At 67.2% G+C, this 98,483-nt stretch carries 91 protein-coding genes, 2 pseudogenes and 1 riboswitch (1 of these 94 cut by a window edge); of the genes and pseudogenes, 38 read left to right on the top strand and 55 right to left on the bottom strand.

Features of this window, described 5'->3' with window-relative positions; genetic code table 11:
* Positions 1 to 163 precede the first annotated feature (163 nt).
* From AU187_RS25495 to AU187_RS16355, 3 genes are all read right to left on the bottom strand, one after another.
* Entirely contained in the window at positions 164 to 325 is a 162-nt protein-coding gene (locus tag AU187_RS25495) for a hypothetical protein (protein ID WP_156425475.1), read from the bottom strand.
* Between the two features lie 121 nt (positions 326 to 446).
* Positions 447 to 806 carry a DUF732 domain-containing protein gene (locus tag AU187_RS16360; RefSeq protein WP_059097781.1) on the bottom strand — a complete coding sequence of 120 codons (360 nt, stop codon included), beginning with the start codon at positions 804 to 806 and terminating at the stop codon, positions 447 to 449.
* A gap of 443 nt (positions 807 to 1,249) precedes the next feature.
* On the bottom strand, positions 1,250 to 1,660 hold the full coding sequence (locus AU187_RS16355) for a DUF732 domain-containing protein (RefSeq protein ID WP_059097782.1): 411 nt from the start codon (positions 1,658 to 1,660) through the stop codon (positions 1,250 to 1,252).
* Between the two features lie 184 nt (positions 1,661 to 1,844).
* On the opposite strand from AU187_RS16355, the gene AU187_RS16350 reads away from it, so the two are divergent.
* Positions 1,845 to 2,249, top strand: coding sequence for a hypothetical protein (locus tag AU187_RS16350; protein ID WP_059097783.1), 405 nt, complete (start codon positions 1,845 to 1,847; stop codon positions 2,247 to 2,249).
* 60 nt (positions 2,250 to 2,309) lie between these two features.
* On the opposite strand, the gene AU187_RS16345 is transcribed toward AU187_RS16350, so the two are convergent.
* The 8 genes from AU187_RS16345 to AU187_RS16315 form a co-directional block, all read right to left on the bottom strand.
* Entirely contained in the window at positions 2,310 to 2,540 is a 231-nt protein-coding gene (locus tag AU187_RS16345; RefSeq protein WP_156425476.1) for a hypothetical protein, read from the bottom strand.
* Between the two features lie 276 nt (positions 2,541 to 2,816).
* A riboswitch (SAM riboswitch) is annotated at positions 2,817 to 2,928 on the top strand.
* 1,536 nt (positions 2,929 to 4,464) lie between these two features.
* Entirely contained in the window at positions 4,465 to 6,018 is a 1,554-nt protein-coding gene (locus AU187_RS16340) for a DUF3631 domain-containing protein (protein ID WP_059166919.1), read from the bottom strand.
* Positions 6,015 to 7,037 carry a bifunctional DNA primase/polymerase gene (locus AU187_RS16335; RefSeq protein ID WP_059097786.1) on the bottom strand — a complete coding sequence of 341 codons (1,023 nt, stop codon included), beginning with the start codon at positions 7,035 to 7,037 and terminating at the stop codon, positions 6,015 to 6,017. Before AU187_RS16335 ends, AU187_RS16340 begins: the two co-directional genes overlap by 4 nt.
* Position 7,038: 1 nt before the next feature.
* On the bottom strand, positions 7,039 to 7,377 hold the full coding sequence (locus tag AU187_RS16330; protein WP_059097787.1) for a hypothetical protein: 339 nt from the start codon (positions 7,375 to 7,377) through the stop codon (positions 7,039 to 7,041).
* Complete coding sequence (locus AU187_RS25125) at positions 7,377 to 7,544, bottom strand: helix-turn-helix domain-containing protein (protein WP_082683836.1); 168 nt, start codon at positions 7,542 to 7,544, stop codon at positions 7,377 to 7,379. The genes AU187_RS16330 and AU187_RS25125 overlap by 1 nt, the downstream gene beginning before the upstream one ends.
* Positions 7,541 to 7,783, bottom strand: coding sequence for a hypothetical protein (locus AU187_RS16325; RefSeq protein WP_059097788.1), 243 nt, complete (start codon positions 7,781 to 7,783; stop codon positions 7,541 to 7,543). Before AU187_RS16325 ends, AU187_RS25125 begins: the two co-directional genes overlap by 4 nt.
* A 294-nt stretch (positions 7,784 to 8,077) precedes the next feature.
* Positions 8,078 to 9,199, bottom strand: a complete 1,122-nt coding sequence (locus AU187_RS16320) for a tyrosine-type recombinase/integrase (RefSeq protein WP_059097789.1) — start codon at positions 9,197 to 9,199, stop codon at positions 8,078 to 8,080.
* Positions 9,200 to 9,439: 240 nt separating this feature from the next.
* Positions 9,440 to 10,666 carry a cytochrome P450 gene (locus AU187_RS16315; RefSeq protein WP_059097790.1) on the bottom strand — a complete coding sequence of 409 codons (1,227 nt, stop codon included), beginning with the start codon at positions 10,664 to 10,666 and terminating at the stop codon, positions 9,440 to 9,442.
* A 188-nt stretch (positions 10,667 to 10,854) separates the two neighbouring features.
* Here AU187_RS16315 and AU187_RS16310 point away from each other — a divergent pair, with 188 nt between their 5' ends.
* Positions 10,855 to 11,400 carry a TetR/AcrR family transcriptional regulator gene (locus AU187_RS16310; protein ID WP_059097791.1) on the top strand — a complete coding sequence of 182 codons (546 nt, stop codon included), beginning with the start codon at positions 10,855 to 10,857 and terminating at the stop codon, positions 11,398 to 11,400.
* An 18-nt stretch (positions 11,401 to 11,418) separates the two neighbouring features.
* Here AU187_RS16310 and AU187_RS16305 read toward each other — a convergent pair whose 3' ends face one another.
* Entirely contained in the window at positions 11,419 to 11,661 is a 243-nt protein-coding gene (locus AU187_RS16305; RefSeq protein WP_059097792.1) for a hypothetical protein, read from the bottom strand.
* A gap of 153 nt (positions 11,662 to 11,814) precedes the next feature.
* Complete coding sequence (locus AU187_RS16300) at positions 11,815 to 12,705, bottom strand: SDR family NAD(P)-dependent oxidoreductase (RefSeq protein WP_059097793.1); 891 nt, start codon at positions 12,703 to 12,705, stop codon at positions 11,815 to 11,817.
* 74 nt (positions 12,706 to 12,779) lie between these two features.
* Between AU187_RS16300 and AU187_RS16295 the strand changes: the two genes are divergently transcribed.
* From AU187_RS16295 to AU187_RS16280, 4 genes are read left to right on the top strand one after another with little or no spacing between them, the layout of a single operon-like run.
* On the top strand, positions 12,780 to 13,223 hold the full coding sequence (locus AU187_RS16295) for a nuclear transport factor 2 family protein (protein WP_059097794.1): 444 nt from the start codon (positions 12,780 to 12,782) through the stop codon (positions 13,221 to 13,223).
* A gap of 34 nt (positions 13,224 to 13,257) precedes the next feature.
* Positions 13,258 to 14,415 (top strand): sulfotransferase family protein, encoded by a 1,158-nt coding sequence (locus AU187_RS16290; RefSeq protein ID WP_059097795.1) that lies wholly within the window; start codon positions 13,258 to 13,260, stop codon positions 14,413 to 14,415.
* Positions 14,412 to 15,674: a hypothetical protein gene (locus AU187_RS16285; RefSeq protein ID WP_059098373.1), complete on the top strand. Its 1,263-nt coding sequence runs from the start codon at positions 14,412 to 14,414 to the stop codon at positions 15,672 to 15,674. The genes AU187_RS16290 and AU187_RS16285 overlap by 4 nt, the downstream gene beginning before the upstream one ends.
* Positions 15,675 to 16,523, top strand: a complete 849-nt coding sequence (locus AU187_RS16280) for an oxidoreductase (protein ID WP_059097796.1) — start codon at positions 15,675 to 15,677, stop codon at positions 16,521 to 16,523.
* A 15-nt stretch (positions 16,524 to 16,538) separates the two neighbouring features.
* Here the strand turns inward: AU187_RS16280 and AU187_RS25120 are convergent, their stop codons facing one another.
* Entirely contained in the window at positions 16,539 to 16,766 is a 228-nt protein-coding gene (locus tag AU187_RS25120) for a hypothetical protein (protein WP_231740216.1), read from the bottom strand.
* Between the two features lie 138 nt (positions 16,767 to 16,904).
* Positions 16,905 to 17,789, bottom strand: a complete 885-nt coding sequence (locus AU187_RS16275) for an LLM class flavin-dependent oxidoreductase (protein WP_059098374.1) — start codon at positions 17,787 to 17,789, stop codon at positions 16,905 to 16,907.
* Positions 17,790 to 17,837: 48 nt separating this feature from the next.
* Here AU187_RS16275 and AU187_RS16270 point away from each other — a divergent pair, with 48 nt between their 5' ends.
* On the top strand, positions 17,838 to 18,251 hold the full coding sequence (locus AU187_RS16270; protein ID WP_059097797.1) for a VOC family protein: 414 nt from the start codon (positions 17,838 to 17,840) through the stop codon (positions 18,249 to 18,251).
* Positions 18,252 to 18,253: 2 nt separating this feature from the next.
* Here AU187_RS16270 and AU187_RS16265 read toward each other — a convergent pair whose 3' ends face one another.
* Positions 18,254 to 19,267, bottom strand: a complete 1,014-nt coding sequence (locus tag AU187_RS16265; protein WP_059098375.1) for a nitronate monooxygenase — start codon at positions 19,265 to 19,267, stop codon at positions 18,254 to 18,256.
* A 55-nt stretch (positions 19,268 to 19,322) separates the two neighbouring features.
* Here AU187_RS16265 and AU187_RS16260 point away from each other — a divergent pair, with 55 nt between their 5' ends.
* The gene (locus AU187_RS16260; RefSeq protein ID WP_059097798.1) at positions 19,323 to 19,715 is read left to right on the top strand and encodes a VOC family protein; all 393 of its coding nucleotides are present in this window, start codon (positions 19,323 to 19,325) and stop codon (positions 19,713 to 19,715) included.
* Between the two features lie 9 nt (positions 19,716 to 19,724).
* Here AU187_RS16260 and AU187_RS16255 read toward each other — a convergent pair whose 3' ends face one another.
* From AU187_RS16255 to AU187_RS16210, 10 genes and pseudogenes are all read right to left on the bottom strand, one after another.
* Entirely contained in the window at positions 19,725 to 20,201 is a 477-nt protein-coding gene (locus AU187_RS16255; RefSeq protein WP_059097799.1) for an Rrf2 family transcriptional regulator, read from the bottom strand.
* Between the two features lie 8 nt (positions 20,202 to 20,209).
* The gene (locus AU187_RS16250; RefSeq protein ID WP_059097800.1) at positions 20,210 to 20,941 is read right to left on the bottom strand and encodes a 3'(2'),5'-bisphosphate nucleotidase CysQ; all 732 of its coding nucleotides are present in this window, start codon (positions 20,939 to 20,941) and stop codon (positions 20,210 to 20,212) included.
* The gene (cysN, locus tag AU187_RS16245; protein ID WP_059097801.1) at positions 20,938 to 22,824 is read right to left on the bottom strand and encodes a sulfate adenylyltransferase subunit CysN; all 1,887 of its coding nucleotides are present in this window, start codon (positions 22,822 to 22,824) and stop codon (positions 20,938 to 20,940) included. The genes AU187_RS16250 and cysN overlap by 4 nt, the downstream gene beginning before the upstream one ends.
* Positions 22,824 to 23,800: pseudogene (gene cysD, locus AU187_RS16240) on the bottom strand (sulfate adenylyltransferase subunit CysD). Before cysD ends, cysN begins: the two are co-directional and overlap by 1 nt.
* Before the next feature lie 78 nt (positions 23,801 to 23,878).
* Complete coding sequence (locus AU187_RS16235) at positions 23,879 to 24,370, bottom strand: beta-class carbonic anhydrase (protein WP_059098376.1); 492 nt, start codon at positions 24,368 to 24,370, stop codon at positions 23,879 to 23,881.
* Positions 24,371 to 24,414: 44 nt separating this feature from the next.
* Positions 24,415 to 26,322, bottom strand: a complete 1,908-nt coding sequence (locus AU187_RS16230; protein ID WP_172800272.1) for an ArnT family glycosyltransferase — start codon at positions 26,320 to 26,322, stop codon at positions 24,415 to 24,417.
* Between the two features lie 28 nt (positions 26,323 to 26,350).
* A complete protein-coding gene (locus AU187_RS16225; protein WP_059166918.1) occupies positions 26,351 to 27,616 on the bottom strand; it encodes a bifunctional glycosyltransferase family 2/GtrA family protein in 1,266 nt (421 codons plus the stop codon).
* A 47-nt stretch (positions 27,617 to 27,663) separates the two neighbouring features.
* Positions 27,664 to 29,205, bottom strand: coding sequence for a sensor histidine kinase (locus tag AU187_RS16220; protein WP_059098378.1), 1,542 nt, complete (start codon positions 29,203 to 29,205; stop codon positions 27,664 to 27,666).
* Positions 29,183 to 29,887, bottom strand: a complete 705-nt coding sequence (locus tag AU187_RS16215; protein ID WP_059098379.1) for a response regulator transcription factor — start codon at positions 29,885 to 29,887, stop codon at positions 29,183 to 29,185. Before AU187_RS16215 ends, AU187_RS16220 begins: the two co-directional genes overlap by 23 nt.
* A 138-nt stretch (positions 29,888 to 30,025) precedes the next feature.
* Positions 30,026 to 30,274, bottom strand: coding sequence for a hypothetical protein (locus AU187_RS16210; protein WP_059097804.1), 249 nt, complete (start codon positions 30,272 to 30,274; stop codon positions 30,026 to 30,028).
* A gap of 208 nt (positions 30,275 to 30,482) precedes the next feature.
* Here AU187_RS16210 and AU187_RS16205 point away from each other — a divergent pair, with 208 nt between their 5' ends.
* The 4 genes from AU187_RS16205 to AU187_RS16190 are packed head-to-tail and all read left to right on the top strand — an operon-like array spanning position 30,483 to position 35,927.
* Positions 30,483 to 31,460 (top strand): ABC transporter permease, encoded by a 978-nt coding sequence (locus tag AU187_RS16205; protein ID WP_059097805.1) that lies wholly within the window; start codon positions 30,483 to 30,485, stop codon positions 31,458 to 31,460.
* The gene (locus AU187_RS16200) at positions 31,457 to 32,404 is read left to right on the top strand and encodes an ABC transporter permease (protein WP_059097806.1); all 948 of its coding nucleotides are present in this window, start codon (positions 31,457 to 31,459) and stop codon (positions 32,402 to 32,404) included. The genes AU187_RS16205 and AU187_RS16200 overlap by 4 nt, the downstream gene beginning before the upstream one ends.
* The gene (locus tag AU187_RS16195) at positions 32,401 to 34,245 is read left to right on the top strand and encodes a dipeptide ABC transporter ATP-binding protein (RefSeq protein ID WP_059166917.1); all 1,845 of its coding nucleotides are present in this window, start codon (positions 32,401 to 32,403) and stop codon (positions 34,243 to 34,245) included. Before AU187_RS16200 ends, AU187_RS16195 begins: the two co-directional genes overlap by 4 nt.
* An 11-nt stretch (positions 34,246 to 34,256) precedes the next feature.
* Positions 34,257 to 35,927, top strand: coding sequence for an ABC transporter family substrate-binding protein (locus AU187_RS16190; protein ID WP_059097808.1), 1,671 nt, complete (start codon positions 34,257 to 34,259; stop codon positions 35,925 to 35,927).
* A 29-nt stretch (positions 35,928 to 35,956) separates the two neighbouring features.
* On the opposite strand, the gene AU187_RS16185 is transcribed toward AU187_RS16190, so the two are convergent.
* The 4 genes from AU187_RS16185 to AU187_RS16170 form a co-directional block, all read right to left on the bottom strand.
* Entirely contained in the window at positions 35,957 to 36,427 is a 471-nt protein-coding gene (locus AU187_RS16185) for a DUF309 domain-containing protein (RefSeq protein WP_059097809.1), read from the bottom strand.
* A 36-nt stretch (positions 36,428 to 36,463) separates the two neighbouring features.
* On the bottom strand, positions 36,464 to 38,002 hold the full coding sequence (locus AU187_RS16180; RefSeq protein ID WP_059097810.1) for a GMC family oxidoreductase: 1,539 nt from the start codon (positions 38,000 to 38,002) through the stop codon (positions 36,464 to 36,466).
* A gap of 115 nt (positions 38,003 to 38,117) precedes the next feature.
* Entirely contained in the window at positions 38,118 to 40,739 is a 2,622-nt protein-coding gene (locus tag AU187_RS16175; RefSeq protein WP_059097811.1) for an AAA family ATPase, read from the bottom strand.
* The gene (locus AU187_RS16170; RefSeq protein ID WP_059166924.1) at positions 40,736 to 41,884 is read right to left on the bottom strand and encodes a metallophosphoesterase family protein; all 1,149 of its coding nucleotides are present in this window, start codon (positions 41,882 to 41,884) and stop codon (positions 40,736 to 40,738) included. The genes AU187_RS16175 and AU187_RS16170 overlap by 4 nt, the downstream gene beginning before the upstream one ends.
* 131 nt (positions 41,885 to 42,015) lie before the next feature.
* Here AU187_RS16170 and AU187_RS16165 point away from each other — a divergent pair, with 131 nt between their 5' ends.
* Positions 42,016 to 42,531, top strand: a complete 516-nt coding sequence (locus tag AU187_RS16165; protein WP_197413426.1) for a SixA phosphatase family protein — start codon at positions 42,016 to 42,018, stop codon at positions 42,529 to 42,531.
* A gap of 28 nt (positions 42,532 to 42,559) precedes the next feature.
* Here the strand turns inward: AU187_RS16165 and AU187_RS16160 are convergent, their stop codons facing one another.
* The gene (locus AU187_RS16160) at positions 42,560 to 43,090 is read right to left on the bottom strand and encodes a DUF3558 domain-containing protein (protein WP_156442360.1); all 531 of its coding nucleotides are present in this window, start codon (positions 43,088 to 43,090) and stop codon (positions 42,560 to 42,562) included.
* Positions 43,091 to 43,122: 32 nt separating this feature from the next.
* Entirely contained in the window at positions 43,123 to 43,689 is a 567-nt protein-coding gene (locus AU187_RS16155) for a DUF3558 domain-containing protein (protein WP_059097813.1), read from the bottom strand.
* Positions 43,690 to 43,766: 77 nt separating this feature from the next.
* Here AU187_RS16155 and AU187_RS16150 point away from each other — a divergent pair, with 77 nt between their 5' ends.
* From AU187_RS16150 to AU187_RS16140, 3 genes are read left to right on the top strand one after another with little or no spacing between them, the layout of a single operon-like run.
* Positions 43,767 to 45,515 (top strand): ABC transporter ATP-binding protein, encoded by a 1,749-nt coding sequence (locus AU187_RS16150; RefSeq protein WP_082683859.1) that lies wholly within the window; start codon positions 43,767 to 43,769, stop codon positions 45,513 to 45,515.
* Positions 45,512 to 47,419 (top strand): ABC transporter ATP-binding protein, encoded by a 1,908-nt coding sequence (locus AU187_RS16145; RefSeq protein ID WP_059097815.1) that lies wholly within the window; start codon positions 45,512 to 45,514, stop codon positions 47,417 to 47,419. The genes AU187_RS16150 and AU187_RS16145 overlap by 4 nt, the downstream gene beginning before the upstream one ends.
* Positions 47,420 to 47,438: 19 nt before the next feature.
* Positions 47,439 to 49,607, top strand: coding sequence for a molybdopterin-containing oxidoreductase family protein (locus AU187_RS16140; protein ID WP_082683860.1), 2,169 nt, complete (start codon positions 47,439 to 47,441; stop codon positions 49,605 to 49,607).
* Here the strand turns inward: AU187_RS16140 and abmR are convergent.
* Positions 49,604 to 50,164, bottom strand: coding sequence for an ATP-binding transcription factor AbmR (gene abmR, locus AU187_RS16135; protein ID WP_059097817.1), 561 nt, complete (start codon positions 50,162 to 50,164; stop codon positions 49,604 to 49,606). The genes AU187_RS16140 and abmR overlap by 4 nt on opposite strands.
* A 103-nt stretch (positions 50,165 to 50,267) precedes the next feature.
* Here abmR and AU187_RS16130 point away from each other — a divergent pair, with 103 nt between their 5' ends.
* On the top strand, positions 50,268 to 50,729 hold the full coding sequence (locus AU187_RS16130) for an SgcJ/EcaC family oxidoreductase (RefSeq protein WP_059097818.1): 462 nt from the start codon (positions 50,268 to 50,270) through the stop codon (positions 50,727 to 50,729).
* Here AU187_RS16130 and AU187_RS16125 read toward each other — a convergent pair.
* The gene (locus AU187_RS16125) at positions 50,726 to 50,929 is read right to left on the bottom strand and encodes a hypothetical protein (protein WP_059097819.1); all 204 of its coding nucleotides are present in this window, start codon (positions 50,927 to 50,929) and stop codon (positions 50,726 to 50,728) included. The genes AU187_RS16130 and AU187_RS16125 overlap by 4 nt on opposite strands.
* A 38-nt stretch (positions 50,930 to 50,967) precedes the next feature.
* Between AU187_RS16125 and AU187_RS16120 the strand changes: the two genes are divergently transcribed.
* Positions 50,968 to 51,855, top strand: a complete 888-nt coding sequence (locus AU187_RS16120) for an AIM24 family protein (protein ID WP_059097820.1) — start codon at positions 50,968 to 50,970, stop codon at positions 51,853 to 51,855.
* Position 51,856: 1 nt separating this feature from the next.
* Here AU187_RS16120 and dtd read toward each other — a convergent pair whose 3' ends face one another.
* Positions 51,857 to 52,288 carry a D-aminoacyl-tRNA deacylase gene (dtd, locus tag AU187_RS16115; RefSeq protein ID WP_059097821.1) on the bottom strand — a complete coding sequence of 144 codons (432 nt, stop codon included), beginning with the start codon at positions 52,286 to 52,288 and terminating at the stop codon, positions 51,857 to 51,859.
* 74 nt (positions 52,289 to 52,362) lie between these two features.
* On the opposite strand from dtd, the gene AU187_RS16110 reads away from it, so the two are divergent.
* The 4 genes from AU187_RS16110 to AU187_RS16095 are packed head-to-tail and all read left to right on the top strand — an operon-like array spanning position 52,363 to position 56,326.
* Positions 52,363 to 52,959: a class I SAM-dependent methyltransferase gene (locus AU187_RS16110; protein WP_059097822.1), complete on the top strand. Its 597-nt coding sequence runs from the start codon at positions 52,363 to 52,365 to the stop codon at positions 52,957 to 52,959.
* Between the two features lie 37 nt (positions 52,960 to 52,996).
* Complete coding sequence (locus tag AU187_RS16105; RefSeq protein WP_059098382.1) at positions 52,997 to 53,206, top strand: heavy-metal-associated domain-containing protein; 210 nt, start codon at positions 52,997 to 52,999, stop codon at positions 53,204 to 53,206.
* Positions 53,206 to 54,123, top strand: coding sequence for a DUF8832 domain-containing protein (locus tag AU187_RS16100; RefSeq protein ID WP_059166915.1), 918 nt, complete (start codon positions 53,206 to 53,208; stop codon positions 54,121 to 54,123). Before AU187_RS16105 ends, AU187_RS16100 begins: the two co-directional genes overlap by 1 nt.
* On the top strand, positions 54,113 to 56,326 hold the full coding sequence (locus tag AU187_RS16095; protein WP_059097824.1) for a heavy metal translocating P-type ATPase: 2,214 nt from the start codon (positions 54,113 to 54,115) through the stop codon (positions 56,324 to 56,326). The genes AU187_RS16100 and AU187_RS16095 overlap by 11 nt, the downstream gene beginning before the upstream one ends.
* Here the strand turns inward: AU187_RS16095 and AU187_RS16090 are convergent.
* From AU187_RS16090 to AU187_RS16080, 3 genes and pseudogenes are all read right to left on the bottom strand, one after another.
* Positions 56,310 to 56,720 (bottom strand): hypothetical protein, encoded by a 411-nt coding sequence (locus tag AU187_RS16090; RefSeq protein WP_059097825.1) that lies wholly within the window; start codon positions 56,718 to 56,720, stop codon positions 56,310 to 56,312. The genes AU187_RS16095 and AU187_RS16090 overlap by 17 nt on opposite strands.
* Positions 56,721 to 56,776: 56 nt before the next feature.
* Positions 56,777 to 58,192, bottom strand: a pseudogene (locus AU187_RS16085) (HNH endonuclease signature motif containing protein).
* A 37-nt stretch (positions 58,193 to 58,229) separates the two neighbouring features.
* Positions 58,230 to 59,348, bottom strand: coding sequence for an adenylate/guanylate cyclase domain-containing protein (locus AU187_RS16080; protein WP_059097826.1), 1,119 nt, complete (start codon positions 59,346 to 59,348; stop codon positions 58,230 to 58,232).
* Positions 59,349 to 59,382: 34 nt separating this feature from the next.
* Between AU187_RS16080 and AU187_RS16075 the strand changes: the two genes are divergently transcribed.
* From AU187_RS16075 to AU187_RS16065, 3 genes are read left to right on the top strand one after another with little or no spacing between them, the layout of a single operon-like run.
* The gene (locus AU187_RS16075; protein WP_059097827.1) at positions 59,383 to 59,883 is read left to right on the top strand and encodes a DNA-deoxyinosine glycosylase; all 501 of its coding nucleotides are present in this window, start codon (positions 59,383 to 59,385) and stop codon (positions 59,881 to 59,883) included.
* 52 nt (positions 59,884 to 59,935) lie between these two features.
* Entirely contained in the window at positions 59,936 to 60,373 is a 438-nt protein-coding gene (locus AU187_RS16070) for an HIT family protein (RefSeq protein WP_059097828.1), read from the top strand.
* Positions 60,374 to 60,383: 10 nt separating this feature from the next.
* Positions 60,384 to 60,827, top strand: coding sequence for a nitroreductase family deazaflavin-dependent oxidoreductase (locus AU187_RS16065; protein WP_082683861.1), 444 nt, complete (start codon positions 60,384 to 60,386; stop codon positions 60,825 to 60,827).
* Here the strand turns inward: AU187_RS16065 and AU187_RS16060 are convergent.
* The gene (locus AU187_RS16060; protein ID WP_059097830.1) at positions 60,824 to 61,861 is read right to left on the bottom strand and encodes an LLM class flavin-dependent oxidoreductase; all 1,038 of its coding nucleotides are present in this window, start codon (positions 61,859 to 61,861) and stop codon (positions 60,824 to 60,826) included. The genes AU187_RS16065 and AU187_RS16060 overlap by 4 nt on opposite strands.
* A gap of 7 nt (positions 61,862 to 61,868) precedes the next feature.
* Positions 61,869 to 63,095 (bottom strand): FAD-dependent oxidoreductase, encoded by a 1,227-nt coding sequence (locus AU187_RS16055; protein ID WP_059097831.1) that lies wholly within the window; start codon positions 63,093 to 63,095, stop codon positions 61,869 to 61,871.
* Between the two features lie 78 nt (positions 63,096 to 63,173).
* Between AU187_RS16055 and AU187_RS16050 the strand changes: the two genes are divergently transcribed.
* A complete protein-coding gene (locus AU187_RS16050) occupies positions 63,174 to 63,767 on the top strand; it encodes a TetR/AcrR family transcriptional regulator (protein ID WP_059097832.1) in 594 nt (197 codons plus the stop codon).
* On the opposite strand, the gene AU187_RS16045 is transcribed toward AU187_RS16050, so the two are convergent.
* Positions 63,742 to 64,566, bottom strand: coding sequence for a uracil-DNA glycosylase (locus AU187_RS16045; protein ID WP_156425478.1), 825 nt, complete (start codon positions 64,564 to 64,566; stop codon positions 63,742 to 63,744). The two genes, AU187_RS16050 and AU187_RS16045, sit on opposite strands and share 26 nt — an antisense overlap.
* 75 nt (positions 64,567 to 64,641) lie before the next feature.
* On the opposite strand from AU187_RS16045, the gene tap reads away from it, so the two are divergent.
* The 4 genes from tap (at position 64,642) to AU187_RS16025 (ending at position 69,282) form a co-directional block, all read left to right on the top strand.
* Complete coding sequence (tap, locus tag AU187_RS16040; protein ID WP_059097834.1) at positions 64,642 to 65,871, top strand: multidrug efflux MFS transporter Tap; 1,230 nt, start codon at positions 64,642 to 64,644, stop codon at positions 65,869 to 65,871.
* A gap of 61 nt (positions 65,872 to 65,932) precedes the next feature.
* Entirely contained in the window at positions 65,933 to 67,297 is a 1,365-nt protein-coding gene (locus tag AU187_RS16035) for an FAD-binding oxidoreductase (protein WP_059097835.1), read from the top strand.
* Between the two features lie 123 nt (positions 67,298 to 67,420).
* Entirely contained in the window at positions 67,421 to 68,662 is a 1,242-nt protein-coding gene (locus AU187_RS16030) for a cytochrome P450 (RefSeq protein WP_059097836.1), read from the top strand.
* Positions 68,662 to 69,282: a TetR/AcrR family transcriptional regulator gene (locus AU187_RS16025; RefSeq protein WP_059097837.1), complete on the top strand. Its 621-nt coding sequence runs from the start codon at positions 68,662 to 68,664 to the stop codon at positions 69,280 to 69,282. The genes AU187_RS16030 and AU187_RS16025 overlap by 1 nt, the downstream gene beginning before the upstream one ends.
* Here AU187_RS16025 and AU187_RS16020 read toward each other — a convergent pair.
* From AU187_RS16020 to AU187_RS16010, 3 genes are all read right to left on the bottom strand, one after another.
* A complete protein-coding gene (locus AU187_RS16020; protein ID WP_059097838.1) occupies positions 69,254 to 69,970 on the bottom strand; it encodes a siderophore-interacting protein in 717 nt (238 codons plus the stop codon). The two genes, AU187_RS16025 and AU187_RS16020, sit on opposite strands and share 29 nt — an antisense overlap.
* Positions 69,971 to 70,031: 61 nt before the next feature.
* Positions 70,032 to 71,174, bottom strand: a complete 1,143-nt coding sequence (locus AU187_RS16015) for an acyltransferase family protein (protein WP_059097839.1) — start codon at positions 71,172 to 71,174, stop codon at positions 70,032 to 70,034.
* Entirely contained in the window at positions 71,171 to 72,844 is a 1,674-nt protein-coding gene (locus AU187_RS16010; RefSeq protein ID WP_059166914.1) for a DEAD/DEAH box helicase, read from the bottom strand. The genes AU187_RS16015 and AU187_RS16010 overlap by 4 nt, the downstream gene beginning before the upstream one ends.
* A gap of 91 nt (positions 72,845 to 72,935) precedes the next feature.
* Between AU187_RS16010 and AU187_RS16005 the strand changes: the two genes are divergently transcribed.
* From AU187_RS16005 to AU187_RS15990, 4 genes are all read left to right on the top strand, one after another.
* On the top strand, positions 72,936 to 73,499 hold the full coding sequence (locus AU187_RS16005) for an LppP/LprE family lipoprotein (protein WP_059097841.1): 564 nt from the start codon (positions 72,936 to 72,938) through the stop codon (positions 73,497 to 73,499).
* A gap of 102 nt (positions 73,500 to 73,601) precedes the next feature.
* Entirely contained in the window at positions 73,602 to 74,393 is a 792-nt protein-coding gene (locus AU187_RS16000) for a mechanosensitive ion channel family protein (RefSeq protein WP_082691829.1), read from the top strand.
* 67 nt (positions 74,394 to 74,460) lie between these two features.
* The gene (locus AU187_RS15995) at positions 74,461 to 77,889 is read left to right on the top strand and encodes a TM0106 family RecB-like putative nuclease (RefSeq protein ID WP_059097842.1); all 3,429 of its coding nucleotides are present in this window, start codon (positions 74,461 to 74,463) and stop codon (positions 77,887 to 77,889) included.
* Complete coding sequence (locus tag AU187_RS15990; RefSeq protein WP_059097843.1) at positions 77,886 to 79,238, top strand: FAD-binding oxidoreductase; 1,353 nt, start codon at positions 77,886 to 77,888, stop codon at positions 79,236 to 79,238. Before AU187_RS15995 ends, AU187_RS15990 begins: the two co-directional genes overlap by 4 nt.
* Here the strand turns inward: AU187_RS15990 and AU187_RS15985 are convergent.
* Both AU187_RS15985 and AU187_RS15980 read right to left on the bottom strand, forming a co-directional pair.
* On the bottom strand, positions 79,235 to 81,136 hold the full coding sequence (locus AU187_RS15985) for an MFS transporter (RefSeq protein ID WP_059097844.1): 1,902 nt from the start codon (positions 81,134 to 81,136) through the stop codon (positions 79,235 to 79,237). The genes AU187_RS15990 and AU187_RS15985 overlap by 4 nt on opposite strands.
* Before the next feature lie 87 nt (positions 81,137 to 81,223).
* Entirely contained in the window at positions 81,224 to 82,516 is a 1,293-nt protein-coding gene (locus AU187_RS15980) for a multidrug effflux MFS transporter (protein ID WP_059097845.1), read from the bottom strand.
* A 141-nt stretch (positions 82,517 to 82,657) separates the two neighbouring features.
* Between AU187_RS15980 and AU187_RS15975 the strand changes: the two genes are divergently transcribed.
* The 3 genes from AU187_RS15975 to AU187_RS15965 all read left to right on the top strand — a co-directional run bounded on the left by AU187_RS15975 (position 82,658) and on the right by AU187_RS15965 (position 88,485).
* Positions 82,658 to 83,410: a hypothetical protein gene (locus AU187_RS15975; RefSeq protein ID WP_059098383.1), complete on the top strand. Its 753-nt coding sequence runs from the start codon at positions 82,658 to 82,660 to the stop codon at positions 83,408 to 83,410.
* Positions 83,411 to 83,610: 200 nt separating this feature from the next.
* On the top strand, positions 83,611 to 87,381 hold the full coding sequence (locus tag AU187_RS15970) for a multifunctional oxoglutarate decarboxylase/oxoglutarate dehydrogenase thiamine pyrophosphate-binding subunit/dihydrolipoyllysine-residue succinyltransferase subunit (RefSeq protein ID WP_231740244.1): 3,771 nt from the start codon (positions 83,611 to 83,613) through the stop codon (positions 87,379 to 87,381).
* Positions 87,382 to 87,654: 273 nt separating this feature from the next.
* Positions 87,655 to 88,485, top strand: a complete 831-nt coding sequence (locus AU187_RS15965) for an SDR family NAD(P)-dependent oxidoreductase (RefSeq protein WP_059097847.1) — start codon at positions 87,655 to 87,657, stop codon at positions 88,483 to 88,485.
* A 33-nt stretch (positions 88,486 to 88,518) separates the two neighbouring features.
* On the opposite strand, the gene AU187_RS15960 is transcribed toward AU187_RS15965, so the two are convergent.
* The 3 genes from AU187_RS15960 to AU187_RS15950 all read right to left on the bottom strand — a co-directional run bounded on the left by AU187_RS15960 (position 88,519) and on the right by AU187_RS15950 (position 91,615).
* The gene (locus tag AU187_RS15960) at positions 88,519 to 89,358 is read right to left on the bottom strand and encodes a glycine betaine ABC transporter substrate-binding protein (RefSeq protein WP_059097848.1); all 840 of its coding nucleotides are present in this window, start codon (positions 89,356 to 89,358) and stop codon (positions 88,519 to 88,521) included.
* Positions 89,359 to 89,365: 7 nt separating this feature from the next.
* Positions 89,366 to 90,562, bottom strand: coding sequence for an NAD(P)-dependent malic enzyme (locus tag AU187_RS15955; RefSeq protein WP_172800271.1), 1,197 nt, complete (start codon positions 90,560 to 90,562; stop codon positions 89,366 to 89,368).
* Between the two features lie 63 nt (positions 90,563 to 90,625).
* A complete protein-coding gene (locus AU187_RS15950) occupies positions 90,626 to 91,615 on the bottom strand; it encodes a malate dehydrogenase (protein WP_059097849.1) in 990 nt (329 codons plus the stop codon).
* 149 nt (positions 91,616 to 91,764) lie between these two features.
* Here AU187_RS15950 and corA point away from each other — a divergent pair, with 149 nt between their 5' ends.
* Positions 91,765 to 92,868, top strand: coding sequence for a magnesium/cobalt transporter CorA (corA, locus tag AU187_RS15945; protein ID WP_059097850.1), 1,104 nt, complete (start codon positions 91,765 to 91,767; stop codon positions 92,866 to 92,868).
* Positions 92,869 to 92,901: 33 nt separating this feature from the next.
* On the opposite strand, the gene AU187_RS15940 is transcribed toward corA, so the two are convergent.
* The 6 genes from AU187_RS15940 to AU187_RS15915 all read right to left on the bottom strand — a co-directional run.
* The gene (locus AU187_RS15940; protein ID WP_059097851.1) at positions 92,902 to 93,516 is read right to left on the bottom strand and encodes a suppressor of fused domain protein; all 615 of its coding nucleotides are present in this window, start codon (positions 93,514 to 93,516) and stop codon (positions 92,902 to 92,904) included.
* Positions 93,513 to 94,709, bottom strand: coding sequence for an ABC transporter ATP-binding protein (locus AU187_RS15935; RefSeq protein ID WP_059097852.1), 1,197 nt, complete (start codon positions 94,707 to 94,709; stop codon positions 93,513 to 93,515). The genes AU187_RS15940 and AU187_RS15935 overlap by 4 nt, the downstream gene beginning before the upstream one ends.
* A gap of 4 nt (positions 94,710 to 94,713) precedes the next feature.
* A complete protein-coding gene (locus tag AU187_RS15930) occupies positions 94,714 to 95,559 on the bottom strand; it encodes a carbohydrate ABC transporter permease (protein WP_059097853.1) in 846 nt (281 codons plus the stop codon).
* Complete coding sequence (locus AU187_RS15925) at positions 95,559 to 96,461, bottom strand: carbohydrate ABC transporter permease (protein ID WP_172800283.1); 903 nt, start codon at positions 96,459 to 96,461, stop codon at positions 95,559 to 95,561. Before AU187_RS15925 ends, AU187_RS15930 begins: the two co-directional genes overlap by 1 nt.
* Before the next feature lie 41 nt (positions 96,462 to 96,502).
* A complete protein-coding gene (locus tag AU187_RS15920) occupies positions 96,503 to 97,900 on the bottom strand; it encodes an ABC transporter substrate-binding protein (protein ID WP_059098385.1) in 1,398 nt (465 codons plus the stop codon).
* Between the two features lie 232 nt (positions 97,901 to 98,132).
* On the bottom strand, positions 98,133 to 98,483 hold the 3' portion of the coding sequence (locus AU187_RS15915; RefSeq protein ID WP_059097855.1) for a YflT domain-containing protein. It continues 174 nt past the right edge of the window; 351 of the gene's 525 nt are visible here — the last part of the coding sequence; the start codon falls outside the window, past its right edge; the stop codon is at positions 98,133 to 98,135.

The following is a 98,483-nucleotide window of genomic DNA, read 5'->3' as shown; positions in this document are numbered from 1 at the left end:
CCCGCCCTTCTCGGCGGAGCCACACGGGTGGGGAATTTCGATGAGCGTCAGTGGGGAATTTCAGCGAGCGCGGTCAATGACGCTGCGAAGCCTTCTGAAAGACGATCTGAGCGCGAATGGATGGTTGTCGAGTCTAAATATGCCCGAGTGCCATCTCTGCTACCTAGGCCTGGTCAAGGCGCTCGCAGACCTGAGCGTCGAACTGGGGATCGAGCGCTTCACGCATGCAGCTAACGACGGGCGAACCGCCGAGGCGACCGAAGCAATAGCTCACCGGCTCGACCGCAAATTCCGAGATGCTGTCGCTGAGCTTGACCCGGAGCACAGACACTATCGTCCTTCCGGACCGATCAGAACTCACTGGGGCACGCTGCGATGACCCGTGTAGACGGTGAGACCCTGCATCCATGGGCGCGATGCCGCCCTTAGCGCAGGAATTGACGCCCTTAGCACAGGTATTGAGTAGCCGCGTCGTAGATGATGGGCGCGTTGTACGACGAGGGCATCAACCCTTCACCGTGGCTGAGTTCGTAGACGACCGAGTCACGGGCGCGGCCCCGGTCGATTTGGCGACATACCCACGTGCCGGTCGTGACGGACGCTCGTCCGTCTCGGAACTGACCGTGACATACGCCGTCGATGATGTTGCAGGGATCGCCGTCGTGATCAATTAGTCCAGCCTCGTCTAGGGCGTGTATATAACCAGCGGTGTCGTTCTGCGCTAAGGCGAGACCTGATGCGCCAAGCCCGATGGCGCCGAGCATCAACCCTGCAACAGTGATGACGCCGATCTTGGCCGTTAACATCTCGGCCTAGCCCTCGCCGCCAGATGGAACAGGGAGCACCGCCCAAATTCCATTCGGCTTCGTGGGGTCGCCCGACGCCTGATAAGGCCCCGTCGAGAAACAGCGGAGAGGTCCGCCGTCAGGAGCTTGTGCCACTTGCCAGCTCGAGCACGGCGAGCCAATTTGTCTGACCCCCACGAGATTCGGAGTGGCCGACCACTGGCCCGACACGCCGCCGTCATACGAGAAGCACTGCATTGTCAGGCCAGCCGGCCCGTACCCGTAAGTGTTCAGCGTCCAATTCGAGCATGGACCCCCGGGCACGCCGTCGCGCATTCCGGGCACGACTTGGCACTGTGGTTCGGATGCGCTGCAGCCCTTCGGGTCCGACATTGCTGGCGGAGCGCAAATCACCGATGATGCAGCGACGAATGCGATGGCGCAAGGCATCCAGGCCCAGGCCATCAGCTCGGCCTCGCGACGCTGTCCGGGCCGACCACTAGCCCCGGACACGCGGTGTCCATCGCAACGTTCACAACTTGGTCGGCGGTGGCTTCACTAACCCCGAGTTGCTCCGACACGTCGTCCACGATGAACCACGTCGCGCTGCCACCCACGAGCATCTGACAGGTGCCCCGAGCGATCTGCAGAAGCCGGGTGTCGTCGCCGGGAATCTGGCCGCGCATCCGGTCGATGAACGCTTCCTCGCCGGCAGTGACAGGTCCTGTGTCGGCCCAGCAGTCGAGCGGGTCGGTATGAGCCCCGCAATAACCGGCGTCGTCCGGCCCCGGCGGGGCAGCAGAGGCCGCACCTAAGTTGGCGAAAACGGTGAGTGCGGCAGCAACGCCGACTACGTAGATAGTCCTGTTGATCATTGTTCTCCTTGAGGCGCATACAGAAACACACACCGCGGCGTAATAGCAGCCACGATATGTCCGATCCGAACGGCAGGAATCAGGTTTTTCCCTATGAATGAGTCTTTAGGCGGCCGGAAAGTCGCTATCGGCCAGCGCAAGGTCTGACCATGTGGTGGAGTAGCGACATGGGGGAGGATCAGTAATGAAACGTCAGATCGTCGCCGTCCTGGCTCTGCCAATCTTGGCGGCTCTCGCGCAACCCGCAGTGTCTAGCGCCCAGGATTCCGTGGGAGTAGTCACCAAGAGCGGCAAGATGCAGTGCGGTATTCAGACCAATGATTCGCTGAACCGCGGAAATCTGGTGGTATGTCAGGGATACCTGCCGCATCCGCCGGAAGGGAATCTCGCAGTGATAAGAGCGGACGGCGTCTTCAAATTCTCCAATGGAGACCTCGGGTCGCGGCAATACTCGACCGTCCTCGAATACGGCGAGGTATACCACTTCCTCGGCTGGACGGTAGAGCCCGATGAGTCGGGAACCCGGTTTACGAACGACACAACCGGGCACGGTATGCGGATCAGCACCGACTTCATTCAAACCTTCTAATACGCCGCAACGTGCAGCGATCGCGAAGCTGGCGGCGTTCGTGGCTGAGGCCGCTCCGTCCTAGAGTCCGACCTCCGCGTCCGCCTCGGCTACAGCCTGGGCCTCGCTGAGCGTCTTCGCCGGCGCACCGAGAATCAGCAATCCCGCGCCAGCCACCTTCCGAGAAAGCAGCCAGCCATCCTGTTGACGCACAACTCGATACGTCAACTGGTCATCACCCACCCATGTGGTGAAGGTGTAGTCGCCTGGCCGAAGCTTGTACCACTTGTTGCACTTCATCGCGTAGTCCACGTGCTTCGCGCCTTTCAGCCTCACGCTGCCTAGAACGCCACACTAGTCGGGTCCTTCGTTGGCGCTTACAAACAACTGGAGTCACCTGGTCACGACGGCCCCTATCCCGTCGGGTCGGTTCTTGATCCCCGCGTACTAGCGTCCAACAGCTTTCGGAGGTCCACCTCCCAACCTCCGCTCATTCAACCGTAGACCTGAGTCATGAAGGCGAGATCGCCCCGCTCGTTTCGACTGAGCGTTCGTGCCTGTCGGGGAGCCGATGTAGATTTGAGACTGCTTCATGAGATGTCGTCGCCAAGCTCCGACTGGACGGCACGCCAACCCCACGCTCGTGGGTGGCTCGGATGACGAAGCGGCTGGCACCAACCGGTGACAGCAAGAGCGCCTCCCTCGCGGAGGCTCGGAAATCTGGGAGTCCACATGTCCGGGTATGTCTGGGAACTTTCGGGCACAGATGGCAGATGCCACTCTTATGCCCTGGCCATCTCATCCACTGGATTCATTTCAACCACTCCATGCGGGAGCCATCGGCCGTTATCCCTGTTACCGCAGGCGTAGACGAGGACGGGCTTGTTCACATCGAGGGCGAGGAAGTGTCTCTAGTGCGATGGAACCACCGTCCGGCGCTGTTGCACGAGGCGCTTCGCCGGTACGGCGGGAGAGCGGTGTGGAAGCCACGCTGGCACCTCTTGGCGGTCCCAGAGGAGGCGTTCTTCGGCGGTGCGCGAAGCGTGTTCAGCTTGGCGGCGCCGGACGAACGGCGAGAATGCTACGTCCATCGCGCGACCAATGCCGATCACCTAATCCCCAGCGCAGGGATACCGACGAATGTGCCGCCCCTGCGACTCGCGCCCCCGTATGCCGCTGGAAGGTCGCAGCGACTACGGAAATTGCGGACCAGCAGCAACGAGTAGACGGCAGCCCAAGCCAACGGGGGAAGGGGGTAGAAGGGAGGCCGGAGTCAGACACCCTAGGACTAGGCTGAGCGTAGGGCGCGGCCATACTGATCTCCTGTTTGACGGACATAATGGCATGAGATTTTGCTTTACCCATAGGTTGCTCCGCCGTTCCGCCTGGTACGAGTTCGGCTGTGGCAGATTTCGGTCGGCCCCCCATTTCGGACCTGGCTACGGGCTCGATGAGCAATAAGCGGCGTTTCGCGCATCGTCGATCGAACACGCCTTTACGAGGCCCAAAGCCCTGGCTCACGCAGTAGCGGTTGGTTACGCGACGGCCATTGGCTGCGGAGTTCAGTCGGCGGCCGGGCTCCTGCGCAACGTGGTCACCGCAAAGAGAATATCGGGGCAATCTGGCCGGCTGCGGCGCGCTTGGCGGCAGATTGCCGACGCACTCCCGTATGTACGAGTTGAATCAGGGTGTGACCAAGCGACTGAGATGGACAGATGGCCTCCACGAAGAGGACGAATCTCCGACATGGGCGCGGGCCGACGGCGACCATCTCCGCTACTACGAAGTAAATACGGCCGGTGCGGATGCGTGGATCGTGGCGTTTTCTGTCGATGATGTTGATGGAAGGCGCGTACAAGTCGCTCGGGGCTGGGCACATTCGCGCGACGAGGCCAAGCAGATAGCAGAAGAGTGGGAAACCGGGATGTCGGTATTCGAGAAAAGCAAATACGATCTATCCCCGCTACATCAGCCACATGGTTCGACTCACGTCCCTTCGCCGACACGGCCCGAACCTGGCCATTGATACAAGCGACTGGTTCATAGATCGTTTCGGCGGGCCGCCTGCGCCCGGGGACGGCTTCTGACCCACAACGGGCTCCTGGCCCCAATCGCCGAGCTGGCAGCGCAGGCAGCGTCCGCCGGGCTGGGGCGCGCCCACGTAGAGGCCGCCGCGCCCGCGGTCGCGGCAGGGCGGCTTGGCGAGCAGCGGCGGTCGCTCCCGTCAGGTGGCAGGTCAGCCGTGGGCCCCCGACGGCGGGGTTGTGCCAGTCTGGGGGCGCTGGGCCTGGTTGGCCTTGAGTTGGCAGCGTAGGCACGGACCGCCGAGGGCACTGGGCAGGCCGGTCCGTCTGCACTCGGGGCACGGTCGTTTGCCGGACGTATCGACGCCCTTGTCCCTTAGCCCGCCCCCTTTGGGATCGGTGTCAGAAGCCGTCAAGCCGTCAGAGGTAATCGTGTGACCAGCAAGTACGCCACACTGCGCGGTATTTTCCCGGTAGTCAGAGCGTGTCAAACGGGTGTCAGATTTGACGGGTTCTGACGGGTTCTGACGAGTGGCGGTTTTCCCGTCGTCTTCCACTTTGCCCTTGTCAGAAGGCATCGTCTGACGGTCTGGCGGGTTCTGACGGAGGTACCTGCGGAAGGCGTCCGTCAGCTCGTCCACGCGGTAACCCCGGACTTTGCCGGAGGTGTCGCGTCCGGGCTTGACGCCGAAGGGCCGCAGCCGTTGCGCGAGTCCGTTCTCGTTCAGCTCGAACTTCTGCCACGGCGACTCGGCCCGTGCGCGCAGCAATTGGGCTAGCGCCGCGGAGGCGATGAAGCTGCTCTTATGCTCGTCGACGATGTCGCGGATGTCGGATAGCAGCTTGGTATCGAGCTTGCACTCCTCGTCGTCCTCGGCCGCCGCCCCGGTGAGCGCCGCGCAGGCGTCGCGAACCCGTTGCGGCCAGTCGCCGCCGGCCTCCTCGGCGATGGTGAACAGCGGCTCCCAGGCGTCCTGCGCCCTGTCCTCGACGGCGTCGGGCATCGTCGGCTCGGCGGCGCGCAGCCGGTCGAGGCGGGTCGTGCCCTCGTCGTCCTTGACGGGGCTGCGCACCCACGCCTTGATTTTGTTGCGTAGTTCCTCGAGTGCCGGACCGTCGCGGCGGCTCCGGTACCGGGCGACGGTTTCTCCGGGAGCTCTCCGCCGAAGTGCGATGTTTACGGCACGGTCTGAGATCGTGTCGGGGATGTGCTTTATTGCGGCAAGCATCGACATGGAGAAGACATCGAAAGGTACGGACTCCTGATTGGTCCCCACGCCGACGCACCGCCAAACGGGCCAGTCGCGCTGGTAGCTGCTGTTGTATAGACCCCGAAGGTCATCATTCTGCTCGGCGGCCTTCCTGGTCCCGAACACGGCATCTACCTCATCATGGAAGATCGTCGGGCGGTCATGTTCATTGCTGTCGGACACCAGACGAAACAGCGCGGCGACTGAGGTGTTGGCCACCAGCACCGAGTTGAAACTGAGGGCTGCGGAGACCTCCATCAACCGGGTCTTGCCACAACGCTTCATCGGGCTGGTGATGCATAGCTTGGTCGCGTGGTGCCACGCTGGGAGCGCGTGGGTGGTTGCGGTCCAGAGTGCGACCGCGACTGGCTGGTGCTCATCGGCGAAGGCGACGAAGCGGGTGAGCGTCGCGTAGACCTCGTCGAGGAGGTCGGCTCCGTTCTCCTCGGGCACCAACTCCGCCTGGTTGGCGTTGACGGCGGCGGTCATCGGAGGCACCTGGTCGGCGTCGTTCATGCTGCCCCTTTCCGCCATTGCCGCCGGCGCAGCGACCGGGCGGCGGCCTTCATGTCGCCCCCGTGATTGAGGACCGCGTAGGCGGCGAACCGGCTGTAGCCCTGCGGCTCACCGGGCCGCGTCGTGTCGAAGTCGGTGCTCGTCGAGTAGACGTAGAGCGAGCCGTTGCTGACCGTCGCCGACCATTCCGCGGTGGCGGCGGGGTGGCGCCAACGCGCCCCCTCCTCGTCGCCGCCGGCATCGACACAGTCCCAGCCGTGCGGCTCGAGGACCTCGTGCCAGCTCGTCGACCCGTTGTAGGCGTCGACCACTGACGGGCTACTGCCCGTCCACCGCCGGCGCTCTGGGCCGGCATGCCTCGGCGGCTCGGTGACCAAAGCGACAAACCACCGCGGCGGCTCGGGGATTGGCCCGTCCACGTAGCGGTAGCCGCGCCCGGTCTCGGGGTGGACCGACGGTGGCAGCACCACGTAGCCGCCCTCGTGCTTGAGGTCAATGCCCTTGGGCAGGCGCCGGGCGCTGATCCTGCCCTGCGGGCGGCGCACGAACAGGTGCGCTCCCCCGCCGTCGCGCCCAGAGAGGCTCATCTGGCAGCGCGGCCAGGGGCCGTGGGCGGCGAGCAGCGAGTCGAAGGCGTCGATGTCGTCCACATCGACGACGAGGACGCGGTCGGGGACACGCCCGCCGATATTGGCCGTGCCGAAGTGGTGGTCGGCCCACAGCGCGCCGATCAGGGCGCGGTCGGTCGTGGCGTCCCACACGCCGTGCCCGAGGCGGCCGCACTCGCCGCGGCACCGGCGCCTGCCGCAGTGCGCGGAGGGGATGCATGGCACCTTGCCCCGCAGCGGGAATACCGGCCAGCCGTTGGCGGCCCATTCCAGCGCCGCGTTGACCATCCCGCCCTCAGCGACGAGTGTCCTCAGCCGCAGATCGTCGGCGTCCTGGGTTATGATCGAGTCGTCCTGAGGGGGACTGGTCGCCTCTGCGGTTTCGCGGGGGCGATCTTTGTCGTCTGTCACGTCACCGCACCCCCAAGTGGGAGGCTGCGGCCTCTGGTGCCACGCTGGCCTGGCGACCCGAGACACGCCCAGCGGGGCGCTCAGGGGTTACCCGCCGCATCTCGTAGTCCTTGAACCACGCAACCGACTTGGCGTCGTAGTTGAAACCCCCTCGCCCGTCGTTGCGGGGGGTCACCTTGCCCAGCGCCACCGCATACTCGATCAGATGAGGGCGCTTGCGGTCGCGGTTGGCCTCGACCACGGTCCCGACCTTCCCCCGGAACTGCGGCCAGGTGCCCTTCGACGGCCAGCGGGTCTCGTCGCGTTCGATGCGGACCCGGTCGCCCACGCGGGTGTTCATTAGTCACCCCCGATGGGCCGGGACAGGGCGTCGAGGTCGGCGGTGTCGATCCTGATGGCGCGGGCGCCGACGCGGTAGGCCCGCAAACGACCATCGCTGACGTACCGCCGTAGTGTCTTCTCGCTCAGACCGACACGCTCAGCGGCCTGGTGAAGGGTGAGCCTCATGCGCCGGCGTCCGACAGCAGCGACGCCGCATAGGCGTGCTCATCGGCGTTCATCGGCGGGTTCTGCGCGATTAGCTTCTCGAGGGCGCTGAGCCAGTTACCGACGACCATGAGGCGCTTGGCCTCGAGCAGTTCGGCGTCGTCCGGCGCGCGATCGCGGATCAGGCCGGCGTAGCGGCCCTGGTGGACCCGCCTAGTGGCGGAGAGAGATTCAGGGCGTATTGGAAGGAAGGGGGCCATCAGAAGGACTCCTCGGCAGCGTTGGACAACAACTGCCCGGTCCTTAGTCCGTGAACGCCGAACCTCGCGGGGTGCTCGAGCTCAGGCTCCTCCGTCGAGCGGCCCGTTCATAAGCCTCCGGGGAGCTGAGTCGATATTAGCAGTCGGAGGTAGCTCCGGCCCAACGCTTGCCTGAGCGTGTCACCTACGGATGTCAACTGTCCGTTGACAATTCGACAGCCTCACCCTCGTCGGACAGCGCGACGAACACGTCGATGGCGTCGAGCGCGACGAAAAAGGCGTCGAGGGGTCGGCTCACTCCTCCTCCTCGGCCAGCGCGGACAGCGCCTCGGCGATCTGCGCATCGCGCCCACTCACGATGCCCTGGTAGATCAGGCTCGCGGCCACCGTGGAGTGGCCAAGTCTGTCCATGGACTCGCGCAACGTGCCGACACGGGCGACCTGGGTGCCCTGGAAGTGGCGTAAGTCGTGAACCCGGACATCCTCGCGCTCAATGGCTTTCAGCGCTTTGGCAAAGTACTCCCGGCTGAATACACGGTCGTTAAGGTGCCCACCACGTGCTGCCGGGAACAGTAGGGCCTCGGGGCCGTCGCCGACGAACTCGTCCAAATGTTGAACGAGGTCGGCGCGGACATGGGGAGGGACGACGACGTTGCGTACCCGGCCGCTTTTGGGGCGATCCACGCGGTACGCGCCGTCGCGGCGGGTGACGGCGCGGGACACCGTGAGCACGGCGCCGTCGGCGCTGATGTCCTTGCGGCGCAGCTCGGATACCTCCCCCCACCGAAGCCCGCACCACGCCATAACCTGCACCATGGCTCGCAGTCGTTCGGGGCGTATCGCCTCGGCGAGTGCGGCGACCTCGGCGACGCCCAGGATGACGGGCTCGCGGCGGCGCGGTGCCCGCATGGCACGCGGAACCGAGCATGGGTTGGTGGTGATCAGTCCGTCGGTTACGGCGGTGGCCAGGACCGCGTGCAGCAGGGAGTAGGCGTGCGCACGGGTCGTCGGGTGGCCAGGGGCCAATGCGGCGTGCCAGGCGCGCACCTCCCGGGCATTCAGCCCGCTCAGGGGCAGGTGCCCCAGCATCGGCTCGATGTGGTTGGCCAGCAGGGACTCGTAGTGACGGCGCGTGCGGTATTTCAAGCCGCGCTCCGCGACCCAGGTGGCCGCGTATCGCCCGACGGTGAGAACCTCACCCCGGCGTGCGGCCCTGCGCTGCGCCGGCGGCGTCCACTGATCCAGCTCGATGAGGCGGCGCTCCGCGGATAGCCAGCCCTCGGCGTCGAGCTTGGCCGTGAAAGTGTGCGGGGCGTTGTGGCGCCGTAGGTCAGGGCCGACGTAGGACGCTTGCCACCTCCGCGAGGGCAACCGGCGAATCCAGCCCCACCCCCGCCGATTGGACCGCCCGACCATACCTCACCGTGCTATCTCCGTGTTATCTACGTGCCTACAACAGGATACGGATGTCTATTGCTGTCCACACATTGTTCTGGTGATCAGCGCAGTTCAAACTTGGTTTGTGCTGGCCGAGGGCGGTCAAGACGCTTTGCTCAGCCGCAGGTTCGAATCCTGCCGAGGGCACCCTCAAAATCACCCGCTGACTGGCCTTTGGCTATCCGTCTCGGCGCCCACCGCACCAGTGTCAGCTACGAACTAAGCCGATTTGCACGCCAGTTGCAGCCGTTCGAGGCGCCGCACCAGGAGGCTCGGCAGCCACCGGCCCACCTCAGCCGCTTCGATCGTCGACGTGTGCTCCAGGAGTTGACCGAGCACGATCCGAGCCTCCAACCGGGCGAGCGCCGCTCCGACGCAGAAGTGCGCGCCCTTGCCGAATGAGATGTGGCTCTTTCCGGCCGGCCGGTCCAGTCGAAACTCGTCGGGATTGTCGAACTGCGCCGGATCGCGGTTGGCCGCTCCCCATAACAGCAGAAGGCGCGAATCCGCTGGAAGATCCACACCACACAGCGTGGTGTTCCTGACGACGTGACGGTAGTGGCCCCGAAACGGCGGCTCGTATCTCAATACCTCTTCGAGGAACGCGCCGAGCAGCTCCGGTTGCTCGCGCACGCGCTCTTGGACATCCGGTCGAGTCGCCAAAACCCAAGCTGCAGAACCGATCAACGACGCCGTGGATTCGCCACCCGCGCTGAACAAGATGATCATCATCGCCTGCGCGGTCAGCTCTTCGAACTCACCCGATGCGCACGCCATAGCCAAATCGCCCAGCAAGTTGTCCTGCGGGTCGGCGGCAGCTTGCCGGAACTGATCGGTGATGTAGGCCGCGAGTTCCATCACGGCGTTGCCCGCAGCGGTGAGTTGGTCTTGGCTGACAAGTCCCTCGACCACCTGGGTCGCCGAATATCCCCACCGCACGAGCTTGTCGATGTCGGTATCCGGGACACCGATGATCCGCCCCACGACCATCATGGGCAGCCGGTTCGCCATGGCGCTCATCCATTCGATGCGCCCGTCTCGCATGCTGGCATTCCCGAGCCGCTCGGCGGTTTCGGCGATGAACGGCTCGAAGGCCCGGATACGTTTGGCTGCCAGCTGCGGAAGCAACGCCTTCCTGTGCACCGCATGCGCGGGCTCGTCGGCGGTGGCCAGCACGTGGCTTTTTCCGCCCAAACCTTCCATCTCGAAGGCGCCCACTTCGCCGCCGGGCTGATACGTCATCGTCGCGGTGAGGTTCGACGAGAAGTCGTCGGGTCGAGCGACGGCGTCGTTGACGGCATCCCAGCTGCACACCGCATAGAACCCGGAATCGCCGATCCGATGCACCGGTGCTGTGGCCAACATTCGCCGGTAGAGAGGGTAGGGATCTTGGATGTACTCATCATCGAACAACCCGATGCCAAGCTGACCATCGCGCGACGTCATTTCTCCACGCTGATCGGCGTCGACAACGCGCGTCAACCAGCTCCGGGAAAGTTGAAACGCCTGCTACGCCCATCGCGCGGCGGCCGTCTCACGGTACACGCTGGACCGGCGTCGACGCTGAAATCTGCGGACGAATTTGTCTCAACCCTGAGACGATATGACTTTGGGGATTCGAGAGGACGATCAGCGTGATCCGAGACGATTGGCTCCTTGGCGGCGAGCGCCGTACGGCTGCCGCAGACCGCATCTATGCCGCAGCCACCGACCTCGTGCTGCGCGACGGTCTACAAGCCTTCGACATGGACGCCCTGGCCGCACGAGTGCACTGTTCGCGGGCGACTATCTATCGCTACGCCGGGGGCAAAGCCCAGATCCGCGACGCCGTTCTACTCCGCCTGGCGGCCCGCATCGTCGACTCGGTCCGACGCGCCGTAGAAAACTTGAGTGGCGCGGAGCGAGTGGTAACGGCAATCACGGTCGCACTCGAACACATCCGATCGGACCCGATACGGCAAATGATGATCGGGTTGAGTGCCGGTCGTGATCTGACCGAGCTTCCGTCGTCGCCAGTGCTGGGCCGTCTCGCCGCCGACCTCACCGGCATAACCGACGACGACCCGCAGGCGGCCCAATGGATCGTTCGCGTCGTCATGTCGCTGGCGGTCTGGCCGATCGGCGACAACGACGTGGAACAGCAAGTGGTGCGGCGCTTCATTGCGCCGGCATTCAACTGACGGATCGCTTCGTGCCCGCTACTCGGACGTGCGTGAATACTGACAGCCTGCAGACTCGGGGTCTCCGACCTCGAACGGGGTGGGCGGTGAGGAAAGCTCGCCCCAGCACTCCTCCTGTTCGAGATCCATGTTGTCGTCGTACGTTCCAGTGTCAGGGACTAGATCAGCGGCGGCGACAGACGTGAACCCACCGAGAACGAAGCTGACTGACAATCCACAGACAGCGCCGATTTTCTTGATATCGAAAATTTGCTCGGTCACGGGACATCCCTCCCCGAATGGAACACCGAGAGACCTGGAAGTCTAGTTCAGCCACCCGTGTGTCGCACGCCGAAGGAAATAGATACGCGCTCTGAGCCGTTTGCTGACGTCCCAAACGGAGCCTCGCCGCTGAGATCGCGGCGAACCGTGCGGTTACACCGGCAGACTCGTCCCGGTCTCCTTTTCGGCGAATTCCCACAGCCTTCGGGCGTCCTCGTAATCGCACGCGACGGCCGCGCGGCCGCTCAACGTCGGACCCCCCTTGAGTCCGTATCTGCTGTCGATCCCGACGTAACTGCCGGGGGGAATCGGTTCAGTGATGCAGTAGAGCGTCGGCGCGGCGCCTGCGTCGGCGTCGTTGGCGAGCGCACCGGCCACGGCCTTGGCCACCGAATGGAAGGCGGCCATCACCCGGGTATCCGACACGTTGGTCAGGTTCGACGCGACCCAGCCCGGATGTGTCAGATAGCTCGTGATCGGTGAACCGGCCTCGCGCAGCCGCCGGTCGAGTTCGAGGCCCCACAGCATCACCGCCAACTTCGAGCGCGCATAGGCCGGATAGGCCGACCACTTGCGCGACCGCAGATGCGGGTCGTCGAACGCGATGGCCGCCGCCTTGTGCGCATCGGAGCCGACGTTGATGATCTTGTCCCGCACCCGGTCGAACACCAGGTTCGTCAACGCGAACGGGCCCAAGAAGTTGGTGCCGAGCGTCATCTCGAAGCCGTCGACGGTGTCGCTTCGGCTCTGGGCGACCAAGCCCGCGTTGTTGATCAGGATGTCGACGTCGCCGTCGAACAACTCGGGAAAAGCCCGCACCGACGCCTGATCGGCGAGGTCGAGCTTGACCACGGACGTGTCTCCGCCCATCTCCGCCGCACGTTGCGCACCCAGTTCGAGGTTGCGAACCGCGAGAATCACATGAGCGCCCGCGCCCGCCAGGGTCCGCGCAGTCGCAAGGCCGACGCCGTTGGTCGCGCCGGTGACGATGATCCGCTTGCCGCTCAGATTGCCGAGCCGGCTCGGCGACCAATTCGTAGCCACAACGGCACATTAGCGACGGCCGCGTCGCACCGAATCGTTGACATGACACTTTGCGACTGGTTGTCTACCGCTCGATGAGCGACGCCGCCCGCGAGATCGAAAATCTGGTGTACACCTACGCCGAGCGGATCGACGCGGGCGACCTGGACGGCGTGGCAGCGCTGTTCGCCCACGGCCGCATCTGCGGGGTGGAGGACGGCCCGCCGGAAACCGTGTTCGAAGGGACAGCACGGGTCCGGCAGATGTACGAGATGGCAACGCGCATCCACGACGACGGCACCCCGAAGACCAAACACTTCACCACCAATGTGCGGATATCCGTCGACGAGGACGCCGGCACCGCCCGCGGCAGCGCGTACTACTGCGTCACTCAGGCGACACCCGAGCTGCCGCTGCAGGTCATCGTCACCGGCCACTACCGCGACACCTTCCACCGCATCGATGGCGCGTGGTGGTTCGACAGCCGCACCATGTACGTCGACCAGGTCGGCGACACCAGCGCGCACCTGAAGTTCTGATCCCGTGCGACATCCCTTCGACGCTGCCGGGCTGATGGCCGCCGCGCAGCAGAAGGAAGGCCTCGAGGATTGGGGTCCGCTGCCATTCATCGAACCGCTGGCGGTGCTCGCCGACAGCTACGCCGGCGCCGACCTCAACGACATCGGCGCACACATCCTGCGCTCGGGTCTGATCCACAGCCTGCGGATGCGGTTGCGCGCCCAGGAGTGGATTCGGCGGCATCCAGCGATCACCGACGAGGTCATCGGCGCACCGATCGTGGTGCTCGGCATGATGCGCAGCGGTACCACGCTGCTGCAGCGCCTGCTGGCCGCCGACGACCGGTTCCACTGCGCCTACGGCTGGGAAGTCGTCGAGGCCGCCCCGAAGCTGGGTTACGACTTCGCCGACCGCGAGGATCCGCGGATCGCCATCAGCGAGCGGCGCGAAGCGACGTCGCGAGAGCACGCACCGGAGTTGTTCTCGATCCACCCGATGTACGCGCGCGAACCCGAGGAGGAGATCGTCTTCCTCTCCGACGCGTTCCTGTCGCACGTGCCCGAGTCGGGAGCACACATTCCCGCATACCGGTCGTGGATCGACGGGCAGGACTTCACTCCCGCCTACGACTACCTGCACCGTATGCTGCAGTTCCTGCAATGGCAGAAGCGTCAGGCGGGCCTCACAGCGCACCGCTGGGTCTTGAAATCGCCTGCCCACCTTGGCTATCTGGACACGTTGCGGATCCGCTTTCCCGACCTGCACATCGTGCACATGCACCGGGACCCGAAGGAAACCATCCCGTCGGGCGCGAGCCTCAACGCGACGCTGCACGCGATGCACGCCGACCGCGTGGACCGCCACCGCGTCGGCGCGGAATGGCTGCAGCGAATGGGATGGACCAACGACCGCGCCATGGCGACCCGGTCCCGATGGAGCGACGAGTCGGTGCGCTGCACCGACATCGAATTCGCCGACGCGGTCGCCGATCCGATCGCTCAGGTGTCGCGGGTCTACGACGCGATCGATGTGCCATTGACTGCCCGTGCGGAGGCAGCGATGCGCCGGTGGCTGACCGACCGGCCGCGCGAGCCCGCCCGGCCGCCCTACTCGGCGTCGGACTACGGCCTCAGCGAGGATCAGATCGACGAGTGGTTCGCGGCCTACAACGACCGGTTCCGTTGCGGCGCAACCCATGGAAGGACGCGATGACCGAATTCACCGGCGATCCCGTTGCGACGGCCTCGCAGCATGAACAGGAACTGGCGGCACTCGAGCTCACGAACCACCCGACGGTCAAGGCGGCGTACCGCAGCGTCGCCGAAACGTGGCTCGGGCGGGCCAAAGCCTCCGATGCCATGCGCGAGCGCTTCGACGACGCCTTCGCCGAGGTGATGTTCTCCGCCGCAGTGTGGTCGTCGAACCAGGACAAGCTGCGACCGAAGGTCAGCTGCATCACCCGGCTCGCTCACCCCGTGGACGGCCGCTCGATACCCGGATCACGCTGGGGCATCGACAATCCCGACAGCGTCTACCGGGTCATCCCGATCTCCGGTGACGAACGCTACGAACTCCACGGCCGCGTCGGCGAGAACCGGATGACCGAGAACTACTTCACGTTGTGGGATGCCAACATGGGCACCGTCGCGGTGCTCAACGGTCGCACCATGGAGGTCGATTCCGACGGCTCGTTCACCATCACCGTCGACTCCCGACCCGCCGACGGCAGGCCCAACCACGTGCAGACCAGCCCCGAGGCACACGAGTTCTACATCCGCGACGTCCTGTTGCACTGGGACCGCGATGACCCGAATCACCTTGCGGTGCAACGACTCGGGCCTGAACCGACTGATGTTTCTCAACCGGCCCGAACCGTTGACGAGCAGGCCGATGCCACCGCGGCCATGATGGCCCACTTCGCGAACTTCACCGGGAAGCTCAGCCACGGCATCTACAAGATGCCGCCAAACCATTTCAACCTCGCATGGTCCGCAGACCGGGTCGGCGCGATGCGCAACCAGGTCTACGTGATGGGCCGGTTCGACCTGAATCCCGGCGAGGCCTTCGTCGTGGACGTCAGCGACGGCGGCGCCGAGTACTTCACCGTCCCGCTGAGCAACATCTGGGGCACCACGCTCGACATCATCGACCGCACCGGCAGCCTCAACAAGGCGCAGTCGGTGCCGAACGAGGACGGCACCTACACCTACGTCATCGCCCCGACCGATCCCGGTGTCGCCAACTGGATCGACTCCGACGGTCTGACCGAGGGCATCCTCACGTTGCGGATGGCCGAGTTCGGCGAGGAGGGACCGAAGCCGGACCTCGGCGCCAGCGGCCGGGTCGTCCCACTCGACAACCTGGAGAACGAGGTTCCGACGCTGCGCCGGGTGTCGGCCGCAGAACGCGCCACCGAACTGGCGGACCGCCGGACCGCCTATCTGCGCCGGCTACCGGAAGGAACTCTGTAGATGGCCCGCTGGCTGATCACCGGTTGCTCGACCGGCATCGGGCGTGAGATCTCCGCCGCTGCCCTCCGGGCGGGGCATTCGGTGGTGGTGACCGCGCGTCGCACCGAGACGGTGGCCGACTTCGCCGAGACCTTCGGTGACCGCGCGGCGATCGTCGCGCTCGACGTGACGGACAAGGCCCAGATCACCGCCGCGGTCCAGAAAGCGACCGAGGCGTTCGGGGGCATAGATGTTCTGGTCAACAACGCCGGACACGGGTACCTGTCCGCCGTTGAGGAGGGCGAGGACGAGAAGGTCCGCAAGCTGTTCGACACGAACTACTTTGGCGTCGTCGACACCATCAAGGCCGTATTGCCTCAGATGCGCGCCCGCCATTCCGGCCACATCATCAACATCTCGTCGATGACGGGCCTGGTGGCCAATCCGCCGAACGCGTACTACTCGTCGACGAAGTTCGCCCTCGAAGCGTTGACCGAGGCCCTCGCCCAAGAGGTCAAGCCGTTCGGCATCCGGGTGACCGCGATCGAACCCGGGGCGTTCCGCACCGACTGGGCGGCCCGCTCGATGTGGGAATCGACGACCCCGATCACCGACTACGACGAGAACGTCGGCGCCCGCAAGACCATGATCAAGGAGTTCGCCAACCACCTTCCCGGCGATCCGCGCAAGGTCGCCGAGGCGGTGTTGATGGTGAGCACGCTCGACGAACCGCCGCTGCGGCTGCTGCTCGGCCGCGACGTGCTCAAGGCAGTCCGAGACAAACTGGCCGCATTCTCGGCTTCCATCGACGAATGGGAAGCCGTCACCAAGGACGTGAACTTCCCGAAGGACGCCGCTGCAGAGCCGTGAGGCTCACGTCAGGGCTTAATGGCCCCATTTCCACGGCTTGTCCCAGTGGCCTGGCGGTGGCACACCCGGAATGTGAGAGATGTGGCCCGGCGACGGGACGAAGTGGCCCGGTGACGGCGGGTCCCACCACCACCACTCATCGTCGGCGACCGCCTGACCTGCGCCAAGGCCGGCGGATGTGATCCCGAGCGCCCCGGCCATCACGGCCCCGGCTGCGAACCTCTTCAGTGTTGTCATCGTCATCGTGAATTCCTCTCGGCTGTCTGCCTCGCCGCTGCATCAATCGCTCTGCGACTGTGCAACACGACAAGGCGCTCACGACTTCCCCGACAGTTCCATCGTGCCACCCGGCCGCCCGGCCGGCCACCCACCCCCCGACCGCTACGTCGTGAACTCCTTCGCCACTTCGGCGACCCTGCGCACCTGATCGATGTCCGAGCTCGTCGGGATGAGGTGGATCTCATCGGCGCCGACGTCTTCGAAGCGGCGCAGCACGTCGAGCAGCTCGTTCTCGACGCCTGCCCATCCCGTCGTCGGCGCCATCGCATCGACGACGTCGTCGGGGATCCAGTTCATGTAGCGCCGCAGATGCCGATGCACCTGTGCGCGCGCCTCGTCGCCGTCGCCGATCGCGAACCAGAACGAGGTCGCGAGGTGTGGCGGGGGCTTACCCGCCTGCGCCCATGCGGTGCGGGCGACATCGAACAGTTCATTCTGCCGGTCGACGTCGAGATCGAGCGTCGTACCCGCCAGCCCGTCTGCCCACTGCGCAGCGCTACGAACCGTTTTCGGGCCGATGGTGCCGACCAGCAACGTCGGCCCGCCGGACTGCACGGGCCGCGGACCGACGGGGATGACGGATTCGGTGATCTTCTCGCCCGCCCAGACCCGCCGCATCACCGCGACGCGCTCGGCCATCCCTCGCATGGTCTGCGTAGCCGGGTCCGCGCCGACCGCGCGGTAGTCCTCGGCCCTGCCGCCGACGCCCAGACCGACGGTCAACCTCCCTCCGCACAGCATGTCACCGGTGGCCAGCGCCTTGGCCAGCATGACGGGGTCATGCAGCTGTGGGACCACCACCGTCGTCACCAACCGGACCCGATCGGTCCAGGCGGCGAGCGCGCCGAGAAGCGTCAGGGTCTCCGGATTGTCGAACGCGATGCGCTCACCCCAACAGAGCGAGGAGAACGGACCGTCGTCGATGGCCCGCGCCCATGCCTTGAGCGTGTCGGTGTCGAGGTTGGGTTCCATCACCGGCATCGTCATCCCGATCTGCACGACGGCGATTCTGGCACGGCTGGCAGCATGAGGGGCATGGCGATCACCACCGCGTCCATCGCGCACATCCGCTTGACCGTCACCGACATCGAGCGGTCGCGCGAGTTCTACGAAGCAGTGTTCGGCTGGCGTGTCCTGTTCGAGCTGCCCGAAGGTGCCGACGCGGCCACCCGCGACGCGCTGAGCTTCCTGTACGGCGGCGTCATCTACGACCTCGGCGGCATGCTGGTGGGTTTGCGGCCCGCGGCCACCGACCGGTTCGACGAGAACCGCACCGGACTCGACCACCTCGCGTTCCGTCTGCTCAGCAAGGACGAACTGGATTCGGCCGCACGGCATCTCGACGAGGTCGGCGTCGCCCACGAACCGATCAAGGACATCGGGCCTTCCTACATCCTCGAGTTCCGCGACCCGGACAACATCGCGTTGGAGTTGACCGCCCCGAAGTGACGTCAGGCCAGGGTGCCCATGATGTCGGCCACTGATCCGGACCTGACTTTTCCGAAACCGGTGCCGGCCCACACATTCACGCCGTGCGGATCGCCGGCGCGGACGGCCGCTGCGCGCAACGGGCTGGTCAGATAGTGCACCTCGGGGTAGCCGAGCGGTGCCTCGGCCTCATGCTCGTCGATGAACCGGTTGCGCAGTCCGCGTGCGTATCGTCCCGAGAATGCTTTCGTCACTGCGGTTTCGGTGAACTCTCCGTCTTGCAGCGCCCCACGGTGCACGGCGCTGCTACCCGCCTCGTCGGCGAGCAGGAACGCAGTTCCCAGTTGCGCGGCCACCGCGCCCGCGCGCCGCACCCGGGCGACATCCTCGGCGGTCATCAGGCCTCCGGCAGCGACGACGGGCACGTCGACACTGTCGATCAGCGAAGCCAGCAGCGCGTCCAAGGGGACATCCGACGGCTGCGCGGTCGGGTCGAAGGTGCCGCGGTGCCCACCGGCCTCCGGTCCCTGCGCGGCCACCGCGTCCACGCCGCGCGCGACGGCCTGCTGCGCCTCGGCCAGCGTGGTCACCGTGCCGACCGTGGTGATACCCGCCGCGCGTAACCGCCGGATCTCCTCGGTGCTGGGCAGACCGAAGGTGAACGACGCCACCGCGGGCCGCATATCGAGAAGGACGTCGAGTTTGGCGGCCCAGGCGTCGTCGTCGAAGCGGGGCTCGCCGAGCGTAGTGGCGTAGCGTTCAGCGTCGCGGGTCAGCGCTTCGGAGTAGCGCTCGATCGCTTCTGCAGCGGCTGCACTGGGTTGCGGCACAAAGAGATTGGCGCCTACCGGGCCGGACGCCAGCCGCTGCGCCGCGTCGAGACGCTCGGCGAACACCTCGGCGGTCAGATAACCGGCCGGGACGAAACCCAGACCGCCCGCCCTGGTTCCGGCGGCGGCCAGTTCGGGTGTCGACGGGCCGCCCGCCATGGGCGCCACGACGACGGGCTGGACGAGGTCTCTGAAGTCGAACGTCATGCTTACATCGTGCAACGTTGCCGTCTCACCGCCGACGGTGGTTGACTGAACCGGTATGGCCATCACTTTCAACCACACCATCGTGGCCGCGCGGGACCGCGAGGAATCGGCCAGGTTCTTCACCGAGTTGTTCGGGCTGCCGGCTGCCAAGGAGTTCGGCCCTTTCCTGGCGGTGCCCTTGGCGCACGAGGCCAGCCTTGATTACGCACAGGCCGGCACGGACGAGGACATCCGGCCGCAGCATTACGCCTTCCTGGTGTCCGAGGACGAGTTCTCCGAGATCTACGGGCGCATTCGGGAGCGTGGTCTGCAGCACTGGGCCGATCCGCATGGCTCGCGCCCCGGCGAGATCAACCACAACGACGGTGGTCGCGGTGTCTACTTCCAGGATCCCTCGGGCCATTACCTCGAGATCATCACGCGGCCCTACGGATCCGGTTCCGGCTGACCCGCGACGCTAACTCAGCGAGTGGCCGCGCTTGGATTCCTGACTGCGGTAGTCGTCGGCGAGCTTTCGCACATGCTTGGGTAACGCATCGGCGGCCACGTCAGCCACGCTCGTCTGCTCGAGCACTGAACGCATGCTCGCCCGCAGCGCCCGCCAGACGTCGGTCAGCGGGGTCGTCGGCCCGGTGTACGGCAGATCGCCGAGGCCGATGTCTCTGACGCTGGCCAGCGGACCGTCGATGCAACGCAGCACGTCGGCGAGGCTGATGTCCTTCGCGGCCCGGGCCAACTCGTAGCCACCTTCGCGGCCGCGGTGACTGCGCACCAGGCGGTCGGTGCGCAGGTCAGAGAGGATGTCGACGAGAAACTGCGGCGGAATGCCCTGCGCCTTGGCCAGATCGTCGGTCGTGACGAGGACACCGTCCTGGGCGGTCGCGAGTTGCACCATCGCGCGGACGGCGTACTCGGCTTTGGCCGACATGCGCATGTGCCCAGTCAATCACGCGTGACAGCCAGCACCGCCTCGGCAAGCTCGGGCCGGCAGACAACGAGGTCGGGCAGCAACGGGTCGGGCCGGTTGTAGATCAGCGGCGAGCCGTCGATACGGGACGCATGCAGGCCCGCAGCGCGGGCGACGGCGACTGGCGCCGCGGAGTCCCACTCGTACTGGCCGCCGGCGTGCACGTACACGTCCGAAAGTCCCTGCACAACCGACGCGACCTTCGCCCCGGCCGAGCCCATCTCGACCAATGTGCCGTCCAGCGCGTCGCGCACCGCGAGCGCGATCGATGGCGGGCGCGTCCGCGAGACCACGATCCGGGGCTTGTCGGGACCGGCGGGCGGTGAGTCGACCGCGGGGGTGGCCAGCGTGACGCCTTGCGCGGGAAGCGCGATCGCGCCGGCGACCAGTTCACCGGCCTGCCATAGTGCGACATGCACTGCCCAGTCGTCGCGGCCCAGTTCGGAGAACTCGCGGGTGCCGTCGAGCGGGTCGATGATCCACACCCGTCCGGCGGTCAGGCGGACCGGGTCGTCGGCGCCCTCTTCCGAGAGCACGGCGTCGTCCGGCCGCTCGGCAGCCAGCGCTTCGGCGAGGAAGTCGTGAGAGCGCTTGTCCCCCGCGGCTTTACGCTCGGCTTCGCTCGCATCGGCCAGTTCGGAGCGGACGTCGAGCAGGAGCTTCCCGGCCGCCGTGGCCAGGCGGGCGGCGAGTTCGTGATCGCTCACCGGTCGCTTTCCAGCAGCTCGATCACCATCTCGGCGAGTTGCTCGGGGTCGCGGTCGGGAGTCAGTCGCAGATCCGGGTTCTTCGGCCGCTGATACGGACTGTCGATACCGGTGAAGTGGGTGATCTTCCCGGCGCGGGCTTTGGCGTACAGGCCCTTCGGATCGCGACGTTCGCAATCCTCCAGTGGGGTGTCGCAGAACACCTCGAAGAAGTCCAGGCCCGCCTCGGTGGTCACCGTTCTGGCCAGGGCCCGATGCTCCTCGAGCGGACTGATCGCCGGCACCAGCACCACCTGTCCGGAGTCGGCGAGGATTGCCGCGACGTGCGCCAACCTGCGCTGGTTCTCGGCGCGGTCGGCCATCGAGAACCCGAGGTCGGCGTTGAGGCCGTGGCGCAGGTTGTCGCCGTCGAGAACATAAGCGGGAACGCCTTTCTCGATCAGCTTCTGTTCGACCAGCATCGCCACCGACGACTTCCCCGAACCCGACAGGCCGGTGAACCACACCGTCTTGCCCTTGCTCAGTCGGTCCTCGGCCTTGCACAGCGATTCGTGGCGCACGGTGTTGGGGCTCGAGGTGCGCGCGGTGACCTGCGGCAGGATCATGCCCGCCGCGACCGTGCCGTTGGTGTTCGGGTCGATCAGGATGAACGAGCCGGTGGCCGCGTTGCGGCTGTACTCGTCGAGCAACAGCGGCTGTTGGGTGCGCAGCGAGATGCGGCCGAGCTCATTGAGTTTGAGCGCGGTGGCTTCCTTGTCGCGGTGCAGCGTGTTGACGTCGAGTCGGTAGTCGAGGGCGGTGACCCTGGCCCGTGTGGTGCGGGTGGTGTGCTTGATCAGGTAGTCGCGGCCGGGCTCCAGCGCGGATCCGTCGGCCATCCAGCAGACGGTGGCGTCGAACTCCTGGGTGACTCTCGGCTGGTTGTTCGGTCGCGCGATCAAATCGCCGCGAGAGATGTCGATGTCGTCGGTGAGGCTGATCGCCACCGCCATCGGAGGAAACGCTTCGTCGACCGGTCCGGCCGGACCCTCGATCGCCGCGATCCGGGACGTCAATCCCGCGGGCAGCACGACGACGTCATCGCCGACCTTCATCACGCCGCCGGCGACAGTGCCTGCGTAGCTGCGGTGGTCGTGGTGCTCGAACGACTGCGGGCGGATCACGTACTGAACGGGAAAGCGGACGTCGACGAGATTGCGGTCCCCGGCGATGTAGACCTCTTCGAGGTGGCTCAGCAGCGGCGGACCCTCGTACCACGGGGTGTTGTCGGACTTGGTGACCACGTTGTCGCCGTTGAGCGCCGACAACGGGATCGTCGTCACGTCGTGGATGTCCAGGCGTGCGGCGAAGTCGTGGAAGTCATCGCGGATCTTCTCGAATCGCTCTCTGTCCCAATCGATCAGATCCATCTTGTTCACCGCGAGCACGATGTGGCGGATGCCCAGCAGTGACGCCAGGAACGCATGCCGACGGGACTGCTCGAGCAGGCCGTGGCGGGCGTCGACCAGGACGATGGCCAGTTGCGCCGTGGATGTGCCCGTCACCATGTTGCGGGTGTACTGGATGTGGCCGGGCGTGTCGGCGATGATGAATTTGCGCTTGGGCGTTGCGAAGTAGCGGTAGGCGACGTCGATCGTGATGCCCTGCTCGCGTTCTGCGCGCAGACCGTCGGTGACCAGCGCCAGATCGGTGTAGTCGTGACCGCGTTCCTTGGATGTGCGCTCCACCGAGGCCAATTGGTCTTCCATGACGGCTTTGGAGTCGAAGAGCAGCCGCCCGATGAGCGTGGACTTTCCGTCGTCGACCGAGCCCGCGGTGGCGATCCGGAGCAACGTCGCGGCGGGCCGCGCAGTGGAGGCGGGCCGCTCAGTGGTGCGAGTCATCAGAAGTACCCCTCACGCTTGCGGTCTTCCATGCCGGCCTCGGAGATGCGGTCGTCGGCGCGGGTGGCGCCACGCTCGGTGAGCCGCGACACCGCCGTTTCGGCGATCACTTCCGCGACCGTCGCCGCGCGCGACTCCACGCAGCCGGTGCATGTGACGTCACCGACGGTGCGGAACCGCACGGTCTTCTCGACGACTTCCTCGTCCTTGCGCGGCTGCAGGTGCTTGTGCACGGCCAGCAGCATCCCGTCGCGCTCGAACACCTTGCGGCGGTGTGCGTAGTAGATCGACGGCAGCTTGATCTTCTCGGCGCCGATGTAGGACCAGATGTCGAACTCGGTCCAGTTCGACAACGGGAACACGCGGATGTGCTCGCCCTTGTGGTGCCTGCCGTTGTACAGGTTCCACAGTTCCGGCCGCTGGGCCTTCGGGTCCCACTGGCCGAACTCGTCGCGGAACGAGAACACCCGCTCCTTGGCGCGCGCCTTCTCCTCGTCGCGGCGGGCACCGCCGAACGCGGCGTCGAACTTGTTCTCGCGGATGGCCCGCAGCAGCGTGACGGTCTGGATCGGATTGCGCGACGGAATCGTCTCGACCACGCGGCCGGCGTCGATGTCGTCCTGCACCTTGGCCACGACCAGTCGGACGCCGAACTCCTCGACGAGTTCGTTGCGGGTGTGCAGCACCTCGTCGAAGTTGTGGCCGGTGTCGACGTGCATCACCGGGAACGGGAGCCGGCCGGGCCGAAACGCCTTCAGCGCGAGATGCAGCATGACGATGGAGTCCTTGCCGCCGGAGAACAGCAGCACGGGCCGCTCGAACTCCGCGGCCACCTCGCGGATGATGTGGATGGCCTCGGCCTCCAGGGAGCGCAGATGACTGAGCTCGTAGCGCCCTGCGTTGACCTGTTCGGTGGTGGTGACGGCGGTCATCTTTTCCTCGTAAAGTTGGTAGGATTGACCATATTTATGACCATTGCCCGCTATTAGACACCGGGGGCGCGCCCGATGTCAACGCACTGGGGTGCACGCTTCCGCAGGAAGGAACCGCGGGATTACAGGGTGACTTCGTTGAGCCGGCCCGTCGCGACGTCGAAGACAAAGCCGCGCGCCGACTCGTGTCTGGTGACGAACGGGCTGGCCTCGATCCGTCGCAGCGACTGCCGCACGTCCTCCTCGACGTCGATGAACGCTTCGGCGGCCCACTCGGGCTTGATGCCGGTCTCGTCCTGGATCTGTTGCTTGAAGCCGTCGTCGGTGAACGTCAGCATGCCGCAGTCCGTGTGGTGGATCAGGATGATCTCCTTGGTGCCGAGCAGCCGTTGACTGATCGCCAGCGAGCGAATCTCGTCGTCGGTGACGACGCCGCCCGCGTTGCGGATGACGTGTGCCTCGCCGTCGCCGAGGCCGAGGATCCGGTACACGTCGAGGCGGGCGTCCATGCACGCGACCACCGCGACATGCTTACTCGGCGGCAGTGGCAAGGGACCGGAGAACGTACTCGCGTACGCCTCGTTGTTCTTCAGGTACTCATCGGTCACAGACATTTCTCGACGATAGCCCTGCATCGGTGTGGCGACAGGGAAGAAAATCACGCCGATCGCATCGACCCCGGAGCGGCGAGGTCGTAGACCGTGGCGCCATCAACATCGATGGGTGCGAAGGTCTGCTGCACCCACGCGGCGATATCGGTCGCGCTACCGGAGTTGTGACCGGGAGGGCCGCCATGGGTGTCGGCGATGAAATAGCGCACCTGCCCATCGGCGACGTATGCCTGGAACTGCGCGAGCGTCGGTGAGTTGTCCGACCCGGTGAAGCCGCCGATCGCCATGATCGATACTCCCGTCTTCAGCTCGAGCCTGCTCGCGGTCATCGACCCGATGGTCGCGGCTGCCCACCGGGTTTCGGCCCCCTCGACCAGGCCCTCGAGCGCCGGGTTGTCCGTCGCGGCGCGCGGGCCACCCGGCGGACTTCCCACGTCCTGCCCGTCGCCGCCGGGTCCACTGCGCGCGCCGGCGGGTCCGGCGACGGCCATCGCGCCGCCGTGCGTGTCGGCGACGGTGGCCACCGTGTATGCGGTCGTGCCGGTAATGCCGAATACCATTGCTGCTACAGCGAATACTGCTGTAGCCCGGCCGAACCGCTGTGCGCCGACGACCAGCGCGGTTGCCGCGACCACCGACCCCGCGAGCACCACCCAACGCAGGACGGGCCACCACTCCGGCGTCCGGTCGAGCAGGACGAACGCCCAGACGCCCGTCGCCGCCGACATCACCGCCAGCGCGGCTCGTCGCGCGAAAAACTGGCGGCCCCGCCATAATTCAGTCACCGAGATACCGACCAGCGCCGCGACCGCCGGTGCCAGCGCGACGGTGTAATAGGGATGGATGATGCCGTCCATGAAGCTGAACACGGCACCGGTGACCACCAGCCAGCCACCCCACAGCAGCAGTGCGGCACGCACCGGGTTGGTTCTGGGTGCGCGCCGGGTGAACCAGAGTCCGGCGAGCAGACCGATCATCGCTGCGGGCAACAGCCACGAGCCCTGAGTCCCCATCGATTCGCCGAACAGCCTGACGATCCCCGGCTCACCACCGAAGAACAGATTCGCGCCGCCGCTCGGACCGCCCGGTCCCCCGGGACCACCGCCGCCGGGGCCCTGCCCTCCGGCGATGCGCTCGATTCCGTTGTAGCCCAGGGCAAGCTGCAGCAGGCTGTTATTCGACGAACCGCCGATGTACGGCCGTGAGTCAGCGGGCCACAGTTCGACCAACGCGATGTACCAGCCCGCGGAGGCCACCATTGCGGCGGCACCGATCGCCAGCTTGCCGAAGCGCTGCCACAAGCCCACGGGCGCCGCGACCAGAAATGCCAGCCCCAGGCCGGGAACCACGAGGAACGCCTGCAGCATCTTGGTCAGAAACGCGAAACCGACGGCGCAACCGGCCATTGCGACCCACCGACTGCTTGCGGTTTCGATGGCCCGAACCATGCAGTACGCGGCCACCACGATCAGCAGCACCAGCAGCGCATCGGGGTTGTTGAACCGGAACATCAACGCCGCCACGGGTGTCAGCGCCAGCGCCGCACCCGCGCTCAGGCCCGCCGCGGGCCCGCTCACCCGTCGTACTGCGCCGTAGAGAACCGCGACAGAAGCTACGCCCATCAACGCCTGCGGCAGCAACATGGCGAAGGGACTGAATCCGAACAGCCTTCCGGACAACGACATCAGCCACAGCGCTGCCGGCGGCTTGTCGACCGTGATCGCGTTCCCGGCGTCCAGCGAACCGAACAGCCAGGCCTTCCAGTCCTGCGTGCCGGCCTGTGCGGCGGCGGCGTAGTAGTCGTTCGCCCAGCCGGATCCGCCGAGGCCCCACAGGTACAGCACCGCGGTGGCCGACAACAGCGCGGCCAGCGCCGGCCGAACCCAACGCGGGTCGGCCCGCTCGTTCGGTGATGCCGCGGAGGCGAGTGAGCGAATGTCCGTAATCATGGTCATCGGTGTATTCCTTTGTGTCGTAGTGGGATCAGCGGTTGCGACATGGCTGAAAGACCCAGCCCCGCAGGAGCACGAACCGCGCAGCGGTGGCCGCCAGATTGGCCAGCACCAGCACCAGCACCTCGACCAGACGATGCGGTTCGGCGACGAGTGCGTGCAGGACTCCGAGCGAGCCGCTGGTGATGGCGAGCGCGATCGCGAACACGACCAGGCCCTCGACGTGGTGGCGCGCTGCGTTGGTGGTTCCACCGATGCCGAAGGTGAATCGCCGGTTCGCCGCAGTGTTGCCGACGGCGGTGGCCAGCAGCGCGATCGAATTGGCCGCCTGCGCCCCGACCCACTGCTGAAACAACAGGAACAGCACGACGTAGGCGGCGGTCGAAGCGACGCCGACGGCACCGAACCGCACGATCTGGCGGACCAGCGACCCCGGCGCCGACGCCCTGGAAGACCCGAGTTGCGCGGCGATGGACTGCACGGGGACCGAACCGTCGGCGAATCCACGCAGCAGCCGGCCGATGCCTCTGAGGTCGGCCACGGCGGTGGCCAGAATGTCGACGCGGCTGTCGGGGTCGTCCACCCAGTCGACGGGCACTTCGTGGATACGCAACCCGCTTCGTTCGGCCAGCACCAGCAGCTCGGTGTCGAAGAACCACCCGGTGTCGGCGACGTGCGGCAGCAGCAGGCGAGCGACGTCGGCGCGGATCGCTTTGAACCCGCACTGCGCGTCGGAGAACCCGGTGGCCAGCGTGGATTTGAGGATCAGGTTGTAGCAGCGCGAGATGACCTCGCGCTTGGCGCCGCGCACGACGCGTGCGCTGCGGTTCAACCGCGTCCCGACGGCCAGGTCTGAGTGGCCGGAGATCAACGACGCCACGAGCGGCGCCAATGCCCGCAGATCGGTGGACAGGTCGACGTCCATGTATGCCAGCACCTGCGCGTCGGAGCCCGACCACACGACGTGCAGCGCACGGCCGCGGCCCTTCTGCGGGAGCCGAACCACTCGCACGTCGCTGAGTTCGGCGGCCAACTCGGCAGCGACTTGCGGGGTGTCGTCATGGCTTGCGTTGTCGGCGATCGTGATTCGCGCCGGAAACGGAAACTCCTCTCGAAGATGCCGATGCAAGCGGCGCACCGAGGCGGCCAGGTCGGCCTGCTCGTTGTACACCGGGATCACGACGTCGAGCACGGGCACACCGGCGTCACGGGCCGCCGCGGCGGCGTTCGGCCGTGATGCGAAGCGCATGGGCCCAAACGGGTCCCGGTCCAGGGCGAGGTCTGTCATGACGCCCATCGTCGGGTCGCCGGTTGTGACTGCCGTTGGTCCGACCTGTGTCTGGGCTATGAGCTGGGATCGCCGGGAAGGGTTACGACGAAACGTGTCTCGCCGGGACGGCTGTGCACCGCGATGGTGCCACTGTGCGCCTTGACGACCGCCGCGACGATCGCCAATCCGAGTCCCGTGCTGCCGTCGCGACGAGAGCGCGACGAGTCGCCCCGGGCAAACCTTTCGAAGACTTCGGGCTGCAGCCAGGCGGGGATGCCGGGGCCGTCGTCGGCCACGGTCAGCACCACGGAATGATCCGCAGCCACGGTCAGCGCGATGGTGACCGAGGTGCCGGGCGGCGTGTGGGTGCGGGCGTTGGCGAGCAGGTTCGCGAGCACCTGGTGCAGGCGGGCCTCGTCGCCGACGACGATCACCGGCTCCTCGGGCAGGTCCAACGACCAGTCGTGTTCCGGGCCGGCGACGTGGGCGTCACTGACGGTGTCGACGATCAGTCGGGACAGGTCCACCGGCTCGCGCTGCAGTGGCCGCCCGGTGTCGAGTCTGGCCAGCAGCAGCATGTCCTCGACGAGTTGGGTCATGCGACGTGTCTCGGATTCCACGCGGTTCATCGCGTGGGCGACGTCTTCGGGCACGTCGTCGCGTTTGCGTTGCGCCAGTTCGGTATAGCCGCGGATGGCGGCGAGCGGGGTGCGCAGCTCGTGGCTGGCGTCGGCGACGAACTGGCGGACGCGGGTCTCGCTGGCGTGCCGCGCTGACAGCGCCGACGCGATCCGGTCCAGCATGCGGTTCAGCGCTGAGCCCAGCTGCCCGACCTCGGTGTGCGCGCTCGCCGGGTCCACCTTGACGATCGGTGTCGGCAGCCGCACTTCCCCGCGGTCGAGTTCGAGACCGGCCACCTGTCGAGCGGCGTCGGAAACCCTTGCCAGCGGGGCAAGTTGACGGCGGATGATCAGGATACCGGCCGTCGTGGCGCCGATCAGCGCGGTCGCCCCGACCACGCAGAAGATGATCGCGACCGTCAACAGCGTGTCGTCGACGTCCGAGGTCGGCAACCCGGTCACGATCTTCTCGCCGGGTCGATGTGCGGGCAGCGCGATCACCCGGTACCGGCCGAGCCCCTCGAGCTCGATGGTCGTCGGCGTGTCCGGCACCACCCGTGCGAGCTGTTGCGCCGCGGCAGCGCTGATCTCGCTACGGGTGCCGTCCGCTGTGATCACGCCGGCGTCGACCGGGGTGCCGCCCGAGACCACGGCACCCACGGTGCGGGCGGCCTGCCCGGGCGCGTTGAGAAAGGCAGGGCCCGGCCCGAGATCGCCGCGGATGATCATGCGTTGCCGGAAACCGGGCCGCGGGAATCCGGGCGGCGGTGGCGGAGGGCCGAACTCGAACAGGCCCGATGAACGTCGGCCTGTCTCCGCCACGCGCTCGTCCAACTGCTTCATCAGGAAGTGTTGCAGCACAAGCTCGGTCCCTAACCCGACGGCCGCGCACACCAACGCCAGGAGCACGACCTGCGAGGCGAGCAGCCGAGCCCGCAGCGACCAGGTCCGCGGTGAGCGGATCCGCGCACCGTCAGCGCGCGGGCTTGAGGACATACCCGGCACCGCGCAGGGTGTGGATCATCGGCTCGCGCCCGCTGTCGATCTTCTTTCGTAGATAGGAGACGTACAACTCGACGATGTTGGACCGGCCGCCGAAGTCGTAGCTCCAGACGCGGTCGAGGATCTGCGCCTTACTCAGCACACGTTTGGAGTTGCGCATCATGAACCGGAGCAGCTCGAATTCCGTCGCGGTCAGCGTGATCAGTTCGCCGCCTCGGGTCACCTCGTGACTGTCTTCGTCGAGCACCAGGTCGCCGACCACGATCTTCGCGCCACCCGATTCGCTGGCCACCCCGGTGCGTCGCAGCAGCGCCCGCAACCGCAACACCACCTCCTCGATGCTGAACGGCTTGGTGACGTAGTCGTCGCCGCCGGCGGTCAGTCCGGCGATGCGGTCTTCGACGGAGTCTTTGGCGGTCAGCAGCAGCAGCGGTAGCCCAGGTGTCTGCTCGCGCAGTTTGCGGAGCACCTCCAGCCCGCTCATATCGGGCAGCATCACGTCGAGCACCACGACGTCGGGCGGAGTTTCGCGCGCCGATGCGATCGCCGAAGCGCCGTCGCCCGCGGTCGCGATGTTCCAGCCCTCGTATCGCAGAGCCATCGACATCAGCTCGGCGAGCACCGGTTCGTCGTCGACGACCAGTACCTGAATCGGCTTTCCGTCGGCGCGGCGCATGACGACACGGCCCGCGTCGTGTTCTGCGACGACCGGCGGACGGGAGGTGGACACGGCCCCATTATTCGCGGCCGCCATGAGCGGACGGTGTGCGTTTCCTATGTGCCGGCTGTGGACCGCTGCGTAGCGCTGGTGGAACTAGTCGATGGTCGGTGCCGGTTCCGCGGTCACCGGCGGCGTGGCCGGCGTCGTCTCCGGTGCTTCGGGAATCACCGTTTCGGTGATGGTCTCGCCAGTGGTGATCTCCGACGTCGTCACCGGGCCGGGTGTGACGCTGGTCTCGTCGTCTTGAGCCGCAGTGCTGGATGCCACCGAGATCGCACCCATGGCGAGCACGGCGCTGGTGCCTACCGTCGCCGCGAACGTCTTGATCCGTTTCGAGTTCACTTGGACCTCTCTGTCGTCTGGTGGGCCCGGCGGCCGGCGTCGCGGCCCATCAAACAGCGCATTCAGGTTCGTCGTCGAGTTTCTACCTCGCTGGATAACCGAACGGGCGGCCGGCGAAACGACCGGGACACGCCTGCTCGGCGGTGAAGATGACGCCGGGGTCTGGCTAACCTGTGCGCATGCAGCAGCCGAGGAACGGATACTCCGCATGACGCGGTTCCTGGCGCGCCGGCTGCTCAACTACGTGGTGTTGCTGGCGCTGGCGTCGTTCCTCGTCTTCCTGCTCGCGTCATGGCAGTTCAATCCGCTCGACAGCCTGGAGAGCCGCAACCCGCGCCCGCCCCAGGCCGTGATCGACGCCAAGCGCGTCGAGCTGGGACTCGACAAGCCGGTGCTCGAGCAGTACGTCCACTGGGTGTCCGGCGCCATCCGCGGCGACTTCGGGGTCACCATCGGCGGGCAACCAGTGACCGACGAATTGTGGCGACGCGTGGGGGTCAGCCTGCGGCTGCTGATCATCGGCTCGGTGGTCGGCACGGTAATCGGCGTCGCCGCCGGCGCGTGGGGTGCGATCAGGCAGTACCGGCTCAGCGACCGAGTGGTCACCTTGCTGTCGTTGCTGGTGATCAGCACACCGATATTCGTGCTGGCCAACCTGTTCATCCTCGCGGCGCTGGGCGTGAACAACGTGTTGGGCGTCCGGATCTTCGAGTACACCGGGGAGACGTCGACCTATCCGATCGAAGGAGCGTGGAACCAGTTCGTCGACCGGTTGCAGCATCTGGTGCTGCCGAGCATGACGCTCGCGCTCGCCTCGATCGCGATCTACAGCCGATACCAGCGCAACGCGATGCTCGACGTGCTCGGCCAGGACTTCATCCGCACCGCGCGGGCCAAGGGGCTGACACGTCGGCAAGCCCTGATCAAACACGGATTGCGGACGGCGCTGATTCCGATGGCGACGCTTTTCGCCTACAGCGTCGCGGGGTTGGTCACCGGCGCGGTGTTCACCGAGAAGATCTTCGGCTGGTACGGCGTCGGCGAATGGATCGTCACCGGCATCGGCAATCAGGACATCAACATCGTCGCCGCGATCACCACCCTCTCCGCCGTGATGATCCTGCTCGCCGGCCTGCTCTCCGATGTCGTCTATGCGGTGCTCGACCCGAGAGTGCGCGGGTCATGACCGAGCACGTCGCCCGGTCGGATGCGACGCCCACGCCGGGCCAGTCGACCACCGCCCGAACCGGTCTCGACGCCGCACGGTTCACGTCGCGCAAATCGCTGGTGTTCCGCCGTTTCCTGCGCAACAAGGCGGCGGTGGTCTCGTTGGTGTTGTTAGTGCTGCTGTTCATCGGGTGCTACGCGTTGCCGCCGCTGCTGCCCTACACCTACAGCGAGCTCGACTACTACGCGCTGCAGCAGCCCCCCAGCCCCGAACACTGGTTCGGGACAAATGCGCTGGGGCAGGATCTGCTCGCCCAGACGCTGCGGGGCATGCAGAAATCGATGCTGATCGGCGTGTGTGTCGCGTTCATCTCGACGATCATCGCGGCCACCGTCGGGACCATCGCCGGGTACTTCGTCGACTGGCGCGACCCGGCCCTGATGTGGCTGGTCGACCTGATGCTGGTGGTGCCGAGTTTCCTGCTGGTCTCAATCGTGGTGCAGCGCACCAAGGGTGACATCATCTGGATGATCGTGCTGCTGTCGTTGTTCAGCTGGATGATCAGCTCGCGGATCGTCCGCGGCATGACGATGAGCCTGCGCGACCGCGAATTCGTCGCCGCGGCACGGTATATGGGTGTCAGCGGCCCGCGGATCATCGTCCGTCACATCCTGCCCAACGTCGCGTCGATCATCATCATCGACACCGCGCTCAACGTCGGGGTCGCGGTGTTGGCCGAAACCGGCTTGAGCTTCCTCGGATTCGGTATCCAGCCGCCGGACGTGTCGCTGGGCACGCTGATCGCCGACGGCACCAAATCGGCGACGACGTTCCCGTGGCTCTTCCTGTTTCCTGCCGGGGTGTTGGTGCTGATCATCTTGTGCGCCAACCTCGTTGGGGACGGTTTGCGCGACGCACTCGACCCGGGCGCGCAACAGCTGCGAAGGCGCCGACCGCGATGACCCTGCTCCAAGTCCGCGATCTCACGGTCGCGTTCCCGACGGACACCGCGCCGGTCAATGCGGTGCGCGGGATGAACTTCGACGTCGACAAGGGCGAGGTCGTCGCACTGGTCGGAGAATCGGGCGCCGGCAAATCGGCCAGCGCGATGGCCGTCATCGGCCTGCTGCCCGAGTACGCCGACGTGGCCGGCTCGATCCGGCTGCACGGCGACGAGCTGATCGGCCTGTCGGATCAACGCATGTCGGCGATCCGCGGAAAGTCCATCGGCACGGTGTTCCAGGACCCGATGTCCGCGCTGACCCCCGTCTACACCGTGGGCGACCAGATCGCCGAGGCGATCGAGGTTCATCAGCGCGGCATCGGCCGACGGGCGGCCAGGAAACGGGCGGTCGAACTGCTCGAGCTGGTCGGCATCGCACAACCCGACCGGCGGGCGAAGTCATTTCCGCACGAGTTGTCCGGTGGCGAGCGCCAGCGGGTGGTGATCGCGATCGCGATCGCCAACGATCCCGACCTGCTGATCTGCGACGAGCCGACGACCGCACTGGACGTCACGGTGCAGGCCCAGATCCTCGATGTGCTCAAAACCGCCCGTGACGTGACCGGCGCCGGCGTGTTGATCATCACCCACGACCTCGGTGTGGTCGCCGAGTTCGCCGACCGCGCCTTGGTGATGTACGCCGGGCGCGCCGTCGAAACGGCACCCGTGTCCACCCTGTATTCCGATCGCCGGATGCCCTACACCGTCGGGCTGCTGGGGTCCGTGCCGCGCCTCGACGCCGCGCAGGGCGCGCGGTTGGTCCCCATACCCGGCGCACCGCCGTCGATGGCGGACCTGCCGCCCGGCTGCCCCTTCGCGCCGCGGTGTCCACTGGCCGTCGACGACTGCCAAGCCGCCGAACCGGAGCTGCTCCCGATGGGGCCGACGGAAACGGGGCACCACGCGGCCTGCATTCGCACCGAACACGTTGTCGGCCGCAGCGCCGGCGACATCTACGGGGTGTCGACCGCGCCGCCCGATACGCCGCCCGATCCCGACGCGCCGGTGGTGCTGCGGGTGGCCGACCTGGTCAAGACCTACAAGCTGACCAAGGGTGTGGTGTTCCGCCGCCAGGTCGGCGAGGTGCGTGCCGTCGACGGTGTCAGCTTCGAGCTGCAGCAGGGCCGCACGCTGGGCATCGTCGGTGAGTCCGGGTCCGGCAAGTCGACGACGCTGCACCAGGTGTTGCAGTTGACCGCGCCGGAGTCCGGTTCCATCGAAGTGCTCGGTAACGACGTCGCATCGCTGGACCGGCACGCCCGGCGGGCGTTGCGAGGCGATCTGCAGGTGGTGTTCCAGGATCCGGTGGCGTCACTGGACCCGCGGCTTCCGGTGTTCGACGTGCTTGCCGAGCCCTTGCAGGCCAACGGATTCGACAAGCGCAGCCGTGACGAACGGGTCGCCGAACTGCTCGCCATCGTCGGGTTGCGCCGGGAGGACGCCACACGCTATCCAGCGGAGTTCTCCGGCGGGCAGAAGCAACGCATCGGAATCGCGCGGGCGCTCGCGCTGCAACCGAAGATCCTGGCGCTCGACGAACCGGTGTCGGCGCTCGACGTGTCGATCCAGGCCGGCATCATCAACCTGCTGCTGGACCTGCAGCAGCGGTTCGGGTTGTCGTATCTGTTCGTGTCGCACGATCTCTCCGTGGTCAGACACCTCGCGCACAACGTGGCGGTCATGTACAAGGGCACCGTGGTCGAGCAGGGCGAGGGCGACCAGGTGTTCGCCAACCCCCGCCAGGACTACACCCGGCGTTTGCTGGCGGCGGTCCCGCAGCCTGAGGTACATCACAGCTAAAGTCGGAGCGCATGAGCTTGCGACGCTTCCTTGCGGCGACGATGATCACCGCGCTGACCCTGACCGCCTGTTCCGGCGGCACCGAAGAAGCCCCCTCCGCAGGAGGGGACGCAGCGGTCGGCACCAGCAACGACATCAACCCGCAGGATGTGGCCAATCTTCAGAAGGGCGGCAAGCTGCGGCTGGCGCTCAATGCTTTTCCGCCGAACTTCAACCCGCTACACATCGACGGCAACACCGGCGACAACAACTCGCTCATGAAGCCGACAATGCCGCGCGCCTTCCGGATCGCGGCCGACGGCTCGACCACCGTCAACACCGACTACTTCACCAATGTCGAGCTGACCAGCACCAACCCGCAGGTCGTCACCTACACGATCAACCCGAAGGCGGTGTGGAGCGACGGCACGCCGATCACCTGGGAGGACATCCAGTCTCAGATCCACGCCACCAGCGGAAAGGATGAGAACTTCGCGATCGCCGCCACCAACGGCAGCGACCGCGTCGCGAAGGTCGAGCGCGGCGTCGACGACCGCCAAGCCGTCATCACCTTCGCCAAGCCGTGGGCGGACTGGCGCGGCATGTTCGCGGGCACCTCGATGCTGGTTCCCAAGAGTTCGACGGCGAACCCCGAGGTATTCAACAAGGGCCAACTGGACGCACCGGGTCCGTCGGCCGGACCGTTCATCGTGTCCAATCTCGACCGCGGTGCGAAGCGAATCACGCTGACGCGCAACCCGAAATGGTGGGGTGCGCCGCCGCTGCTGGACAGCATCACCTTCCTCGTCCTCGACGACGCCGCACGCATGCCCGCGCTGCAGAACAACACGATCGACGCCACCGGCCTGGCGACGCTCGACGAAATGGAGATCGCGCGGCGCACGGATGGGGTGACCATCCGGCGCGCACCAGGGCTGGCCTGGTATCACTTCACGTTCAACGGTGCGCCGGGTTCGATCCTGGCCGATCCCGCGCTGCGGCGGGCGATCGCCAAGGGCATCGACCGCAAGACGATCGCGGAGGTCACCCAGCGCGGGCTCGCCGACAACCCGGCGCCGCTGAACAACCACATCTACGTAGAGGGCCAGGAGGGCTACCAGGACAACAGCGGCGCCGTTGCGTTCGACCCGGAGAAGGCCAAGCAGGAACTCGACGCGCTGGGCTGGCGGCTCAACGGCCAGTTCCGCGAGAAGGACGGCCGCCCACTCGTGATCCGCGACGTGCTGTTCGACTCGCTCGGCACGCGTCAGTACGGCCAGATCGCCCAGGCCAATCTCGCCCAGATCGGGGTCAAACTCGAACTCGACGTGCGACCGGCCGCGGGCTTCTTCACCGACTACGTCACGGTCGGTAACTTCGACATCGCTCAATTCGCTTGGAGCGGTGACGCTTTCCCGCTCGCGAGCTTGACGCAGATCTACCGGACCGGGGCGGAGAGCAACTTCGGCAAGATCAGCAGTCCCGAAATCGACGCGAAGATCGAGGAGACCGTCGGCGAGCTCGACCCCGCCAAGGCCCGGAAACTGGCCAACGAGTTGGACGAGATGCTGTTCAACGAGGTGTTCAGCCTGCCGCTGACCCAGTCGACCGGAAACGTCGCCGTCCGAAGCAATCTGGCGAATTTCGGCGCGTTCGGCTTGGCCGACGCGGACTACACCAAAATCGGCTTCATGAAGCCGTAGCCGGCGAGCGTGCGCAACAAGCGATTTCGCTAGGTGGACAGGCGTGGGCGAAGTCGCTCGGGCGCGACCGTGGCTCCCGCCTCGAGGTCGTCGATCAGCGCGTGGGCATAGCGGACCAAGCCGGTGACGTCGACGCCATGCGGCGCCGGGCCGTCGTCGGACAGGCGGGCCGACGCCCGTCGCAGCACACCGATCGCGCCCTTGGTGTTGCCCCGTTGCACATGGGTGATGCCGACCGCGAGTTGGGCGAGCCCCTGCCAGAGGGTCCGTTCGTCCTGCGGGCGACTCTTCCACGCCGATTCCAACACCTCGTGGGCGTTGAAGGCCAGACCGTCGTCGAGGAGTCGCTGGGCGTAGCGCAGGGTCTCGGCCGGTGACAGGTCGAGTTCGTCCGGAATTCGGGTGACGCCCTCGCTGCCGTGGGGTAGCGGCCGGCCCAGCGCATCGCGCGGACGGGTGTTGCGGGGCCTCCCGGCTTCGTCGCGGTCACGCTCCGCCATGAACCCATCCTGGCATCCACGGCGTCGGCTCAGGCGTCATCCCGCTCGGATCAGCTCGGCGGCCTTCTCCCCGATCAGCACGCTGGGCGCGTGGGTGTGCCCGCGGATGATCGTCGGCATCACCGACGCATCGGCGACCCGCAGGCCGTCGACGCCGCGGACGCGCAGCTGTGGATCGACCACGCTGCCGGCGTCGCGCCCCATCCGGCAGGTGCCGACAGGGTGGTAGAGGGTGTGCGACACCGTGGCCAACGCCCGCTCCAACGTCTCGTCGTCGAGGATCGTCGCGTCGAGCGGGCGCGCGATCCGGCCGACGACGCCTTTGAGCGCCGACGCCTGGGCCATCGTCGCGCAGATGCGCAGGCCGGCCATCATCGCCGCACGGTCCGCGCCGTCGGGATCGGTGAGGTACCGCGGGTCGATGATCGGCTTGTCCTTCGGATCGGCCGAGCGCAATTCGATGGTGCCGCTGCTGTGCGGCTTGAGCAGGATCGTGCCGAGGACGACGGCGTGGGTGTCGTAGGGATCGCCGACGCCTTCATCGAAGAACGGGGCGGGCGCGAAGATCAGTTCCAGGTCCGGCAGCGCGAGGTCCGGCCGGCTGCGGATGAAACCGTAGGCCTCCCCCACATTGGAGGTGAGCATGCCGCGGCGGCGCAGGAAATAATTCAGCAGCTGCAGCGGCTTCTCGGCGCCGAACAGCGAATCGTCGGGAACGTCGAAGCCGAGGGCGGCGATGAAATGGTCGAGCAGGTTCGCGCCGACGTTCGGCGCGTGCACCAGCGTCTCGATGCCGTGCTCCGTCAGCCGCTCGCCGTCACCGATGCCCGACAGCATCAGCAGCTGAGGACTGTTGATCGCACCGCCGCACAGCACCACCTCGCGTCGCGCATTGATGACGCGGCGCCGGCCGGCCTGCTCCACCTCGACGCCGACAGCACGGCGCCCGTCGAAAACCACCCTGGTCACCAGTGCGTCGGTCTCGAGCGTGAGGTTGCTGCGCTTGAGGGCGGGCTTGAGGTAGGCGTCGGCGGCACTCCACCGGGCGCCCCGGCGCTGGGTGACGAGCGTCTCGCAAAACCCCTCGGGTGCAGCCTGGTTCGGCTTCTCGATGCGAAAGCCGCATTCTTCGGCGGCCGCCAGCCACTTAGCGGTCGAGCTGCGCGGGCTGCGCTGCGGGCTGATGGACAGCGGGCCGGCCTCGATGCGGCGCAGGTACGGTTCGAGATGCGCGTAGTCCCACTGATCGCCCGCGGCATCACCCCACTCGTCGTAGTCAGCGGCGAAACCGCGGACCCACATCATCGCGTTCATCGACGACGATCCACCGACCATTTTGCCTCTGGGCCAATAGATCTCGCGACCGTCGAGCTGCTTTTGCGGCTCAGTGCGGTAATCCCAGTCCATCGGGCTGCGGAAGAGCTTCTGGAATCCCGCGGGGATGCGGATGAACTTGTCCTTGTCGTACGGGCCCGCTTCCAGTGCCATGACCCGAACGGACGGGTCGGCGCTCAGCCGGCCGGCCACGACCGATCCGGCCGAGCCCGTTCCAACGACGATGTAGTCGGCCTCCATTCGCCGGAGTGTAATTTCTTCTCGCCGAGCCGGGGCCACAACGGAGTTAGGGGAACGCGAAATGCCCCGAAATGGCCTAGAAGTAGGACACTTTGCGACTGCTCGCGGTGGGAACTCAGCCGGCCAGTGCGATGTGGTGGGCGCCGTCGACCGCGGCGTACCTCTGCGGGCTACAGGTCAACACGATCACCTGGCCGTCACCGCCGACCGCGTTGAACACCGCACCCATCTTGACCAGCCGATCGGGGTCGGTGAAGCCAAGCGCGTCGTCGATCACCACCGGCACGCTGTCCTCCTTGGCCACCAGCGCCGCACTGGCCAGCCGCGCCACGATGCCCAACTGCTCCTTGGCCCCGCCCGACAGCGAGTCATAGGGCACCGTCCGGCCCGACAGCGTGCGAGTGCAGATCCGCAGCGCGCTGTCGACCTCCACCTCGAAGTCGTCGCCGAACACCATGCGGCCCAACCGCTCCACCTCACCGCGGAACGGGTCGACGTAGCGCAACCGGGTGGCATCCCGATGGCGCGACAGCACCGATCGCAACAGCTGCGCCGCCCGGGCCCGCCGCTGCACCCGTGAGTACTCCGCGAAGGCGTGCTCGCGCTCGGTTCCGGCCTCGTCGAGTTTGCCCTTGCGTCCTTCGGTTCCGTAGAGCTTCAACTGGGTGGTGACCTCGCGCAGCGCCTCGGCCACCTCGTCGCGGCCCGCCGCCAATGCATCCGCCCGGCGCGCGGCCTCGTCCAGCGCGGCCGCGACGGTATCCGGTGCCGTGCCGGCCAACTCGCCGCTCAGCTCGGTGACCAGGATGGCCGCCCGCTGCGCTTCGTCGGCATGCGCCTGCGCCGTGATCGCCAACTCGTCGTCGCCGACCTCGGCCCGCTGCCCGTCCAGCCGTTCGCGCGCCAGCGCAAGCTCCGCCTGCGCGCCCGTGAGTTTCTCGGTCAGTACGGTGAGACGAGTCTCGCGCTGCCCCAATCGCTTCGCGGCCTCTTCGGCGACCCGACGGTGCGTCTCGCAGTCGGCGATCGCTTGCTTCTGCGCGGCGGTCGCGGCGTCGAGTTCGGTCCGGGCGGCACCCGAGTCGACGTCGAACAGGTCAGCGACCTCCGGCTGGCGTTCGGTCAGGTCGGCCAGCCGCGCCCTGAGCTGTTCGACCGATTCGTCGTCGGCCAGTGCCTCGCCGGCCGCACACAGCCGGGCACGCGTGTCCATCAGCTCTTGACGGCGCTCGTCGAGAATGCGTGCCGCGGCGACGTCGTCGACCCCGCAGCGCTCGAGCGCCGATGTCAGAACCTCCTGTGCCGCAGCGAGTTTGGTCCGCGTTTCCGACGCCGGTGTGCCCGGCACCAGACGGACGGTCAACAGATCGGGCACATCGACAGCGGTCTCGGCGCTCACGCTAGTCGCCCACGTCTCGCCCGCGCCGAGCGTGAGCATCTCGCCGCCCACGCTCACCTCGACGTCGGCGGTCGCGGTCAGCTCGATCTGTGCCGACGCCAACTCCACCTGTCCCATCGCCACGTCGACCGTCGCCTTGGCGGCCTCGATGGCCCGCATACCCTCGTCGGACAGCCGGATCTCGGCGAGTTCGGCCTGCACCCGTTCGAGGCCACGCTGGGTGGTGTCGATCCTCGTCAGCCGCGCAGCGATCCGGTCGGCTTCGTCTCGGTCGGCGAGCTGCTGAACCGATCGACGCGCCGCTTCGACCCGGGCCTGGGTGGCCTCCAGCGCGTTTCGCGCCTGTTCGGCTTCGGCCTCGGCGGCCTCCGCCACCTCGGCGGCCGTCGACTGTTCTTCGGCAGCCTCCGCGACGGCTGCCTCCAACTCGGCGATCGAGGCGGCCCGCCGCTCGATGTCGGTGCGCAACCGTCGTCGTTCGTCGACCGCGGCGCGGGACGTGTCGTGATTGGCCTGTGCCGCAGCGGCAACCAGCTCCGCCTCCTTGAGCTGGCGGGCCAGCGCGGCCACCGCCTCTGCGGCGTGCTGCGCCGCGGCGAGTTTCGTTGCCGCGTCGGCCCGCTGCGCTGTCAGCCGGGCGAGGTCTTCGGTGAGAGCGGCGTGCCGACGCACCGCGTCGTCGACCTCCGCGACGGCGGCGGCCGCCTCGGCCAGCGCCTCCTCGGCGGCCCGCAACCGGTTGGTGGCCTCGGCCCATTCGCCGGTGGGCCTGCCGGTCCGGGTGAAGTAGCGCAGGTACTCCTCTTCGACGCGGTCGACCAAAAGCGGTTCGGTACCCGACAGCGCCAGCGCCTCACCGGCGGCCACATCGAGCGCGCGGGACAGCGCATCACAACCGGACAGGTCCACCGCCGCGGTCGACGACGACTGCAACACCCGCTGGGCCTGCCACAGGCAGGTGTCGACGGTTTCTTCGAGCATGCCGCGGACGCGCTCGTGCGCCTCGTCGCCGGTGAGCTGCTCGCGCTGCGGCGCCAGCACCGTCAGCTCGGTCTCGAAGCGCTTGTGGAATCGCTTGCGGTACACGAATCGATATGGCCCCGTGGAGATCTCGGCGGTGACCTCGGCGCCGACGTCGGCGTGCGTCGGCTTGACCTCTTTGACCTCTTTCTTCGATGACCGGTCCTTGGCTTCGAGCAGCAGGTCGAGCGCCTCGATCATCGACGACTTGCCGATCTCGTTGGCGCCGCTGACCACCACCACGCCGCGGTCGGGAAACTCGATCTCGCGGTGCGTGATTCCGCGGTAGTTGGTCAGGACCAGGCGGTGCAGTTTCACGCCGCACCTCGATCCGACAGGCGCAGCAGCAGCGCGAGCGCGGCCCGCGCGTCGTCGGCCGCCTCGCCGTCCGAACGGGCCGTCCCGACCAATTCCTCGACCGCAGATGCCGCAAACCCGCCGATGCCGAGGTCGTCGAACTCACCGTCGGCCGGCATCACCGCGATGTCGGTCTGCTTCTCCCATAGGCTCAGCGCCGCGAACAACCGGTCGTACTTGTCCAGGCACCTGTCCAGCGCGGCCTTGTCGGTGACGGTCAGCGATCCGGTCAGCGCCAGGCGCACCACGGTGCGCTCCTTGTCCGGCAGCAGGTCGAGGTTGATGTCCAGGTCGGTGACGTCACGGCCACCGTCGACCCCACGACGCAGCGTGACGAACCGCCAGCGACCCACCTTCCGCGGTTCGACGCGAACCGGATGCGCCGGGTCGTCCTCGTCGACGTCGACGATCAGCACATGGCCCGGATCGGCCTCGATGTCGTCGTAGTTGGTGACCTCCGGAGATCCGGAGTACCAGATCCGACCGGTGGACCCGACCTGCATCCGAGAGTGCTTGTCGCCCAACGCCACATAATGTACGACGCCGCGGCCGATGGCCTCCTCGAGCGCCGCCAGCCGGATCAGCGACGGCCGGTCCTTGTCGGGCACGAAGATGTCGACACCGCCGTGGCCGACGACGATCCGCGCGGTACCGTCGGCGGGTAGATCGGCGAGCACACCCGCGACCGGATCGGACGACGGCGCCTTCGACGTCCACGGCGCCGCCACCAACTGCGCACCGGGGCGCACCTCGTGCACTCCCGCGCGATCGAGGACCGTCACGTTGTCGGGACACTCTGTGGTGAACAGCGCACTGGTGTACACCGAGGAGGCGTCCAACGGATCGTGGTTGCCGGGCAGCAGGTACACCGGAACACCGATGGCGCGCATGGCCTCCAGCGACTGGCTGACGTCACGCGGCGCGAGCTGGTTGTGCTCGAAGACGTCGCCGGCGACGACGACGAACTCCGCGCCCGCCTCGGCGGCCACGCGTCCGAGCTCGGCCACCACGTCGCGGCGCGCGGCCGAATAACGCGGCTGCGCCTCACCATTGAGGAAATAGCGGGTCATGCCGAGTTGCCAGTCGGCGGTGTGCACGAATCGCATCTCGGCCCATCCCTTCTGCTTGCGTGTTTGCCAGGCATCGCGAGTGTAGGGCGGGGGCCCGACAAGTCCCGGGAGGTGCGTCGGCATGCCTTACCGTGAGACCGGTGATCAGTCCGGTGATCAGTCCGGTGATCAAGGTGTATCGCACGCTTCTGCTGCTCCGGCACGCCAAGTCGGGCTACCCGGCGGGCGTGGCCGATCACGACCGGCCGCTGGCCCCGCGGGGCGTGCGCGAGGCCGGGTTGGCCGGCGACTGGCTGCGGGCGCAGGCTCCTGCGGTGGACGCCGTGCTGTGCTCGACGGCGACCCGCACCCGCGAGACGCTGGCCCGGACCCGCGTCGCCGCGCCTGTCGAGTACGTCGACCGCATCTACGACGCGACACCGGGCACGGTGATCGACGAGATCAACCGGGTGCAGACACGTTTCGACTTCGAGGTGCAGACGCTGCTGGTCATCGGGCACGAGCCGGCGATGTCCGGTGTCGCCCTGGGGCTGGCCACCGCGGACGGCAGCAACAAGGCTGCGACCGAGCGGATCTCGATGAAGTTTCCGACCTCATCCATCGCGGTGCTGCGCACGGAGCGGCCGTGGGATCAGCTCGCCCTCGACGGCGCCGCGCTCGTCACCTTCCACGTGCCGCGCTAAATGCTCCTTGCGCAAGCGCCCGTCGGCGCTAAGCGCGGGTGGCCAGCGTCAACTCCATCAGCTTCAGCGCCATCCCGCAGGCATCGATCCCGGGCGCCTGCGGATTGACCCACCAGCCCACGACACCGGCGGCGTCGCTGGCCACGCCGCACGCGCCGTTCAGATCGTTCGGCCGCATCACGATCGACTGGATGCCGGCCACCCTGCGGTCCTCGATCTGATAGTTCAGCCGCTGCGCGACCTCGCGCTCATGGTCGAGGTCGCCCATCTCGAACCAGAACCTGGTGATGTCGACCAGACCCGACGGATTGGCCGCCTGCCAGCGACACACCGCGCCGACGAACGTGCTCTGGATGTCCAGCGGATCGGCGCCCACGGTCTCGGCGAGGATGTCCTCGGTCAGCACCTCGCACTCTTTGAGCAGGTTCGGGTACTGCCGCTCGGAGTCCTCGTTGCGCGGTACGCCACCCGAGCCCGATTTGGCCGCGGTGCCCTCCACTGTCCGCGTGCAACCGCTGAGCAGGGAAAGGGAAACCAGGGCGGCGAGCACGACGACCATGCCCGCGAGCAACCGACGGACGGACGCGGTTCTCATTCGGAATTCACAATCGATTGGCGGGTCAGTTCCTTGGCCACTTCGCAGGGATCCGGGAACGGCTTCGCGGCGTAGCTGATCGACCACTCGATGAAGTCGTCGTCGAACTGGATGCCGATCTCACACAGGTTGACGCCGTTGGTCGGATCCTCGCTGTAGCCGATGAACCCGTCGTGGCCTTCGATGCTGATGTCCTCGACGCTGGTGCGCGACAACTCCATGGTCTTGCGCTCTCGGCCGATGGGGCTGCCACGGAACCACGTGAACGAGAAGTGCGGGCCCAGGATGCTGCCGCCGGCCAGCCACTGGCATCCGACCGAGGTCTTGGCGGTGTTGACCAACCCCGGCACCCGGGTCTGCTTGGTGATCTCCTGGTCGCTGATACCGCCGCATTCCGGAAAAAACGGGCCGTGCGAGACGTTCTCCGTCGGCGCCGGGCTGTCCTCGGGCACCTGCGGGCCGGCCGGTTCGGAATCCGAGCATGCGGCGACCAGCGGGATGACCGCCGCGGCCGCAACGGCCAGGCAGCGAGTCATGCGCGTGCTGTGGGTCACGCCATGCACTGTAGCGGCAGCCCACGGGGTCAAGCACCGACATGTCGGTTGACCTGCTGATTCATCCGGTATGCGACAGTAACGGGATGCTATGGGCGCTGCTGCGACAGTACGCGCGGCCATACCGGGCGCCGCTCGCCGCGGTCGCCACGCTGCAGTTGATCAGCACGCTGGCGTCGCTGTACCTGCCGACCGTCAACGCGGCGATCATCGACGACGGCGTCACAACCGGCAACCTGCGCAGGATCGTCGAGTTGGGCGGTGTGATGCTTGCGGTCACCGCGCTGCAGGTGGTGTGCGCGGTCGGCGCGGTGTACTTCGGGTCGCGGGCGGGCATGGGCGTCGGCCGCGACCTGCGTGGCGCGATCTTCCACCACGTCACCGGGTTCTCGACGGAGGACACCGCACGGTTCGGCGCGCCGTCGCTGCTGACCCGCACCACCAACGACGTGCAGCAGATCCAGCTTCTGGTGCAGCTGAGCTGCACGATGCTGATCACCGCTCCGATCATGTCGGTCGGCGGCATCTTCATGGCCGTGCACCAGGATGCCGGCCTGTCGTGGCTGCTGCTGGTCAGTGTGCCGATCCTGGCCGTGGCGAACTACTGGATCGTGCGTCACCTGCTGCCGATATTCCGCCGTATGCAGCGGCAGGTCGACGGCATCAACCGCGTGATGCGCGATCAGCTCGCGGGGATGCGGGTGATCCGCGCGTTCGCCCGGGAGCCGTTCGAGCGCAACCGGTTCGCCGTGGCCAACCACGCCTTGGCCGACACCGCACTGGAGGCCGGCCGGTGGCAGGCGCTGATGCTGCCGACCACGACGCTGGTGATCAACGTCTCGAGCGTCGCACTGATCTGGTTCGGTGGTTTGCGCATCGACGCCGGCCAAATGCAGGTCGGCTCGCTGATCGCGTTCCTGGCCTACTTCATGCAGATTCTGATGGCCGTTCTGCTGGCGACGTTCCTCCTCGTCATCATCCCGCGCGCATCGGTGTGCGCCGAACGCATCACCGAGGTGCTGTCGGTCTCGCCGCACATCACCAGCCCGCCGCACCCGGTCCGGCCGGCGACGGTCGAGGGACGGATCCGGCTCGCGGGCGCGACGTTCTCCTATCCGGGAGCTGAACGCCCTGTCCTGCAGGATGTTTCGCTGACGGTACGACCCGGTACGACGACGGCTGTGGTCGGGTCCACCGGGTCGGGCAAGTCGACGCTGGTGTCACTGATCTGCCGGATGTACGACGTGACCAGCGGTTCGGTTCGACTCGACGGGGTCGACGTGCGCGAGTACGACCCCGAGCACCTGTGGTCGGTGATCGGCCTGGTGCCGCAGCGCGGCTACCTGTTCTCGGGCACCGTCGCCGACAACCTGCAACTGGGCGCGGTGCCGGGACATGTCGCCACCGAGGACGAGATGTGGGAGGCGCTGCGGGTGGCCGCCGCCGACGATTTCGTCCGGGCGCACGCCGACGGCCTGGCCATGCGGGTCGCGCAGGGCGGGAGGAACTTCTCGGGCGGGCAGCGGCAACGGTTGGCCATCGCCCGCGCGGTGATCCGTCGCCCCGCCGTCTACCTGTTCGACGACGCGTTCTCCGCGCTCGACGTGCACACCGACGCTCGAGTGCGCGCGGCGCTGCGCGAGGTGTCGGCGGAAGCGACGGTCATCGTTGTCGCACAGCGCATCTCCACCGTCACGCAGGCAGATCAGATCGTCGTCATCGACGACGGTCGGGTCGTCGGCATCGGCACCCACGAGACGCTGCTCGCGGACTGCGCCGAGTACGCAGAGTTCGCCGACTCCCAGTCGCTCGCCGAAGTGGGTGACGCGCAATGACCGGGCCGATGGCGCGGCCGATCCGCGGCACGGCGCAGCCACCGACCCCGCGGTCCCGCGACTTCACCGGATCGGCGATCCGACTGATCAAGCGGTTGACGCCGCAGCGCGGCCTGACCGCGGCGGTGATCCTGCTGGGTGTCGGCGGCATCGCGATCAGCGTCGTCGGGCCGCGAATCCTCGGGCACGCCACCGATCTCCTGTTCAACGGTGTGATCGGGCGCCAACTGCCGGCGGGCCTGACCAAGGAGCAGGCGATCGAGGCCGCGCGCGCCCGCGGCGATGACACCTTCGCCGATCTGCTGTCGGGAATGAACGTCGTTCCCGGCCGCGGCATCGACTTCGGCGCTGTCGGCCGCACCCTGCTCCTCGCGCTGTGCCTGTACCTGGTTGCCGCGCTGCTGGTCTGGCTGCAGGCACGGCTTCTCATCGTCGCGGTGCAGCGGACGATGGTGACCCTGCGCTCCGACGTCGAGAACAAGGTCCACCGGATGCCGCTGTCCTACTTCGACTCTCGCCAGCGCGGCGAGGTTCTCAGCCGGGTGACAAACGACGTCGACAACATCCAGACCTCGCTGTCGATGACGATCAGCCAGCTGATGACGGCCGTGCTGACGGTGCTTTCGGTGCTGGTGATGATGCTGACGATCTCGCCACTGCTGACCATGCTGACGGTGGTGACGGTGCCGTTGTCACTGTGGGCGACCCGGGTGATCGCGCGCAGGTCGCGACGGTTGTTCGTCGCGCAGTGGACGAACACCGGCCGGCTCAACGCCCACATCGAGGAGACCTACAGCGGTTTTGCGATTGTCAAGACGTTCGGCCACCGCGCGGCCGCCGAGGAACGCTTCCGCGAGTGCAACGACGACGTCTACCACGCCGCCTTCGGCGCGCACTTCTTTTCGGGGCTGGTGTCGCCGGCCACCACGTTCATCGGGAACCTGAGCTATGTCGCGGTGGCGGTGGTGGGCGGACTGCAGGTCGCCACCGGTCAGATCACGCTCGGCAACATCCAGGCGTTCATCCAGTACGTCCGCCAGTTCAACCAGCCGCTGACGCAGGTGGCCGGCATGTACAACGCGATGCAGTCCGGCGTGGCCAGCGCCGAGCGGGTGTTCGACCTGCTCGACGACGAGGAGGAGGAACCCGATCCGGATCCGGCGGCCCATCCCGACGGCCGGGACATGGTGGGGCGGGTCGAGTTCGAGGACGTCACGTTCGGCTACCACCCCGACACACCGGTCATCGAGAACGTGTCGCTGATCGCCGAACCCGGCAGCACGGTCGCGATCGTCGGGCCGACGGGGGCCGGCAAGACCACTCTGGTGAACCTGTTGATGCGGTTCTACGACGTCGACTCCGGTCGGATACTGGTTGACGGCGTGGACATCTCGACGGTCAGCAGGGCTTCTCTGCGGTCGCGGATCGGGATGGTGCTGCAGGACACCTGGTTGTTCGGCGGCACCATCTACGACAACATCGCCTACGGCAGGCCGGACGCGTCGGAGGACGAAGTTCTCGCGGCCGCGAAAGCCGCATACGTCGACCGGTTCGTGCACATGCTGCCCGACGGGTACCAGACTCATGTCAGCGACGACGGCGGCACCATCAGCGCCGGTGAGAAGCAGCTCATCACGATCGCCCGTGCGGTGCTGGCCCGGCCGCGATTGCTGATCCTCGACGAGGCCACCAGTTCGGTCGACACCCGCACCGAGCTGCTGATCCAGCACGCCATGGCCGAATTGCGCCGCGACCGCACGAGTTTCATAATCGCCCACCGGCTTTCGACGATCCGCGACGCCGACCTGATCGTGGTGCTCGAGGCGGGCCGGATCGTCGAACGCGGCAACCACGCCGAACTGCTGGCTAAGCGTGGTGCTTATTGGTCCATGACGCAGGCCTGACCGCCGTACGCTCACCATGATGAGCAAGACGGTCTACACCTTCTGCCGATACTGCCTGGCGTCGTGCGGCCTGGAGGTGACGGTCGACGACAACCGCGTCACCAAGATCGCCGCGGACAAACAGAACCCGCACAGCTGGCAGGACTTCTGCGCCAAGGGACGTACCGCACACCAACTCGTCGAACATCCGCGACGGATCCTTCACCCGATGCGCCGCGTCGGCGACTCCTACGTCGAGGCCACCTGGGACGAGGCCATCAGCGACATCGCCGCCAGGATGAACGCCGCGATCGACGCGGGTGGTCCCGACGCGGTCGGCGTCTATTACGGCAATCCATCCGGGTTTTCGTCGTCGAACATCATCTTCATGAACGGCTGGCTGGACGCGATCGGCACGCACAGCCGCTACTTCGTCGGCTCGGTCGACCAGAACGCGATGCACGTCGTCGCCGCCGCGATGTACGGGTCGATCCTGATGGCGCCCGTGTCCGATATCGACAACTGCGACTACTTCCTTCTGGTCGGCACCAACCCGGCGGTGAGCGCGTGGAACTGGCTGGAGACCGTACCCGGCGGGTGGCGGCGCGCGCTCGCACGTCAACAACAGGGCGCCACGATCGTCGTGGTCGATCCGCTGCGCACCGAATCCGCCGAGAAGGCCGACGTGCACCTTGCGGTGCGGCCCGGACAGGACTGGGCGCTACTGCTGGCCATGGTGAAGGTCATCCTCGACGAGGGCCTCGAGCATCGCGGCGACTGCACCGAACTCGCCACCGGAGTGGACGATCTGCGCGCACTGGTCGCCGATGCGGATCTCGATGATCTGGCCGCCCGCTGCGACATCGCACGCGACCGGATCGAGCAGGTCGCCCACGACTTCGCCGCGGCGCGCGGAGCCATGGTGGTCACCCGGACCGGGGTCTCACTGCACCTGACCGGCACCGTCGCCGAGTGGCTGGGACACGTGCTCAACGTGATCACCGGCCGAATGGACCGCCCCGGTGGGCGTCGCTACGAGCCCGGCTACGTCGACGCGATCCGGATGTCGGCGATGGTCAAGGCCAAGCCGCATCACAGCCGACTGCTGGGCCGCGAGATGGTCGCGGGCGCACACGCGCTCAGCGAATTGCCCGACGAGATCACCACTCCCGGCCGCGGCCAGATCCGGGCGATGCTGATCAACTGCGGCAATCCCGTGGTTTCCGGGCCCGACGGCGCCAAACTCGACCGCGCGCTGGCCGATCTCGACCTGCTCGTCGCCATCGACTTCGTCCAGCGCGAGAGCCACCGCCACGCGCACTGGCTGCTGCCGGCGGCCCACTGGCTGGAACGCAGTGACCTGCTCGCGTTCACCAGCAACATGCACGACGAGCCGTATCTGCATTACGGGGCCAAGGCCGTCGAGCCGCCGCCGGACGTCCGGGAGGAATGGCACATCTTCACCGACCTGGCGATCGCGATGCGCAGACCTCTGTTCCGCGCGCGCGGCCTCAACGGGTTCATCACGGCGACCCGGGCGTTGGCACGGCTGACCCGCAAGCCGAACCTGGAGTTCGGCCCGCACTGGATCGACCGGCTTGTCGTCGCGACCGGACGAAAGTTCAACGGACGCCGGATCAAATGGCGTGATGTCACATCGCATCCCCACGGCTGGGTGTTGGGGCCTCGCGAGTTCGGGCATTTTCGCGACGCGCTGCGAACCGACGACAAGAAGGTGCACGCCGCGCCGCCGGAGTTCGTCGCGCGGGCCCGCGAACTGCTCGCCGGACCGCATCCCGAGCCGCCCATCGGCTATCCGTTCCAGCTGGCCAACCGCAGGCACCGGCACTCGATGAACTCGTGGCTCAACGACCTGCCCGGCCTGCATCCGGCGGGTAAGGGCAACGACGTCGTCATTCATCCGAAGGACGCCGCCGACTTGGGAGTGACCGACGGCGACCTGGTCAGCATCATCTCGCCCGTCGGCGCGATCGAGTTGAGGGCGGTGGTGAACGACCGGCCGCGTCAAGGCGTGATCATCGTCGACCACGGCTGGGGCTCAAGGGTTTTCGACCCCCGCGGTCGCGCCGAGCCGATCTCCTACGGCGCCAACCGCAACCTGCTGATCAACGGCGGACCGGTGGATCCGCTGTCGCAGACGTCGGCCCTGAGTTCGGCCTTCGTCGCCGTAAAGCGACGCGACAGCTAGAGTTTGGGGCCCTCGGCGCGTAAGTCATCGACGTTGCGCATCGCCTCGCGCAACTTGCCCAGCCACTCCTCGGCATGGTCGCCGACCAGTCGCACCGACCACGCCAGCGCGTCCGAACGCGACCGCGCCACACCCGCGTCCACCAGCGTGTCCAGCACCTGCCGCTCGGGCTGGCGCAGCCGCGTCATGACCGGCACGGCCAAGTGCGTGAACAGGATTCGTTCGGCGGATTCGCCGGCCCCCACCTGGACGCCCCACGCCACCTTGCGTCCGTAGCGCGCCTCGGCTTCGTCGGCAATGCGCATCCGCTCGGGCCGGGTCTCTTCGCGGAACCGCGCAACCCGTCCGGACGCACGCGCCTCACTCTCGCCGCCCTCGGGTTCGGGCAGGCGGCCGATGACCGTGATCTCCTCGCGGTCGACGACCACCGTCGGGTCGCCGGCGAACCAGCCCTCGGGAAGCCTGCCGGCGAACCAGTCGGGCGCGTCGCCGGCGTCGGGTTGCGCAGCCTGTTGCCAGCCGCCCGGACGGCGCCGGCCATGGATGTTGTGTCTCATGATTACATGATTACTCCGTTACACGGCGGATGGTAGGGGATTCGCCTCAGAGCGAAACGACCTGCTTGACCTCAACCGATATTGAGCTCCTACCGTCACGACCATGAACCGACCGACGTTGTCCGACGATCCACGCCACCTACAGGAAGCTCAAGCGGCCGTTGACGCCTTCGTCGCCGAACTACAGGCGGCGATCGACACCGGTGACGCCGAGTTGTACAACGCTCATTTCGCCGACGACGTGCTGTGGGGCAGCCCGTACGGCGCCACGGTCCCCGGCTACGACACCCTGCATGCCATTCACCGCCGCCTGTTCGCCGCGGCGGTCGCCGGGCCGCGGTCGCGCTACGAGGCGGTCGCGGTCAGCGCGCCCGCACCCGGCGTCGCCGTCGCGCAGGTGAGGCGGACGGCGTTGACGGAAGACGGCACACCGGTTCCCATCGAACAGGAAGCGCCGTTCTCGGAGATGGCGCTCTACGTGCTGGTGCGCCACAACGGGCAGTGGTGGCTCGCGGCCGGACAGAACACGATCGTCCGGCCGACGCCCACCGATCGGTTGAGCTAGTTGCGCTTGAGCAGCAGCGCCGCGCCGCCCGCCACCACCATGCCGATCAACAGCAGCACGGCCAGCGCCGGGCTGACCAGCCACCACACCAAACCCACCACGAGTAGCGCCGGCGACGCGACGAACAGCACCATGCCCGGATGCTGCTTGATGACCGCCACTGCGCTCTGCGCTCGCACCCGGTCAATTTCCTTTGCCATAGCCCAAGAATGCCAGTCGTCCGGTTAGTTTGGTGCCCATGACCGCACCTAACAATGGAAGCTGGCGCCCGGATCCCGAGGGCCGCTACGAGTACCGCTGGTGGGACGGCCAGCGCTGGACCGATCAGGTGTCGCATCAGGGCCAGGTCGGTCGGGCACCGCTGGGGGGCCCGCCGCCGGCCGCCGCGCAAGGCCGTCCGCAGGGGCCGCCACCACCCCAGGCGAGCACGGTCGGCCAGCCCGGAGGGGACGGTTTCGCGGGCATCACCGGCGATCTCGTCGACGGCAGGTTCAGCGAGAAGGAAGCCAAGCCCATCGCGAACCAGAACACCAAACTGCTGCGGGTGCGCCTCGGCGAGCCGTTCATGGCGCGGCAGGGAGCGATGGTCGCGTATCAGGGCAACGTGGACTTTGCGTTCGAGGGCGGCGGCGCGTCGAAGTTCCTGAAGAAGGCGCTGACCGGAGAAGGCTTGCCGCTCATGCGTTGTCAGGGACAGGGCGACGTGTTTCTCGCCGAGCGGGCCTACGACGTGCACCTGCTGAACCTGGCGAATTCCGGCCTGTCGATCAGCGGCAAGAACGTGCTGGCGTTCTCGTCGAGCCTGGACTGGAACATCGAACGGGTGAAGGGCGGCAGCATCGCCACGGGCGGGCTGTTCAACACCACGCTGCGCGGAACCGGTTGGGTGGCGCTGACCACCGACGGTCCACCGGTCGTGCTCAACGCCGCCGAGGCGCCGACCTTCGCCGACACGAACGCGGTGGTGGCATGGTCGGCGAATCTGCAGACGCAGCTCAAGACGAGCTTCAAGGCGGGCGCGCTGATCGGACGAGGCTCCGGCGAGGCGGTTCAGGTGTCCTTCCACGGCCAGGGCTTCGTCATCGTTCAGCCCTCGGAGGGCGCTCCGCCGGTCGCGACGCAGTAGGTCAGAGTTCGAGCAACACGGTCACCGGGCCGTCGTTGACGAGCTCGACGGTCATGTGTGCACCGAACACGCCGGTCTCGACATCGGCACCGAGTCCGCGCAGCGCGTCGGCGAGGGACGTGACGAGCGGTTCGGCCACGGCACGGGACGCCGCCGCGTTCCACGCCGGGCGCCGGCCCTTCGCGGTGTTGGCGTAGAGCGTGAACTGGCTGACCACGAGGATCGGCGCACCGACGTCGCTCGCCGACTTCTCGTCATCGAGAATCCGCAATTGCCAGAGCTTTTCGGCCATCCGCCGAGCCTTGGCGGCGTCGTCGTCGTGTGTGACGCCGACGAGCGCGAGCAGACCCTGACCCTCCGGCCGGATGGCGCCGACGACGTCGCCGTCCACCGTGACCGCGGCAGAGGTGACCCGCTGAACGAGAACCCGCATGGCTGCCGATGCTGCCACGCTCGCCGGCACGTAGACCTGGTAGGGCATACCCTACGGGGGTACAGTTTGCCCGCATGAAGCTGAACAGCATCGAGCGCGCGGTGATGAACAACCCCGTGCGGGCCGCGCACCAGCACACCCGCGAGGCGGCATGGTTTCGGCGGCTGGCGGGCGGCGACCTGGCGGGTCAGCACGTTCTCGAAGTCGGCTGCGGCCGCGGCGTCGGCGCCGAGGTGATCCTCGACCGGCTCGGCGCCCAGAAGGTGACGGCCTTCGACCTCGACGACACGATGGTCGAGTTGGCCCGCAGGCGGCTGCACGGGCGGCCCGTGTCGCTGACCGTCGGCGACGTCTGCACGATCGAGCAGCCGACCGGATCCGTCGACACCGTCGTCGACTTCGGCATCATCCACCACGTACCCAACTGGCAGGACGCCATCGGCGAGATCGCCCGTGTGCTGCGCCCCGGCGGCTTGCTGCTGTTCGAGGAGGTGCCGCGGCGCATGCTCGAGTCGTGGACGTTCCGGACCTTCACCGTGCATCCCCTCGAGAACCGGTTCGACGGCGACGAATTCGCCGCCGAACTCGCACGACACGGCCTGCACGGCACCGGCACCGTCGAGCGCAGACTGGGCGGCATGCTGTTCGTGGGGGCCGCGCGCAAGACCTGATTGCATACCCCACGGGGGTATAGGTATGCTCGGGGTCATGACCACTACGACGACAGTCACCGTCACCGGCATGACCTGCGGGCATTGCGCGACATCCGTGCGTGAGGAGATCAGCGAGATCACGGGTGTGACCGGCGTCGACGTGAACATCGCCAGCGGTGCGGTGACCATCGACAGCGTCGGGCCCGTCGAACCGGCCGAGATCAGAAGCGCCGTGGAAGAAGCCGGCTACCGGCTGGCGAGCTGATGAAGACCGGGCCACGGATCGCCGCCTTCCTCACCGCACTCGCGGTGGTGTTCGCGGTCGCGGTGTGGGTGGGCAAAGCGTTCGGACCGCAGGGAGATATCACGGTGCCCGCCCATCCCACCGGTCACGACGCCCGCACTGCTGCGCAACAGCCGGGCGGATTGCAGGCGAGCCGGGGCGGCTACACCCTCGCGCTGGCTCAGTCGATTCCCTCGGCGGAGCCGAATTCGCCGCTGCGGTTCCGCATCCTCGACGACGCCGGTGCGCCCGTATTGCACTTCGAGGAGTCCCACGAAAAGCTGGTGCATCTGATCGTGGTTCGCAACGACTTGACCGGGTTTCAGCATCTGCATCCCGTGCTCGACGACCGTGGAACGTGGAATGTCCCGGTCGATTTCAGCCGCGCGGGTGACTACCGGGTGTTCGCCGACTTCGTGCCCGCCGGCGGGCCCGCGCTCACCCTGAGCGCCAACGTGCACGTGGCCGGCCCGTACCAGCCGCGGCCGTTGCCCGCGGTCGACGCGTCGTCGACGGTCGACGACTACACGGTGACGCTGCGCGGCTCGCCGAAAGCCGGTGAGGGGTCGACTCTTACGCTGACGGTCAACCGTAACGGCACCCCGGTCGACGATCTGCAGCCGTACCTGGGGGCCTACGGTCATCTTGTGGCGTTGCGGGCGGCGGACCTCGCATACCTGCACGTGCATCCGATCGGGGAACCCGGCGACGGGGTCACGCCCGCAGGCCCGACCGTCGACTTCCACACCACGTTCCCCAGTGCGGGCGAGTACCGGCTGTTCTTGGACTTCAGGCACGGCGACAAGGTCCGCACGGCCGAGTTCACGGTGTTGGTCGACCCGTCCGGACAACAGCACTCCCCCACCCAGGAGCACGGCGGAGACGGCCATGGCCACTGACACGATCGAACTGTCGATCGACGGCATGACGTGTGCGTCTTGTGCGAACCGAATCGAGAAGAAGCTCAACAAGATCGACGGTGTGATGGCGACCGTCAACTTCGCGACCGAGAAGGCACGCGTCGAGTACGGCGAGGACGTGACGCCCGAGGCACTGGTCGCCACCGTCGAAGAGGCGGGCTACCAGGCGCATCTGCCGGATGTGCAGGAGGCCGCCGACGATGACGACCCGACCGCCGCCCTGCGGCACCGTCTGCTCGTCTCGCTGGCGCTGACGGTTCCGGTGATCGCGATGGCGATGATCCCCGCGCTGCAGTTCACCAACTGGCAGTGGCTGTCGCTGACACTGGCGGCGCCAGTGGTGGTGTGGGGCGCGTGGCCGTTCCACCGCGCGGCGTGGACAAACCTGCGGCACGGCGGCGCCACCATGGACACGCTGATCTCGATGGGAACCGTTGCGGCCCTGGGCTGGTCGGTCTATGCGCTGTTCTGGGGCACGGCGGGCATACCGGGGATGACGCATCCGTTCTCGCTGACCCTCTCGCGCGCCGACGGCGCCGGCAGCGTCTACTTCGAGGTCGCGGCCGGGGTGACCACTTTCATCCTCGCCGGACGGTACTTCGAAGCGCGCTCGAAGCGGCGGGCCGGCGCGGCACTACGCGCGCTGCTGGAACTGGGCGCCAAGGACGTCGTGGTGCGCAGAGGCGCTGAGGAACAACGGATTCCGCTCGGCCAGCTGGCCGTTGACGACGAGTTCATCGTCCGGCCAGGCGAGAAGATCGCCACCGACGGCGTGGTGGTCGAGGGCGCCTCGGCGGTCGACGCGTCCATGCTCACCGGCGAGTCGGTGCCGGTGGACGTCGGCCCCGGCGATGAGGTCGTCGGCGCAACGGTCAACGTCGACGGCCGGCTCGTGGTGCGGGCGCGGCGGATCGGCGCTGACACCCAGCTCGCTCAGATGGCGCGCCTCGTCGAGGACGCCCAGAACGGCAAGGCGCAGGCGCAGCGGCTGGCCGACCGGATCTCGGGTGTGTTCGTGCCGATCGTGATCGCCTTGTCGGCGGCGACTCTCGGCTTCTGGCTGGGCACAGGCGGATCGGTGGCGGCAGCGTTCACCGCGGCGGTCGCGGTGCTGATCATCGCGTGCCCGTGCGCGCTGGGATTGGCCACGCCGACCGCGCTGATGGTCGGCACCGGCCGCGGCGCGCAACTGGGCATCCTGATCAAGGGGCCGGAGGTGCTGGAGTCGACGCGGCGCATCGACACGATCGTGTTGGACAAGACCGGAACGATCACCACCGGCAAAATGACCTTGATCGATGTCGTGACCGCCGAAGACGAACAGCCCGACGAGGTGCTGCGGATGGCAGGCGCGGTCGAGAACGGCTCGGAGCATCCGATCGCCAGGGCGATCGTGAAGGGCGCGCGGGAGAAGGTCGGTGACCTGCCCTCGGTCGAGCACTTCGCCAACCGGCGCGGTCTGGGCGTGAGCGGGCTCGTCGAGGGCCGCGACGTCACAGTCGGTCGGCAGCAGATGCTGACGTCGCACGTGTTCTCCGACTCCTTGAAAGCGGCGGTCCGACAAGCGGAGTCGCAGGGCCGCACCGCCGTCGTCGTCGGCTGGGACGACACGATCCGTGGCGTGCTGGTGGTCGCCGATACGGTCAAACCGACGTCGGCCGAGGCGATCTCCCGGCTCCGCGCGCTGGGTTTGACGCCGATCATGGTGACCGGCGACAACGAGGCGGCAGCGCACACCATCGCCGGACACGTGGGTATCGGCGACGTCGTCGCCGAAGTGCTGCCGCACGACAAGGTCGAGGTCGTCAAGCGCCTGCAGTCCGATGGCAAGGTGGTGGCGATGGTGGGCGACGGCGTCAACGACGCGGCGGCGCTCGCGCAAGCCGACCTCGGGCTTGCAATGGGCAGCGGCACCGACGTCGCGATCGAGGCCAGCGACCTGACGGTGGTACGCGACGACCTGAATGCGGTCCCCGACGCGATTCGCCTGTCCCGCAGGACCTTGGCGACGATCAAGGGAAACCTGTTCTGGGCCTTCGCCTACAACGTCGCAGCGCTTCCCCTGGCGGCGGCGGGTCTACTGAACCCGATGATCGCCGGCGCGGCGATGGCGTTCAGTTCGGTGTTCGTTGTCAGCAACAGCCTTCGGCTGCGCCGCTTCACCGCTACAGCGTCGCGTTGATCGGCCCCAGCATCTGACAGTTCGGCTCCAGCGCATCCTCGAAGACCTTGCCGCAGCCGCGTCCGCTTGCGATATAGGCCGCGCCCGGCCGATACGGCTCCAGGTACACCTGCGCGGCACCCGGCCCCCTGGCCTGCGTGCACTGCCCCTGTGAATCCTGTCCGGCGATGTGGACACAGGCGACGCTGTACGCCGGCCGGAACGGACCCCAACAATCGTTGAACGAGACCGTCGCCGTCACCTTGCTCACGCCACCGGTGTTCACGACTTGTGGCGGCGACAGCGTGTAACCGCACGCCGGGGGTGGCGGTTGGGCCTGCGCTGGGGCCAGGCCCAGGAGGCCGCAGGGCGCGACGAGTAGCGCGGTCAGCACAGCTTTGACGACCCGGCTCATGCCTGGATGGTAGATCACTGCCACGACCTCGGATCCGAAATGAGAGCGGTTGTCCCCTACGGTCCTTCGCTGTCTTTGGGGAGGTGCTCGGGGGTTTCTTCGGGGGCGAGGTACTTCTCGGGGCGGTGGTAGTTGTTCACCCGCGTTTGGCCGGTGTCGAGATCGGGTGGGGGTAGCCATTCGATGCGTCCGTCGTCGCGGACCCGTGTCCTCCAGCCGCCCTTGGTGACGAGCCGGTTGTGCGGTCCGCACGCGAGGGTCAGATCAGTGATGTCGGTGTTGCCACCCTGGGCCCAGTCCGTAGAGGCGTGGTGAACCTGACTCCAGTAGGCCGGCGCGGTACAGCCGGGTTTGGAGCAGCCGCCGTCGCGGTTGTGCAACACGATGCGCTGACCGGGGGTGGCCAAGCGTTTGGCCCGGCCCACATACATCGGGATCTCGCGGTGGTCTTCGTAGATCACCAGATAGTGGTCGCTGCTGGCGGCCATGCGGATCACATCAGCCATCGGCAACAAGGTTCCGCCCCCGGTGACCGCGAGCCCGGCCGCCGAGCGCAGTTCTCTGAGGGTGGTGGACACCACGATGGTCGACGGCATTCCGTTGTGCTAACCCAATCGCCCGGAGGCCAGTAGCGCGCGGCACATGGCGGTGAGGGCATCGTGATTGCGCTGCCCCTGCGAGCGCCCGTCGCTGATTTGGTTCTCAGCACACGCGGGTTCATCGACGCATGGGTCGGGGTCATCGGGATTGCACATCCCCGGCGCGGCCTGCTTGGCCAACACGGCATCGAGCGCCGCGCGGGTCTCGGGATCGAGCAATCCGCGCAGGCGGCTCATCCCGTCGCGGCCCTGCGGGCCGATCTCGAGGTAGCGCTTGCGGGCACGCTCGCGCTCGGCCTCATCGGGCGGAACGCCGTCCTCGTCGAGCAGCTGGATCAGCCGGTCGGCGACTTTGCGCAACTCCTCGGGCCGCAAACCGCATCCGGCGCGGACCAGGTCGGCCTCCGCCAGTTCACGGGCCTGATAGTTCACATGCGCGGACAGGTGAATGAAGAATTCCTCGATGATGCGCACATGTTCCGCGCCCACCTCACCGCGAGCCTGCGCGGCAGCCGTGGTCTCCAGGACCGGGGCCAACGGCTCACCGGTCAACGCCCGCCGGGGACCCAACACCGCCGCCGCACCGATCCGCCGCTTGGCCTCCGCGCGCGAAATCCGCAAAGTCGTGGCCAACGCCTCCGGCCATGACGACGCCCCCAACGCCTTCGGGTCGTCGTCTGCCACCAACCGGGCAATGACCGCGTGATCGACAACGGGCAACGCGCTGAACAATCGCTCCCGTCTCGCGAGCAAGGCGACCAACTCAGCAGGTCTCAAGGCGTCCAGCGACACGTCGGCTGCTTTCTGCAGCGCCGACTCGAGCTCGTCGTAAACCGCGCGAACATCCTGTTGTGCAAAGCCCTCTTGGACCATATTTCGAACAATAGTTCGAGTCACCCGACAAGATTTGTCAGTCGTCCGTCTTGCGCACTCGGAACAGCTTCACGTCGGACTTGAAACCCTTGAGGTGCCGCGCTCCGGCGAATGAGCACGCGAACCGCTCGTCGTCAGAGATGGCGTCGCGGGTCGATTCGGAAACGAGGACCGAACCCGGCCGCGCGGCACCGGTGATACGGCTGGCGAGATTGACCGAGCTGCCGAACCAGTCGCCCGCCCGGCTCACCGCCTTACCCGTCGCCACACCAACGCGGAGGCGGGGAAAATCCTCGTCGTCATCGGTCCGCTCGAGCAGCGTTAGCACGCCGTCCAACAACGGAACCGGTTCCGTGCTGACGAGCATCACCTCGTCGCCGATCGTCTTGACGAACCGCACCGGCGGCGCAGACACCTCGTGCGCGAGATCGAAGAGCCGGTGGGCGAGCCGTTCGAGGTCTTCGGGGGGAACGGCCTCCCCGAGCCGGGTGAAGCCGACGAGATCGGCGAACGCGATCGTCACGAGCCGGGCACCGGGCAGCCGTTGACCCTTCGCCCGCTCGGAGGCCGTGATCGCCTCGGTCTCCATGAGATGGCGCAACTGCAACCGCAACAAATCCTGGATCATCGGTCCGAGTAACGGATCAGCCATGCGGATGAGGGCTTCGGCGTTCTTGGCGATGACGAGTTCGGACGCGCTCGGGTCGAGCACGGAAGCCAGCCCCGCGTAGCGCATCACCTCGGCCGCCTTGGCCAACCCGTCGGCGAGCACCCGGGTTATCTGAACGATCTGGTCAGGCAGGATCCCGATCTCGATGAACCGCTGCGCGAAGGCTGCGGCCTCGGCGTCGGCGCGCAGGTGGACGGCCGCGTCGGGATCGTCGACGGTGGGCAAGCCCATCGCGTGTTGGATGCGCTGCAACAGGTCGAGATCGATGCCGGTCTTCTCACTGGTTTCTCTCGCGGAGACATACACACCGTCGTCACCGAGCACTTGACGCGCACCGAGCAACATTGGCAGGTAGGCGTTTCGGATCTCCTCGACGGAGATGCCCCTGCCCAGCAGCCACGGAATCAGCTCGGCGCGTTCGGCGCGCGCCGCACCTTCGAGTCCGTCCAGCAACCCGGACGCGTCGACGTCGAAGTCATCGGCCACCGGCTCAACGTATACCGCGTGCGATCATCGCAGCATGGGTTCGCCGGTGCTGCACGGGTTGCCGCCGATCGTCGCCGAAGGGGCGCGCACGTTGATCCTGGGCAACATGCCCAGCGTGATGTCGCTGGCCGCTCAGCAGTATTACGGAAATCCACGCAATGCCTTCTGGCGCATCGTCGGTGAGGTTCTCGGGTTCACCGCGGACGCAGCCTATGAGCAGCGGTGTGCCGTGTTGACGGCTCACCAGATCGCTGTCTGGGACGTGCTGCGGTCCTGCCGGCGCGAAGGCAGCCTGGATTCCGCGGTCAAGCCGGACAGCATGGTGCCGAACAACTTTCAGCAGTTCTTCGCCGAGCATCCGGGCATCACTCGCGTGCTGTTCAACGGCGCCGCGGCGCAGAAGAATTTCACCCGACTCGTTTCCGCCGCACCCGAACTGCCCTACCGGCGACTGCCGTCGACCAGCCCGGCGCAGACCATGCGATATGTGGACAAACTCGCAATCTGGCGCGAAGCCATCACCGCACGCCGCTAGCGAAGGACCAGGCGGACGGTGAGCGCCCCGGTTCGGCCGCTACCGTGGCGGGATGTCCTGTGTGTTCTGCGCCATCGTTGCCGGCGAGGCGCCGGCCATCCGCATCTACGAGGACGACGACTATCTCGCGATCCTCGACATCCGCCCCTTCACCCGCGGCCACACGCTGGTCATCCCCAAACGGCACACCGTCGACCTGACCGACACGCCGCCGGAGACCGTCGCGGCGATGGCGCGGATCGGTCAGCGCATCGCCCGGGCCGCGCGCAGGTCCGGACTGCACGCCGACGGCAACAATGTGGTGATCAACGACGGCAAGTCCGCATTTCAATCGGTGTTCCACATCCATCTGCACGTGTTGCCCCGGCAGAGCGGCGACAAGCTGTCGTTCGCCAAGAACATGCTGCTGCGCCGCGACCCCGACCGGGAGGAATCCGGCCGCCTGCTGCGTGAGGCCCTGGCGCAACTGGACTCCGCTGCGCAAGACTGACGTCATGAGCATGCCCTGGTGGGAGAAGTACGTCGGATATCCGATGCTGTTACTGCACGACAAGCTCTACAAGGGCACCAACGGCCGGATCGGGCACACGATTCCGGGTGCTCCGCCGATGCTGATCCTGCACACGGTCGGCGCGAAAACCGGTCTGCAGCGGGCCAATTCGCTCGCCTATGCCCGCGACGGCGACGACTACCTCGTCGTCGCATCCAAAGGCGGCGAACCCAAGGCACCGGGTTGGTACCACAACCTCAAGGCCAACCCGAACGTCGAGATCAACGTCGGACCCCAGCGCATCAAGGTGACGGCCACGCCGGTCACCCGCGACGATCCCGACTTTGCGCGGCTGTGGGAGATCGTCAACGACATGAAGGCCAACAAGGACCGCTACAACCAGTATCAGAAGCGCACCACGCGGCCGATCCCGGTGGTCAAGCTGACGCCTTAGAACAGCTCCTTGGCCAACAATTCCAACGTCTTCTCGCGCGCCGGCGCGGTCGCCGGATCGGTGCCGTGGCGTGCCGAGGCCACCGGGTTGACCATGACCTCGTCGACTCCGAACTCGTCGGCCAGCGCGCGCATCTGATCGGCGGCTTCTGACGGATCGCCGACGACGGCGCGCCCGAACGCCGCTTCGGCGATTCGCTGTGCCTGCGGCGCGAGTTCCTGCCGCTCCGCGTCCTCGACGAGATCCAGCGGGCCCAACGGCTGGCCAGTTCGCAGCCGCGCCATCATCTGGAGGTTCGGCAACGCCAAAGCCGTTGCTTCTCGGCGTGTTTCGGCAACGACCGCGTTGACGGTGAGGAATGTGAGGGGTTCGGAGGCCAGCTCGCTGGGCCGGAACTCGGAGCGGTACGCGGCCAGCGCCTCCGCGGTGCCCTTGCCCGAGAAATGATGGGCGAACACGTACGGCAGGCCCTTGGCGGCGGCCAGGTGCGCCGAGTACATCGACGAACCCAGGAGCCACAGTTTCGGTTCGCTCACCGCCGCGGGCGTGGCCTTGAGGATGTAGCGCTGGTTCGGGATCGGCACCCGCACGCCGCGGGCGCCCATCAGCGCGACGACGTCGTCGAGGTAGTCGGGAAAGGCCTCGATGTCACGATCGTCGCGGCCGGCAGCGCCCCGCAGCGCCATCGACGTCACCGGGTCGGATCCGGGTGCGCGGCCGATGCCCAGGTCGATACGCCCGGGGTGGGCGGCCTCCAGCAGCGCGAACTGCTCGGCCACGGCCAACGGTGCGTGGTTGGGCAGCATCACCCCGCCGGAGCCGAGCCGCAGCTGCTCGGTGTGCGCGGCCAGGTGCGCGATGAGCACCGGTGGGCTGGTCGCCGCCACCGCGGGCATGTTGTGGTGCTCGGCTACCCAGTAGCGCGTGTAACCGAGGCGGTCGGCGGTCTGCGCCAGCCGGGTCGACGCCGCCAGCGCGTCCGAGGTCGACTGGTCGGTGCGCACCGGCACGAGATCGAGAACTGATAAGCGCATTACTGTGTCAACACTGCCCTACGCGGATGGCTTCCCGCGGATCGGGTTGCTCCTGTAACAACTTCTTGATGGGCCCGAGCGCGCGTTCGACGCTGACGAAGCGCATCGCCAGCTCACGGATCACCGTCAGGGTTCGGCTGCGGTGGAACATCAGGTTCGCGAGTTGACGTGAGTTGTTTTGTGCGGCCTCGACCCGCGGCCGCTGCAGGCGTTCGTATGCGCGCAAGAGATCGGCAAGCGCGGAACCGCCCGATTGGCGCAGAATCCCGGCGAGCACCCAGGCCGACTCCATCGCCATCCCCGCGCCGATGCCGGCGGTCGGCAGGAACCCGGCGGCCGCGTCGCCGAGCAGCACTGTGCGCCCGGTGGTCCACTCGGGTGCGCGGCAGTCGGTGAGCGACCAGTAATAGGGGTCGGGATCGTCGAGCACCGCCGTCAATGCCCGGTCCAGCCGTGGGCTGACATCCTTGAGTTGGCGGCGGGTCTTTGCGACGAACGATTCCGGGCCGGCGGCGGTGTCGGCGCGTGGGCCTCCGAAGAACACGCCGACTTCGCCCTTGACGGGATACAGACCGGCGAAATAGCCAGCGCCCCACCATTCTTCACCGAGATCGGAGTCAGCGTCCTCGGGGGCCCACACCACCCAGCCGCCCCATTTGGTGTCGACCACCTGAACCGACCGCTTGCCCAGCACGAATTGACGGGTGTCCGAATGTATTCCGTCGGCGATGACCACGAGATCGAAGGTCAACCGGTGCGAGCCGTCGGGCGTCGACACCGTCACCTCAACCTCATCGGGGCGTTCGATGAGGTCGGTGACCGTCGAACCGAACGTGGCCGCGCCGCCCTCGCCGGAGAGCGCGTCGATCAGCTCGCCACGCCCGATGCCGCGGTAGTCGCCGAAGCGTGCCAGGATCGCCGACATCGAGTCCTCACGCAGCTTGCGACCGCTGTGCCCGTGGACGGCGTACCGCCCGAGCGGGGTGCTGGCCGCCCGGTACGCCTCGTGCACGCCGAGATCGTCGAGCGCGGCGTCCACCATCGGCATCAACGCCAGCATGTAGCCCTGGGCCGACGAACTCTCGGCGCGCTCGATCAACACCGGGTGGCGGCCGTCGCGGCGCAGCAGTTGCGCGGCCGTGACCCCGGCGATGCCGGCGCCCACCACCAGCACCCGCAGCTCGTCGGTGGCCGCCTGTTCGTATTGCTTTTCAAGGCTCGTCGGACTCAACATATTTTTCACCGTACCATTGTGTGGACCGGCCGGTCCACTTTGTTATCCTGAACCGTGACCTCGGGACGGATCGGACGTATGCCGGCAGCGCGACGGCAACGGCTCGTAGAGGTGGCCGCCGCTGAATTCGGTTCTGCCGGTTATGAACAGGCGTCGCTCAACCGCATCATCGAGCGGTGCGGGATGAGTAAGAGCTCGTTCTATTATGTGCTGTCCTCGAAGGCCGAACTCTATGAATTCGTCGTGCGGGAATTGATCACGGATGTGGCGGCGGATATACCGGTCGTCGCGCCTGAAGATTTCGCCGGTGAGCAATTCTGGCCACGACTCGAACGGTTCTTCACCGACCTCGTGCTGTTCTCGCAGCGGCAGCAGAAGTTCCTGCTGCTGGGGCGGATGTTCTACCTGCAGGCGCCCGACCCCGCCAGGTCCGCGGTCAGCGGAGCGCTCGACGCCGTGCGGGACTGGGTGCAGGAGGTGTTGCGCGTCGGTCGTCGGTGCGGCGCGGTCCGCACCGACCTTCCCGAGCCGTTGCAGGCGGAGTTGATCTTCCGGATCCTGCAGGTGTTCGACGAATGGACGCTAGCCCATTACGACGACTTTCCCGTCTCGGCGCTACAGGAGCTGGCCGACGCGCAGTTCGCGACTATCCGACGGACGCTCGCGCCTTAGCCTGCCGGAACACCTCGTCGAACATCTGCGGCGTCAGCTTTCCCGTGAACGTGTTCTGCTGGCTGGGGTGATAGCAGCCGATCAGCGTGACGTCGCCGAGCTCGGCGGCGGCACCGTGGCCGAACTTCGGCGCGGGTGTCGGCACCGTCACTCCGCCGGTGCGCAGCATCTGCAGCGCCGCGCGCCACGCGAACCCGCCGAGCGCCACCACCACCCGCACGTACGGCGCCGTCAGCCGCCATTCGGCGTCCAGCCACGGGGCGCACGTCGCGCGCTCGGCCGGTGTCGGCGCATTGCCCGGCGGTGCGCAACGCACCGACGCGGCCACCCGGGTTTCGTTGAGCACCAAGCCATCTCCGGCGTCTACGCAGACCGATTGATTGGCGAGGCCCACCCGGTGCAGCGCCGCGAACAGAAAGTCGCCGGACCGGTCGCCGGTGAACACCCTGCCTGTCCGGTTCGCGCCGTGCGCCGCGGGCGCCAACCCGACGATCAGAATGCTTGGCCGGGCCGCTCCAAACCCGGGCGCCGGACGGCCCCAGTACGGTTCGTCGGCGTACGACTTGCGCTTGACGACGGCGACCTCCTCGCGCCACTCCACCAGGCGAGGGCAGGCCCGGCACACCGACACCGCGGCGTCGAGCTCGTCGAGCGACCGCACCGCCGCGGCCATCGACGCCACGTGCGCGGCCGTCGACGCCACCGCGGTGTGCGGCGTCGCGGGATCGCCGGGCCAACCCGAGCCGGGAGGCACCGGCGACGCGAACCGCGCACCGGTGCGCGGGTGAGGCAATTGCACGCCCACCACTTTGCCCGCGCGCATAATTCGGATGCCGGTCGGCCCCGGCCGCTGCTAGATTCTGCCGCGGTAACCATGACGCACAGCAGGCGCGGCCCCCTTCTGTTGATCCTGTTCGCCGCGCTGATGGCCGGTGCAGGCAACGGCATATCGCTGATCGCGTTTCCGTGGCTGGTGTTGCAGCGCAACGGCTCTGCGCTGGAGGCCTCGATCGTGGCGATGGCGGGCACACTGCCGTTGCTGATCGCGACGCTGATCGCCGGCGCCGCGGTCGACTATCTGGGCCGGCGGCTGGTCTCGATGATCTCCGATGCGCTGTCCGCGTTGTCGGTGGCCGCCGTCCCGGTGCTGGCGCTGACCTTCGGCGTGGGAGCCGTCAACGTCGCGGTGCTGGCGGTGCTGGCCGGGCTGGGCGCCTTCTTCGACCCGGCGGGGATGACCGCGCGCGAGACGATGCTGCCCGAGGCGGCGACCCGCGCGGGGTGGACGCTGGACCGCGCCAACAGCGTCTACGAGGCCGTGTTCAACCTGGCCTACATCGTCGGTCCGGGCATCGGCGGCCTGCTGATCGCGACGCTGGGCGGCATCAACACCATGTGGGTCACCGCGCTGTCCTTCGGGTTGTCGATCGTCGCGATCGGTGTCCTGCGACTGGAGGGCACCGGCAGGCCCGACCGCGGCTCGCTGCCCGACGGGGTGTGGGCGGGCATCGTCGAGGGCCTGCGATTCGTCTGGAACAACAAGGTGTTGCGCACGCTGGCGTTCGTCGACCTGACGGCCACCGGCCTGTACATGCCGATGGAAAGCGTGCTGTTCCCGAAGTACTTCACCGACCGCAACGAACCGGCGCAGCTCGGTTGGGTGTTGATGGCGTTGAGCGTCGGCGGTCTGGTCGGTGCGCTCGGTTATGCGGTGTCGTCGAAATACCTGAGTCGGCGGGTGACCATGCTGGCCGCCGTGCTGACGCTCGGGGTGGCGATGACGGTCATCGCGTTCCTGCCGCCGCTGCCGGTCATCCTCGTACTGTCGGCGATCGTCGGGCTGGTCTACGGGCCGATCGCGCCGATCTACAACTACGTCATGCAGACGCGGGCACCCCAGCATCTTCGCGGCCGGGTGGTCGGGGTGATGGGATCGCTGGCCTACGCCGCTGGGCCGCTGGGCCTGATCGTGGCGGGCCCACTGGCCGACGCCGCGGGCTTGCACCTGACTTTCCTGGCGCTGGCACTGCCCATGCTGCTGCTCGGGATCGTCGCGGTGTTCCTGTCGGCGTTACGCGAACTCGACCGCCCGCCGACGGTGTGACCGCTCGACGCCGCGATCGCGGCCGGGCCGCGACCGCACAGGCTGCTCGTACGATTGGCGTGTGGAGCCCACCCTGGCCGATCTGGTCGACGCGCTGCCTGAGGGTGGCGTCGTCACCGATCCGGACATCCTGGGGTCCTACCGGCATGACCGGGCCTTCGACCCCACCGCAGGCACACCGCTCGCGGTGGTGCGGCCCCGCAGCACCGAGGACGTGCAAGCCGTGCTGCGCTGGGCCACCGCCCACAAGATCGCGGTGGTGCCGCGCGGGATGGGCACCGGCCTGTCCGGCGGCGCGTCGGCGCTCGACGGCGCCATCGTGCTGAGCACCGAGAAGATGCGCGACATCACCGTCGACCCCGTGACCCGCACCGCCGTCGTCCAGCCCGGGCTGCTCAACGCGGAAGTCAAGAAGGCGGTGGCCGAGTTCGGCCTGTGGTATCCGCCGGACCCGTCGTCGTTCGAGATCTGCAGCATCGGCGGCAACGTCGCCACCAACGCCGGCGGCCTGTGCTGTGTGAAGTACGGCGTCACAACCGATTACGTGCTCGGACTTCAGGTGGTACTGGCCGATGGCACCGCGGTGCGACTCGGCGGTCCGCGGCTCAAGGACGTCGCCGGGCTCCCGTTGACCAAGTTGTTCGTCGGCAGCGAGGGCACGCTCGGCGTGGTCACCGAGGCGACGCTGAAACTGCTGCCGGCACAGTCGGCGGCGAGCACGGTGGTGGCGAGCTTCGACTCGGTGGAGTCGGCCGCCACCGCCGTCGTCGCGATCACGGCGAAGATCCGGCCCTCGATGCTGGAATTCATGGACTCGGCGGCCATCAACGCCGTCGAGGACAAGCTGAAGATGGGCCTGGATCGCTCCGCCGCCGCGATGCTGGTGGCCGCCTCCGACGACCGTGGCCCGTCCGGCGCCGAGGATGCCCGGTTCATGGCCGATGTCTTCACCGAGCACGGCGCCAAGGAGGTGTTCTCGACATCGGATCCCGACGAGGGCGAGGCTTTCGTCGCCGCCCGACGGTTCTGCATACCCGCCGTCGAGCTGAAGGGCTCGCTACTACTCGAGGACGTCGGAGTTCCGTTACCCGCGTTGGCCGATCTGGTCGGCGGCGTGGCGAAGATCGCGGCGAACCACGAACTGCTGATCTCGGTGATCGCGCACGCCGGCGACGGCAACACGCATCCGCTGATCGTCTACGACCCCGCCGATGCCGCGATGACCGAACGCGCGCACCGGGCGTTCGGCGAGATCATGGATCTGGCCGTCGGCCTCGGCGGCACGATCACCGGCGAACACGGCGTCGGCCGGCTCAAGCGTCCGTGGCTGGCCGGGCAGATCGGCCCCGAGGCGATGGAACTCAACCGGCGGATCAAGCAGGCGTTGGACCCGGAGAACATCCTCAACCCGGGCGCGGCCTATTAGTTGTCTTAGTTGCCGCGAGCAGACGTGAAGTGCCCCGAAATGCCGCGAGAAAGAGGCAGTTCGCGTCTGTTCGCGGGAGATTGCCTATTGACATGGTCCCAGCTTCTGTCGTACGAATGAGACATGACGGCTACTCTGTCTCATGGCACGCCGGTTCGATTCCAGCTCGCAGACGCCGACACCTGGGCTGACCCGTGGCCGATGTACAAGGCGCTGCGGGACCGTGATCCCGTCCACCATGTGGTGCCGCAGGACAGGCCGGATCACGACTACTTCGTGATGTCGCGCCACGCCGATATCTGGGCCGCCGCGCGCGACCACCAGACGTTCTCGTCGGCGCAGGGGCTCACGGTGAACTACGGCGAACTGGAGCTCATCGGCCTGGCCGACAACCCGCCGATGGTCATGCAGGATCCGCCGGTGCACACCGAGTTCCGCAAGCTGGTGTCGCGCGGTTTCACCCCGAGGCAGGTCGAGGCCGTCGAACCCAAGGTGCGCGAGTACGTCGTCGAACGAATCGAGAACATCCGGGACAACGGCGGCGGCGACATCGTCGCGGAGTTGTTCAAGCCCCTGCCGTCGATGGTCGTCGCGCACTACCTCGGCGTTCCGGAGGAGGACCGCGGCCAGTTCGACGGGTGGACCGACGCGATCGTCGCGGCCAACACCGCCGACGGCGGCATCGGCGGTGCGCTGGAGACGTTGGGCGACAAGCTCGGCGAGATGATGGCCTACTTCACACAGCTGATCGAACGCCGCCGCGTCGAACCGGAGGACGACACGGTTTCGCACCTGGTGGCCGCCGGGGTGGGCGCCGACGGTGACATCGCCGGTGTGCTGTCGATCCTGGCGTTCACATTCACCATGGTCACCGGCGGTAACGACACCACCACCGGCATGCTCGGCGGCTCGGTGCAGCTGTTGCATCAGCGGCCCGACCAGCGTCGGCTGCTGGTGGAAAACCCCGACCTGATACCGGGTTCCGTCGAGGAGTTCCTGCGCATGACCTCGCCGGTGCAGGGGCTGGCCCGCACCGTGACCCGCGACGTGGAGGTGGCCGGTACGACGATCCCCGAGGGCAGGCGGGTGCTGTTGCTCTACGGTTCGGCGAACCGCGACGAGCGCCAGTTCGGCGCCGACGCCGCCGAACTCGACGTGACCCGCAAGCCCCGCAACATCCTGACGTTCAGTCACGGCGCGCATCACTGCCTCGGTGCGGCGGCGGCCAGGATGCAGTCCCGCGTCGCGCTGACCGAACTGCTGACGCGGATTCCGGACTTCGAGGTCGACGAGAGCGGAATCGTCTGGGCCGGCGGCAGTTACGTGCGTCGACCGCTGTCCGTGCCGTTCGTGGTGAACACCTGATGGCCGGTGACTGGCTGGCCGCGCGGCGCACCGAAGTGGCCGCCGACCGGATCCTCGACGCGGCCGGTGAACTGTTCGCCCATAAAGAGGCCGCTACCGTTGGCATGCACGAAATCGCCTCGGCGGCAGGGTGTTCACGCGCAACGCTGTACCGCTATTTCGAGAACCGCGACGCGCTGTACACCGCTTATGTGCACCGGGAGAGCTACCGGCTGTACCGCGAGATGACCGAGCAGATCAATGCGCTGACGGATCCGCGCGAACGCCTGATCGAGGGAATGCTGGCCTCGCTGCGTAATGTGCGCGAAAGTCCCGCTCTCGCATCGTGGTTCGCGACGACACAGCGCCCGATCGGTGCGGAGATGGCCGAGGAGTCCGAGGTCATCAAGGCGCTGACCGAGGCGTTCGTCATCTCGCTGGGCCCCGACGACCCCGAGTTGGTCGCCCACCGCTCCCGGTGGTTGGTGCGGGTGATGACCTCGCTGATGCTGTTCCCGGGCCATGACGAGGACGACGAGCGGTCGATGCTCGAGGAGTTCGTCGTACCGATCGTGCTGCCGGGTCAGCTTTCCTCCTCGCGCGCGGAGGCCGTCATGCCACCCAGTAAGCCTGCGCTTTGATCGACTTTTTCGAGATCTTGTACTCCTCGCGGAAGATCTTGGCCACGGCGCGGGTGGTGCGGTTGTCGCATGCCACCCAGCCGAAGTGATCGTGCGCCTCGAACGCCGCCGCGGCAACGGCTTCCACCAGTGCCTCGCCCGCGTTCTTGCGGTCCACCCACACCACGTCCGTGCTGCGGGCGACCGGTAGTTGCTTGTCGTCGTCGTGGCCGGCCTCGAGGAACACCCGGGCCGGGGCGTCGCCGATCGCGGTCAGCAGTGAGTTGATCGCGGGCAGCGATGCGGTGTCGCCGACGATCACGTAGCCGGCGGGCGGTGGTTCGGGCAGCGTGAAGTTGCTGCCCAGCACCGTCACCTCGATGGTGTCGCCCGGTTGGGCGTTCTCCGCCCAGTGCGACGCGATGCCGTCGTGCAGGGCGAACTCGATGTCGACGGTGTCGGCTGCGGGATTGGGGTCGACCAGCGTGTAGCCGCGCTGATGGAGTTTCTCGCCGTCGGCGAACCACATGCGGATCCACATCGTCGGGTGCAACGGCGAGCCCTCGAGCATGCCGCCCGCGTCGAAACTCAGCCGCAGGTAGTGCGGGCTGATCTCCCGCTTACCCGTCACGGTCAGCTGGTAGTCGCCCGCGCGCAGCAGCTTGAGCACCGCACCCTGGAAACCGCGCGTTGGCTTCTTGTCCGACATAACTGGCCCTCCGTGTCGCTGTTCGGCGTTAGGCTACCCTAATTTCGCGTTCGTCGAACGGTCAGGCGGTCTTGACCCGGGTGAACCGGTGCAACAGCCAGGCCAGCGGGATCGTCACCACGAAGGTGACGAGGAACAGCATGACGATGGACCCGGTGTAGATCGGATAGTGCAGGATCTCCACCATCACCACCTCCATCGTGATCAGGTGGATCAGGAAGATCTCGTAGGAGATCTCGCCGAGGAACACCATCGGCCGGCTGGAGAGCAGCCTGGCGTAAATCCCCCGATCGCCCAGTGCCAGCGGCGCGACGGCCAGCGTGGCGATCACCGCGTAGAAGAACGCTTTCGCCAATCCCTCGCGCAACTCGTTGGGCGATGTGGTGGGTTCGCCGGCGATCGGTGTGGACACGATGAAGTAGCACGCGACCGCCAGCGGGACACATGCCAGCGCGTAGGCCCGCACACCCAGTGGCTGCAGCACCGCCAGCATCATCCCGCCGATAAACCAGGCCAGATACGACGGCAGCCACAGCCGCGCGCCGTCGGGCAGAAAGTTGGTGGTGTGCACCACGATCAGCCACGCCGGGGTGAGCAATGCGAGCGCGACCAGTCCGCTCATCAGCAGGCCCGGCCGCCACCGTCGTCGGCACAGCACCACCAGCAGCAGCCAGGCAAGCAGGGGCAGCACAAGGTAGAACGCGACCTCGACCGCCAGGCTCCACATCTGAGTGAGGCCCTGATGCAGGAACGAATACAGGTAGTGGTCGGTGTAGATCTGGGTCAGCGTGAGATTGCGGAACAACCCCTCCCAGGTGTGGCCGGGATTCGGGCCCGCGGTGCGGAAGTGATAGACGAGATAGGCCACCAGCACGGTCACCACGTAGGCGGGCATGATGCGGCGCACCCGGTGCCATGCGTACCGACGCACCGAGGGCGGCGGCGCGTCGGCGGCCGCGGCCTTCACCCACGGCGAGAACAACAGAAATCCGCTGAGCACGAAGAAGATCGGCACCCCGATCTCGGCCCGTGAGTACACCAGGCCGACGTAGCCCTGCGGATACTTCCCCGTCGTGTATGCGGCGTGCGTGAGCATCACCAACAACGCCGCGACGGCGCGGATCCCGGTGAGCGAGGCGACTCGTTCGGCCTTGCCGATGGATTCCAGGCCGCCCTGCGCGTCCAACCCGCGCGACAGCGTCATCTCTGCTTGCGCCGGGCCTTGTCCGGCCGCCGGTCGGGCTGCAGGTTGATCTTCACCCCCGAGATGCGGGTGTTCTCAAGGGCTTTGAGCGTCCGTTGGGGCAGATCGGCAGGCAACTCGACCAATGAGAAGTCCGGGCGGATGGTGATGTGCCCGAAGTCGCTGCGGTGCAGGCCGCCTTCGTTGGCGATCGCGCCGACGATGTGACCCGGCCCGACCTTGTGCCGCTTGCCGACCGCGATGCGGTAGGTGACCAGACCGTCCCGGGATCTGCGGGCGGGCTTGTCGCGGCGCGGCCGGTCGTCGCGCTCGCGCCGCTTCTCCGGCGGCGGCTCGACCATGAAGAACTCGTCACCACCATGCGCCTGCGCGGCGAGCGCCGCGGCGATGTCGGCGATCGGCACGTCGTGCTCGCGTTCGTAGTCCTCGATGATGTTTCGGAACACGTCGGTTCCCGCGGCGTTGAGGGCATCGGTGATCGAGTCCCGGAACTTGGCCACCCGCTGCGCGTTGACGTCTTCGACCGTCGGCAGTTCGGCCTCGATCAGCTTGGACCGGGTGGCCTTCTCGATCGCCTTGAGCAGGTGGCGTTCCCGCGGTGTGACGAACAGCAGCGCCGCCCCGGACCGGCCGGCCCGGCCGGTGCGCCCGATGCGGTGCACATAGGACTCGGTGTCGTTGGGGATGTCGTAGTTCAGCACGTGGGAGATGCGCTCGACGTCCAGGCCGCGCGCGGCGACGTCCGTGGCGACCAGGACGTCGATGTTGCCGTCTTTCAATGCGGCGATGGTGCGTTCGCGCTGCGCCTGAGGAATGTCCCCGTTGATCGCCGCCGCGGCGAAGCCTCTGGCCTTGAGCCGTTCGGCGACCTCTTCGGTGGCCTGCTTGGTGCGGACGAACACGATCATCGCGTCGCCCTCTTCGACCTCGAGCACCCGCGTCAGCGCATCCATTTTGCGGTGGCCCGCAACCTGGATGTAACGCTGCGAAATGTTCTCGGCGGTGGCGGTTTTCGCCTTGACGGTGACTTCGACCGGGTCGTGCAGGTACTTGGTGGTGATCTTGCGGATCGCGGGCGGCATGGTCGCCGAGAACAACGCGACCTGCTTGTACTCGGGGGTGTCGGACAAAATGCGCTCGACGTCTTCGGCGAAGCCCATCTGCAGCATCTCGTCGGCCTCGTCGAGCACCAGGTAGTCGAGCCGCGACAGGTCGAGCCGGCCCTTCTCGAGGTGATCGATCACCCGGCCCGGCGTCCCGACGACCACCTGGGCACCGCGCTTGAGCCCCGCCAGCTGCGGACCGTAGGACGATCCTCCGTAGATCGGTAACACGTTGACCTCGGGCAGGTGTGCGCCGTAGCGACCGAACGCCTCGGCGACCTGCAGCGCCAACTCGCGCGTGGGCGCCAGCACGAGCGCCTGGGTGGTTCGACTGCCGGTGTCGATCTTCGACAGAATCGGGATCGCGAACGCCGCGGTCTTGCCGGTGCCGGTCTGGGCCAGGCCCACCACGTCGGAGCCGGCCATCATCGCCGGGATGGTCGCCGCCTGGATGGCCGACGGCGTCTCGTAGCCGACGTCGACGACGGCCTGCAGCACCGATGGGTGAATGTGCAGGTCATCAAAGGTCAGCTCGGTGCCAGTCGCATCCGGCTCGGAGGGCGTCATCGGTAACCGAGTCTAATGCCCGCGACACGCCCGATTTGCCAAGCGGTGTGTCGGCGCGACCTGCTCGACACGATTTGCAAAGGTGGCTCAGGTGACTCGCTCGGTTCGGTTCAGCAGCCTCATCGGTGTGGTGGCGGCGCTCTTGGTGGCATGCGGGGCAAGCGACTCCACCGTCTCCAAGACACCGTCGGCGGCGCCCGCCGCTTCTCCGGCAACGTCGGTAGCGCCGCCGCCGGCTCCGACGATCGGACCGCCCAGCGCCGCGGCGGCCGCCGATCCGTGTGCGGTCAACCTCGCCGCGCCGGAGATCGCCGAGGCCGTCAAGGAGTTGCCCCGCGACCCGCGCAGCAACCAGGGCTGGAACCCCGAGCCGCTGGCGGGCAACTACAACGAGTGCGCACAGCTTTCGGTCGTCATCGTGAAGGCCAACACCAACGCCGAAAACCCCAACACCCGCGCGGTGATGTTTCACCTGGGCAAGTTCATTCCGACCGGCGTGCCGGACACCTACGGGTTCAACGGCATCGACAAGTCGGTCACCACCGGCGACACCGTCGCGCTGCGTTACTCCAACGGCGTGCCGGGCCTCGACAGTGTCGTCCGGTTCCGCTGGAACGGCAACGGTGTCGAGCTGATCGGAAACACCGCCGGCTGAACGCTAGGCCGGCTTCGTTTACTTGGTCCCACCCCGGGTATGACGGCGACGTCAATAGGCGTGCGTGTTCACGACGCCGCTTCCTCGAAGAGGAGGGGAACCATGGAAGACGCTTTACGGGACATGTGGCGGACCGTCGCCGTGTTGGCCCCCAAGGTCCTGGTGTTCATCCTGATCCTGGTGATCGGGTGGATCGTGGCCAAACTGGTCGCCAAGGCGGTCGACAAAGTGCTCGAACGCGTCGGCTTCGACCGGGCAGTCGAGCGCGGCGGAATCCGCAAGGCACTGGAGAACAGCAAGTACGACGCCTCGACCATCGTCAGCAAGATCGTCTACTACGCGCTGCTGTTGTTCGTGCTGCAGTTGGCGTTCGGGGTTTTCGGGCCCAACCCGGTGAGCGCACTGCTCACAGGGGTGATCGCATTCCTGCCGAAGCTGTTCGTCGCGCTGATCATCGTCGTGGTGGCGGCCGCGATCGCCGCGGCCGTGCGGGACATCGTGTCCAACGCACTGAGCGGGTTCTCCTATGGACGGATGCTGGCCACCATCGCCAGCGTGACGATCCTCGGTCTGGGCATCATCGCCGCGCTCAACCAAGTGGGCATCGCCCTGACGGTCACGCTGCCGGTGCTGATCGCGGTCCTCGGCACGATCGGCGGCATCCTCGTCGTAGGTGTCGGTGGCGGCCTGATCAAGCCGATGCAGCAGCGTTGGGAGGATTACCTGTCCCGCGCCGAACGCGAAGGGCGCAACATGCGCGAGCGGAGGTTGGCCGACACCGGCGACCTGCCCCAGTACCAGCCGACGGGCCAACACGCCGCGCCTCCGGCGGCGCCATATCCACAGCAGCCCTATCCGCAGCAGTCCTATCCCCCGGATCGGCCGCTGGGCTGAGAAGGGCTGCGCCGGGAAACTTTCCCGGCGGCCGTGACATGTCGGCGGGGTCACATACAGTGGCACCGTGTTCGTGGAGGCCGGCGAAGTCGTCTACAGCGCATCCGATCTCGCGGCGGCGGCGCGCTGCGAGTACGCCCTGCTGTGCGCGTTCGATGCGAAGCTGGGCCGCGGCCCCGCCGTCGCGGTCCAGGACGACGAGATGCTCCGCCGGACCGCCGAGTTGGGTGACGCGCACGAGCAGCGGATCCTCGACGAGTTCGTCGCACGACACGGCGACGGCGTGGTGCGCATCGGCAGGCCCGCCTACACACTGGCAGCCTTCCAGGCCGCCGCCCGCGCCACCGCCGAGGCGTTCGAGCGCCGCCCGCCCGTCGTGTACCAGGCGGCGCTGTTCGACGATCGGTTCGTCGGCTTCGCGGACTTCGTCGTATCCGACGGCGACCGGTACCGGGTGCTGGACACCAAGCTGGCGCGGCGGGCGAAGATCCAGGCGCTGCTGCAGGTTGCCGGCTACGCCGATGCGCTGCGCGCCATGGGCGTTCCCATTGCGGGCACCGCGGGGCTGATCCTGGGTGACCGCACCACCGTCGACTACCCGGTCGACGACCTGATCCCGGTGTACCGGCAGCAACGCGACCGGCTGCGCGAACTGTTGGATGCTCACCTGGCGTCGGGCGCACCGGTCGACTGGCGGGATCCGACGGTCAGCGCGTGCATGCGGTGCGACTGCTGCGTGCCCAACGTCGTCGCAGACGACGACGTGCTCCTGGTCGCGGGCATGCGGATGACGCAACGCGAAACGCTGTTCGCCGAAGGCATCGACACGGTCGCCGGCCTGGCGACGTCCTCGGGGCCGGTCGACGGGATGGCGGCCAGCACGCTCGCGGGGCTGCGTACCCAGGCGCGCCTGCAGGTCGCCGAGCGTGAGACCGGTGTGCCCCAGTTCGAGATCGCGGACCCCGATGCGCTCGGCGCGCTACCCGCCAAGAACCCGGGCGATCTGTTCTTCGATTTCGAGGGTGACCCGTTGTGGACCGACGACGGCGTCACCTGGGGTCTGGAGTACATGTGGGGTGTTCTCGACACGGCCGACAACTTCACGCCGTTATGGGCCGAGGACCGCCGCTCCGAACGCAAGACCTTCACCGATTTCCTGAAGCTGGTCCGCAAGCGCCGCAAGCGTTTTCCGGGTATGCACATCTACCACTACGCGGCGTATGAGCGCACCAAGCTGCTGGAGCTTGCGGCCCGCTACGGCGTATGCGAGGACGAGGTCGACGACCTGCTGCGCGCGGACGTCCTCGTCGACCTGTTCCCCATCGTGCGTAGCGCGCTGCGCGTCGGCGCTCCGTCGTACTCGCTCAAGGCGCTCGAGCCGCTGTACATGGGCTCGGAGTTGCGTACCGGCGAGGTCACCAACGCGGCCGCCTCGATCACGCAGTACGAGCGGTACCGCTCCCTGCTCGACGAGGGGCGCGCCGAGGAGGCCGCCGGAGTCCTCAAGGAGATCAGGGACTACAACGAGTACGACTGCCGTTCGACACGCCGACTCCGAGACTGGCTGTTGCTCAGGGCATTCGAATGCGGCGTCACCCACCTGACCCGACCGGTCGAGAAGGGCGAGCCGGTGCCGCCGCTCGACCAGACGGCTCAGGCGCTGATGGAATTCGCCGGTGACGGCGTCAGCATCGACCGCACGCCCGAACAGACCGCCGCCGCTCTGATCCAGGCGGCGCGCGGCTATCTTCCCCGCGAGCGTAAGCCGTACTGGTGGGCACACTTCCAGCGGCTCAACCACCCCGTCGACGAGTGGGGCGACACGTCAGGGGTGTTCCTCGTCGACGACGCCGTCGTCGAGCAGGACTGGCACAAGCCGCCACGCAAACAGAAGCACCGCAGACGTCTTCGCCTGACCGGGGTGCTGCAGGGCGGGACGCTGGACCATCGGCCCCAGGCGCTCTACGACCGGCCCGCCCCCGCGGGTTTCGACGACGAGCACCCCGATCGCCGCGCCGCCCACGACGTGACGGTGTTCGAATGTCGCGAGGTCGAGGGCGTTCCGGTCGAGGTTGTCGTCGACGAACTGGAATCCGAAGCCGGTCAGTTCACGCAGCTGCCGATGGCGCTCACGCCGGCGAAACCGTTCCGCACCGCGAAACTCGAGGAGGCCATCGAGGCGTTGGCCACCGACGCCGCACGCACCGTCTCCGAAGGAGAGCTGCCGCGCTGTGCCGTCGTCGACATCCTCCGCCGCTCCGCGCCGACCACGCGGTCCGGTGCGGGCCTGCCCCGACAGGGCGACGACGTCGCGTCCATCACCGCGGCCGTGCTGGATCTCGACAGGTCCTATGTCGCCGTGCACGGGCCGCCCGGTACCGGCAAGACGTACACCGCGGCGCGGGTCGTCAAATCACTCGTCAACGACCACGGCTTATCGGTCGGTGTTGTCGCGCAATCGCATTCGGTCGTCGCGCACCTGCTCAACAAGATCGTCGAGGCCGGGGTCGACCCGGGTCATGTCGCCAAGAAATCGAGCTACGACGCCGCACCCACCGACCGGTTCACCGTGATCGGCGACGACGGGCACGCCACCTTCCTCGACGAGCACGACGCATGCGTGATCGGCGGCACCGCATGGGATTTCGCGAACGACGCCCGGGTCGCCGCGGAGCGCCTCGACCTGCTGGCCGTCGACGAGGCGGGCCAGTTCTCGCTCGGCTACACCATCGCCGTCGCGCGGTCGGCGCGCAACCTCATGCTGCTCGGTGATCCGCAGCAGCTGGGCCAGGTGTCCACCGGCAGCCACCCCGAGCCCGTCGACCACTCCGCGCTCGGCTGGCTGATGGAAAGCCACGACGTGCTGCCCGCCGAATACGGCTACTTCCTCGAGCAAACCCATCGCATGCATTCGGCGCTCTGCCGGGTGGATTCGGCGCTGTCCTACGACAACCGGCTGTTGCCCCATCCGAAGACGGACAAGCGGACGCTGGCCGGGTTCGAGGCCGGCGTGCACACCCGCAGCGTCGCCCACGAGGGCCGCTCGACGTCGAGTCCGGAAGAGGCCGAGGTGATCGCCGACGAGATCGGCCGGATGATCGACGCACGCTGGACCGACGAGCACGGCTCGCGGGATCTGGAACCGACCGACGTGCTCGTCGTCGCGCCCTACAACGCTCAGGTGCTGCAGGTGCGCTCCGCGCTGGAGGATGCGGGACTCCGCGACGTTCTGGTCGGTACGGTCGACAAGCTGCAGGGGCGCGAGGCGGCCGTCGTGTTCGTGTCGATGACGGCCTCGGCGCTCGAGGACGTCCCGCGCGGAATGCCGTTCCTGCTCAACCGAAACCGGCTCAACGTGGCTATCAGCCGCGCCATGTACCGCACGGTGATCGTGCGCTCGCCGCGGCTGACCGAGTACCTGCCGTCGACCCCCGCAGGCCTTGTCGATCTGGGGGCGTTCCTGTCGCTCTCGCCGTGTGATACACCGACGGGATGAGTCTGACCGCCCAGCTGGCCGGGATCGTGGGAGACGCCTACGTCAGCACCGATCCCGACGTGCTGTCCGGGCGCAGCGTCGACCACACGGGCCGCTACCGCGGCAGGGCCGGCGCGCTGGTGCGGCCCGGGTCGGCCGACGAGGTCGCCGCCGTGCTGCTGGCCTGCCGGGACGCGGGCGCTTATGTCACGGTGCAGGGCGGGCGCACCTCGCTGGTGGCCGGGACCGTGCCCGAGCACGACGACGTGCTGCTGTCCACCGAACGCCTGCGCGACCTCGGCGAGGTCGACGTCGCCGAGCGCCGAATATCAGTGGGCGCGGGCGTGACTCTGGCCGAGGTGCAGCGCACGGCCGTGTCCGCCGGCCTGGTGTTCGGTGTCGACCTGGCCGCGCGCGACACCGCAACGGTCGGCGGTATGGCATCGACGAACGCTGGCGGGCTGCGCACTGTGCGCTACGGCAACATGGGCGAGCAGGTCATCGGTGTGGACGTCGCGCTGCCCGACGGCACGGTGCTGCACAGACACAGCCTGGTGCGGATGGACAACACCGGCTACGACCTGGCGTCGCTGTTCGTCGGCGCCGAGGGCACGCTGGGCGTCATTACCGCGCTCGACCTCAAGCTGCACCCCACACCGCGACACCGGGTGACCGCGATCTGCGGATTCGCCGACCTCGACTCGCTGGTCGCCGCCGGCCGTAGGTTCCGCGACCTGGACGGCATCGCCGCGCTGGAACTGATCGACGCGCGCGCCAGCGCACTGACCGCCGAACACGCAGGGGTCCCCGCGGCCGTCGACGGCGCCTGGCAGCTCCTGGTCGAGCTGGCCGGCGACGGGGACCAGACCGAGCGGCTGGCCGAGGCGATCTCCGACGCGGAGCTGACCGCCGAGCCCGCCGTCGGTGTGGACGTGGCCGCGCAGCAGCGGCTGTGGCAGGTACGCGAGGCGGTCGCCGAGGTGCTCGGCGCATACGGTCCGCCGTTGAAATTCGATGTGTCGCTGCCGCTTTCGGCCATCGCATCGTTCGCGGCCAAAGCCGACGAGCTCGTCACCACCCATGCCCCGGAGGCGATTCCGGTGCTGTTCGGGCACATCGGCGAGGGCAACCTGCATCTGAACCTGGTGCGATGCACGATCGACGGCGAGGCCGAGCATGCCTTGTACTCGGCGATGATGGACCTCATCGCGCGTCTCGGCGGCAATGTCAGCTCCGAGCACGGCGTCGGCACCCGCAAGCGGGAGTACGTCGGAATGTCGCGCACCGACGCCGATATCGCGGCGATGCGGACGGTGAAGGCGGCGTTCGACCCGTCGGGTTACCTCAACCCCGCCGTGCTCTTCGGCTAGCGGTCCTCGGGGTCGTCGTCGCGAGAATGCCTGCCGTTGGACTCGGACCACCACCGCCGGGCGGCCGGGCGCTCGTCAGACATCCGGTGAGACCCGGATCGTTCCAGCCCACTGAGGCGACTCTCGTCGTCGACATGCAAACCGTTGTGCGCCAACCCGATCGGCTCGACCGTGGGTTCGGCCGGCGTTGCCGGGGGAATGTCGGCGAGCAGCTGGTCGAGGATCGCGCGCCACGAGTCACCGGCCCGCTCGGGCTCGGGTTCGGGTTGGGGTCGGACGCCCAACGGCTCGGTCGGCGGGTCCCGCTCGGCGGGCGTCGCCGGTGAAGGGTCGACATGACCCCAGTCGACGGTGTATTCGAGGTAGTCGTCATCGTCGTCGACGAACGCTTCATCACCGCCGTACTCGACCGCGAGGGGCGCGGCGTCGACGTCGTCAAGGGGCCGACGCGCGTAGCCGAGCAGGAACAGCGCGGCGCCCACACCGAACAACGCGACGAAGGCCGGCAGCAGCAACGCCTGCGACATCGCCGCGGCGAACGGTCCGTGCAGAAACGACGGCAGTTGCGTCGCACCGGCTTCGCCCTGGGTCGAGTCGGCGGCCCACGGCGGCATCTCGGAGTCGACCTGCCAGGTCATGAACGCCGCCATGCCGGCGCTGCCCAGCACGGCCCCGACCTGTCGGGTGGTGTTGTAGACCCCCGAACCCGCACCGGCCAACTGCGGCGGCAGATTGCGGGTCGCGGTGGCGGCCAGCGGCGACCAGATGAAGGCCATGCCGATACCCGTCGCGGTCAGCGGCAGCACCAGTCGCCAGATCGGGGTGGCGGGGGTCATCTCGATCGACAGCCACGTCATCGCGATCGCGAGCACCGAGAAGCCGAAGCCGACCACGGGCCGCGGATGCCACCGGTCGACGATCCAGCCGACGTACGGCGCAAGCACCCCGGTCGCGATCGCCATCGGCGCGGTCAGTAGCGCCGATCGGGTCGGCGACAGTCCGCACACCGCCTGGGCGTAGAACATGACCGGCACCATCATCCCGGTCGCCACGAACCCGATGGTCGCCACGCCGAAGTTCGACAGAGAGAAGTCGCGGTCCCGGAAGACCACCAGCGGCAGGAGAGGATCCCTGGGGTTGACCGACTGCCAGTACAGGAACGCGGCCATCACTCCGATGCCGAGCGCCATCAGGCCCCACACCCAGTGCGTCCACTGGTGCGCCTGGCCCTCCTGCAGCGCGAACACGATCAGGAACAGCGCGACCGCCGACAACGCCACCCCGGGCAGGTCGAACCGCTGCTTGTGCCGCGGTAGCTCGGGCACCAACCGGATCGCCACCGCGACGCCGAGCACGCCGACAGGAACATTGACGAAGAAGATCCACTGCCAGCCGAGGGCGTCGACCAGGATTCCACCGGCCAGCGGGCCGACCAGCGTCGCGACGCCGGCCGTCGCACCCCACACGCTCATCGCCACGCCACGCCGCTCGGCGGGGAAGATCCGTGTCACCGTCGACAGCGTCTGCGGCGTCAGCAGGGCCGCGCCCACACCCTGGACGACGCGCGCGGCGATCAGCATCCCGATCGTGTCGGACAGCCCGCACCACAGGGAAGCCACGGTGAACACCGTCAGGCCGAGGAGGTAGAGGTTCTTCGGCCCGAACCGGTCGCCCAGGCGGCCCGCCACCAGCAACGGCACCGCGTAGGCGAGCAGGTAGGCGCTGGTGACCCAGAGGACCGCGTCGTAACTGGCATCGAACCGGGCCATGATCGCCGGATTGGCCACCGAGACGATCGTCGCGTCGACCAGGATCATGAAGAAGCCGACCATCATCGCCCAGAGCGCATGCCACGGGTTCGGGGAGGCGTTCTGCCGGGGAATGAGGGTTGAAAACATCTGGGCTCGACTAGTGCTCGGCGATCCCGCCGACGCTACGGAGCCTGGCAAGGCCCCGACAAGTCGGGACCCACGCGCAACGAAGCGTCAGGCAGGTTCGGGCACGGCGTCATCGATGACGTCGTGTTCGGAGTCGTCCGCGCGTTCGGTCGTCGACACACCGACGGCCATGAGCGCGAGCAACGCGATCACCATACCCACCGTCATCACCGACGCCAGCGCGAACTCGTCGTTGCCGAGTACGCCGACCAGCGGCGCGATTGCCGCGCCCAGGCCGAACTGTCCCGCGCCGAGCAGCGCAGCCGCGGTGCCCGCGGCGTCGGGGTGCCGGGTCAACGCCACGGCGGGCGCGTTCGGTATGACCAGACCCATCGCCGCCAGGATCACCCACACCGGGACGACGAACCCCACCAGCCCACCGAGATGAGCAAGCGACATACCGACGAAGACGACGCCGGCGACCGAGGCCACCACCAGCGCCCAGAGCACGATGGTCTGCGGTGAGAACCGGCGCAGCAACACCACATTGCACTGCGTCGCAGCGATCAACGCGATCGCGCCGGCACCGAAAACGAGGGCGAACGCCTGCTGATCCAGGCCGTAGCGGCCCTGCAGCACAAACGGCGCGGCGGCGATGTAGGCGAACAACCCCGACATGCCCAGCGCGGCGACCAGGACCAGTACGACGAATCGGAGGTCGCGCAGCAACTCCACGTACGTCGCGGCGATGCCGCGCACCTTCAGCGGGCGCCGATGCGAGGCGGGCAGCGTCTCGGGCAGGCTGACCGCGGCCACCAGCAACAGCGCGCCCGCGATCACCACCAGCGCGGCGAACACCCAGTGCCACGAGGCCTTGAGCAACACCGCGGCGCCCAGCGACGGCGCCACCACCGGTGCGACGCCGAGCACCAGCATCAGCCGCGATATCACCGTCGCCGCGGCCGAGTCGGTGAACAGATCCCCGACGACCGCGATCGCCACCACCATGGCCGCGGCGGCGCCCATCCCCTGCAGTCCGCGGGCCACCCCGAGCAGTTCGATGTTCGGCGCGAACAAGCACAGCAGCGACGCGACCATGTGCAGCACGATCCCGGCCATCAACGGGCGACGCCGGCCCAGCGAGTCCGACAGCGGGCCGACGACCAGCTGGCCGAGCGCGAGCCCGGCAAGGGTCCCGGTGAGCGTCAGCTGCGCCACCGACGAGGAAACCCCGAGCTCGTCGGCGATCCTCGGCAGCGCAGGCAGGTACATGTCGATGGTCAGTGGACCGAGCGCAACCATGACCCCGAGCACGACGATCATCCGTATGCGGCTCGGCGTCCTTTCCTCCTGTGTCGAGGTCGGGGCGGTTGTCAGCTCCACAGCCGGTGATGTTGCCATGAGAATGGTTAGCGTCGCTTCTCAATATTTTCTTCCCGGTTCGGCACACAGTGAGCGCGATCACGACCGGGCACCGACGGCGATCGTCGTTCGTTGCCGAGGCGTTAGCCTTGAGGCGAGTTGCTCGGACAGGAGGCCCACATGAGTGCCCGGTCGAAGGCCAAGAGCCAGTTGCCGGCGGTCAACGATGGCGCCGCCGAGGACCCGAGCGTCGCCGCCAAGGTGCTCACCCAGATCATCGAGCGGGGCGCGCGTGTGCAGGGACCCGCGGTCAAGGCCTACGTGGACCGCCTCCGCAAGCAGAGTCCCGACGCGTCGCCGGCCGACATCGTCGGCAAGCTCGAGAAGCACTACCTCGCCGCGGTGATGGCGAGCGGCGCGGCCGTCGGGTCGGCCGCGGCGTTCCCGGGCATCGGGACGCTGGCCGCGATGTCGGCGGTTGCCGGCGAGACGGTGGTGTTCCTCGAAGCGACGGCGGTCTACGTGCTGGCCGTCGCGGAGGTGCACGGAATTCCTGCCGAGCATCGGGAACGTCGCCGCGCCCTGGTGCTGGCGGTGCTGGTCGGCGAGGACAGCAAGCATGCGATCGCGGACCTGATCGGCCCGGGCCGCACCAGGGGCGCGTGGCTGGCCGACGGTGCGGCGACGCTGCCGCTGCCCGCGGTGTCGCAACTGAATTCGCGCCTGCTGAAGTACTTCGTCAAGCGCTACACCCTCAAGCGCGGGGCGATCGCGTTCGGCAAGATGCTGCCCGTCGGCATCGGGGCCGTCGTCGGGGGCGTGGGGAATCGCATGATGGGCAAACGCATCGTGGCCAACGCGCGCAAGGCGTTCGGCAATCCGCCACCGCGGTGGCCGGCGGCCCTGCATGTGCTGCCCGCACCGCGAAGCTAGCGGCGTGACGACGACCATAAGGCCGTTGTCATGGCCTGGCCGTTGCTTCAGCGCTAGCCTTTAGGCGGCGTATTGCGGGGTAACCGTAGAGAACCTGGCGAGCGTGTGAGGCGCGCTCGCGCGAAGCGAAGGAATCGAGGCGAGTAGCTACCGTGAGCTCACCTTCACCATTCGGACAGAACGAGTGGTTGGTCGAGGAGATGTACCGCAAGTTCCGCGAGGATCCCTCGTCGGTCGATCCCAGTTGGCATGAATTTCTGGTCGACTACTCTCCCGAGCCGACGTCCGAGAGCCAGACCGGTGGCGCGAACGGTCAGCGTGCGGCCGCGCCGGAGAGCCCGCCGGAGCCGGCGCCCGCTCCGGCGCCGAAGGAGACCGACAGCGACGGCGCCAAGGAAGCCAAGGAATCCGTCAAGGAATCGAAGGCACCCGCCCCGGAATCCAAGGCACCGGCGAAGGACAAGAAGGCCTCCGAAACCAAGGCGCCGGCCAAGGAATCCAAGGCGCCGGAGAGCGCCCCGACGAAGGCCAAGGAGCCTGCGGCCAAGGAGTCTGCGGCCAAGCAGCCCGCCGACGGCCAAGAGACTCAGGTGCTGCGGGGTGCGGCCGCGGCGGTCGTGAAGAACATGTCGGCCTCGTTGGAGGTGCCGACGGCGACCAGTGTCCGCGCGATACCCGCCAAGCTGATGATCGACAACCGGATCGTCATCAACAATCACCTGAAACGGACTCGGGGCGGGAAGATCTCGTTCACGCACCTGATCGGCTACGCGGTCGTACAGGCGGTCAAGAAGTTCCCGAACATGAACCGCCACTTCGCCGAGACCGACGGCAAGCCGACCGCGGTCACCCCCGAGCACGTGAACCTCGGGCTCGCGATCGACCTGCAGGGCAAGGACGGTAACCGCCAGTTGGTGGTGGCCGGCATCAAGGGCGCCGAAGCCATGTCGTTCGGCCAGTTCATCGCGGCGTACGAGGACATCGTGCGCCGTGCGCGCGACGGCAAGCTCACCGCGCAAGACTTTGGCGGCGTGACGATTTCGCTGACCAACCCCGGCACCATCGGCACCGTGCATTCGGTGCCGCGGCTGATGCGCGGCCAGGGCGCGATCATCGGCGTCGGCGCGATGGAGTATCCGGCCGAGTTCCAGGGCGCGAGCGAGGAGCGCATCGCCGATCTGGGTGTCGGCAAGCTGGTCACGCTGACGTCGACCTACGACCACCGCATCATCCAGGGCGCCGAGTCGGGCGACTTCCTGCGCACCGTGCACCAGCTGTTGCTCGACGACGACTTCTTCGACGAGACCTTCCGCGAGCTCGGCATCCCCTACGAGCCGGTGCGGTGGCGGACCGACAACCCGGACTCCATCGAGGACAAGAACGCCCGCGTCATCGAGCTGATCGCCGCGTACCGCAACCGCGGTCACCTGATGGCCGACATCGACCCGCTGCGACTGGACAAGAACCGGTTCCGCAGCCACCCCGACCTCGACGTGCAGACCCACGGCCTGACGTTGTGGGACCTGGATCGGGAGTTCAAGGTCGGCGGCTTCGCCGGCGCCGAGCAGAAGAAGCTGCGCGATGTGCTCGGCCTGCTGCGGGACTCCTACTGTCGCCACATCGGCGTCGAGTACACCCACATCCTCGAGCCCGAACAGCAGCAGTGGCTGCAGGACCGAATCGAGAAGAAGCACGAGAAGCCGACGGTTGCCGAGCAGAAGTACATCCTGAGCAAGCTCAACGCGGCCGAAGCATTCGAAACGTTCCTGCAAACGAAATACGTAGGCCAGAAACGCTTCTCGTTGGAAGGCGCCGAGACCGTCATCCCGACCATGGATGCGGTGATCGACCAGTGCGCCGAGCACGCACTCGACGAGGTCGTGATCGCCATGCCGCACCGCGGCCGGCTCAACGTGCTGGCCAACATCGTCGGCAAGCCGTACTCGCAGATCTTCAGCGAGTTCGAAGGCAATCTGAACCCGTCGCAGGCGCACGGCTCCGGCGACGTGAAGTACCACCTCGGCGCATCCGGCAAGTTCATTCAGATGTTCGGCGACAACGAGATTGACGTGTCGCTGGTGGCCAATCCGTCGCACCTCGAGGCCGTCGACCCGGTCCTGGAGGGTCTGGTGCGCGCCAAGCAGGACATCATCGCCAAGGACGACCACGACAGCGAGACCGCCGAAGCTTTCAGTGTCGTGCCGCTCATGCTGCACGGCGACGCGGCGTTCGCCGGGCAGGGCGTGGTCGCCGAGACGCTGAACCTGGCGCTGCTGCGGGGCTACCGCACCGGCGGGACGATCCACATCATCGTCAACAACCAGATCGGTTTCACCACATCGCCTTTCGACGCCAAGTCGTCGGAGTACTGCACCGACGTCGCCAAGATGATCGGCGCGCCGATCTTCCACGTCAACGGCGACGATCCCGAAGCCGCGGACTGGGTGGGCCGGCTCGCGGTCGACTTCCGGCAGAAGTTCAAGAAGGACGTCGTCATCGACTTGCTGTGCTACCGCCGCCGCGGGCACAACGAAGGCGACGACCCGTCGATGACGCAGCCGGCCATGTACGACGCGATCGACGTCAAACGCGGCGTGCGCAAGAGCTACACCGAAGCGCTGATCGGTCGCGGCGACATCTCGATGAAAGAGGCCGAGGACGCCCTGCGTGACTATCAGGGCCAGCTGGAACGGGTCTTCAACGAGGTCCGCGAACTCGAGAAACACGAGATCGCCCCCAGCGCGTCCGTCGAAGCCGACCAGATGGTGCCGGCGGGCACGAACACCGCGGTGGACAAGTCGTTGCTGGCCCGCATCGGAGATGCGCATCTGGCGTTTCCCGAAGGCTTCAGCGTGCACCCGCGCGTCAAGCCGGGTCTCGAGAAGCGCCGCGAGATGGCCTACGAGGGCAAGGTGGACTGGGCGTTCGCCGAGCTGCTGGCGCTCGGCTCGCTGATCGCCGAGGGCAAGACCGTTCGACTCACCGGCCAGGACACGCGCCGCGGCACATTCTCGCAGCGCCACTCGGTGATCATCGACCGCAAGACGGGCCAGGAGTTCACCCCGCTGCAGCTGCTGACCACGAACGAAGACGGCACGCCCACCGGTGGCAAGTTCATGGTGTACGACTCGCCGCTGTCGGAGTTCGCCGCCGTCGGCTTCGAATACGGGTATTCCGTCGGCAATCCCGAGGCCCTGGTGTTGTGGGAGGCGCAGTTCGGCGACTTCATCAACGGCGCACAGTCGATCATCGACGAGTTCATCAGCTCCGGTGAGGCCAAGTGGGGCCAGCTGTCCGACGTCGTGCTGCTGCTGCCGCACGGTCACGAAGGGCAGGGTCCGGACCACACGTCGGGCCGCATCGAGCGGTTCCTGCTGTTGTGGGCGGAGGGGTCGATGACGATCGCAGTGCCATCGACGCCGGCCAACTACTTTCACCTGTTGCGCCGTCACGCGCTCGACGGCATCCACCGGCCGCTCATCGTGTTCACGCCGAAGTCGATGCTTCGCAACAAGGCCGCCGTCAGCGACATCCGCGAGTTCACCGAGATGAAGTTCCGCTCGGTGATCGAGGAGCCGACCTACACCGACGGCGACGGTGATCGCAGCAAGGCCAAGCGCATGCTGTTGACCAGCGGCAAGCTCTACTACGAGCTGGTCGCCCGCAAGAACAAGGAGAAGCGCGACGACGTGGCGATCGTGCGCATCGAGCAACTCGCACCGCTGCCGCGGCGCCGGCTGGCCGAGACATTGGACCGCTATCCCAACATCGAGCAGTACTTCTGGGTCCAGGAGGAACCGGCGAACCAGGGCGCATGGCCGACGTTCGGACTGACCCTGCCCGAAGTGCTGCCGGAGAAGCTGTCCGGCATCACGCGCATCTCGCGGCGGGCGATGTCGGCGCCGTCGTCGGGCTCGTCGAAGGTGCACGCCGTCGAGCAGCAGGAGATCCTCGACGAGGCCTTCGCCTAGCGCGGGGGCCGGATTGGCCCCGCTGGCGGGGTCGCGGGGTCACACACGGCACGGCCGGTCCCGGCGGTCACGAACACGGCCGGTTGGGGCCCGGCCGTGCCCAGCGGTCTCAGATGTCACACCGACGCACGTTTTCCAGACAAAGTGCGGCACGGCGTCAGTAAAACGTTGCCCGGTGTGGCTTGTGTGACGTGCGTAGGTCGAGGGTGCGCTAAAGCGCGAACCGGCGGTACCGGCTAACCTCGTCACGAGCAACTGACACGAGGAGTGGATATGCAGGGCTTCGCGGGGAAGGTCGCCGTGGTGACCGGCGCCGGATCAGGCATCGGGCAGGCGTTGGCGCTCGAACTGGCGCGCTCTGGCGCGAAGGTGGCGATCAGCGACGTCAACACCGAAGGCCTGGCGGAAACCGAGGCGCGCATCAAAGCCATCGGCGCGCCGGTGAAGGCGGACCGACTCGACGTCACCGAGCGGGAGGCCTTCGAGCTGTACGCCGACTCGGTCGCCGAGCACTTCGGGACGATCAACCAGGTCTACAACAACGCGGGCATCGCCTACGTCGGCGACGTCGAGGTGACGCCGTACAAGGACTTCGAACGGGTGATGGACGTCGACTTCTGGGGCGTGGTCAACGGCACCAAGGCCTTCCTGCCGCACCTGATCGCGTCGGGCGACGGCCACGTCGTCAATGTGTCCAGCCTGTTCGGTATTTTCTCCGTTCCCGGCCAGGCGGCTTACAACTCGGCGAAGTTCGCGGTGCGCGGCTTCACGGAGGCGCTGCGTCAGGAGATGGCGGCGGCCGGCCACCCGGTGAAGGTGACGACCGTGCATCCCGGCGGCATCAAGACCGCCATCATGCGAAACGCCACGGCCGTCGAGGGTTTCGACAAGGAAAGCCTGACTCGGACCTTCGACAAGCGGCTCACCATCACCACGCCCGAGCGCGCGGCGAACATCATCCTCGACGCTGTGCGTAAGGACAAGGCGCGCGTGCTGGTCGGTCCGGACGCCAAGGTGCTCGACTTCATCGTGCGTATGACCGGATCGGGATACCAACGGTTGTTCTCCACGGTGTTGCCGAGGTTGGTGCCGAACGCGCACTGACGGCGTGCACCTCGGTTCGGAGGGCCGACGACCCTAGTCGCCCAGGGGGTGTTCGGCGAGGAACGCGTCGGCCACCTGACCCGGGTCCGCTCCGTCGGCCACCGCTGCGCGCATGTCGGCCAGCGCCGCGGTGTCCAGCACGCCGGCCACCTCGTTGAGCGCCAGCACCTGAGACTCGTTGAGCTCGTTGCGGCGGTACAGCGGCACCAGGTTCTCGGCGCGGATCAGCGAGGTCTTGTCGGAGAGCGTCAGCAGTTCGGGCGGAATGCCGGGCGCGGCCGTCGTCGTCCATGCCGCGCGAAATCGGCCGGACCGGACCGCCGCGAACGCCGCTGCGCTGTCCGGATATTCGGTCACCTTCGGCTCACATGTCCCGATCGCTGTGGGCCGCGGCGCATCGGCGACTGCGACGACGGACAGCTCCTCGCAGTGGCGCACGGCGGCGGTGACGTCGCGTCCACCCAACGCCTCGGCCGTCGCCTCGGTGACCGCGAGCGCGGGTTTGTCCTCCGCCGATGTCGTATAGTCGCCCGCTGCAACGCCTTCGGGCAACGCGGACACCATCTCGCGGTACACCTGCACCGCCGCCCGTGCGGTGGCCTCCGGATTGAACCTGTCCAGCAATCGTCCGGTGAGCCCGGGCACGACCCGCACATTGCCGGAGTCCAGTTCGATCAGCGGGTGTTTCCCGGTCTCGACGTGGGCGGGGTGGCCGTAGGACCGCAAGGCCGCGGCGTACAGATGTGCGATCAGCGTCGACTCGGGATCGGGCGTGGTGCCGACCGCGATCGACGGCGGCTGTTCGGGCCCGCCGCAAGCGGCGCTGCCCGCCACGATCAGCGCGGCGAGCGCCAGCGCCAGCCGCCGGCCCACGTGCGACCTAGCCGCCGGACGCGTGGTCGGACGCACCGGCGACCGCGCGCGCCACTGCGGGCGAGACCCGGGGGTCCAACACGCTGGGCACGATTCGGTCGGCCGCCAGGTCGTCGCCGACCACGGAGAAGATCGCTTGGGCGGCAGCAACTTTCATCTGCTCGGTGATGCGGCGCGCACCGGCGTCCAGCGCGCCGCGGAACACCCCCGGGAAGGCGAGGACGTTGTTGATCTGGTTCGGGAAGTCGCTGCGACCGGTCGCGACGACGGCCGCGTACCTGCTCGCCTCGTCGGGATGAATCTCTGGGTCGGGGTTCGACAGCGCGAACACGATCGAATCCGGCGCCATCGAGGCGATCAGATCGGCGGGCACGACACCGGCCGACAGCCCGAGGAACACGTCGGCGCCGGCGACGGCCTCGGCGATGCCGCCGGTCAACCCCCTCGGGTTGGTCCGCTCGGCGATCTCGGCCTTGTAGGAGTTGAGGTTCTCGCGGCCCTTGTGCAGGATGCCCTGCGAATCCAGCAGCGTGACGTCGCCGACCCCGGCGGCCATCAGGATGTTCGCGCACGCGACGCCGGCCGCACCGGCGCCCGAGACCACCACCCGCAGCGAGGCCATGTCGCGGTCGACGACCCTGGCCGCCCCCAGCAGCGCGGCCAGCACGACGATCGCGGTGCCGTGCTGGTCGTCATGCATGACCGGGCAGTCGAGCGCCTCGACCAGGCGCCGCTCGATCTCGAAGCACCGCGGCGCCGAGATGTCCTCGAGGTTCACTGCCCCGAACGTCGGGCGCAGCCGCACCAGGGTTTCGACGATCTCGTCGGGATCCTTGGTGTCGAGCACGATGGGGATCGAGTCGAGGTCGGCGAACGCCTTGAACAGCGCGCTCTTGCCCTCCATCACGGGCAGCGACGCCGCCGGCCCGATGTCGCCGAGACCGAGGACCGCGCTGCCGTCGCTGACGACGGCCACCATCCGGTTGGCCCAGGTATAGCGGGCCGCCAGGGTGTGGTCGGCGGCGATGGCTCGGCTCACCTGAGCCACGCCCGGCGTGTAAGCGAGGGACAGCGCCCGCTCGGTGTCGAGGGGCGCGTTGAGCGCCACCGACAGCTTGCCGCCGACGTGGGCCGCGAAGATCTCTTCGTCACTGACGACGATGTGGGATCCGGTCACTGGTAGGTCTCTCACCGCTTGCGACACGGCGCTCAGGGTAACGACGAACTGGTAGGTAACCTAATCGCTCCCCCGAGCCTCGTGGTCGCCTCAGATGAGACCCAAGTCGGTGACCGCCTTGCGTTCGTCGGCGAGTTCGGCCGTCGTCTTGTCGATGCGGCCGCGGGAGAAGTCGTCGATCTCCAGGCCCTGCACGATCGACCAGTTGCCGTCCTTCGTCGTCACCGGGAACGACGACATCAGACCCTCCGGCACGCCGTAGGACCCGTCGGAAACCACCGCCATCGACACCCAGTCATCGGACGGGGTGCCCAGCAGCCAGTCCCGGGCGGCGTCGACGGTCGCCGACGCTGCCGAGGCCGCCGACGAGGCACCGCGGGCATCGATGATCGCCGCACCGCGCTTGGCCACGGTCGGGATGAAGTCGTTCTCGATCCAGTTCTGGTCGTTGACCGCCTCGGCGGCGTTCTTCCCGCCGACCTCGGCGTGGAAGATGTCGGGGTACTGCGTGGCCGAGTGGTTGCCCCAGATCGTCATCTTCTTGATGTCGGTGACCTTGGCACCGGTCTTGCGGGCCAGTTGGCTGATGGCGCGGTTGTGGTCCAGACGAGTCAGCGCCGAGAACCGCTCGCGCGGGATGTCGGGCGCGTTGGTCATCGCGATCAGGGCGTTGGTGTTGGCCGGGTTGCCGGTGACGCCGATGCGCACGTCGTCGGCGGCGACCTCGTTGAGCGCCTTGCCCTGGGCGGTGAAGATCGCACCGTTGGCCTCGAGCAGGTCACTGCGCTCCATGCCCGGGCCACGCGGGCGGGCGCCGACGAGCAGCGCGAGGTTCGCGCCGTCGAAGATCTTGTTCGCGTCGGCGCCGATCTCCACGCCGGCGAGCAGCGGGAAAGCGCAGTCGTCGAGTTCCATCACGACACCCTCGAGCGCCTTGAGCGCCGGCTCGATCTCGAGCAGCCGCAGCTCGACAGGCCGATCGGGTCCGAGCAGTGAACCGCTCGCGATGCGGAACAGCAGGCTGTAGCCGATCTGGCCGGCGGCACCGGTGACGGCGACCTTGAGGGGAGTTGTGCTCACGTCAGATGCTCCTTGGACAGTCCTACGTTGCCCGCACCGCGGGCGAAATCGGGTCGGGACTGAAACTAGCAGGACGCCGATGTCGCCAGCCGCGTAGCATCGGCGACGGCCCGGATACGGGTCCTGCGCTGTCCGGGGAGGCTGATGCGATGCCGTCGTTTCGCCCACTGCCTCCGTCGCTGCGGCCCGTCGGGAAAGCGAACTCCGGTGACGTGGACGCCGCCTCGATCCCCGTGCCGGTGGCGCGGGCGACGGTCGACTGCGGCATCTACTGCGAGGGAACACGGCTGGCCGGCAAGTACACGCACGCGGCCGCCAAGGAAAAGGTGCAGGAGCTGCGCGGCGGCGGCAGGGACGCATTCGTCTGGATCGGTCTGCACGAACCCGACGACCGCCAGATGCAGGTGGTCGCCGACGAGTTCGGCCTGCACGAGCTGGCCGTCGAGGACGCGGTCCACGCACACCAACGACCGAAGCTGGAACGCTACGACAACACCCTGTTCCTGGTCCTCAAGACGGTCACCTACGTCGAGCACGAATCCGTCGCGTACGCGCGGGAGATCGTCGAAACCGGCGAGATCATGATCTTCGTCGGGCCCGATTTCGTGGTAACGGTCCGGCACGGGGAGCACGGTGGGCTTGCCGGGGTCCGCAAACGGCTCGACGCCTCCCCCGGGCTTCTCAAGCTGGGGCCGTACGCGGTGATGCATGCGATCGCCGACCATGTCGTCGACGATTACCTCGATGTCACCGACTCGATGGAGACCGACATCGACACGATGGAAGAGAACGTCTTCTCGCCGGCCACGCAGACCAACATCGAAAGCATCTACCTGCTCAAGCGGGAGATCGTCGAACTACGCCGGGCCGTCAGCCCGCTGACGCTGGCGCTGCAGCGGATCATGAGCGATCACGACGACCTGATCTCGATCGAGGTCCGGCGCTACATGCGCGACGTGCTGGATCACAACACGCAGGCCGCCGACCGGATCGCCACCTACGACGAGGTGCTCAGCTCGCTGGTGCAGGCCGCGGTCGGCAAGGTCGCCATGCAGCAGAACGTCGACATGCGCAAGATCTCGGCCTACGTCGCGATCGCCGCGGTGCCCACGGCCATCGCCGGCATCTACGGGATGAACTTCGATTACATGCCCGAACTCAAACAGGCGTGGGGCTATCCGGCGGTCCTGGCTGTGATGTTGATCGTGTGCACGCTGTTGTTCCGCGCGTTCCGGCGCAACCGCTGGCTGTAGTTTCGCGCTCAGCTGGGTTTGGCGGCCCGCCGCTCAGCTGGGTTTGGCGGCCCGCCGCCGTGGGTCGAGGACGTCGACGCCGTCCTGCTCCCACGCCTCGCGCATCGCGTCGGCACCCTTGAGCCGCACCCACGCCGCTTCGGTGGCGGTGATCGGCGTCGCCGACAGGATCGCCACCGGCTGCAGCGGCCCGGTGAGCGGCACGTCGTCAATGTCGCTGCGGCTCAACAAAAATGCCGTGAACGGCGCGCCTTCCCACAGTGGCGTCTCGAGGTCGATCAGCGCGTCGGGTTCGAGGATCAGCCCTTCGACGGCGGGCGCGGCGGCGACGATCGCGATCGATCGCGACAGCCCACGCGGCGCCGGGCCGCGCAGCGCAACCGTCACCTCCGCCCGCGGGCCGTGCAGCACATCGGTCACCATCTCGGCGGGGTCGAGCATCGGGTGGCGCGAACAGCCCAGCGAGACATAGTGATAGACATGGCGGTTGACGTCAGGGTCGCCTCCGGGGCCGGGGCCGAATCGGAGCACGTCGATCTTCTCGGTGCCGAGGAACGTGACGCTGGCCGTGGCGGGTTCAGCGGTGACACCGGCCCGGGCGAAATGTTCGCGCAGATGGGCGCGAACCTCAGCCAGAACGTCGATCACTCGGCACTAGCTGCCGGCGCTGTGGCGTCATCGGGCAGCGTCAGGTTCTTACCGGAGTCGGGATCGAAGACCACCAGCTTCGACGTGTCGAACGCCAATTGGATCGTCTCACCCTGGCGAGCCGTCGACTCGACCGAAACCCTTGCCACGAACTCGTTTTCGCCGGCGCCCGACTCGGCGGCCAGCTCGGCGAGTTGAGCGGAACGCGCTCCGGCGCCCTCGGTCTTGAAGTGGACGTACTTGTCGGCGCCCAGTGACTCCACCCTGTCGACCTGCACGTCGAAGGTCAGGGCGCGGATCCGCGCATACCCGTCGAGCAGTGCCGCGTCCTCGAAATGCTCGGGCCGGATACCGACGATCACGTTCCTCGGCGCGTTGTGCCGGCTGAGCAGATCGTAATTCTCCGGGGTGAAGGTGACCTCGCCGAACGGCAGCTGCACACCGATGTCGGTGACCGTGGCAGGGAAGAAATTCATTGCGGGCGAACCGATGAAGCCGGCGACGAACAGATTCGCCGGGCGGCTGTAGAGCTCCTCGGGCGTGCCGATCTGCTGGGCCACCCCGGCGAGCAGCACCACGACGCGGTCACCCAGCGTCATCGCTTCCGTCTGGTCGTGGGTGACGTAGACGGTGGTCGTGCCCAACCGGTCCTGCAGACGCGCGATCTCCGAGCGCATCTGCACTCGCAGCTTGGCGTCGAGGTTCGACAGCGGTTCGTCCATCAGGAATGCCTTGGGATCGCGCACGATGGCGCGGCCCATCGCGACGCGCTGGCGCTGACCGCCGGAGAGCTGGCCCGGTTTGCGATCCAGAAGTTCGCTCAGGTCAAGGATTTTGGCGGCCTCGTTGACCTTGCGGGCGATTTCGTCTTTCTTCAACTTGGCCAGGGTGAGTGGGAACGCGATGTTCTGCCGGACGGTCATATGCGGATACAGCGCGTAGGACTGGAACACCATCGCGATGTCGCGGTCCTTGGGCGCCTTCTCGTTGACCCGCTCGCCGGCGATGCGCAGTTCACCCGACGTGATGTCCTCCAGGCCCGCGATCATGTTGAGCGTGGTCGACTTTCCGCAACCGGACGGGCCGACGAGGATGATGAACTCGCCGTCGGCGATCGTCATCGACAACTCGTGTACGGCCGTCGCGCCGTTGGGGTAACTCTTCGTCACCCGGTCCAACACAATTTCGGCCATGGAACTATCCCTTCACCGCGCCGGATGTCAGTCCGGCGACGATCCGTCGTTGGAAGATGAGGACGAAGACGATGATCGGGATCGTGATCACCATCGCGCCCGCCGCGATCGATCCGGTCGGCTCCTCGAATTGCGAACTGCCGGTGAAGTTCGCGATCGCCACGGGCGCGGTGATCGCCCGCTGGGTCGCGGTCAGCGACAAGGCGAGCAGCAGGTCGTTCCACGCGAAGATGAACACCAGGATCGCCGCGGTGACGATGCCCGGCGCGGCCAGCGGCGCGATGACTTTGCGGAACGCCTGCGACGGTGTGGCGCCGTCCATCTTGGCGGCCTTCTCAAGGTCCCAGGGGATCTCGCGAAAGAAGGCCGACAGTGTGTAGATCGCCAGCGGCAGCGCGAAGGTGATGTACGGGATGATCAGGCCGGGCCAGGTGTCGAACAGGCCGACCGCGCGTTCGATGTTGAAAATCGGTGTGACGAGCGAGATGTGGGGAAACATCGCGATCAGCAGCGCGATGCCGATCAGCAGCTGTTTGCCGGGGAAGTCGAGCCGCGCGACCGCGTATGCGGCCATGCCGCCGACCACCACCGCGATGACGGTGGTGATCAGGCCGATGCCTATCGAGTTGATCAACGCCGAGGTGAAGGCCCCGTTGTTGCCGCCCGCGAAGATCGCCTTGTAGTTGTCGAACGTGATTTCGGCCGGAATCAGCTTGCCGTCCTTGACACTCGACGTCGGTTTCAGTGACAGCGAGAGGATCCACAGCACCGGAAGGAGCGCATAGACGACCACCAGGATGTTGACGACGGTCCAACCGGTCGCCCGCGTTGCACCGACCCGCTCGGCCATCAGCGACGCTCCTCCGCCGCCCCGGGCGCCGCTGCGCCGAAGATCTTGATGTAGATGAACGCGATGATCGCCACGCACAGGAAGATCAGCACGCTGATCGCCGATCCCAGGCCCACGTTGAACGCCTTGAACAAGTTGTCGTAACCGAGGATCGACACCGAACCGGTGTTGTTCGCGCCGCCGGTGAGGATGTAGATGTTGTCGAAGATGCGGAACGCATCGAGGGTGCGGAACAGCAGCGCCACCAGGATCGCCGGCTTGATCAGCGGCAGGATGACCTTGATGAGCCGCTTCCACGCACCGGCGCCGTCGACCTGTGCGGCGTTGAGCAGATCCTGTGGCACCAACGCCAACCCGGCCAGCAGCAGCAGCGCCATGAACGGCGTCGTCTTCCACACCTCGGCGAGTACCACGATCGCCAGCGACGGGATCTGTTCGGTCAGCGGGGCGCTGCCCTCGGGCAGCAGGTTCGCCAGATAGCCGGTGCCCGGCGTCCACGCGTAGTACCAGCTGTACGACGCGGCGACCGTGACGATTCCGTACGGGATGAGGATCGCGGTGCGCACGACGCCCTTGCCGAAGATGGTGCGGTGCATCACCAGTGCCAGTGCCATGCCGAGCACGAACTCGATGGCGACCGAGACGACGGTGATGGCGAGCGTGACGAAAAGCGCCGTCCACCAGTACCCGTCGGTGAGAATGGTGACGTAGTTTTCCAGGCCGATGAACGCGGTGTCGTGTGGCGCCGCCATGTTGTTGCGCTGCAAGCTCAGCCAGACCGCATAGCCGATCGGATAGCCGGTGACCGCGAGCATCAGCAGGACCGCGGGAGAGACCAGAAGGAACGCCAGCCTGCGCTCCGAGCGGGTGTTCTGGCTGCCGGCCGTGGCCGGAGCGGACATGGCCGGGGTGACCTTCGACGTCGTGGTCGCCGGCGGCGCGGTCATGGGATCAGTCCCTTACCGTCGATGGCCTTCTGCACCTGCTCGGTGAGGTCGTCGGCGGTGTGCTCGGGGTCTATGTCGGTGATTGGCGCCAGCGTGGCCGAAATACGCGTCGACACCGCTTGATAGACCGGCGTGGCAGGCCGGACCGCGGCGTTGGTGAGTTGGTCGCGGATGATCTCGTACTGCGGGTATTTCGACTGGAATGCCGGATCGCTGTACAGCGACGTCCGCACGGCCGGCAGACCGCCTTCCACCGACGTGAACCGTTGGTTCTCGACATTACGCAGGCACCGAATGGCCTCGAACGCCTCGGCTTTGTGCTGCGTCGTCCTCGCGACGGCGAGGTTCAAACCGCCGATGGTGACTTTGGCCTGCTCGCCCGGTCGCACACCGGGGTACGGGGCGAACCCGAACACCTTCTTGCTCGCCTCGAACGCGGCCTCGAACTGCTCGTCGGTCGGGGAGAACGTTCCGACGTCGTTGATGCTGTCGGCGAGCGCGGGGTCCTCGTTGAGGGGCAGGAACGACACGCCGCCTTTGACCGCGTTTTCGAGCAGTGACGGAAGCACATACGGCCAGTTCACCTCGAGCGCCGCGTTGCCTTGTTCGAGTGCCAGGCGTGCGGTGGTTTCATCTGTCTGGGTCACCGACGGGTCCGCGCCGGGTGCGGTGGCGACGTCTTTGATGATCTGCAGCGCCTTGACCGTGGCAGCCCGATGCTCGGGAGTGTCGGTCAGCGTGACGGTTTCACCGTCGTCGGAAAGCACCTGTCCGCCAGCACTTTCCAGCAGGGTGTTGAACCAGACGACCAGGCCCTCGTACTGCTTTCCTTGTACCGCAATCCAGCTCGGCTCACCCGCGGCGTGCAGCCGCGTCGCCTCGGCGACCATGGCGTCCCAGGTTGCCGGTGGCTGCGGTATGAGATCGGCGCGGTACCAGAGTAATTGGGTGTTGGTGGTGATCGGCGCGGCGTACAGCTTGCCCTGCCAGGTGGCGGTCTCCAGCGGACCGGGCAGCGTGTTGGCCGTCGCGTCGGCCTCGGCAAGACCGGCCGGATCGTCGGAAAGCGGCAATGCCCAACCGGCTTCGGCGAACTCGGCCGTCCACACGACGTCGAGCGCCATCACGTCGAGGGTCTTGTCGTTTCCGGTGAGCCGCCGCGCGAGCTGGAGTCGCTGCTCGTCGGCGCTCTTGGGCAAGCTGATCTGTTGGATGGTGAACCGGCCGCCGAGTTCTTCGTTGCACCGCTGTGCGACTGCGGTGAAGGTCTGCCCCTCGTTGGCCGGGGTGTAGTAGTTGATCACGATGCCGCGGCTGTCCGAACCGCAAGCCGTCAGCATTGACGCCGTCGTCAGTGCCGCGACCGCCGCAGCGCCTAGCCGCCGTGGGCCCATGCGCAAGTTCGGGGAGCGCACCACCCGCCTCCGTCCGCCTCCGATGTCGCCGCCGGAGCGACTCCGTCGGGAATGTCCCGCGCGCAAACCGTATTGCCACAACCACGTGGTTTGCAACACCTCAGGCGCGCGCGTCGTGCACCGTTACGCAATCTTGAGCGGGCGCAAACTTTCGACCGATCGCGACGTGTCCCGCAGCAAACACGCACCCTCGCGGCTAGAGGAGCAGCCGTCAGATGGTCAAGCGCGCCAGCAGATCCCGGCCGCGCTCGGCGTTCTGCGGATCGCACAGCACGTCGTAGCGACCGGCGACCAATTGCAGTGTCGAGCTGAAATCTCTTGTGCCGCGTGCCATCGCATACGGGATGGCCGAAGTGATGAGGCCGAAGAACACACCGGCGATCAGACCGGTGGCCAACGCACCCCACGGGCTGGGGCTGAAGAATCCCAGGATCAGGCCGATGAACAGGCCCAGCCAGGCGCCGGTCAGCACACCACCACCGAGCACCTTCGGCCACGTCAGCCTGCCGGTGACCCGCTCGACCTGCATGAGGTCCACGCCGACGATCGTCACCTGCTGTAC

This window comes from Mycobacterium sp. IS-1556, from assembly GCF_001499985.1.
Lineage (GTDB): Bacteria > Actinomycetota > Actinomycetes > Mycobacteriales > Mycobacteriaceae > Mycobacterium.
This window is presented reverse-complemented; position numbering and strand designations above follow the sequence as displayed.

Excerpts from the sequence above, each read along its gene's own strand:
- AU187_RS16185 (WP_059097809.1), bottom strand. The coding sequence starts at position 36,427 with ATGGCGGAGCGTGACCGCGACGAAGCCGGGAGGCCCCGCAACACCCGT.
- AU187_RS16050 (WP_059097832.1), top strand. The coding sequence starts at position 63,174 with ATGCCGGCAGCGCGACGGCAACGGCTCGTAGAGGTGGCCGCCGCTGAA.
- AU187_RS15965 (WP_059097847.1), top strand. The coding sequence starts at position 87,655 with ATGCAGGGCTTCGCGGGGAAGGTCGCCGTGGTGACCGGCGCCGGATCA.
- AU187_RS16055 (WP_059097831.1), bottom strand. The coding sequence starts at position 63,095 with ATGTTGAGTCCGACGAGCCTTGAAAAGCAATACGAACAGGCGGCCACC.
- tap (WP_059097834.1), top strand. The coding sequence starts at position 64,642 with ATGACGCACAGCAGGCGCGGCCCCCTTCTGTTGATCCTGTTCGCCGCG.
- AU187_RS15925 (WP_172800283.1), bottom strand. The coding sequence starts at position 96,461 with ATGTCCGCTCCGGCCACGGCCGGCAGCCAGAACACCCGCTCGGAGCGC.
- AU187_RS15970 (WP_231740244.1), top strand. The coding sequence starts at position 83,611 with ATGTACCGCAAGTTCCGCGAGGATCCCTCGTCGGTCGATCCCAGTTGG.
- AU187_RS16315 (WP_059097790.1), bottom strand. The coding sequence starts at position 10,666 with ATGACGTCGCGCGATGGTCAGCTTGGCATCGGGTTGTTCGATGATGAG.
- AU187_RS16120 (WP_059097820.1), top strand. The coding sequence starts at position 50,968 with ATGACCGCACCTAACAATGGAAGCTGGCGCCCGGATCCCGAGGGCCGC.
- AU187_RS16070 (WP_059097828.1), top strand. The coding sequence starts at position 59,936 with ATGTCCTGTGTGTTCTGCGCCATCGTTGCCGGCGAGGCGCCGGCCATC.
- AU187_RS15930 (WP_059097853.1), bottom strand. The coding sequence starts at position 95,559 with ATGGCCGAGCGGGTCGGTGCAACGCGGGCGACCGGTTGGACCGTCGTC.
- AU187_RS16020 (WP_059097838.1), bottom strand. The coding sequence starts at position 69,970 with ATGTCGGACAAGAAGCCAACGCGCGGTTTCCAGGGTGCGGTGCTCAAG.
- AU187_RS16235 (WP_059098376.1), bottom strand. The coding sequence starts at position 24,370 with ATGTCTGTGACCGATGAGTACCTGAAGAACAACGAGGCGTACGCGAGT.
- AU187_RS15990 (WP_059097843.1), top strand. The coding sequence starts at position 77,886 with ATGAGTCTGACCGCCCAGCTGGCCGGGATCGTGGGAGACGCCTACGTC.
- corA (WP_059097850.1), top strand. The coding sequence starts at position 91,765 with ATGCCGTCGTTTCGCCCACTGCCTCCGTCGCTGCGGCCCGTCGGGAAA.
- AU187_RS16270 (WP_059097797.1), top strand. The coding sequence starts at position 17,838 with ATGGCGATCACCACCGCGTCCATCGCGCACATCCGCTTGACCGTCACC.
- AU187_RS16205 (WP_059097805.1), top strand. The coding sequence starts at position 30,483 with ATGACGCGGTTCCTGGCGCGCCGGCTGCTCAACTACGTGGTGTTGCTG.
- AU187_RS16285 (WP_059098373.1), top strand. The coding sequence starts at position 14,412 with ATGACCGAATTCACCGGCGATCCCGTTGCGACGGCCTCGCAGCATGAA.
- AU187_RS25125 (WP_082683836.1), bottom strand. The coding sequence starts at position 7,544 with ATGAGGCTCACCCTTCACCAGGCCGCTGAGCGTGTCGGTCTGAGCGAG.
- AU187_RS16215 (WP_059098379.1), bottom strand. The coding sequence starts at position 29,887 with ATGCGCCGCGCCGACGGAAAGCCGATTCAGGTACTGGTCGTCGACGAC.
- AU187_RS16350 (WP_059097783.1), top strand. The coding sequence starts at position 1,845 with ATGAAACGTCAGATCGTCGCCGTCCTGGCTCTGCCAATCTTGGCGGCT.
- AU187_RS16105 (WP_059098382.1), top strand. The coding sequence starts at position 52,997 with ATGACCACTACGACGACAGTCACCGTCACCGGCATGACCTGCGGGCAT.
- AU187_RS16260 (WP_059097798.1), top strand. The coding sequence starts at position 19,323 with ATGGCCATCACTTTCAACCACACCATCGTGGCCGCGCGGGACCGCGAG.
- AU187_RS16015 (WP_059097839.1), bottom strand. The coding sequence starts at position 71,174 with ATGACGCTGTCGCGCGGGTTGGACGCGCAGGGCGGCCTGGAATCCATC.
- AU187_RS16180 (WP_059097810.1), bottom strand. The coding sequence starts at position 38,002 with ATGGAGGCCGACTACATCGTCGTTGGAACGGGCTCGGCCGGATCGGTC.
- AU187_RS16125 (WP_059097819.1), bottom strand. The coding sequence starts at position 50,929 with ATGGCAAAGGAAATTGACCGGGTGCGAGCGCAGAGCGCAGTGGCGGTC.
- AU187_RS16340 (WP_059166919.1), bottom strand. The coding sequence starts at position 6,018 with ATGAACGACGCCGACCAGGTGCCTCCGATGACCGCCGCCGTCAACGCC.
- AU187_RS15975 (WP_059098383.1), top strand. The coding sequence starts at position 82,658 with ATGAGTGCCCGGTCGAAGGCCAAGAGCCAGTTGCCGGCGGTCAACGAT.
- AU187_RS16325 (WP_059097788.1), bottom strand. The coding sequence starts at position 7,783 with ATGGCCCCCTTCCTTCCAATACGCCCTGAATCTCTCTCCGCCACTAGG.
- AU187_RS16280 (WP_059097796.1), top strand. The coding sequence starts at position 15,675 with ATGGCCCGCTGGCTGATCACCGGTTGCTCGACCGGCATCGGGCGTGAG.
- AU187_RS16330 (WP_059097787.1), bottom strand. The coding sequence starts at position 7,377 with ATGAACACCCGCGTGGGCGACCGGGTCCGCATCGAACGCGACGAGACC.
- AU187_RS16295 (WP_059097794.1), top strand. The coding sequence starts at position 12,780 with ATGAGCGACGCCGCCCGCGAGATCGAAAATCTGGTGTACACCTACGCC.
- AU187_RS16090 (WP_059097825.1), bottom strand. The coding sequence starts at position 56,720 with ATGAGCCGGGTCGTCAAAGCTGTGCTGACCGCGCTACTCGTCGCGCCC.
- AU187_RS16320 (WP_059097789.1), bottom strand. The coding sequence starts at position 9,199 with ATGGTCGGGCGGTCCAATCGGCGGGGGTGGGGCTGGATTCGCCGGTTG.
- AU187_RS16190 (WP_059097808.1), top strand. The coding sequence starts at position 34,257 with ATGAGCTTGCGACGCTTCCTTGCGGCGACGATGATCACCGCGCTGACC.
- dtd (WP_059097821.1), bottom strand. The coding sequence starts at position 52,288 with ATGCGGGTTCTCGTTCAGCGGGTCACCTCTGCCGCGGTCACGGTGGAC.
- AU187_RS16130 (WP_059097818.1), top strand. The coding sequence starts at position 50,268 with ATGAACCGACCGACGTTGTCCGACGATCCACGCCACCTACAGGAAGCT.
- AU187_RS16275 (WP_059098374.1), bottom strand. The coding sequence starts at position 17,789 with ATGACGATGCCGGTGATGGAACCCAACCTCGACACCGACACGCTCAAG.
- AU187_RS16200 (WP_059097806.1), top strand. The coding sequence starts at position 31,457 with ATGACCGAGCACGTCGCCCGGTCGGATGCGACGCCCACGCCGGGCCAG.
- AU187_RS16100 (WP_059166915.1), top strand. The coding sequence starts at position 53,206 with ATGAAGACCGGGCCACGGATCGCCGCCTTCCTCACCGCACTCGCGGTG.
- AU187_RS16065 (WP_082683861.1), top strand. The coding sequence starts at position 60,384 with ATGCCCTGGTGGGAGAAGTACGTCGGATATCCGATGCTGTTACTGCAC.
- AU187_RS16025 (WP_059097837.1), top strand. The coding sequence starts at position 68,662 with ATGGCCGGTGACTGGCTGGCCGCGCGGCGCACCGAAGTGGCCGCCGAC.
- AU187_RS16220 (WP_059098378.1), bottom strand. The coding sequence starts at position 29,205 with ATGTCCTCAAGCCCGCGCGCTGACGGTGCGCGGATCCGCTCACCGCGG.
- AU187_RS16010 (WP_059166914.1), bottom strand. The coding sequence starts at position 72,844 with ATGACGCCCTCCGAGCCGGATGCGACTGGCACCGAGCTGACCTTTGAT.
- AU187_RS16000 (WP_082691829.1), top strand. The coding sequence starts at position 73,602 with ATGGAAGACGCTTTACGGGACATGTGGCGGACCGTCGCCGTGTTGGCC.
- AU187_RS16140 (WP_082683860.1), top strand. The coding sequence starts at position 47,439 with ATGAGCAAGACGGTCTACACCTTCTGCCGATACTGCCTGGCGTCGTGC.
- AU187_RS15920 (WP_059098385.1), bottom strand. The coding sequence starts at position 97,900 with ATGGGCCCACGGCGGCTAGGCGCTGCGGCGGTCGCGGCACTGACGACG.
- AU187_RS16160 (WP_156442360.1), bottom strand. The coding sequence starts at position 43,090 with ATGGTCGTCGTGCTCGCCGCCCTGGTTTCCCTTTCCCTGCTCAGCGGT.
- AU187_RS16290 (WP_059097795.1), top strand. The coding sequence starts at position 13,258 with ATGGCCGCCGCGCAGCAGAAGGAAGGCCTCGAGGATTGGGGTCCGCTG.
- AU187_RS16225 (WP_059166918.1), bottom strand. The coding sequence starts at position 27,616 with ATGGGCGTCATGACAGACCTCGCCCTGGACCGGGACCCGTTTGGGCCC.
- AU187_RS16145 (WP_059097815.1), top strand. The coding sequence starts at position 45,512 with ATGACCGGGCCGATGGCGCGGCCGATCCGCGGCACGGCGCAGCCACCG.
- AU187_RS16170 (WP_059166924.1), bottom strand. The coding sequence starts at position 41,884 with ATGCGATTCGTGCACACCGCCGACTGGCAACTCGGCATGACCCGCTAT.
- AU187_RS25120 (WP_231740216.1), bottom strand. The coding sequence starts at position 16,766 with ATGACGATGACAACACTGAAGAGGTTCGCAGCCGGGGCCGTGATGGCC.
- AU187_RS16060 (WP_059097830.1), bottom strand. The coding sequence starts at position 61,861 with ATGCGCTTATCAGTTCTCGATCTCGTGCCGGTGCGCACCGACCAGTCG.
- AU187_RS16265 (WP_059098375.1), bottom strand. The coding sequence starts at position 19,267 with ATGACGTTCGACTTCAGAGACCTCGTCCAGCCCGTCGTCGTGGCGCCC.
- AU187_RS16110 (WP_059097822.1), top strand. The coding sequence starts at position 52,363 with ATGAAGCTGAACAGCATCGAGCGCGCGGTGATGAACAACCCCGTGCGG.
- cysN (WP_059097801.1), bottom strand. The coding sequence starts at position 22,824 with ATGACTCGCACCACTGAGCGGCCCGCCTCCACTGCGCGGCCCGCCGCG.
- AU187_RS15935 (WP_059097852.1), bottom strand. The coding sequence starts at position 94,709 with ATGGCCGAAATTGTGTTGGACCGGGTGACGAAGAGTTACCCCAACGGC.
- AU187_RS16195 (WP_059166917.1), top strand. The coding sequence starts at position 32,401 with ATGACCCTGCTCCAAGTCCGCGATCTCACGGTCGCGTTCCCGACGGAC.
- AU187_RS16150 (WP_082683859.1), top strand. The coding sequence starts at position 43,767 with ATGCTATGGGCGCTGCTGCGACAGTACGCGCGGCCATACCGGGCGCCG.
- AU187_RS16030 (WP_059097836.1), top strand. The coding sequence starts at position 67,421 with ATGACGGCTACTCTGTCTCATGGCACGCCGGTTCGATTCCAGCTCGCA.
- AU187_RS15980 (WP_059097845.1), bottom strand. The coding sequence starts at position 82,516 with ATGGCAACATCACCGGCTGTGGAGCTGACAACCGCCCCGACCTCGACA.
- abmR (WP_059097817.1), bottom strand. The coding sequence starts at position 50,164 with ATGAGACACAACATCCATGGCCGGCGCCGTCCGGGCGGCTGGCAACAG.
- AU187_RS15985 (WP_059097844.1), bottom strand. The coding sequence starts at position 81,136 with ATGTTTTCAACCCTCATTCCCCGGCAGAACGCCTCCCCGAACCCGTGG.
- AU187_RS16360 (WP_059097781.1), bottom strand. The coding sequence starts at position 806 with ATGTTAACGGCCAAGATCGGCGTCATCACTGTTGCAGGGTTGATGCTC.
- AU187_RS16095 (WP_059097824.1), top strand. The coding sequence starts at position 54,113 with ATGGCCACTGACACGATCGAACTGTCGATCGACGGCATGACGTGTGCG.
- AU187_RS16355 (WP_059097782.1), bottom strand. The coding sequence starts at position 1,660 with ATGATCAACAGGACTATCTACGTAGTCGGCGTTGCTGCCGCACTCACC.
- AU187_RS16075 (WP_059097827.1), top strand. The coding sequence starts at position 59,383 with ATGGGTTCGCCGGTGCTGCACGGGTTGCCGCCGATCGTCGCCGAAGGG.
- AU187_RS16230 (WP_172800272.1), bottom strand. The coding sequence starts at position 26,322 with ATGACCATGATTACGGACATTCGCTCACTCGCCTCCGCGGCATCACCG.
- AU187_RS16255 (WP_059097799.1), bottom strand. The coding sequence starts at position 20,201 with ATGCGCATGTCGGCCAAAGCCGAGTACGCCGTCCGCGCGATGGTGCAA.